Origin of the sequence: Bacillus cereus group sp. N11, from assembly GCF_016483605.1 — a bacterium.
GTDB lineage: Bacteria > Bacillota > Bacilli > Bacillales > Bacillaceae_G > Bacillus_A > Bacillus_A toyonensis.
Genome location: NZ_JAEHBN010000008.1, coordinates 1 through 114,799 on the forward strand (window position 1 = coordinate 1; position 114,799 = coordinate 114,799).

Here is a 114,799-nt window from a genome sequence, read left to right on the forward strand (position 1 = left end):
TTTTTATCAGTGTTGACACATAAAAAGAGGTTCAGACACATAAACAGGCTGTGGAGAAGACTTTCTCCACAGCCTGAAAAAAGAAGCAGCAAACGCTGCTTCTTTTTTATAATGCTTCTATAAATAAGGCAACCCCGATACCGCCACCGACGCATAAAGAGGCAATTCCTTTTTCTAATCCACGTCTTTTTAATTCATGAATTAAACTTACAGTGATACGAGCTCCTGTACAACCGATTGGGTGTCCAAGTCCTACACCACTACCGTTTACATTCACTTTTTCACGGTCTAAACCTAATTCTTTCTCTACAGCTAGGTATTGCGCAGCGAAAGCTTCATTAATTTCAAGTAAATCTGCATCTTCTAATGACCAATCTACTTTTTCTAATCCTTTACGAATTGCTGGTGCTGGTCCAATTCCCATAATTTTAGGATCTACTCCAGCTACTGAATAGCCAACAATTCTAGCTAACGGTTGTAAGCCTTTTTCTTTCGCTTTTTCTTCACTCATTAATACTAGAACTGCACTTCCGTCATTAAGACCAGATGCATTCCCTGCCGTTACAGATCCATCTTTACGGAAAGCTGGTTTTAATCCAGCTAATTTTTCCGCTGTAATATCTGCACGCGGATGTTCATCCTTAGAAAATACAATTTCTTTTCTACGCTCTTTTATTGTAATAGGAACAATTTGATCGTCAAAGTATCCAGACTCGATTGCTTGTAGTGCCAATGTATGACTGCGAAGCGCAACTTCATCTTGTTCCTCTCTTGTAATTTCATATTGTTCAACTAAATTTTCCGCTGTTTCACCCATCATAATATGATGAATTGGATCTTCTAGCACTTCCCACACCGTATCACGAATTTCTCCGTGCTGTAGACGTTGTCCCCAGCGGTGCTGTTTCAATGCATAAGGGCTCGAACTCATCGCTTCTACTCCACCTGCAATAACAACATCACTCACACCTAATTGAATTTGCATTGCAGCTGACATAATTGCTTGCATACCTGAAGAACATTGGCGTTGGATTGTATAGCCCGTAACTGTGTCAGGAAATCCTGCCGCTAATGCAGCCGTTCTCGCCGTATTTGCTTCATCAGTTCTTTGAATACAATGACCTAAAATTACTTCATCAACTTCATGTGGTTCTACCCCGCCTCGTTTTACAGCTTCCTGAAGTACAGGAACAGCTAATTCTACTGGTGTTATATTTTTTAGTGCTCCTCCGAAAGTTCCAATTGGTGAACGAACTGCAGCTGTAATGACAACATTATGCATTTTGTACTTGCCCCTCTCTTATGTACCCTAGTCAGTTTTTAGGTGAAATTCCATAAGATGTATATCTACAACTATCATACTATAAACATACTAAAAAATCAAAATATTTAATATAATAAAAATAGAAGGAATTAACCTTCTATTCTGTTAATGCGTATAGGAATTTTTGTAAAATCTTCTCTGTTGTTTTATTCAAATTCGGTAACTTATCTACCGGAAAATATTGAAGCTGTAATCCTTCATGATCAAGCTTAACTTCCCCACTCACATGATGCCCCTGATACAGATGAATGACATTAAAAATTTCATCTCCATTTGGATATTGGAAGTACACTTCTTTTCCCGAAAGAACCCCGATAAATTGCATAATTTTCGCGTTTAGTCCCGTCTCTTCAAATAGTTCTCTGCGAGCAGTTTCTTCTGTCGTTTCTCCTAGCTCCATCGCTCCGCCAGGTACACCCCAATCATATGTGTCTGAACGATATTGAAGCAATACTTCTTGCCTATCATTTAATATAATAATTGCTGATCCTACTAAAATAAGTGGCCTTGTACCAACGACTTTACGTAACTCTTCAATATACCCCAATATGTAAACTCTCCTTTCCTCACCCTCCCTTATCATAACAAAATTTTTCTCATTTTGTTGATGTAAATTTCAAGAAAAAAAGGAAGCTTTCGCTCCCTTTTTTCACTTTATTTCTTAAAACTTTCATATTTTACAGCTTCAAAAGCTTCTTCAATTTCATCATTACGATAATGAACGTATGTAAAACGCCCCAATTCTACTAATCTTGCTATTTCTTGTAACGCTTTATGTTGATCATATGTTTCCCCCAGCTTAATATGTACGTAAAACTTCATTAATGGATGTTCATATACAGGTTCTCCCACCTCTACATATACATCTTCAACCCCTTGCACAACTTTTACATAACTCGCAAATTGATAAAGAGCTTCTCTGTCTGAAACGATTTTTAATGTATACATATATTCTCCCCCTTTCCTTTACTATATCAAAAAGATGACCATACTACGTTATAGAACTATGAAATTTTTTCGACTTGTAGTCTATATATTCATGTAATAAACAAGGCGTTTATCCATACATAGCACCTTTTTCTCACATATATTATAGGAAGAATTTTTTCATTTGAGGTGTTCCCTATGGATCCATACGTCAATATATGTATTTGCATTACGCCAGGCGCCAACATTTCTGAAGACCGTATCGCAAAAGATTTAGCAGTCGCAGAATCAATTTGGCACCCCATTACATTTCAAATTCAAGAAGTAATTGTATTAAATGAGCTTTTTCGTTTTTCAGACCGTGAAATTAGTTATAAAAATTCTATTCAAAGTCAGGAAAAATTAGCATCCTTTTTCCAAACGTGTGTAAATGAAGCTCCAGAATGTGATCTTTATATTTGTTATATTGGCAGTGATTATTTTAAAGAAACAGCAGTAATTGCCTGTGCTTACTCTTTAGCTAAACAACAACAACTTACTGGTTATATCGTTTTAACAAATTCAGCCGCTCCTATGAAAAATATATATACGCTCGCTCACGAAATTGGCCATATTTTATTCACAAGGCGCGTTCACGGAAAACTTACACATGCAGATCCTCATTCTCCAACTGGCTCGGAACACCACCCTTCTCCATCAAATCTGATGTACCCTATAGTCCCCCGCCCAGAAAACGTCCATATTCATTCCTTATTAACAAACGAACAAAAAGAACTCTCTTTACAAAGCTCTTTATTACAAAGAAAAAAACAGTAACAATCTTATTACTGTTTAAAACAACTTATTTAATCAACAAACCAAGTCCCGGCTGCTAGAAATAAAAATAGACAACTAAACGTAAATGTAATCCCTCTAAAAATCCCTATATAATATTTCTTTGGAAATAATTTTTTGCATATCCAGAGCAGCCTTTTTCCTATTAACCCGAAGAACAAAATATATCCTGATGTGTCATCTAATAAAGTATCAAAATAGTTATCATGTACCTTTTTCGAAAAGGTAGTATATAGCCCGAAAATTGTTAAACCTAGAAATATAATAGATAATATACCTAGAAATATACTTTGCATATTTGTTCCCCTCTCAATAAAATATTCCGTTCGCTCAATATCAGTAAAACACTAGTTTACAGTTTTTTGCTCTTCATTTTTTAAAGACCATCGCATTAATACATATAAACTCCCATACAGAAGTAAAGGCTCTAGTATTCCCCAATATGGGTTTTGCTTTCCTAATTCTTTAAATACAAACATAATTAATAGCGGTATAATAACAACTAGCATTCCAATCCATCCAAATATGTACGCTTCACCAATTAACAATACTAATAAGACAATTCCAGCTAGTATGTAACTTTGTATAGTAGTTAATTGCAATACAGGTGTCCCATACCATTTATTCATAAACATTAATAATACTAGTAATAAAATTGGTAGCAAAGCTGCTACATAAATAATGCTAAATTCTTTTATTTTGCTTTTAAATGATGACATCTTAAAAGCAAAAATAATACCCACAATAGTAATCATTAAAACAATTGGGTATCCAATCAATTGTACATTCGTTAATGTAAATTCATGATTCGGACTTCCAAATAAAATATTTGTAAGTAACCAGTATCCACCAATACCAATAATCATTCCTAAAATACTTTTTATACTCCCGCTTTTATCCTTCTCCATCTCTTTCACCAATTCTTCTGCATACTCTTTTGGTGAATCACCAAATATATCACTTACCGTCTTCCCCTTTTTTTCACCTTCTATTAAATGAAGTTCTGCATCTTCTAGAAAAGCGTCCACATCTTCTTCTTTAATCCCTTTTGTTATTAAATATACTTTCGTATCGATTAAAAACTCTTCTCCTTCTTTAGAAACCTTCATTATAGCCCCTCCCTTAATTAACCGTTTCTCTTCTATTCATCTTCATCATAATTTCAACGAAAATTAAAATAAATAAACTTCCGTATAAACATATAATCTGAAATAACATTGGCATGAGATCTTCTGATGTAAATGCTTGAAATACTAACATAATAGAAAGAGGAATAATTAAATATAAGTTTTTAAACCATCCTTCAAAATACATGTTTATAGCTACTGTCATGATAAAGATCCCACCAGCTAACATATAACTTTGCATTTGGGTGAATGTAACCATCTTTGTAGGATATATTACATCTAATATCGTAACAGCTCCTAATAAAAACATTGGAGCGATCATGACTAAAGACCACATAGAAAACCACGTTTTGGTAAAGCTTGTTACAAATGTCATTTTACGAAGCAAAAAATTAGGGCCTAACACAGCTAACATTAATGTGAAACTATAACCAATGCACTGAATAAGTGAAATTTGTAACTTTCCGTTATTCACTATTAAAATAGAAGCAATAATCCAAAATGCTACGATATTCATTACTGTAAAACCAATTTGCTTCCACGTTTCCTGTCTATCTCTTTCCATCACTTTTACAAGTTCATTAGCATATTCTTTCGGCGAACTTCCAAAAATTTCTTCTACACTTTTCCCGTCACTCTCACCTTCTATTAAATGCAACTCTGCATCTTCTAAAAAGCTTTCCATATCGTTTTCTTTCACACTCTTTGCGGTCAAAAACAATCTCATATCTAACAAAAACTTTTGCGCTTCACTTGATAGCATTATTTTCTTCCCTTCCCTTCAAGTAGACGTTCTACACTACTTTGCATCGCTTCCCAGCGACCCATAAATTCATCCAGTTCATCTTCTCCCTTTTCTGTTAACGTATAATACTTCCTTTTTGGACCAGATGGAGATTCCTTCATTACACTTGATATTAGCCCCTCTTTTTGCATCCGTATTAACAACGGATAAATACTTCCCTCACTCGCCATTGTAAAACCATACTTCGCTAGCTTTTCACTCATTTCATAACCGTATATTTCACCTTCAGAAATAATAGCAAGTAAGCATCCTTCTAAAATCCCTTTCAGCATTTGACTTGTCGACATAATTGAAATCCTCCCACTATCTTGTTTTACAAGATAGATAAGCGTAAGTATCTTGCTTTACAAAATAGTATAGCAGAGACTATTTTGTAAAACAAGATAGCTAACGGATTTTTTCCAAATGTTTGCAGGAATTTCGTAGTTCCCCCTCTAAATAGAGCAATGAGGGAACTTTTATTATGAAGGAGTGTTTTTCATCATGGTTACAAATCGAGTTGTCTTTTTAACAGGTGCTGCGAGTGGTATTGGTTATGAAATGGGGAATACCTTTGCAAAAGAAGGCGCAAAAGTTGTTATTACTGATCGCCTTGAAGATCGTGCGAAAGAAGCTGCTGAACAATTACAAAAAGAAGGCTTTCAAGCTATCGGTTTAAAATGTGACGTTACATCTGAAGAAGAAATTACAGCAGCGCTTTCTCAAACAGTTAGTCATTTCGGTTCATTAGACGTATTAATTAACAATGCAGGAATGCAACATGTTTCACCGATTGAAGATTTTCCAACTGAGAAATTCGAGCTTCTTATTAAAATTATGCAAATCGCTCCATTTATCGCCATCAAACACGCTTTTCCTATTATGAAAAAACAAAAATACGGCCGGATTATTAACGTCGCTTCTATTAATGGCCTTGTCGGATTCGCCGGAAAAGCTGCCTACAATAGCGCAAAACATGGCGTAATTGGACTGACAAAAGTTGCCGCATTAGAAGGTGCTACCCATGGAATTACTGTTAATGCACTTTGCCCTGGTTATGTCGATACCCCTCTTGTACGTAATCAACTACAAGACTTAGCTACTACACGAAATGTACCGCTTGAAAATGTTTTAGAAGATGTCATTTATCCACTTGTACCACAAAAACGTTTATTACAAGTACAAGAAATTGCTGATTATGCTATGTTTTTAGCGAGTGAAAAAGCAAAAGGCATAACTGGTCAAGCTGTCGTTATCGATGGTGGTTATATTGCTCAATAAAGTGAAACTTTAATCAGTGGGGCTTCATCCCCCACTGATTCGTAGCCCTCACCAATCGGGCTTTTACGGGCAGTTAATGCGTGATAAAAAAATAAAGTTTGCTCACGAAGAGCAAACTTTATTTTTTATCACGAGGATCATCGTACTTTAGTAATTGCTGTGGCAGTTTCTCTATCGCAACAGTTATCCCATCTAATTTACTTTCAATCCGATGGAGTAAATATAATGTTACAACAATTGGAAAGCCTACATTACCTATCATCCCGATCCACTCTTCCATCCTTCTCTCCTCCTTTCATTATATAAATAAGGGGAAAAGGCACATTTAGGCATAAAAAAACAAGCTATTATGTATTAGCTTGTTTTTCAAATAATGATGCAATTTCTCGCTCATAATCTCCACGTATAATACCTTTCTCAGTAATAATACCTGTAATTAATTCATGCGGTGTTACGTCAAATGCAGGATTATAAACATCTGTACCAATCGGTGCCACTTGTTTGCCAAAAATTTTCGTAACTTCTGTTTCATCTCTTTCTTCAATAACAATTTCGGTACCTGTTTGTTTCGTAATATCAAACGTAGATAACGGAGCTGCAACGTAAAATGGAATTTCGAAATACTTTGCTAATATAGCTAAATTCATTGTTCCGATTTTATTTGCCGTATCTCCATTTGCGACAATTCGATCTGCCCCTACGATAATTGCATCAATTTCTTTCGTACGAATTGCATGAGCTGCCGTATTATCTGTAATAAGCGTCACATCAATACCCGCTTGCTTTAACTCCCATGTCGTTAAACGGCCACCTTGTAAAACCGGTCTCGTTTCACATGCATACGCATGTAAGTGTACACCTTTTTCTTTCCCGATATAAAACGGCGCTAATGCAGTACCATACCTTGCAGTTGCAATACTTCCAGCATTACAAATTGTTAAAATGTTATCACCGTCTGTAAAGCATGTTAACGCATGTTCCCCAATACTCCGGCATACCTCTTCATCTTCCTGCTGAATGCGAAGCGCTTCTTCTTCTAATGTTTTTTGCGCTTCTTTTATTGTAGTAATCTCTCGAATAGATTCTCTCATACGATCAATTGCCCAAAACAAATTCACTGCCGTCGGTCGTGATGTCCCTAAATAGTTACAATCTCTATTAAATATCTTCTGAAATTCTTCAATATGTATCGTGTTATATTTTTTTGATGCAAGCGCCAAACCAAATGCTGCTACAATTCCAATTGCGGGTGCTCCGCGTACTTTTAACATTACAATACTTTTCCATACCTCTTCAATAGTCGTCAACGTTTTATATTCTGTACTATGCGGCAACTTTGTTTGATTTAATACCGCAATTGCATCACCTTTCCAACTTACAGACCTCGGAACAGTTACAAATGTACTCATGCTTTTATGCCTCCTGAAACTGTCTGTTGAAATAATGTTCGAAACAGTTGAATATCAGCACACTTAGATTCATATTTTATTAGTTCTTTTCCTAAGTACAGCGCTTGCTTCTTAGCTTGAATTCTTCTTTCTTTATTTGCTATTTCATCTAAATCCGCTACATGAGCTAAACCAATTGTTCTACGAATCAGTTCACATCCGGCAAATCCGACGGCATCAGTAAAGATATTTTGCAAAATAATTGGTAACCATTGTTTTTCTTTCGTATATGCTTCTACACCTTCTCCAATCCATAACTTCGTAAAAGTTTCTACAAAATAACTCCATGTCTTTTCTATATGGAAAAATAGTACACTTCTCTTTTCTTCTTCTCTCGATAAAGCATTTAATAATAGATTTGCAATAAATTGACCGATATCAAAGCCAAATGGACCGTACGTTGCAAATTCTGGATCAATCACTTTCGTTTCAGAAGGTGATGAAAAAATACTACCAGTATGTAAATCACCATGAATAAGCGCTTCTTTTCTCGTTAAAAACTTATATTTATATTGTGCTACTTTTAGTTTTAAAATTTTGTCACTCCAAAGTTCATCAATCACTGACTGTAAATCTGACTCATAATCATTCGTATCGTAATGTCCAAACGGATCCGTAAAAACTAAATCTTCTGTAATTTTACTAAGGTCTGGATTTACAAATGTACCTTCTAGCACCCTTTTCTCTTCTGACTGTAAACCGAAATCTGAAGTATAAAATAAAACATGTGCTAGAAAACGACCGATATGCTGGGATAAAAGTGGATATCCTTCTCCATCTATTAATCCTTTTCTTGTAATTGTTAGTCTTGATAAGTCTTCTATTACTGTAACTGCTAACTCTTCATCATGACTGTACACTACCGGAACATAATCTGGTACATACTTAGCGAAAATTTGTAATGCCTTGCTTTCAATCGTCGCTCTTTTTATAGACAACGGCCAGCTCTCACCAACTACTTTCGCATATGGAAGTGCTTGTTTTATTATAATTGCTCTCTCTCCATCAACTAATTTGAACACGTAATTTAAATTTCCATCTCCTATTTCATGACAAACTACATTCGCCTTCTTGTCAAAATATCCATGTTCTTTCGCATATTGTACAGCTGTTACTTCTGTTAATGAATAATATCCCATCGTCTTTTCCTCCTTTTTAAATTCAGAGGTTTTTCTAACGCAGAAAAACCTCTTTCCACTAAGAAAGAGGTTTGAAGTTTATCTTCTCCCCTCTTATCTGCCAGAAATTTTACTTTCTGCTGGAATTAGCACCGTGCCTTTTGGCGTCATAAACGCCCCATTTCACAATGGTATTACGGTCGGTTGCTGGGCTTCATCGGGCCAAATCCCTCCACCTGCTCTTGATAAGAGTTATATAATTTTTTAGAATTTTTAACTTTATGTTGAAGACTATACCAAGAATAAAAATCACTTGTCAATATTTTATTTGTATAGTTCTGGACGGCGATCTGCAAAAACTGGAATTCCTTTACGTACCTCTTTAATCTTCTCGAATGTAAGTTCTCCAAATAAAATGGATTCCTCTTTATTTGCCTCTACCACGACTTCACCCCAAGGATCCACAATTAGAGAATGACCTGCAAACTCATTATTCGGATCCTTTCCTGACCTATTGCATGCAACAACATAACATTGATTTTCAACTGCTCTTGCTTGCAATAGCAAACGCCAATGTGCTAAACGAACTAATGGCCATTCTGCTACAACGAATAAAACTTTTGCCCCTTTAGCAGTATGAACGCGCATCCATTCTGGAAAACGAATATCATAGCAAATTGTGCCAGCGCACTCGATATCATCTAGTTTAAATTCACCTGTTTCATTACCGGCTATTAAATATTTGTGTTCATCCATAAGCTGAAATAAATGTACTTTACTATATTCATTGACTAGATCTCCTTCGTTGTTTACGACATACATTGTATTGGTAACCCCTTGCTCTGTTTGCTTTGCTATAGAACCACCAACAATATGTACACCATATTGCTTCGACCATTCTTTCAACTTTTCTTTCGTTTCTAATCCATCCCTATCTGCAATTTCAGAAAGCCTCGTTAAATCATATCCTGTTGTCCATAGTTCTGGTAAGACGATAACATCTGGTCTTTCCTTCATCGCTTCGCTTATTTTGTTTTTAGCGTTCTCCATATTTTTTTCTACATCTCCAAATACAATATCCATTTGAATACATGCGACTTTCATTTTTTCAGCCCCATTCTTAATTTTCTCTTTACAAAATACTGGAAAGATTATATCATTTGTCACTAGAATTGTAACAACTTTCAAAAGAGGTGGAAAGTATGAAATTATTTCAACCTTCTGAGATAGTAACATCATTGCCAACACAATTTTTCGCTTCACTTGTTGCAAAAGTTAACAAAGTCGTTGCGGCTGGTCACGATGTTATTAATCTAGGTCAAGGTAATCCAGATCAACCAACACCGCAGCATATCGTAAAAGCTTTACAACATGCTGCAGAAAAGACCATTCATCATAAATATCCGCCATTTCGCGGACACGAAAGCTTAAAAGAAGCCGTGGCAACATTCTATCAACGTGAATATGATGTAGTAGTAAATCCAAAAACTGAAGTTGCTATTTTGTTTGGTGGAAAAGCTGGATTAGTAGAATTACCAATGTGTTTTACCAATCCTGGTGATACGATTCTCGTTCCCGATCCAGGTTATCCAGATTATTTATCCGGAGTTGCTTTAGCAAAAGCGCAATTTGAAACAATGCCGCTTATTGCCGAAAATAAATTTTTACCAGATTATACAAAAATTGATGACGCTATTGCGAAACAAGCAAAGTTAATGTTTTTAAACTATCCAAACAATCCTACTGGTGCTACTGCATCAAAAGATTTCTTTGATGAAACCATTCATTTTGCTAATAAACATAATATATTAGTCGTTCACGATTTTGCTTACGGTGCAATCGGATTTGATGGTCAAAAACCGGTTAGTTTCTTGCAAGCAGACGGTGCAAAAGATATAGGAATTGAAATTTACACATTATCCAAAACTTTCAATATGGCTGGATGGCGTATTGCTTTTGCCATAGGGAATGAAAGTGTCATCGAAACAATTAACCTATTGCAAGATCATATGTATGTTAGTATTTTTGGTGCAGTTCAAGACGCTGCCCGCGAAGCGCTATTAAGTTCACAATCTTGCGTCGTAGATCTTGTAAATAGTTACGAATCTCGAAGAAATGCTCTTATTTCAGCTTGTCACTCTATCGGTTGGAATGTAGACATCCCAACCGGATCCTTCTTTGCATGGCTTCCTGTACCAGAAGGATATACATCTGAGCAATTTTCTGATATTTTGCTAGAAAAAGCACACGTTGCAGTTGCTCCTGGTGTTGGATTTGGTGAACACGGTGAAGGATACGTCCGCGTTGGTCTCTTGCATACAGAAGAACGATTACGAGAAGCAATTAATCGAATTGATAAATTAAATTTTTTCAAAAAGTCGTTGACAACATGAAAAATTTCTGACAAAATTCAGTTATCTTAAAAATTTAAACATTTCTAAATACTTCTTATCAAGAGCAGGTGGAGGGACGAGCCCGACGAAACCCGGCAACCGATCTACAATTGTAGACACGGTGCTAATTCTCGCAGCATTACGCTGACAGATAAGGAGCTGGTTGTAAAAAAACCTCTCCTTAGCTGAGAGGTTTTTTTATTTAACTAGGAGGTTATAACAATGAGCGGAATTATAGCGACGTATTTAATCCATGACGATTCACTTAACTTAGACAAAAAGGCTGAACAAATTGCACTCGGTTTAACAATTGGCTCTTGGACTCATTTGCCACATTTATTACAAGAACAATTAAAACAACATAAAGGCAACGTCATTCATATTGAGGAATTAGATGAACAAGAACATATCAATTCGTATCTACGCAAAAAAGTAAAACGTGGGATTATTAAAATCGAATACCCATTATTAAATTTCAGTCCAGATTTACCAGCGATTTTAACAACTACATTCGGAAAGTTATCACTTGATGGCGAAGTGAAATTAATTGACTTAACGTTTTCAGACGAATTAAAAAAGCACTTCCCTGGTCCAAAATTCGGTATAGACGGTATTCGAAATCGTGTACAAGTGTATAACCGTCCCCTTTTAATGAGCATTTTCAAAGGAATGATTGGACGAAATATTGGATACTTAAAAACTCAATTACGCGATCAAGCAATTGGTGGTGTGGATATCGTAAAAGATGATGAAATTTTATTCGAGAACTCCTTAACACCACTTGCGAAGCGAATTGTATCTGGAAAAGAAGTTTTACAATCCGTATATGAAACATACGGCCATAAAACATTATATGCCGTAAATTTAACAGGGCGAACTTTCGACTTAAAAGAAAATGCGAAACGCGCAGTGCAGGCTGGTGCTGATATTCTATTATTTAATGTATTTGCTTACGGACTAGATGTACTACAATCACTGGCAGAAGATGATGAAATCCCAGTTCCTATTATGGCACACCCTGCTGTAAGTGGTGCTTATTCAGCATCCAAGCTATATGGGGTCTCATCTCCATTATTACTTGGAAAGCTACTACGTTATGCTGGTGCTGATTTTTCTTTATTCCCGTCTCCATACGGAAGTGTTGCGTTAGAAAAGGAAGATGCTTTCAACATTTCAAACTATCTAACTGAAGACGATGCGTTTTTCAAGAAAAGTTTCTCTGTCCCATCTGCTGGCATTCATCCTGGTTTCGTTCCCTTTATTCTACGAGACTTCGGTAAAGATGTTGTTATTAATGCGGGCGGCGGCATACATGGGCATCCGTATGGGGCGCAAGGTGGTGGAAAGGCTTTCCGCACTGCAATTGATGCTACTTTGCAAGGTAATCTACTCCATGAAGTAGATGACATAAATTTGCATAGCGCACTACAAATATGGGGAAATCCCTCTTATGAGGTGAAATTATGAGTATTCAAGTATTTTGTGATTTCGATGGTACGATTACAAATAACGATAACATTATGTCGATTATGGAAAAATTCGCACCACCAGAAGCAGAAGAAATAAAGCAAAGAATTTTATCACAAGAGCTTTCTATTCAAGAAGGTGTTTCTCAATTATTTCAATTGCTACCTACTAATTTGCATGATGATATAATTCAATTTTTAAAAGAAACTGCCGAAATTCGTAGTGGCTTTCGTGAATTTATACAATTTGTAAATGAAAATAATATTTCTTTTTACGTTGTATCAGGTGGAATGGATTTCTTCGTCTATCCACTCTTACAAGGAATCATTCCAAAAGAGCAAATTTACTGTAATGAAACAGACTTTTCAAATGAATACATTACAGTTAAGTGGCCTAACCCTTGTGATCATTACTGTCAAAATCATTGTGGATTATGTAAATCATCTTTAATCCGCAAATTAAGTGATACAAATAATTTCCATATTGTAATCGGAGATTCTATTACTGATTTACAAGCTGCGAAACAAGCAGATAAAGTATTCGCTCGCGATTTCCTTATTACAAAGTGTAAAGAAAATCATATTGTTTATACACCGTTTGAAACATTTCACGATGTTCAAGCTGAATTAAAACATTTGTTGGAGGTGAAATCATGAAACAACTGTTTCGTCAATGGTATGACTTAAGCGAGATTAAAAAAGAATTAACAACTCGAAATTGGTTTCCAGCAACAAGTGGCAATATTTCTATAAAAGTTAGTCATGAGCCGCTTACTTTCCTTATTACAGCAAGCGGTAAAGATAAAACAAAAACCACTCCAGATGATTTTCTATTAGTAGATCATGCAGGAGTTCCTGTTTTAGAGACTGAATTACGCCCTTCAGCAGAAACAATATTGCATACACATATTTATAACAATACGAATGCCGGGTGCGTACTTCATGTTCATACAACGGATAACAATGTCATCACAAATTTGTATAGCGATACAGTCACCCTTCAAAATCAAGAAATCATTAAAGCTCTTGATATTTGGGAGGAAGGTGCAACAATTCACATTCCTATTATCGAAAACCATGCTCATATCCCAACACTTGGGGAGAACTTCCGAAAACATATACAAGGAGATTCGGGAGCAGTATTAATTCGAAATCACGGCATCACTGTATGGGGCCGAGATAGCTTTGATGCAAAGAAAAGATTAGAAGCTTATGAGTTTTTATTCCAATTTCATATAAAACTATTATCAATTCAAGGAGGCGTTTCTAATGGCGCAAATTCGTATTCATGAAGTAAATACTCGCATTGAGAATGAAGTGGAAGTATCAAAATTTCTACAAGAGGAAGGCGTTTTATATGAGAAATGGAATATTTCTAAACTTCCTACTCATTTAAATGAAAATTATTCGTTAACAGATGATAACAAAGCTGAAATATTAACTGTTTTTTCAAAAGAAATCGCTGATGTTTCAGCACGCCGAGGTTATAAAGCGCATGATGTAATTTCACTTTCAAGTAGCACACCTAACCTTGACGAATTATTAATTAATTTCCAAAAAGAACACCATCATACTGATGATGAAGTTCGCTTTATTGTCAGTGGCCATGGCATCTTTGCTATTGAAGGCAAAGATGGAAAATTCTTTGACGTTGAACTTGAGCCAGGCGACCTAATCTCTGTTCCTGAAAATGCAAGACATTATTTTACTTTGCAGGACGATCGTCAAGTTGTAGCTATTCGTATTTTTGTTACAACTGAAGGCTGGGTTCCAATCTATTAAGGTAGCTAGTTGAATAAAAGGACTTGGACCCCCTTTTCCAACCTTTTATTCACTCTACATATATACATCCTCCTATGGAACAGGCTTATTTCAAAAAATGAAATAGGCCTGATTTTTTATTTATTCAAAGCATCTTTCCTCTTCTTCCAAGAAACAATCTATCCACTCGATTTTTCAAGTGTATTTCTCAACACTTTTTGAACATTTGTTGAACTTTTTTGATTTTTTTCTGAAAATTCTGTTTTACATATGATATACTACAACTAATAAGAAGGAAAATAATATTGCAAACAGAGGGGGATAATCATGAGTTTACTTATCGCACTTATACTAGGAGTTTTATGCGGAGCTATTCCTGTTATTTTAGGAGCTATTATGGAAGAGTTAGAAGTTGGTGTTTTAGGTTTTGTCGCCTCTTGTGTAAGCGCTTTATTTTTTAGTTTATACGGCGCTATTCCTGTTGCTATTCTGTGCGCATTTTATATATTACGCCACGCTCGCTCAAAACAATTTGGCGCTAACCACATGGCGCAAGTTATCCCGTTCCCGGTTGAACGGTGCCGTCGAGCTTCTAGCTTATAATTATAAAAATGAAATATATTTACCTAAATAAATAAAAGTCCTCAAATGAGGACTTTTATTTATTTTCTTCTAGAAATTGAAACAATTCTTGTAGATGTAACGCATCTTCACTATAGCTAACAGACACATGACATATATCGTCAATCTCAGCTTGCATATAAAGATCCACTCCATCACGATCATATTTTAATGCCAAATAAAACTCCATTTCTTCTAACATCTTTTTTGAGGTTCGAATGACATAATGCCCTTTCTCATCTCTTCCATATTCAAAGTTTGGTTCAAAATCATATTTTTGTTTAAAGGCTTCCTTTTGTTTTTCATTGATTTGTATACAAGTTGCTCGCTGCACAGCATCAATCATCTCATCAAACTTTTGGAGATCCATCTCATTTACCCCCTTATATACTTTTTATATAACACTTGTGTTCCGCTATTTTCTTCTCCATCCATAATTAACTCTTCATACAATTCTTTCGCCAAGCTTAAACCTGGTACTGGTAATTGTAATTTTTCAGCCTCATCTAAAGCGATTTTCATATCTTTCATAAAATGCTTTACGTAAAACCCTGGCTCAAAGTCTCCTTTTAACATTCGAGGAGCTAAATTATTTAATGACCAACTACCTGCTGCACCTGTTGAAATACTCTCTAATACTTTATCTGGATTTAGTCCAGCCTTTTTCGCGTAAGCAACAGCTTCACATACTCCAATCATGTTGGATGCAATTGCAATTTGATTGCACATTTTCGTATGTTGTCCACTCCCAGCTGGTCCTTGTAACTGAATATTTGTTCCTAGTTTTTCAAATAACGGTAAACATCTATCATATATGTCTTTCTCTCCACCGACCATAATTGCAAGTCTTGCTTCTTTAGCACCAACATCTCCTCCAGATACTGGGGCATCTAACGTAAATACATTCTTTCTTTTACCAACTTCATTTATACGTTTTGCCAATGTTGGTGTAGATGTCGTAAAATCAATGGCTATCGTGCCTTCATTTGCATTCTCTATAATCCCTTCACTTCCAAAGTACACTTCTTCAACATCATGTGGATATCCAACCATAGTCATTACAACATCTACTTGCTTCACTAACTCTTTCGGTGTATCACACCAATTTGCACCATCTTGTACTAAAGAATCTGTCTTCGCTTTCGTTCTATTATATACATATACTTTATGACCTTCTTGCATTAAATGACGAACCATACTTTTTCCCATTACACCAATACCGATGAAACCTATTGATAAAATTTTGTTTTCCATATTCTCATCCCCTTTGTTCTAATAAATCATTTACCATCTTTCGAAACTCATTATTAAAATCATCATCCATACTATTTTTCACATTTGAAAATAAAATAACAAAAGTCCCTTTTTCTTTATTAAAATTATTGAAAGTGTTCCAACCAGATAGTACACCATGATTATGAAAATAATCTGGGTATATATAAAAACTAAATGCATATTTCCGTTCTTCTGAAGGTGAAAACATCGCTTGCATACTTTGTTCAGAAAGAAGTTTCCCATTTATAATTGCTTCGTCTAATTTCTTCATATCTCCAACTGTCGTATACATCTCGCCGCAACCGTATAACCAATCCATTGACAATTTTTGTGCAGGTTCAAGTACATTATCTTTCTTAACGTACCCTTTAGTAAAATGCTGATCTCCCGGAGCCATATTTCCCATACCAGATTCGTGCATTTCTGCTTTAATAAATATATTTTCTTTTATGTAATCTCCTAACGTTTTTTTTGATATGCTTTCTATAATATAAGCAAGCACCATATAATTATAATCTGTATATCTCCAACCTGCTCCTGGTGGAAACTCTACTTTTTGACTTCCAATCCAATTTACTAAGTTTATACGAGAAGCCGCATTCACTTTTCCTTTGCCGCTTTCCGGTAAACCCGATGTATGCGTTAATAAATGATATAAAGTGATATTTTTATCTGCTGGAAATGAAGGAATATATGTATTTACATTTTCCTGAATGTTTAATTTCCCTTGTTCTTGTAGCTGTAAAATAGATGTAGCAACTACTGTTTTCGTAATAGAACCGATACGATATTTTGTTTGAGGTGTATTTTCTATTTTATTTTGAACATCAGCATATCCATATCCTTTATTCAATATAACACGCTCTTTATCAGTCACCAAAACTGTCCCATTAAATTGCTTTCCTACTAAATATTGATCTAATTTTTGAGATATACTAGCATAATCAATTTGTCTCTCTTCTTTTTCTTCTATATTATCTTGCACTTCTGACCCAATAGCCGGGGCCACATTAGTAGTTAACACTGTTTGTTCCATTACACTGGGAGCATAGAAAGCATAGTATACTCCGCCGCAAACAACAGTACATAGTGAAGCAACTACTATTATTTTTTTTATCATATTGTTCCTCCATAATTACTTCATTACATATGGTCTCCCTACTACTATTATCAGGCAATAAAAAAAAATCGCAACAATTAGTTGCGAAAAATCACATTTTTTCTTTTCTATATATACATACCTGATTTTTCCCATTTTTTTTCGCTTCATATAATGCAATGTCCGCTCGCTGCATTAATTCTTCTCTTGTAATTCCTTTCTCATATAACGCTACTCCAAAACTCGCTGTTAATTTCGAAATTCCAGAGAATTGTTTTGTTTCAATAAAAAAGCGCAATGATTCTGCAACTTGAAATGCTTCTTTTTCTACTGTATTTGTCACTAATATAATAAATTCTTCTCCTCCCCATCTTGCAAATACATGTTGTTGCTCTACTTTAGACTTCATAAGTTCTGCAAGTTGTATTAATGCTAAGTCTCCAAAATCATGACCATATGTGTCATTTACTGTTTTAAAATTATCTATATCAAATAATATAATTGCCATTTTTTCATCGTTACGTATTACATTATCCCACTCTACCTCTAATATTTGTTGGAACTTCAAACGATTATAAATCTCTGTCAATGAATCTATCATGGCAAGTCTTTCTTGTTCTTGATAGATTTCATCTAATTCTGTAATCTCTGTACACTTTACAATAAATCTCGATAAATCTTCTGGTAACGGCGTCGCACGTAATAAAAAAGTTGATACAATTCCTTCATAATTAGACATCTTAATTCTTCTATCATATGATAATGTATCATCTAACCATGTTATATCATGAGTCGTCGAATAATATCCATTTTCTCTAATAAAATGTTCGGCAAACACTAAATGTTGCTCACGATAATCAAACAAATTTTCATATCCAAAAAACTCTAAAAAATTCGTATTACAATCAACAATCTCATCATCTTCTACTATAAATAATAGATCATTGTGAAAATCAAACATCATCTGCAGTAGTTCTTGTTGCAAACTTACTTGCCGCACTAAAGAAAGTTGATACAAACTTTTATTTACTTCTTCTAAAACTACTTGTGGAGTTACTGGTGCTATCACAATATTACGTATTCCTAACGTAAGCACCTCTGTAAACTCATTTGTTATTTGTTGATCCCAAATGACAATGAATGTACTATGTGGATTATACATATTCTTTATATATTTTATTTGAGAAAAATCTGTTACATACATAATTACAATATGCGGTTTAGTCTTATGAAACAATAGTTCTCCTTCTTCAAAACTATTTGCTATAAACATGCATTTGGGATGAATATTTTCAATCGTTTGTTGATGTGTGCATCCATTTTCTATATAAAGGACATTTAACTTAAGATCTTGTAGTACATTTTGGAAAACCGTATTCTCTAATAAAAAATGTAGTATGTTCATCACTAGTCTTCACTCACTTCATATATCTTGTTCTACAGAATTCCTCACAAACGTTTTATAAATAGCTATTCCCAAAAACTTTAATGCGTGAGGGATACATAGCAACAAGCTAATTGAGAATGTAATCTTCGCTTTTTCACACTATAAATTCCTTTTTTAGTGTATGATTATAGGAATTGTATCGTTTGTATGAATGCCCTAGCTTACTCTTTAAAACTTGACAATTAAAATAAAGATATTATATTCTTAAACTCGACAACTTACAAAATGTAAGTAGAAGATATTACATTTATTTTTAAATAATTTGATATGTAATTTGGAGGATATATAATGACAAACGATAACTTTTTTAACGTTCTATATGAACGCACGTCTACACGTGCATTCAACCCAGACAAAGAAATTTCATCGACAGAATTACATGAAATTTTAAAAGCAGCTGCACAAGCACCTTCTGCTTGGAACCTACAGCACTGGAAATTCCTTGTTTTCCAAGGAGAAGATGTACAAAAACGATTACATCCAATTGCTTATAACCAACAACAAATTCTCGATGCTTCTGCAGTAGTCGCTGTTTTAGGTGATTTAGAAGCTTATAAAAATGTTGCACCCGTTTATGGTCCAATTGTTGAACAAGGCTTTATGAAAGAAGAAGCAAAAGAGCGTTTAGCTAAAAATATTGAATCTGCATATACTCGTGAACAATTTCCAAGAGATGCTGCTTTTTCAAATGCATCTTTAGCAGCAATGCAACTTATGCTTGCAGCTAAAGCAACTGGCTGGGACACTTGCGCTATCGGTGGTTTCAATCCACAAGCACTTACAGAAGAATTCAATGTTTCATCTCGATACGTACCAATTATGCTTATTACAATTGGTGAATCAACTTTAAAAGGCCACCCTGCACCACGAATGAGCGTAGAGCAAGTGAGTGAATGGGCAAAATAGTAAAAACGAAGGTAATTTCATTACCTTCGTTTTTTTATACTCTGTCACACATCCGTAATATTACAATGTGTTATTGGATATCTACAGATAGATAAACAGTACAGTTTATGTTAATTCCATAAACAAATATGACGTTTTGTGTCGAAATTTGTTAAAGTATCGAAATATAACCGTGTATTTTTGTTACAATTATGATACAATGATAACAAATAGATAACAAGAGAGGGATTTTCATTGAGTTCATACGGAAGCTTTATCGCACTTTTAAGTTACATAGTAACTGTACTACTTCTATATTTTATTGGCGATGCTGCAAACATATCAGTGTTACAATTCCCAAAAGAAGAAGCGTTCCAATTAGACGCAGAAAAACATACTGCACGATCCATTGCACCATTACTCTTAGCTCTCCCAGTATATATCATTGTTTTATATAAAAGTAAAAAAGTGTAAAGCCTACCTATTTCATTCATTTTGGTGGTCTTTACACTTTTTTGTGATATTTCCCCTATTTTAAACATCATTCCGTACTAAACACCCAGCTAGTCTTTTAAAATGAGAAAATACCCTAGAAAAAATTCCACGCTCTGTCCAGTCACTAACTACCGAACTTACATAGATTATAAGTGTGAAGGGGGTGATGAGGATTATGTTTGGATCATTTGGATGCTGTGATAACTTTAGAGACTGTCATCATCGTGAAAGAGAGTGTGACCATCGCGACCATCGTGAGAAAGAGAGAGAGGTAAAACCACAACAACCAGCTGTATGTAACGTACTTGCTAGCATTTCAGTTGGAACAGAGCTTTCTCTTTTAAGCATTAGAGGTAATGGTACTTTCAACAATGTAATTTTTGAAGGTTTCGCTAACGGTGTTGCTCTTTTCTCTGCTTTAGCTCGTAATAACAAAGACGACAAAGATAACAATAAAGACGATAAGAACAATCAAAATCGAAATACTTTTACTGGTATTTTACGTGTATGCCCAACTGATATCGTTGCAATCGCTATCTAATTCTGTCTCTTATCCTCGATAGTAAGCAAATAAGATTTACTTTTCTCATAGAAAAAACCTGAGACCGATTTCAAATCGACTCAGGTTTTTTTATTGATTATATGCTTTTAACTAATTCAACAACTTCTTCAGCAGTTGACATTGTTAATGCTTTTTCTGCTAATGTTTCCATTTCTGCTTTTGACAACTTGCTTAGTTGTGTTCTTGCAGGAAGGATAGATGTTGCACTCATACTGAACTCATCTAAGCCTAATCCTAATAATAATGGGATGGCAAGTGAATCTCCCGCCATCTCACCACACATACCAGCCCATTTGCCCTCTTTATGAGCAGCATCGATAACCATTTTTACAAGACGTAAAATAGATGGGTTATATGGTTGATATAAGTAAGCTACACGTTCGTTCATACGGTCTGCAGCCATTGTGTATTGGATTAAGTCATTTGTTCCGATAGAGAAGAAATCAACTTCTTTTGCGAATTGATCTGCTAATACTGCTGAAGCTGGAATTTCAACCATCATACCCACTTCAATAGAATCAGAAACAGTTGTACCCGCTTCTACAAGCTTTGCTTTCTCTTCTAATAAAATCGCTTTCGCTTGACGGAACTCATCAAGAGTTGCAATCATTGGGAACATAATTTTTAAGTTACCGTATACGCTAGCACGAAGTAATGCACGAAGTTGTGTACGGAACACATCTTGCTCATCAAGACATAAGCGAATTGCACGGTATCCTAAGAATGGGTTCATTTCTTTTGGTAAATGTAAGTATGGAAGCTCTTTATCTCCACCGATGTCAAGTGTACGAACAACAACAGGTTGACCTTCTTTTACACCTTCAAGAACTGCTTTATACGCCTCGAACTGCTCTTCTTCTGTTGGAAGATTGTCACGGCCCATGTATAAAAATTCTGTACGGTATAAACCAACGCCTTCTCCGCCATTATCGATAATACCTTGTACATCATTTGGTGTTCCGATATTAGCAACAAGCTCAACGTGATGTCCATCGCTCGTTACAGTAGCTTGGTCTTTTAATTTTGCCCATATTGCTTTTTGCTCTTCAAATTTCGCTTTCTTTTCTTCAAAAGAACGAAGAGTTTCTTCCGATGGGTTTACAATTACTTCTCCATCTAAACCGTCAATGATTACGATATCGCCATTTTGGATTTTCTCCATAACAACTTTCGTACCAACAACTGCAGGAATTTCCATAGAACGAGCCATAATTGCAGAGTGAGATGTACGTCCACCGATATCAGTCGTGAAACCTTTTGCATACTTACGGTTTAACTGAGCTGTATCAGATGGTGTTAAATCTTCAGCAATAATGATTACTTCTTCAGAAATTGTACCAGGGTTTGAGAAGTTAATTCCTAGTAAATGTGCAAGAACGCGTTTTGTTACGTCACGAATGTCCGCAGCACGTTCTTTCATATATTCGTTATCCATGTTTTCAAACATAGAAATAAACATTGATGCAACTTCATCCATTGCAAATTCAGCATTTACTTTTTCGCTATTTACTTTATCTTTTACCGGGTTTACTAGTTCTGGATCATTTAATACTAATAAATGTGCTTCAAAGATCGCAGCTTTATCAGCACCCAGCTCAGCAAAAGCGTGGTCCTTAATTGCTTCTAATTCAGTTTTTGCTTTCTCAAGCGCAGCGTCTAAGCGTGCAATTTCAGCAGCTTCGTTTGTAATTGATTTCTTTTCAATGTTAAATTCAGGATTCTCAAGTCTGAAAGCCTTTGCAATAGCAATCCCACTTGATGCAGCGATCCCTTGAATATTAAGAGTCATTATTCTCCTAATCCTTCGTTTTTCATAGTTTCTTCGATAGCTGCTAGTGCTTGAGCTGCATCATCACCATTTGCAGTGATTTTAATTTCTGCGTTTTGTTGAATGCCTAAAGACATAACGCCCATGATTGATTTTAAGTTAACGTTTTTTCCGTTATACTCTAAGTTAATGTCAGAACCAAATTTGCTTGCAGTGTTTACAAGTAGAGTTGCTGGACGTGCATGAATTCCTGAGTCGCTTGTTACTTTAAAGATTTTTTCCATGATAATTTATCTCCTTTAAATTACAGTTTTTTTTAGTTGTATAGACGTGAGTACTACATCATCTATTGTATATAATAGGCGATGTTCGGTCAACCACATCGCCTATTATAATTATAAACATTTTGCGTCAAATTCCTACTGAATGTCAATAATAGCGTTTTCGCCCTTCTTAACATTTCCACCTTTTTTCAATTCGACTTGTTGCCCTTGTTGTAAATTTGTAAATACAATTGGCGTAATAATAGATGGTGCATTTTCTTTTACGAATGCAAGATCTACTTTTAATAATGGTTGTCCTTGTTTCACTTTGTCGCCTTGCGCTACAAGTGCCTCAAATCCTTCACCATTTAATTTTACAGTATCAATACCAAAGTGAATTAATATCTCTTTTCCACCCTCAGATTGAATACCAATCGCATGCTTTGTAGGGAATACATTGACGATCTCACCATTAACTGGAGAAACTACTGTTCCTTCTGTTGGCTCGATTGCAAATCCGTCTCCCATCATTTTTCCTGAGAATACTTGATCAGGTACTTCTGTAATCGGTAAGATTTTCCCTTCAATTGGTGATACGATTGTTTCATTTTCATCAACTTTTTGAGGAGTTTCTTCTACCTTTACAGGCTCTTCTTTTTCAACATGAGGTGTACGACCTGACATAATATCATGAATTTGTGATTTTAATGTGTCAGATTTTGGTCCAAAAATAGCTTGAATGTTATTTCCAACTTCAAGTACACCAGCCGCTCCAAGTTCTTTTAAGCGGTCTTTGTTTACATTCTTTTGTTCGTTAACTTGAACACGTAAACGAGTAATACAAGCATCTAAAGAAGCAATGTTTTCTTTACCACCAAGTGCTACTAATACTTCTCGAGGAAGTTCACCTGCTTCTGTTTTTCCTGCGCCGTCATTCGCATTTGCTACTTCACGACCAGGTGTTTTTAAATTCCATTTACGGATTGCAAAGCGGAATCCGAAGTAGTAAATAACTGCTAGTACAAGACCAACAATAATTACCCACCACCATGCTGTACGGCCTGGTAATACACCGAATAACATAAAGTCGATTAAACCACCAGAGAATGTCATACCAATTTTAACACCTAAAATTTGCATTGTCATAAATGATAGACCAGCAAATACAGCGTGAATTCCGAATAATACTGGTGCTACGAATAAGAATGAAAATTCAAGTGGTTCTGTAATACCTGTTAAGAAAGATGTTAATGCAGCAGAACCTAAAATACCAGCTGCTAATTTTTTATTTTCTGGACGTGCTTCATGGTACATTGCTAAAGCTGCTGCTGGAAGACCGAACATCATGAACGGATACTTACCAGTTGTAAATGTACCTGCTGTTAATTCTACACCATCTTTTAACTGTGCCATAAAGATTTTTTGGTCACCGCGGATTAATTCGCCAGCCGCATTTGTGTACTGACCAAATTCGAACCAGAACGGTGAATAGAAAATGTGATGTAATCCAAATGGAATTAATGAACGTTCAATTAAACCAAAAATGAATGCTGCTAACGTTCTATTCGCATCAATCATTTGATGTGAGAACGTATTTAAGCCACCTTGAATGTATGGCCAAATGAAGCACATGATAATACCTACTACTAAAGAGAATGTTGCAGTTGCGATCGGTACGAAACGCTTACCTGCAAAGAAACCTAGGTATGAAGGTAATTCAATATTGAAGTATTTATTATAGCAATATGCCGCTACTATACCGACGATAATACCACCAAATACTCCTGTTTGTAGCGTTGGAATTCCTAATACATTCGCATATGCTGGATCTGCAAATCCAATTTTCACTGGGTCTGCTCCAGAACTTGTTACTTTTACTAACTTATCTACTTCTAAGAACACACTCATCGTTTTGTTCATAATTAGGTAGCCAACGAATGCTGCTAAACCAGCTACTCCGTCTCCACCTGCTAAACCAATTGCTACCCCAACTGCGAATAATAATGCAAGGTTAGCGAAAATAATATCACCAGATTGTTCCATAATTTTTGCAACCATTACGAACCAATCTGCTTTTAAAGCAGGAATAACATTTGTTAACTGTGGATTTTGAAATGCATTACCAAATCCAAGTAAAATACCTGCTGCCGGTAAAATCGCTACTGGAAGCATTAACGCTTTCCCGACTTTTTGAAGAACACCAAAGATCTTCTTAAACATGGAAACCCTTCCTCTCTTATCTATATTGATACCTTCCGACAAACGCCAAAAAGGCATGAGGAAAAAAAGATAGAACGATAGCTATACAAAGGGTAGTATATCCCTTTCTCTAGCTTACATTCCTGGCTTTTCTCCACTCATGCCTGATCGAATCAGTAACACGTGTCAAAAATAGGTTTACGTATAAGTTCACTATAATTAAGGCAAACGTTTTCGTTACTTACCTTAATGTGTTTGTCGAAATTTGTATAACTTTGCAATAGTTATTATACATAACTATTGTAAGCGATTCAATGATTTTTTTTAACGTTTTCATTTTAGACAAAAATATATGTCTTTTTACACATGCTCCGCTTTCACTAATCGTTGCAAGTGCATTGTTAAATAAATACTTTCAGCTTCATATACAGGCAATTGCAATTCTTTTTGCATGACCTTAACCAGCTTCCAGGCTAAATTATAACAGACGGGATATTCTGCCTTTAATAAATCAGCAAAGCTTTGTGATTCCTCAACTTTTTCTCCCTTTTTCACCCGTTCAATAGCATATTGTAAATGACGAATAAGGCGCAAATAGTGAATACTTTCTTGGTCTAATGTAATTTGTAAGCTTGTTTCAATTAAAGATACAAGTTGTGCAATGAGACGGGAGTTTTGATTAACTGAAGATAAATCTGAATTTGTAAGTGAACTGTAAATATGGAGTGCAATAAAACCAATTTCTCCTTCTGGCAATGTAATTTGCAAACGAGAATTTAAAAGGTCTACAACACCTTCAGCAATTTCGTATTCTTCTGGATACAGCATTTTCGTTTCAACCAGAAAAGGATTATCTATTGTAAGTCCTTGTTTTAACCGCTTAACTGCAAAAGAAATATGATCTGTTAAAGCGATGTGAATATGTTCATTTAATGGCGATTTTGCCTTTTCTTGAATGTAGAACATAATGTCATTCATTAATTCAATTAATTTTTCACTCACATGCGGCACTAACAGTTTGTATTGTTCTCGATCACGTTCATTTTTTAAAACAAACATTTTTTCAATTTGTTCTTGCTCCAATACATCTTTCGCTTTTTTTCCAAATCCAATTCCTTTACCAATCACTACTACTTCCTCGTGTTCAGGATGGCTAGCAATGATGACATTATTATTTAAAACTTTTTTAATTTCTAGATAATTACTCATATAACACCACCCTCGTACTTAAATAGCCTGCTTTTATGTTACAGAATATTCTTCTTTGTCGTCAATGTAAAACATCTACCATTTAATAAAAATTCATTTTTTAGACATGTTTGTATAGGATGCGTATAATGTAAGGGCAACTGTACATAGAAAGGAGATTGCAACATGATTAAAATGTTTGTAAGTGATATTGATGGAACAATGATGCAACACGGAGGTTTTATCGACGAACAAGATATTATCGCTTTGCGCAGCTTAGCTGAACAAAATGTAATTCTTTGTTTCGCTTCTGGAAGACTTGATAATGAAATTGCAGACTTAATGAGAGCGGTTAATACAAATTTCCATCGCATTAGTGTAAATGGTGTTTTTGTATATACACATGAAAATAAGAAGCTATTATCTGCAACTTTCGATTCCAGCATTCTTCCAGATTTGTTAGCTATGACAAATGAAGACCCTTATTTCCGTTATGTAAGTGATGAACATAGCTACTACATTGAAGAAAAAACACCGTTTATTCATGAACTTGAACAACAAGTAACGATGACTTCTGTTGAAGAACCTAATCTATTACAGAAAATTGATGATACAATTTTTCCAAATAAAATTTCTGTCGGTGGAACGAAGGAAAGCTTACAACTCCTTCAGAAAAAAATTGATGAAAAATTTCATGGGAAAGTTAGCACCTTCATTTCAGCAGAACAATGTTTAGATGTAATGCCACCTAATATTAGTAAAGGTTCTGCTATTTCTATTTTATTAAAAGAATTTCAAATACAACCAGAGGAAATTGCTTGCATAGGGGATTCTTATAATGATATTCCAATGTTCTCTTTAACTCCTCACAGTTTTGCTATGTCTCAAGCAGATGACGCAGTAAAAGAGCACGCTCACTATGTAGTAAATACGGTTAAAGATGCTGTTAACCACGTAATTACTCATAATAAAAATACGACTCACTCCTTATAAGGATGAGTCGTATTTTTATTTCTTTACATGTTAAACACTTTAAAATTTACTGTACTTTACAAACTGAAATATATTATTTGTTACGTGCGATGTTTGTAATAAATTTATAACGATCCCCACGATAAATACATTTCACATACTCTAACGGTATCTCACCTTCTGAATATGACCATTGGCGCATTACAAGCACAGGCGCCTTTTTAGGAATATGCAGATGTTCAGCTTCATTATCCGTTGCAATGGAAGCTTCAATTGATTGAGTAGCGCTAACAAGCTTAAAGCCCAGTTTTTTCTCTAAATGTTCATATAAAGATTGTTGCAATATTTCTTCGTTAATATCTTTTACAAGAGCTGGCGACAAATATGTCGTCTCAAAAGCAATCGGTTCATCATCTGCTAAGCGAATACGCCTCACTTCATAAACCGACTCCCCCTCCTGTATTCTCAACCGGTCTGCTATTTTCGCAGTAGCTGGAACTAGGCGGAAACTAAGTAATTGACTACTTGGGTTCATCCCGCGAGAAATCATATCTTCTGTGAATCCCGTCATTCCTTGCAATTTTTGTTCCACTTTCGGAAGTTGGACAAACGTTCCAATTCCACGTTTCCGATATAAATAGCCTTGTTCCACTAAATTATTAATCGCCTGTCTGATTGTCATACGACTCACTTCGAACTTATCACAAAGTTCATTCTCAGATGGGATTTTGTCTCCCGGCTTCCATTCGCCGTCCTCAATTAGCTGTTTCACCCACTCTTGAATCTGATAATAGATCGGAAATGGTGAATACTTGTCGATGTTCATCAGCAATCGCCTCACTGCATAAAGATAGAGCTTCTTGATCAGCGATTACGGTTACATTCGGATGACGTTGTAAAACTGTAGCAGGACACGCTTCACTATATTCACCTTGCAATAACTCTTTAAGTGCTTCTGCCTTTTTAGGCCCCATAGCAACAAGTAGAATTTGTTTTGCTTTCATAATGCTTCCAATTCCCATTGTAATCGCATGAGTTGGCACATCTTCTTCTTTTTCGAAGAAACGAAGGTTTGCTTGGCGTGTAGATTCTGTTAATTCAACAATGTTAGTTGGAGAATTAAATGCTGTTCCTGGCTCGTTAAATCCGATGTGACCGTTTTCACCGATTCCAAGAATCTGTAGGTCAACTGGGTTAGCAGCTAGAATGCTCTCGTAACGTGTGCACTCTTCCTCTAAATCACTTGCCATCCCGTTTGGTACATAAGTTTGTTTAAATGGAAGATAATCAAACAACTGTTCTTGCATGAAATAGTGATAGCTGTTTTTATCTTCGTGTGGTAAATTTACGTACTCATCTAAGTTTACAGTGGTTGCATGACTTGTATCAAGTTTATTTTTTCGCATTTCTGCATAAATACCTAACGGAGAGCTTCCTGTAGCCATTCCTAATGTTGGATTTTCTTTTGATTTTACAACTTCTTCAATTAATTTATAACCTGCTTCTGCTAATTCTTCTGGAGTTTTTACAACAAGAATATTCATTTAATTACTTCCCTTCCTTCATATGAATTCCTAAACGAACGGTATCATATACATGTAAATTTTCAGTCATCACAACAAAGTCTGCATCTTTCCCTACCGCTAACGCACCTTTATTATTTAATCCAAACTCTTCTGCCTGGTTAACTGATGTCATACGTACTGCGTCTTCGATTGAACATCCTGTAAATTCAATTACATTTCGGAAAGCTTGATCCATTTTTAGAATACTACCAGCTAACGTTCCATCTTCTAATCGAGCACTACCATCTTTTACATGTACTGGCTGTCCGCCAAGTTCATATAATCCATCTTCAAGACCTTTTGCTCGCATTGCGTCAGTAATGACACTTACTTTTTTCGGTCCTTTTAATTTATATGCTAATTTCACCATATCAGGGTGAATATGAATGCCATCTGTAATTACTTCAACCATTACATCTGGATTTAATAACACATGACCAACAACTCCTGGTTCACGGTGATGTAATCCACGCATTTGATTGTACAAATGTGTTGCATGTGTAATGTTTCTATTTTTTAGTTGCGCATCAATTGCATCTGTATGCCCCATTGTGCCAACAACACCAGTTTCAGCAAGATACTGTTCAAACTCTAATGCCCCTTCTTCCTCTGGTGCATATGTTACTAACTTAATTAAATTACCGCTTGCTTCCTGCCATTGTTTAAACTGTTCAATATTCGCAGGAACGATATGTTCTAGTGGTTGTGCACCTGCACGTTTTTTTGAAACATACGGTCCTTCTAAATGAATATATTCGAAATGTGCTCCTTTTTCTTTCGCTTCCTTTGCAGCACTTAGTGCCGCTTCTATCGCTTCTGGAGCTTGTGTCATTGTTGTCGGGAAGTAAGTTGTAACCCCTTCTTTTAACATTTCTTTACCTAGAGTTACTAATCCATCGCTATTTGCATCCATCGCATCAATATCGTATCCACCATGAATATGAACATCAATCATACCTGGAATTACAATCTTCCCTGTAGCATCAATAACAGTTTCATCTTCTTGTGGTACATATTGAGCCATCAAACCAATTTCTTTAATTGTTTCTGCGTAACGAATAAATCCGTTTTCCACTACTTCTTGACCTGTGTAAATTTTGGCATTGATGACAATTTGCGTTTTCATTTTCATCGACCCTTTCCCATGAACTTTCCTACTTGTTCTTATTACCTTATTCGCCTAATTCCATCTTAATATACGCACGAGTAGTTGTCTATACATTCTAATAAAATTTCCATTTTGTTTAACGAAACATATATTATAATTACGTCTCTCGTAATTATAATATATGTTATTCATTTTTTCCAAAAAGGGACGGTCTCCATCTCTAATGTATGAATTACTTCAATAATGGCATGAATCCACTAGACCCTATCATAATATGTTCCCCATCTGTATTCACTTCTACAGTGCGTTTATTTGTTCCATATATCATTATACCGTGCCGTTTCAATCTCCTTACTACACTTTGGTGAGGATGGCCATACGGATTGCTACTCCCATACGAAAGAATAGCGAACTGTGGTTCTACTTTTTTTATAAACGTTTCACTTGTTGAAGTATATGAGCCATGATGCCCAACTTTTAATATATCTGCATGTACATCAAATTGCTTTAATATCTCATGTTCCGTCCGTACATCAGCATCGCCCATCAATAAAAAGTCAGCCTTTCCATATCGAACCTTTAAAACAATTGAGGATTCATTATTTTCATCTTTCGATTTCCCATTGTTTAATACCTGTATAGAAACATGTGGATCTAGCGGTATATATTGTCCTTCCTTTACTGAAACAAAAGGTATTCCCCTTTTCTTAATATTATTTCGATACGTATGATATGTAAAAGAGCTATATGTTTTTCCACTATCTAGTATAAGTGAGACCGGCATTTGCTCTACAATCGGAATTAGTCCACCAATATGATCCATATCAGGATGCGTACTGACAATAACATCTAAATGGTTTATCCCTTTTTCGATTAGTTTTTGAATAATAACCTCTCCTGCTTCATAAGGTCCTCCATCAATTAACATTGTTTGTCCATTTGGCAATACAATAAGTGTTGCATCACCTTGTCCAACTTTTAAAAAGTTCACTTGCATTTTACTAAGATGTTGCCGCTGCATATGTAAAGGAGACGTAGCATGAATAGACATCATATATCTTTTAGCTGAGGTACTATTTAAAGAAAAACATAATAAAACAGAAATTAACAACAAAATACTTCGTATACCCTTCATAACTCGTCTCCTTTTTTTCACTTAGTATGGCACGGGATATAATTGATATACAAAAAAAGCTTAGCAAAATGCTAAGCTTTTATTTTGATATTTCTTGTAAAGAACCGAAGAATAAATCTGCTTCATTCATTTGTTCACTCTCTTCAGAAAGTAGCGGTAAATCATCTAATGTTTTCAATCCAAATGTGTCCAAAAATTCTTTTGTCGTTCCATATAAAATAGGACGCCCTGGACCTTCTGCTCGGCCAGTTTCTTTTATAAGTAAGTGTGAAACTAACGTTTGTAGTGCCTTGTCCGTTTTTACCCCTCGAATCTCTTCCATTTCTGTCCTTGTAATCGGTTGACGATATGCAACGATCGCTAACGTTTCAAGAGCAGCTTGAGAGAGTGAGGCAGCTGTTGGGATATCTATTAATTTCTGATAGTACGAAGCATGTTCTTTCTTTGTAGCAAAGCGATATACTTTTGCATATTGTACAATTTGCAAACCGCGATGTGCACCTTCATATTCTTTTTGCATTTCTTCTAAAATATCTATTACTTCATTCACTTCAATTTCAAGAACTTTCGCTATTTGTTCTGGATAAATCCCTTCATCACCAGAAACAAACAAAAGCCCTTCAATGATTGATTTTTGTTCTTTTCTATCCATTGCCCGAGCTCCTTCCTCCTATTTTCTCATTAAAAATACACATCAAAAAACCGAATCACAATCAATGCGTTCGGTTCAATATTTCTTTTCTTGTTCCAAACGATTCATTAAAACGTAACATGAGATAAACTGTTTCTCTATCCCATTTCCCATACAAGCTCTATGCGGATTTATTAGAACTCGATACAAAAATTTCATCAAAATTATGTTCTTGTTCTATGCTAATTTGTTGTTTTTTCATAAGCTCAAGAACCGCTAAAAATGTTACAACCATTATTTCACGTTCTTCATCAGCAAACAAATCATAAAAACTTTGACGGCCACCTTTTATTTCTAACTGTTTTAGAATATCAGCCATTCGTTGTTCAATTGGTATTTCTTGACGAGTAACTCGTGCTGTTACAGGTTTCTTTGCTTTTTTACGGCGCATTAATTTTTGAAATGCCGCTAGCATATCATATAACGTAACATCAAGAGGTAAGCTTGTCTCCTCTTCTTGTTGCAACGATGCAAAATCAATTGGCGGACGTGTATATAGCTGTGCTCTTTCTTGTTCTCTTTCTTTTAACTCAGTAGCAACTTGCTTATATTTCTTATATTCAATTAACCTCTCCATCAATTCTTGACGAGGGTCATCTATAAAGTCATCACCATTATCAAGTACATCTTCTTCATGTTTCGGCAACAACATTTTACTTTTAATTTGCAATAACGTTGCAGCCATTACTAAATACTCACTTGCAACATCTAATTGTAGTTCTTTCATCGTATGGACATAAGACAAATATTGTTCTGTAATATCCGCTACAGGAATATTATATATATCAATTTCATAACGATGTATTAAATGTAACAATAGATCTAAAGGCCCTTCAAAAGCCTCTACTTTAAAATTATACTGCACAAAGCATCCCACCACATTTTTTCTATAACAACATAAGTATAGAGCATACTCATGTTCTATCCAACCTTTTTAAGAAATTTAATTAAAAATAGACCTATGCCTATGTCATCATGCCCACAGCTTCATATGATAACAGTGTAGTAAGAACAATGTAGGAGGTCAAAAAACTATGGGTCACGTTGATTGCGGTTTTAGCGGTGGGTTCGCATTACTTGTTGTACTGTTTATTTTACTAATTATTGTAGGGGCAGCTTGCTTCTGCTAACATGAACAATAAACGACTAGGGAAAATCCCCTAGTCGTTTATTGTTCATATTTCTATGATACACTTGTATTTATAACCGTTAGATAGGGGCGAAAAATATGTATCCTACCGAATACATACAATTTTTAATTCATTTTCACGGAGACTATGACTATTTTGAATGTCACGAAATATTGGAAGAGTATTGGAAAACCAAACCGAGAGGAAATCGTGATGATTACTTAGTCGGTCTCATTCAAGTGGCAGTTTCTTTATACCACCAAAGACGCACTAACTGGAATGGCGCCACAAAGATGATGAAAAGTGCAATCACAATTTTAGAAAAAAACAGTGCACTTTTACAACGTTTAGGAATCAATCAAGCGCAACTTCTACCCTTACTCAATGAAAGAGTGCAATCTATACAAAAAAAAGAAAGTTTTGTACCGTTATTTTTACCATTATCGGACACATCATTGGAAAAGAAATGTATGCAGTTATGTCAGAAACAAAACCTTCCGTGGAAAGATATGAACGCTACTCCTAGTGAATATATCCTACACAAGCACACATTACGTGATCGAACAGAAGTCATCACTGAACGCAAAGAACAATTACAAAAAAGAAAGCAGAGATAATAAACTACTTATCCCTGCTTTCATGAATGTATATTTTGTTCAAGCCCTTTACACTTTTCGCAAAAACTTGCTGTTTGCTCATTTCCGCAAATTGTAAACTCAAGAAATTTGCTCTTTAACTCTTGAACCATCATCGTCCCAATTCCCATATGACGATGAGACGGGTTCACACTCAAATGCTGAATTTCTAATACTTGATTCTCTTTTTTTACAATCCCCATTATTCCAACAAAATCTTCATTTTGCTTCCACAAATACAATTGCCAATCCTCTTTCGCTTCATACTCTTTCATTGTCAATTGTAATGTTTTCACATCTTTTTCAGTTGGCATAAACGAAAGAAGCCCCATTGCAATTTTTTCATAACTTTTTTTAAAACGAATTAACATAACCCTTATCCCTTCTTACAAAAGTTACAAACTATGAATTCCCTCAATCACTCTTTTCATATCACATTCATTTTACAATATTTTCAACAGAGTGAGAAGAGCCTAAAACAACTTGATAATCATACAAAGCGAAAAGAAGAAAGTCAAATATATGTTTCAGTACTATTTCTTTCTAAGTAGATTTAAAAAAAAGACAATGCTATATGATAGTTAAAAGTAACATCCGCTACTCATTACCGCTTCATTATTAGTCACCATAGAGCAACTTAATTCTAGCAAAATTAATATAATAAAAAATGTTTATTGAAACATATAATCTAGTGTATTCTATGTAATTTGTTAAAAGTTTGTTCTCATAAGTCATATATTTTAGCAACAATTACAATACAGTTTGTATCATGTACTGTAAAGAAAATACTCATTCCTATTTAAAAAATAAAAAAGAGAGCAAAAGCTCCCTTTTTCCATAACTTACTCTTCCCAAACTTTAACTTCTTTCATTACATCGCCTTGACGCATGTTTAATACTGTTTCAATACCGCTTGTCGCTTTACCAAATACAGTATGTACGCCATCTAAATGCGGTTGTGGCTCATGAACAACAAAGAATTGGCTACCACCTGTGTTACGGCCAGCATGTGCCATAGAAAGTGATCCTACAAGGTGTCTATGAGGATTTCCATCAGTCTCACATGGGATAGAGTAACCTGGGCCACCTGCACCTGTTCCTGTTGGGTCTCCACCTTGGCTTACGAAGCCAGGAATAACGCGGTGGAATGTCACACCATCATAAAATCCTTGCTCTGCTAATTTTTTAAAGTTTTCTACTGTTTTCGGTGCTTCTTCTGGGAAAAATTCCAATTCGATTTTTTCACCATTTTCCATTAATATGTATCCTAAAGTTTTCATATGTATATGTCTCCTTTCAAGTATCTCAGCACTATATTACCACATTCATGACTAGAAACAAAAAAGAATCCGACAATCTACATACTTCTTTTTCGAAATGTGGACAAAGCTAGGTGACAAATAAGAAATATATACTATAATAACTGTGTTGCCCGAAAATTTTAGAAAGAGAAAGGGAGCGATTTTTCGTGAAAACGAAATTACTAGCTCTGCTATTAGCTGTAACGGTATTTATGATGCCAACAGCTTCATTTGCAGACATCATTGAGGGAGAATCAATTGTTACACTAGGAGAAAACTTATCTGAACAACAAAAACAAGATCTGTTAAAAGAAATGAAAGCACCGAAAGATGCTACAATTATTACTGTGTCTAATGCGGAAGAACATAAATTTCTAGAAGGAATTGTTCCAAAAGCACAAATTGGTACGCGAGCAATTTCCTCTTCTATGATTACATACACAAAGCCAGGATCTGGTCTCATTGTACGTTCAAAAAACATTAATTCAATAACAGATGCAATGTACACAAACGCACTTATTACAGCAGGTGTGAAAGATGCAGAGATTCAAATTACTGCACCATTTAAAGTTTCAGGAACTGCTGCTTTAACAGGTTTAATGAAGGCCTATGAAACAACATCGAACAAAGCAATTCCTGAGGAAGTAAAAAAAGTAGCCAATGAAGAAATGGTGCAAACGGCCCAGCTCGGCGATAAAATTGGTGAAGAAAAAGCAGTTCAACTTGTTGCAAAAATTAAAGAAGAGATTGCAAAAGAGCAGCCAAAAACAACGGAAGATTTACGTTCATTAATTAAAAAAATTGCTGATCAACTCGGCATTACATTAACGGATGAACAGTTGGATAACTTAGTAGCGTTATTTGATAAAATGAAAAATCTTAATATCGATTGGAATCAAGTTGGCAGTCAGTTAAATAAAGCAAAAGAACACGTTTCTGCCTTTTTAGGGTCTGAAGAAGGGCAAAGTTTCCTAGATAAAGTTAAAGATTTCTTCTCAAGTATCATTGATTTTGTTAAATCTTTATTCAAGTAAAAAGAAGCTCGTCAGTGACGAGCTTCTTTTTTATACAAGTAACGGTAATTTCATAACAGCTTCTTCAACCGAACGAACAACATGATTTGCTTTCTCCTTCACATATGGATGAGCATGATGAAGAGTAAATGAATGCGGGGTTACTTCAAACATTGAAATGTCATTAAAAGAATCTCCAATGCAGGCAACTTCATTTGCTTCAATTTTTAAATGTTCCATTAGTCGCCTTAAAGCACTCCCCTTACTTACACCCCTTGGCATAATATCAACATAACGTTTACCTGATATAAAAACTTCCGCTTCACTGTGAAACGTATTTCGTAACTCTTGATCTAATGCTACAATTTTCTCTTCTTCTCCAAATACAAATAATTTCGCTGGATGTACAGTCTTACCAAATTCTTCTTCTAACGCTTCTATTTCAGCAATATGTACCCCCATATACTCTTCAAAAGTATGATGATTTTCATTTTTTCTTTTTGTATATCGCTGCTCATTTGCACAAACAATATCTGCTAGTCCTTTGTTATGTATATATCGATATATTTCCTGGGCAACACTATCTTCAAAACTTGATTCATGAAATATTTTACCGTCCGGCAGTAACATTGTCGCCCCATTTAAACCTGTTGTGTAATACGGGAATGAAAACTTTTTTACGACTTCATCAATTCGGTGAGTAAAGCGGCCAGAGGCAAAACAAATATTTGTCCCTTTTTCAGCTAGCCAACAAAGTGCACGTTCATCTTCTTTTTGCATATCATTCACATTATAAACGAGCGTGTCATCTAAATCACTTACAAATAATTTAATCATGTCCTCTTCCCCTTTCATACACAATATCTACTCTAAGTGTACACAAAAAATGTTTGGTTTTTGTTAAAAAAAAATAAATTTTCAATAAAAAAATAAACGGGAGCATAATCCCGTTTATTTTTGTCTTCTTACATTTTGAGGTCGCACAATACTAGGACGCACTTTTAAACTAGACATAGTTGGTCGGAGTAAAATTTTCGTTAACGCGCCCCAATCAAATGGTAGAAACGGCCATAAATACGGTGTTTGTAAACTTTTTATAGACGTTAAAAATAAAATCAATATCGTCATTCCAATTACAAACCCTATCTCATGGAAGAGACCTGTTAAAATAATTACAAACAATTTCCCAACCTTATTTCCTAGTCCTAATTCATAGCTCGGTGTTGCATATGCCCCAATCATCGAAACAGCTACATATAAAATAACTTCTGGTACAAACAACCCTACATCAATGGCAATTTGACCAATTAATATAGCAGAAATTAACCCCGCCGCAGACGATAACGACGTCGGAGTGTGAATGGCAGCCATTCTTAAAAACTCAAGTCCGACCTCTGCCATTAACACTTGTAATAAAATTGGTAAATGCGTCATCTTAGTCGGTCCAATAAAAGCAAGATTCGGTGGCAAAAGAGTTGGATCAAATACAAATACTAACCAAAATGGTAATAAAAATAACGAGAAAATAACACCTAAAAAACGTACCCAACGTAAAAATGTACCTACAGCTGGATTTTGTCTAAATTCTTCTGCATGCTGTAAATGGTGGAAATATGTTGTTGGAGTGATCATAGCACTTGGTGATGTATCAACAAGTACTAACACATGTCCTTCTAACAAATGGTTCGCTGCTACATCTGGCCTTTCTGTGTAGCGAATAAGCGGGAATGGATTATAACCTTGTTTGACTACAAATTCTTCCACCGTTTTATCCGCCATCGTAATCCCATCTACTTCAATATTATTTAATTCTTGTTTTATAATCTTCACTAAATCTGGATTTGCAACATCTTGTACATATGTAATACAAATATCGGTTTGTGATCTATCCCCTACTCGAACCATTTCATTTCGAAGACGTGGGTCGCGGATCCTTCTACGGATTAACGCTGTATTTACAACAATATTTTCAACAAAACCATCCCTTGCACCACGTACTACCTTTTCTGTATCTGGTTCTGTCGGTGTCCGCCCCGGATAACTACGAACATCAATTGCAAAAGCTTCCGTTTCACCTTCCACAAATATAACAATAAGCCCTGATAATACTTGGAGCATTACTTCATCCATCGTTTTTACTTTACTTACTTGTTGATGAATTAAACGATTCTCTAAAAGCTTTACTGTATCTTCTTCTACATCCCTTATTTCATTTGTATCCACCGCTTCTTCTAAAATAGGGATAATATAATTCGTATCACAAAGTCCATTTACAAATAACACACCAATTTCTTTGTTTAAAATTTGAAATTTACGAATACCAACATCATATGTGACACCCAATCCAACAGTTTGCTTTAAGTAATTTTCATTATCACTTAAAAAAGACGAAATCGGGATATTCACTTTTTTAGGCTTCGTCATAAAACCCACTCCTTTCCAAAATTAATTGAATTGCTTTTCTAGTAATAGGTGATCCTCGCTCCCATTCATCATTTCCACACATCTTGCCAATATCACCGACCCCCACAATGACTGGAACATTCAAATCATCTAAACAATAAATCGTATCCCCACTAATCCTGCCAATTTCACCATCTGGAAGTCCAAATTTATCAACACCGTATTCTGTTAAATTCCCATTCCGATCTACGCTTACATCTACACGCGCCCATTCCCAATGATGTGTATTAGATGCTACCGCTAAAATACCAAGTACATCAATTTGTTTATGTGTGGCTACATATTTTAAAGCCTTTTCACCAGATCCTTCTCCAATAAATCCACTGTCATCAAACATGACAAATACAGGGTCATATGGCGTTTGCATAATAAGCTCAACAACTTTCTTCCCTGTCAATTTGGTTGGATTACTTTGCGATGCTGAAATACACCTGCCCCCAAATTCCTTTGTTAACAGCTCAATTGTCCGCTTTGCATATTCATCTCCATCTGTTACCAAAACAACCCTTCGTCTCATTTGATTTATCCTTTCGGTTTACATATAAGTGCTACAAAAAATGAAAATAATATAGCTGCGGAAATGCCCGCAGACGTTAAACTAAACATGCCGATACCAATTCCTAAATACCCATGTTTTTCCGCCGCATGCATTGCTCCGTGTAATAGTGAATGTCCAAAACTTGTAATAGGGACTGTTGCTCCAGCACCTGCAAATTTTATAAGCTTATCATACAATCCGAATCCGTCTAAAATGGCTCCGACAACTACAAAACTTGCCATTAAATGGGCCGGTGTTAACTTTGCAAAATCTAACAATACTTGTCCAATTACACAAATCGCTCCTCCTACAAGAAATGCATATACAAAATCCACAATTCACTCTCCTTTAACTCTTTCAAACACAACACCATGCGCAATTGTTGGAATCGTTTCCTTTTGTTGCATCATCATTGGGCTCAATAAAGCCCCCGTTGCAACGACAAAAATGCGTTGTAAATGCCCTTTTTGCATTTCACGTAATAAGTGGCCGTATGTGACAACAGCGGAACAAGCACAACCACTGCCACCTGCAAACACTTCTTCTTGATTTGAATCATAAATCATTAATCCACAATCATTGTATATATGCCCAAGGTCATAACCTTCCTCAAGTAAAAGTTGTTTTGCAATTGGTGTCCCAACAGCCGATAAATCACCAGTAACAATCAAATCATAATCAGCTGCGCTTCTTCCTAAATCTTCAAAATGCTGTTGGATTGTATGAGCAGCAGCTGGTGCCATTGCCGATCCCATATCTAAAGGGTTCATAATTCCTAAATCTTGCACTTTTCCAATCGTAGCTGCCGTAATTTTAATTGCACTTTTTTCTTTGCTAATTAATATGGACCCTGCACCTGTAACAGTTGAATTTGCGGTTTCTGGCTTTTGTCCCCCATACTCTGTTGGATAACGAAATTGCCTTTCAGCCGTTGCATTATGACTACTCACCGTAGCTAAGACACGATTCGCAAATCCACCGTCTATAAATGCTGATCCAACTGCTAAAGTTTCCATTGACGTCGCACAAGCGCTAAACATTCCTAAAAAAGGAATCCCCCACTGACGCGCAACATAATTCGCTGTCACTGTTTGATTTAATAAATCGCCCGCTAAAAAGAAATCAATTTGTGATGTTTTTATATTCCCTTTTTGCACTGCTTGTTGCATTGAGTCTGACATTAATTTTCGTTCAGCAAGTTCCCAGTTTTCCTCTCCACAATGCAAGTCATTATATGAAATATCAAAATATTTTCCAAGAGGGCCTTCAGCTTCTTTCGGACCGACAGCAGTACCCGTTGCATTTACGTAAATATCATTTTGAAATACCCACGTTTGTTTTCCTGTCAACCTCATACTCGCCCCTCCTTTAAGACATAAAAATTTTAAAAGTATATCTTATTAATCCGATAATATATGCTCCAACAACGCCAAACACGATAACACTTCCTGCAAGCTTAAACATGTTTGTAGCAATCCCTAGAACAATCCCCTCACTCTTATGTTCTAGCGCAGCGCTCGCCATAGAATTTGCAAATCCTGTAACTGGTACTGCCGATCCTGCTCCAGCAAATTGACCGATTTTATCATATACACCACATCCTGTTAAAATCGCCGACAATAAAACAAGAGTTGCAACTGTCGGATTTCCTGCCTCTTGTTCACTAAAGTGAAAATAATGTATATAAAATTTCATCAATATTTCTCCGACTGTACAAATGAGCCCACCTACAAGAAATGCCTTCACACAATTTAGTAAATAGTTTGGCTTTGGATGGTACTCCTTCACTTTATTTATGTAATCATCTTTCAGTTTTCGGTTTGTCATTTATATATTGCCTCCTACTTTACGAAATAAATCCAGTGAAACAATGAGCCTATTACTTTGCCAAGTACAAGAGCAACGAGTAAAACAACAATTTTCCCCTCTACCCCGACTCGTTTCGCTAAAATAGGTAAAACATTTAATACTTCCGTTAATGCCGCAGCAAGCATTCCAATGAATGTACCACAAAATAAACCTAATATTACAAGCCAATATTGCGATGTTTGAAATGTAATGTTTTTCAAACTACACCAAGCCCCAGTTAAAGTTCCCGCAATGACAGCCCACTCAAAATATTGAATATGCTTTCCACTTCTCGTTAATTGAGCTAAACGAGGGATTATACCAAGTACAGCCAAAAAGGCAACATATCCGCTACCTACTGCAATCCCGCCAGCTAAACCAATTAATATAACAAACCCACATTCAATCATCGGCAAGCTGTTTCGTGTTATCCTTGTTTTCATTAACAATTACATATTGATCAAGCGACTGTTGATATTGAAACATCTCAACTTCTAACGGACTCGGCTCTTCATTAATTCGCTTTTGAAATACATGATTAAAAAATAAAACCATACCTAATCCAAGACCTACTGAATAGGGAACTTGAAATAATAGTGGTTGCTCCTTAAACTCTCCAGTAATCATGTAATATAACCGCTGGTGTACTTGTTGCATACTTACATCCTCATGGAAATAAATGATCGCAAGGGCCGCCCCAATGAACAACAACAACCATACAAGCCCAAAGAAAATTGGGGGCACTTTCTTTTTTTCATATATAATTTCAACAAGAGTTTGTCCAGAACCTAGTAAATTAATTTGTACATGAGATGCTTTTTGTTGAATAATTTCAATTACTTTCATAACATCAATTACAACATGCGTCTTATCATGTGCTGTTACGTTGTAAACTATTTCATTTTGTAAAGACTCAACTACAAAAGAATCTCCTGCAAGTTGAGCGACATCACTCAGCTTTATTTCATACGCAGGAGAAATTTTTAAACGATTGCGCATTTTAATATAAATCGTTCCTTCCAATTTTCATTCACCCCTTCACTCTTCCTCGTAGTTGTAGTATGGTTATTGAATTTTTTTCTAATACAATTTTTTCATAAAAAAACATCTGTACCGTTTCAGTACAGATGTTTTTAGCTTATGCCTTTTTCTTAAATAAATTTGCGATACTTAATGCAAGTCCTCCCCAAATGACTACGATACCAATAACCATCATCATAATCGCTGATCCACTCATCATGAAACACCTCGATCTTTCCATTCTTTTTCAAGCTGGGCAGAATCTGAATGTATTTGTGCATTCCATTTTTTCAAACCAATGACTAGTGCGACTAGAAGGAATGCTGCCGCTATCGACCAACCATATGTTACAACAAATTCCGTCGGATAATCTCCGTAGTTCTTTTTAATATTTTGGATTACACCATCAATTAACATATACCCTAACATGAGTGGAGTAATAACGAGTAAACTAACTCTCCAAAACGTTCCTAATTTTATATCAGATACAAAGTTAGCATGATTTTGGTAAATAGGTAGACGGCGCAAGATAAGACCTATCGTAACCACTTCAGCTAGTGCAATTGTAATTAATCCAAAATTATTAGCGAAATAATCAACAACATCTAGAAACATAAGCCCACCACGTGTTGCAAAAACAAGAGAAACTAACACGAGAAGTGTTCCCATAATTCCAATCGTCTTTTGACGACTCAAACTAAATTTTTCAGATACAGCCGCAAAGCATACTTCCGCAAGTGAAATGAGTGATGTAATTCCAGCAACAGTTAACGATAAGAAAAATAATACTCCAAATAACGGTGACATCGGTAATTCATTAATAATTTGTGGGAATACTACAAACGCAAGCCCTACGCCAGCACTCGCAACTTTATCAACTGGTACCCCCATGTTATTTGCCATAAATCCAAGAGCAGCAAAAACTCCAATTCCGGCTAATAATTCAAATCCTGAATTTGCAAACCCTGTAATAAAAGCATTATTTGTTGTATCTGAGTTTTTCGGTAAATAACTAGAATACGTAATCATAATTCCGAATGCTAGAGATAAACTAAAGAAAATTTGTCCATAAGCAGCAAGCCATACTTTCCCATCAAAAATACGACTCCAGTCTGGTTTAAAGAATGCATCTAACCCTTGCATCGCACCTTCCATCGTCACTGCACGAACAACGATAATTAAAAACATAACAACTAATAAAGGAATAAAAATGCGGTTAACAACTTCGATTCCTTTTTTAACGCCTTTGAATGCAACGCCAAGCACAATAATCCAAACGAGAGCTAACGGAATTAATACTTCTGGCACAAGCCCCCCAAATTGCCCTGGTTTATCTGCAACATGTAAATATTCTTTAAATAAAAATGATTGCGTGTCTTTCCCCCACGCTCCAGTAATTGCAAAATACGTATACGAAATAGACCAAGCGATAATTACTGCATAATATGTTGAAACGATAAACGTTACACACATTTGCCACCATCCAATAAATTCAGCACGTGGATGAATACGGAAGAATGTAAGTGGTGCAGAACCACGATGACGATGCCCAAGAGCGAATTCGAATGCTAGCAATGAAATACCAGTCGTTAATAATGCAAATAAGTACGGTAAAAAGAATGCACCTCCTCCATTTTCATACGCTGTATAAGGAAAACGCCATATGTTTCCTAATCCAACGGCTGAGCCGACCGCTGCGAAAATAAATCCAGCCCTCGTTCCCCATTGTTGCCTCGTTTCCATGTTTCCTTCCCCCTTTATGACAAGTTCATACTTGGATTATATTTTAAATTAACTAAATTTTCAATAAATTCTGTTAATTTTTGCGAAAATTAACAACTCCCTCCTATTAAAGTCATAAAAAAATCGAATAGACAGTTATTCATCTATTCGATCTTTCATCTGTTTTAATATTTTCTTTTCAAGTCTTGAAACTTGTACTTGCGAAATACCTATGCGCTCTGCTACTTCTGATTGGGTTTGATCTTTATAATAGCGCAAATATACAATAAGACGTTCTCGTTCATCTAATTCTCTAATTGCTTCTTTTAAAGCTATTTTATCAAACCATTTCGTTTCAGATTGATCTGCAATTTGATCTAAAATAGTAATAGGGTCTCCATCATTTTCATACACGGTTTCATGTATCGATGAAGGAGGACGACTCGCTTCTTGCGCCAGAACAACTTCTTCAGGCGTTAGTTCTAGCGCCTCTGCTACTTCATTAATCGTTGGAGCCCTTCCGAATTCTTTCGAAAGCTCGTCTCTCATCTTTCGAATTTTGTTGCCTGTTTCTTTTAAAGATCTACTTACTTTCACTGATCCATCGTCACGTAAAAATCGTTGAATTTCTCCAATAATCATTGGAACTGCATATGTTGAAAATTTCACGTCGAAAGATAAATCAAATTTATCTACCGATTTTAAGAGCCCAATACATCCAATTTGAAATAGATCGTCTGGTTCGTATCCTCGATTCAAAAAACGCTGTACAACCGACCATACTAGACGCATATTACTTTGAACAATCGTATCTCTTGCTTGTTGATCTCCACCTTGACTTTTTTGAATTAACGCTTTTAGCTCGTGGTCCTTTAACTGAGGTTTCTTCTTCTCATTTTTGACCTCTATGTCCATAGGCTATTCTCCTTAATTGCATAGAGCGTTACTATTTGATAAGTATTTTGTCAAATGGATTGTTGTCCCGAAAGATTCGTTTGAAATAACTTCTACTTCATCCATAAAATTTTCCATGATAGTAAATCCCATTCCGGAACGCTCTAATTCAGGTTTAGTTGTAAAAAGGGGTTGCCTTGCCTCATCTAAATTAAAGATGCCAATCCCTTCATCTCGAATCGTGAGTTTCACCATTGCCTCTTCCAAAATTACAGAAATATAAACAGTACCTTCTGCATTTCCTTCGTATCCATGAATAATTGCATTTGTAACCGCTTCTGACACAACAGTTTTAATCTCCGTTAGCTCATCCATCGTTGGATCTAGTTGCGCAATGAATGCTGCCACTGTAACGCGAGCGAATGATTCATTTTGACTTAATGCTGAAAATTGAAGGTTCATTTCATTTCTCATTTATGCCACCCCCAACGTCGCGAGCGCGTGCGCTTCACTTTCTTCTAAGCGAACAATTTTAAATAAGCCCGACATTTCAAATAAACGCTTAACAGGCGGTGAAATTGCACAAACAACCATTTCTCCACCTAATCCCTTTACATGCTTATATCGGCCTAATATCACACCTAAACCAGAACTATCCATAAATGATAAGTTCTCTAGGCTCAAAACAATGTGATGAACACCATGTGTCTCAATCATATCTGTCACTTTCGTTCGCAACTCTTCAGCAGTATGATGATCTAATTCACCCGCTAGTCTCACACATAGGACGTCACGTTTTACTTCTAATTGCATGGAAAGACTCACACGATTTCCTCCTTATGCTCAAACTTTACTCATTTACATACATAAAGATTTTCGTGATACAACATAAGAATCCTTCCTACTGACAAAAGAAGAACTATTTCGCCATAAAGTGAAACCATTCAACAATTATTTACTTACATACGAATAGAAAAGCGGCAAAATGTTTGCCGCTATTTTGATGTTGAAAACATCCCAAAACTTCTTTTAAATAACTCCCACCAGCTTGCTGCAGCAACATCTTCTTTTGCTACGATTGTTTGTTTTAATAAAACCTCTTTATCTTTTTTAATAACAAGCGTGCCAAGTGCATCACCTTTTTTAATCGGTGCTTTCACTTTCTTTTCAGCAATTACTTCTTGCTTTACTTTGTCCATATTTTCGCCCTTCTTCATAAGAAGAGACACATTATCTGATGCAACTAAATCTACTTTTTCTTTTTTACCTTTTCCTACTTGTACAGTCTTAATTTTTTCACCGCGCGTATACATTTTCTTCGTCATATATTGACCAAATGCATAATCAAGAAGCTTCGTCACTTGATTGTTCCGTTCTTTAGATGTAGGTGCTCCCATAACAACTGAAATAACACGCATGCCATTTTTTTCAGCCGATGCTGTTAAGCAATATTTTGCTTCTGTTGTAAAGCCCGTTTTTACACCATCTACTCCAGGATAAAAACGCACTAACTTATTCGTATTGACGAGCCAAAACTTCTTATCCGTATCTTCTCGTAAATAATCTTCGTATTTACCTGTGTATTTGCGAATAAGTGGATACTTCATCAATTCTCTCGCCATTATAGCCATATCATTTGCTGTAGAATAATGATCTTTAGCCGGGAGACCTGTCGGGTTTTGAAAATGTGTATTTTTCAACCCTAAATCTTTCGCTTTTTTGTTCATCATATTTACAAATCCTTCTTCTGAACCAGCGATATGCTCTGCTACTGCAACAGATGCATCATTTCCAGATGCAATGGCAATACCTTTTAGCATTTCATTTACGGTCATCTCTTCCCCAGGTTCTAAAAAGATTTGTGATCCACCCATTGAAGCTGCATGTTCACTTGCTCTAACTTTATCGTTTAGTTTTAGTTTTCCTTTTTCAACTTGTTCCATAATTAATAGCATTGTCATAATCTTTGTCATACTAGCAGGTGGTAACTTTTCATTCGGATTTTTATCAAATAAAACTTTACCTGTATCTTGCTCAATTACGATTGCTGACGATGCTTGCTCCGCTAACTTCGGCGCGGTTTCTTCTGTTTTCTCCTGCTTCGTTTTCTCAGATTGTGCAAAACTAACTGAAGTACCAGAAAGCAATAACATGAAACAAACAAGTATTCCAAAAACTCGCTTCATGACTAACCCTCCATTCTATATCAGACCTATTTTTTCCAATTTATTATTTTTTAATACCATATTTTTCTATTTTTTTCAGTTGACAAACACATTCATACCCTATATTGTATTAAGCGTATTACTCATAGTAGTACACTTAATATATATGAGGAAGGAGACATTGCTCTTGCATATTCAACTTGATCCAAGAAGCAACACTCCGATATGGGAACAAATTGTTCAAAATATAAAAGAACTCGTATTAAAAAACATGTTAGCTCCAAGTGATAAACTTCCTTCTGTACGCGAGCTCGCTTCATTACTTGTTATAAATCCAAATACAGTGAGTAAAGCGTATCAAGAATTAGAGCGACAAGGGATTATTGAAACGTTACGAGGAAAAGGAACATTTGTATCTCAATCGATTACCCCAACATTAGACGAAAGGAAAATCGCTATGGTTGAAAAGCAATTTCATCAATTATTACTAGAAGCCTCTTATCTTGGGATTACGAAAGATAAAATTCATGATTGGATAGATTCATACTATAAAGAGATTGGAGGAAATATAGATGCTGAAAGTGACAAGTTTGAAGAAAACAATTGATAATCAAACGATTTTAGACGATGTTTCTTTCACATTACAAAAAGGTAGTATCGTCGGATTACTCGGAAGAAACGGTGCGGGGAAAACAACTTTATTACGAACGATGATCGGCATTTTAGACCCAGATGAAGGCACGGTTACATATGAAGATACAGATATCCATATGCATCCTGAAATGAAACAAAAGGTCGTATATGTCCCAGATTCTACTAACATACTGAACGGATATACAGTAAAAGAAATCGTGAAATTTTATAAAGCAGTTTATACAGCATTTGATGAATCATATTTCTACGAACTGCTTGAACTTTTTAACTTACCAAACAAGCGGATTCGTAGTTACTCAAAAGGAATGAAAGCGCTGCTTGCGATCATTTTAGCCGTTGCTACAAAAGCAGAGTATATCATTTTAGATGAACCGACAAATGGGCTCGATCCTATCGTTAAAAGACAGATTTTGCAGTTTCTCGTTGGAGAAGTTGCAGAAAAAGAGATTACCATTTTCATCTCAACTCATCATTTAGATGAAGTGGAACAAATTGCAGATACAATCATTATGTTAAAAGGCCATACCGTGGCATCTATTACTTCACTTGATGATGCAAAATCACGATTTGCAAAAATACAAGTAGCCTATGAACGGTCATTACCTCAAAAACTAGAAAACTTAAGCAATATTAAAATATTAAATCAAACAGGAAAAGTATATACCATCTTAATTGAGGGAAATGTGGCAGCTACATTAGAAAAGTTTCATAAAGAACAGCCACTGCTCATTGAGGAATTAACCATGTCGCTCGAAGATATTTTTATTACAACGTTTGAGGAGGATTCGCATGTTTCATAAAGCTTTATGGATGAGGCAATGGAAGCAAGGAAAATATATAATTCTATTATTTTGGTTAATTAGTTTATATCAACTACCTTATAAATATTATCAAGAAGCGCAAATGCAGCTAAAACAATCACAAATAAAGTTTGGTGACTATGCATATTACTACTCCTACTATTTTCAGACATCTGATGGTGCCGTCTTCTTTCAAGGAGCTACTCTTATTGCACTTGCTTGTCTTTTAATTGGATGGGAACGTAACAATCAATCAACTGATTTTCTATTCTCGATGCCTTTTAAACGAAAAGATATTTTTTTAACAAAATGGTTGCTTGGTGTTTTGAATATTATTACAGTGCAAATTGTTTGCTGGATTAGCATGTACGGAATAAAGAACATGTCGTTTCACAATGAGCATCAAATCTTTACTCCGTTCTATAGTTACTTTCTATATGCTACGGTTGTACTTATCGCTATTTATACATTCACCTTATTTATCGGAACCATTACTGGACATATATTCTCTCAAAGTAGTTTAACTATCATTCTATTATTTTTACCATACGGTTTGGGATTGTTAATTTCCGGATTCATTTATTCCCATACACAATGGTCTTTAGATGCAATGGGAGAAATAGAGAACCATACTCATGAGTACTTACAACATATAGGTATCATTTCACCATTAGAATCTTTTTCTATTACTTATGATTACCACCCAATAGAAACATTTGATGACTATGGCAATAAACTTTCTAGTGTACCACAGGACAATCCAATGGAGCATACTTCTGTACCTTCTCCTTGGACACTATTAACACCATTTGCTTACATCATTATCTTTTTATCAATGGCAACCTTTCTATACACACGTACACCGAACGAACAAAACGGAAAAATACTATTGTTTCCTAACTTGCAAAAATGGTTCATGATTTGCACTGTTCTATGCTTCGGACTGCTTGGCGGTAGAATATTAGGCGGACAAGATGCACTACTGTCTTATTATGTTGGATTTTTCCTATTCGCTATCATAAGTTACTTCATTTTTACACGTCTATTAAAATTGAAGTTTGCTTTTGTAGGGAAATAAATATGCATTAAGGTGGTGGATACATGTTTCAAAAAGCATTATAGATGTGAAACTATAAACACGGAACAATGGCATTAATAGAAGCTGACGAAAAAAGTCATACAATGACAAAAGAAAGATGTTAGGAATTATTTAACTCTTATATGAACTAAATAAAAAAGGCATTGCACAAGAGCAATGCTTTTTTTATTATATATATCCCGATCTAAATAAAGAGGTTATTTCACATTCTCTCTTCTTTTCCCATACTCTTTTTCTTGCTTCGTTCCAAATCCGTCACCATTTGCTACGATTTGATCTGTTGGAGCAACTATACTTTCAGCAATTCTCCATTCTCCCCCTTGTTGAATAAACACTTGCATAAAATAATTCATTCCATTTAACTGATACGGATTTTCTTTTTTCACTTCATAACGAGCTGCAACATAATACACTTGAACATTTTCAGCCTCAAACTTAGCAATATATTGTGATAATCTCGGGATGTACTGTGATGCTTTCTGAAGTGGAAGTTGTTTTACTTTTACAAGAGAAGACTTTGTCACATTGCTTATCGTATCTTCATGCCGCATGTTATCACTATGATGAAATAAAATGGCATTCTGCATAGAACGAATCCATAGTTTTGAATATAAAACAGGTTGCTTATTTGAAATATGTTGTAATTCTTTTTGAACGACATGAATTGGCGTTGCGGCATCCACGAACTTATTAAAGCAGAACATACTTCCAATCATAATGAAAAGCGTAAAAATACGTTTCATAATTTTTCACTCCGATTCTTTTTAATTAAAGTATTGGAGTTTCAAAATATTTTTATTCAAAAGAAAAAGGATAGGAAAGCTTTCGCTTCCTATCCTCATTTATTATAATACGCGGCCAAATAATTCTAATACCATTTCTATTTCTTGGTCGCTCCAACCTTTAAATCTCTCTTTATAGTATTCCTTACGCACAGCTTCAAGTTTTTCAGTTACTTCTCTTCCGTGTTCTGTAATTTCTAAGTACACGATACGACGGTCTGAATTTGAACGCTTTCTTTCTACAAACCCTTTTCGTACGAGACGATCTGTAACAGCTGTAATATGACTGGAGGTTACGTTTACTTCACTCGCAATTTGCGAAGCCATCTGTGGACTGTTTAAAAATAACGCACGTAATACAGAAAATTCATTATATGGCATATGTTCTGCAAAGCGTGTATTAATATCATTTTGTAATAAACGTATCATCTTTCGAAATGATGCGGATAAATCTAAAATCAGTGTTTCTCTTTTTTCGTTCACTAGCCTCGTCCCTTTTTTATCATATTTACACATATTATAATCTATAAATACCTATGTTGTATATGCTTTCTTTCCTCAACATTCTCATTTATGTAACTTTTTTCATATAAATTTCTTTTTTGTTCACACATATACATATAAAAAGGATGGTGATGGAAAATGCAGGGTGGAATGAATCCTTATTTACACAACGTACGCACAGCTAATACTGGTAAAGAAGCGACTATTACTGTACAAGGTGAAGGTGTTGTCAAAGCGAAACCAAATGTTGTTCTATTAACACTTGGCATTCGAACTGATAGTAAAAATGTGAAACAAGCGCAAGAAGAAAATGCAGTACAATCAAAACAATTGCTGGATGCACTTAAACAGCTTGGTATTGCTGATAAAGATATAGAAACGACTTCTTATACGATCACTCCTCAATACGAGTATGTAAATGATAAAGCGTTACTACAAGGATATCGTGTGGAACATTTGTATGAAATTACCGTTTTAAATGTACAAAAAGCAGGGGAAGTATATGATATAGCCGTTTCAAATGGAGCAAATTTAGCAAAAGGTTTACGTTTTCGAATATCTCATCCAAATAAATATTATGAGCAAGCTCTTATTCAGGCTCTGCATCAAGCGGTAGAAAAAGCTCGTGCTATTGCGAGTACATACAATTTAAATATTAATCCTGTCCCCCTCTCACTCGTTGAAGAATCTGCTCAATTACCACGGGAGATTGCTTCCTATGCTACTTTGCATGCGCAAACAGCTCCACCTATTCAATCGGGAGAATTAGAAATCATTTCAACTATACGGGCTATTTTTACGTATTTATAAATAATTTCGTTTATAAGTAAACGTTATCATTTTCGTTGTTGTAAAAACATGATGTTCTGATATAATAAAGGACGGTGAGCTCTTACAAAAGAGATATCACGGGTGGGAGAGGGATATGAAAAAGAAGGTTTAACATGAAAGGAATACTTGAAAGAACATTTAAATTAGGCTTACACGAAACATCACCAAAACAAGAAGTTTTAGCTGGAGTTACGTCATTTTTCACAATCGTATATATTATGATTGTAAATGCGTCAATCTTATCAGATGCCGGCATTCCACTTGAAGCTGGAATTTTAGCAACTGTTTTCAGTTCATTTGTCGGATGTCTGCTCATGGCATTTTGGGCAAATGCACCTGCTATTCTTGTCCCAGGTATGGGTGTAAATGCATTCTTCACGTACACAGCTGTGCATACGCTCGGTTTAACTTGGCAAGAAGCATTAGCAGCTGTCTTTATCTCTGGTATTATTTTTGCAATTGCTGCGTTTACACCAATTGCTCGCGTGCTTTCAGTATCGATTCCAAAGTCATTAAAAGAAGCTATTACTGTCGGTATCGGATTGTTTTTAGCATTTATCGGATTGCAAAAAGGTGGTTTAGTCGTTTCGAATCCAAATACTGCTGTTGCAATGGGGAAATTAAGTAATCCTGTCGTTCTTGCGACATTGCTTACTCTTATCGTTGCACTTGTATTATTTATTCGTAACGTACGTGGAAACTTTTTATGGACGATTGCAATAGGAACTGGTATTGCATGGCTATTTGGTCTTGTTGATACGAGTCAAATGGGAAATAGTTCATTCTCATTCGCTAATTACGGCGATGTGTTTGGAGCTATGTCATTTGGGAAACTTTCTTCCTTACCGTTTTGGATTGCAACATTCTCCTTAAGCATGGTGCTTATTTTTGAGAACATGGGACTTCTGCACGGTTTATTAGAAGATGACCGCAAATTCCCACGTGCTTACCAAGCCAATGCGATTTCAGCAATGACATGTGGTCTATTTGGCACAAGTCCTACCGTTTCAACAGTAGAGAGTGCCGCAGGTATTACTGCAGGCGGAAAGACAGGTCTGACGTCTATCGTTACTGGGATGTTATTCTTTGCATCACTGTTCGCTCTTCCGTTTGTCAAATTAATTCCTGATAGTGCCATTGCACCAATCTTAATTATTATTGGCGGTCTGATGATTACAAGCATTCAACAAATTCCTCTGAACGACTTTTCAGAAGGATTTCCAGCGTTTTTAATTATCGTTATGATCCCGCTCACATATAGTATCGCTGATGGCATTGCGTTCGGATTTATTGCTTACCCTATCTTAAAAGTTGCACTTGGAAAGCGTAAAGAAGTCGCACCATCTATGTATATCGTTACATGCTTATTCTTAGCCATGTTTGTATTACATGCTATTGGTTAAATAAAAAAACACCGAGGTGAATACCTCGGTGTTTTTTACTTAAACCATCCTTTTTTATAAAACCAGGCCATCATTCCGCCACCAATTAACGCCATTAACAACAAACAAATAAAATAACTATACTTCCCACCAAGCTCTGGCATATGTGAAAAGTTCATTCCATATACTCCTGCAATAAATGTTAGTGGCATGAAAATAGTAGAGAAAACAGTTAATGTTTTCATAATGTTATTCATATGATGTGAGTTTAATGAAAAGTAGCTATCCCGAATATCTGCCGTCAACTCTCGGCTCGCTTCAATCATTTCAGTTAATTTAAGCAAATGGTCATGTATATCTTTAAAGTAAATCTCATGATCACTTATGCCGTAAAAACGAGTTGAATTTAAAATACGATACAATAAATCACGCATCGGAATAATTGTCCGCCTTAGCTTAGATAAATCCGCACGTATATCAAATACCTCTTCTAACACGCTTCCTGCTGTCTCACCCGTTAAATTATCATCAATCGCATTTAAATGGTCTTCAATGTAATAAACAGGTGCGAAATAGTCATCTACAATTTGGTCAATAATTGTATGTGCCACATGCAAAGGACCTTTCTTAATACGTTTTTTTTCGCCAAGTGTTTTCCATACTCTTTCGATTGCATTGTTATGAGAAAAATGGAAAGAAACAATATAACGATCACTAATAAATAAATCGATTTCATGCGGTTCTAATCCATCCTCACCAAATCCATGGAGAACTAAAAAATTATATCCATCATAAAAATCAACCTTTGGCCTCTGTACATATTCTATACAGTCTTCAATTGCAAGGGGATGGAACTTAAAATGGTCTTGCAAAATATATGTATACTCTTCTTTCGTTGGCTTATATAAATCTAGCCAATACCATACAATATGGTCTTTCGTTGTTTCTTCTAGCGAAACGTCATATAATACTTCATCTGTTTTTGTTACTGCACATATTCTAATCATAATTTCACCCATTATTATTATAAACAAAAAATAGTAAAAAAAGCCAAGGAGAAATCTCCTCAGCCTTTTTTTATCCCATATTAACGTACAGTAAGACCCCTACCTCAACATTCAGCGAAAGCAAAGAAGTTAGGTCTGGGATCAACTGCTCATAAACGCCCGGTTAGTGAAGGGTAATAATCAGTGGGGATAAAGCCCACGCTGATTAAAGTTTCACTTTATTACTTCGTTACAATTCCGTGTACTAAAGTTGGTGCATCTACGTGTTCTTTAGAGATTTTCATGTTCTCATAAATTTTCGCTTTTACATCTTCAACATTTTCACGGTTTGCGTAAATCGTAACAAGGGAGTCACCTTTTTTCACGCTATCCCCTACTTTTTTACGAAGCATTAAGCCAACTGCTAAATCAATTTCAGATTCTTTCGTTGCACGTCCTGCTCCTAAAAGCATTGCTGCTGTTCCGATTTCATCTGCAACGATTTCCGATACATAACCGTCTTTTTTCGCTTCTACTTCAATTTTAAATTGTGCTTGTGGCAATTTAGAAGGATCATCAACAACAGATGCATCTCCGCCTTGTGCTGATAAAAACGTTTTAAATGATTCTAACGCTTTACCGTTGTTCATCACTTCAATTAACTTTTCACGCGCATCTTCTAAAGATGAAGCTTGCCCAGCAAGGTATACCATTTGACTTCCAAGTGTTAAACATAACTCTTCTAAATCTTTCGGTCCCTTACCTTGTAATGTATCAATTGCTTCTTGTACTTCTAATGCGTTACCAATAGCCTCACCAAGTGGTTGACTCATATCAGAAATAACAGCCATCGTATTACGGCCAACGTTATTACCGATACGTACCATTGCTTCTGCTAAACGTTTTGCATCTTCATCTGTTTTCATAAATGCACCTGCTCCAGTTTTCACATCAAGAACAATTGCATCTGCACCAGCAGCAATTTTTTTACTCATAATCGAGCTTGCAATAAGCGGAATTGAGTTTACTGTTGCCGTTACATCACGAAGTGCATACAATTTTTTATCAGCAGGTGTTAAGTTTCCACTTTGACCGATAACAGCAATTTTATTTTCATTTACAAGACGCATGAATTCATCATTTTCAATTTCCACATGGAATCCTGGAACTGCTTCTAATTTATCAATTGTGCCACCAGTATGTCCTAAACCACGCCCAGACATTTTCGCAACTGGTACACCTAAAGCAGCTACTAATGGACCTAATACAAGTGTCGTTGTATCACCAACTCCACCTGTTGAATGCTTATCTACTTTTACCCCTTCAATGGCTGATAAGTCAATTGTATCACCGCTATTTACCATTGCCATCGTTAAATCTGCACGTTCTTGATCATTCATATCTTGGAAGAAAATTGCCATTGCAAGTGAACTTACTTGATAATCAGGAATATCACCATTTGTATATCCTTTAACAATAAAGTTAATTTCTTCTGTCGTTAATGCTTGTCCATCACGTTTTTTTGCAATTAGGTCCACCATTCTCATTGTGAGGTCACCCCTTCATTTGTTTTACGATAGCTTTTACTAATGCTAAGAAGTTTGCTTTAACACGTTCTGTCGTTTCAATTACTTCATCATGGTGAAGTGGCTGATCTAAAATACCAGCTGCCATGTTTGAAATACAAGAAATACCTAGTACTTTCATACCAGCATGACGAGCTACAATTACTTCAGGTACTGTTGACATACCAACTGCATCTCCGCCAAGTGTACGAAGCATACGAATTTCAGCAGGTGTTTCATATACAGGACCTGTCATTCCAACGTATACACCTTCTTGTACTTTAATGTTTAAGTCTGCTGCAACTTGTTTCGCCATTTCGCGAAGTTCTTTCGTATATGATGTAGACATATCAGGGAAACGTACACCCATTTCAGAATCATTTGGTCCGATTAATGGATTCGTACCCATGAAGTTAATGTGATCTGAAATTAACATAAGGTCACCTGGCTCGAATGATGTATTTACACCACCAGCCGCGTTCGTTACAACCACAGTTTCTACACCTAGCTCTTTCATAACACGAACTGGGAATGTTACTTTTTGCATGTCATATCCTTCGTAGAAATGGAAACGTCCTTGCATTGCTACTACTGTTACACCTTGAAGTGTACCGAATACTAATTGACCTGCATGTCCTTCTACAGTTGATACTGGGAATTCAGGAATTTCGCTGTAAGGCACTGTTACCGCATTTTCGATTTCATCTGCTAATACACCTAGTCCAGATCCAAGGATTAGTCCTACTTGTGGTGTTTCTTGAAATTTTTCTTTTAAGTATGAAGCTGATTTTGTAATAAGTTCACGATTCATTTGTTTATCCCCCTATTTCTTTAGCTCGTTTAAGAAGCTTGTTCCGTATTCTGGCATTTTCACACCGAAGTTTTCTGCTACAGTTGCACCAATATCAGCAAATGTTTGACGAAGTGGTAATTCTTGTCCGCCTTCTTTCATGCTTGGGCTATATGCTAATAACGGTACATATTCACGTGTATGATCAGTACCAGGATGTACTGGATCATTACCATGGTCTGCTGTAATTAATAATAAATCATCTTCTTTTAGTTTTTCGAATACTTCTGGAAGACGTGCATCATATTCTTGCAGTGCTTCTCCATATCCTTGTGGATCACGGCGGTGACCAAATAATGCATCAAAGTCAACTAAGTTTAAGAAGCTAAGACCTGTAAAGTCCATGTTTAATGTATCTACAAGCTTATCCATTCCATCCATATTAGACTTCGTACGAAGTGATTCCGTTACCCCTTCACCATCATAAATATCAGAGATTTTACCGATAGCAATAACATCATAATCGCTATCTTTTAATTCATTCATTACTGTGCGACCAAATGGTTTTAATGCATAGTCATGACGATTTGGTGTACGTGTGAATTTCCCTGGTTCTCCAACGAATGGACGAGCGATAACACGACCTACCATGTACTTCTCATCTAGTGTTAATTCACGTGCAATTTTGCAAATTTCATATAACTCATCAAGTGGTACTACTTCTTCGTGTGCTGCAATTTGTAGTACGCTATCTGCAGAAGTGTAAACAATTAAAGAGCCTGTTTCCATTTGCTCTTGACCAAGTTCATCAAGAATCTCAGTTCCAGAAGCTGGCTTATTACCGATAATTTTACGGCCTGTTTTTTCTTCTAATTCATCAAGTAATTCTTTCGGGAATCCTTCAGGGAACACTTGGAATGGTGTATCAATGTAAAGGCCCATGATTTCCCAGTGTCCTGTCATTGTATCTTTACCAGTAGATTTTTCTTGCATCTTTGTGTAATATCCAAGTGGTTTCTCTACTTTAGAAATACCTTTCATTTCACGAATGTTACCAAGACCTAATTTCACCATGTTTGGCATTTGTAATCCATTCATATGTTCAGCAATGTGACCAATTGTGTCAGAACCTAGATCACCAAATTGTTCAGCATCTGGTGCTTCACCGATTCCTACAGAGTCCATTACGACTAGGAATATACGTTTATATTTATTCATAACTGCGACCTCCTATAAGTTCAGTTCTACTTCTTGTAGTATGTTCAAAACGCTATAAAGTGAAACTGTTATTCATAAGAATTCTCTTTCCTTCTCATTGTCAAACAGTACTTCTTTAAATCATTCTCTAACCTATTTCGTTTTACTTGAAACGACTCAAAAACATTTCTAGTTTTTTCTAAGTCAGATGTCAGACATCTGATATTGATATCATAACATGTTTACGCTTTCTTTTTAATACATTTTCGTAGAATTTCTTATTTTATTCACACTTCTATTGTAATCCATTCTGCGAAGAAGTGCTAATTATTTTATGATTTATTTCTTCATATAAAAATAAAAAGTAGCTCTAAAGAGCTACTTTTTATTTTACTTCTACTGTTTCTTCTTTATGTTCATGCAGTTCGCCTTTTCTTACATGTACTTTCACTTTGTAAGCACCGTTTTCTTTGAAAGTATGTTTACTTTCATACTCTCCTTTATTCCCTTCTTTTGCTGGAATAAATTCGTGCTTTTCAACGCCATCTTTCCAAATCTCAAGTTGCACTTCAGCACCAGTTAACGCTTCTTCTTTTTGCTTTAAATGAACTTTCATCGTTGATTCAGCATTTGCTTTTATGTCACCAGCCATAAGATGAATCATTGTGTCACTTTTATGATCACCATGTGCCTCTTCTTTTTTCGCATCTTCTACTTTCGCATTCCCTACAGCAACTTTGTGTTCTTCCATAACGTGCATATCACGTGCATTTGTATGAGGAATAATGTGGTATACTCCATCAGTTTCAAATATTTTCTCTATAGCATAAACACCTTTCCCTTTATGCTTACCATCTAACATCTCGTGTTTCTCGTCGCCATCTTTCCAAATCTCAAACTTTACGTCATCAGCATCCGTTACTTTTTCTTTTCCTTGTGTAACAAGTGCTTGTACTTCTGTTTTTTCACCAGGTTTAATTTCTTTCGGATTCGTTTGAAATGCTACTTTTATAGCTTCAAGCTTCTTTTCTTTTTTCGGTTCTTCTTTGTTTGTATTACAGCCAGCTAAAGCTAGCATCGCGATAAATAACGTCATAATAAGTTTTTTCATCATCATTTCCTCCTTCATACTTTCTTTAGTATAGAGGAAAAACATTGTAATATTCCAGTCTTCTGCTGAAAACAATATACGAAATGTTTGTGAAGTTTCTGTGAAACGGTTTACTCTTCTTAATCTATGAAAAAAGAGCATAGTAACTATGCTCTCGGATGAAACTGTTTATATACATCTTTTAATCTAGCTTTTGAAACGTGCGTATAAATTTGCGTCGTTGAAATATCTGCATGTCCAAGCATTTCTTGTACAGCACGTAAATCTGCCCCATTTTCTAATAAATGCGTAGCAAAAGAATGACGTAACGTATGAGGTGTAAGTTCTTTTTCAATATTCGCTTCTTTCGCTAATCGTTTTAATATTTTCCAAAAACCTTGCCTTGATAATCGATTACCGTGATGGTTTAAAAATAGTGCATCTACTACTTTTTTACCCATCAATTCTCTTCTTCCTTTTTCAATGTACTTTTGAATCGCTTCTGTCGCTAAACTTCCTAATGGAATAATTCTTTCTTTATTCCCTTTCCCAATGCAGCGAACAAATCCCATCGTTAAATGTACATCTTCTAAATTTAAAGCAATTAATTCTGAAACACGAAGTCCTGTTGCATACAATAACTCTAGCATTGCCTTATCACGAATCCCAAAAGCACTCGTCATTTTTGGTGTCTGCAGTAACGCCTCTACTTCATCGATTGATAATACTTTTGGTAACTTTCGTTCTCCTTGCGGCGTTTCGATATGTACTGATGGGTCGTGCTCTACCGCTCTTTCACGAAGTAAAAATTGGTGAAATGAACGAATTGATGCAATATGACGTGCTAATGTTTTCGAAGATTTTCCGTTTTCTTTTAAATACTGCAAAAAGTTAACAATATGCAAACGTGTCACTTCATGAAAGGTTTTTATCTGTTCTACATTTTGCAAATACTTTACATAGCTTTTTAAATCACGTTCATAAGATACTACTGTATTTTTCGCTAATCCCTTTTCGACAATCATATAATGAATAAAATCTTTTAATTGATCTTCCAATCTACACTACTCCCCATTTTCATAGAAAAACATCATTCTATTTACGAAAGCATCCTTTGCCGGTTCTTCATTCCCTGATACTTTTTCTACAGTCTCTTCTTTTGGCTTTTCATAACGATGATAGCTTTCGTATTCTTCATTTATCCATAGTATAGCGAAATAAAACAAAATCGTACAACTTGTAAATAATAAAAATACTTTTATTCCATCAAAAGTTAATTTTAAAGCTCGGCGCATTGTAAATTCCTCCAAAATATAAGTTATTACAACATATGCCAAGCTTTCACCAATTTATACCTTATTCAAATAAAAAACCTCTTCCTAGATAAATAGGAAAAGGTTATTTTTCATCCGTTTCATTTTCTTGACAGTTTTTACAAATTCCATGGAATGTTAAACGATGATCTTTCACCTTAAAGCTCCAGTCTCGTTCTACTTTCCTTTCCACTTCACCAAGTAAATCTTCTTGTATTTCTTGTACAGCACCACATTGTGTACAAATCAAATGATGGTGGAAACGCTGCGCACCTTCTTGGCGTAAGTCATAGCGTGAAACACCGTCTCCGAAGTTAATCTTATCGACAACTTTTAACTCAGATAATAACTCTAAAGTTCGATAGACGGTTGCTAATCCGATCTCTGGCGACTTTTCTTTTACAAGGAGGTAAACATCTTCTGCGCTTAAATGATCTTCTTCATTTTCTAGCAGCACACGAACTGTTGCTTCACGTTGCGGTGTTAATTTATAGCTCGCTGCATGTAATTGCTTCTTAATTCGTTCAATTCTTTCTTCCATTCGGTACTACTCCCTCCTCGCCACTCTTACACCATTATATCAGAAGAAGGGCTTCTGTCAAAAGAAAAACAATAAAAACAAATTGATAATTATTCTCAAAAAGTATTTATTTTTTGTTAATAGCCTCAACAACTTCTTTCATTAAAACTGGTGATGCATATGCTTCAACGCTAGAAGCAAGAGCTAACACCACTCCGATTACTAGAAAGAAGCATGTGTAACGAATTAATAATGGTAATAGTGGCTCGGTTATTTTCCTAATAAACTGATGCCTAATCATACGTAAGGAAAAGCTTGCAGCAATTGTTGTCATAACGAGAAAGACTGGAATGATAATTAAATTTTGCGGCAATACAGATACAAATGCTAATAATAATCCATTCCATCCGTGCTGACTTACTAAAAAACCTACTGTAAATCCAACAACTACTCCTTTTACAAATAATAAAATAAAAATGAGGGGCAACCCAATAATTGAAATCCCTAAAATCCAAATAAAGCCGATATATTTTAATTGCGAAAAGTAACTTTCTCGAAACATTTCGCCTGCAATAGCAAATTCTCCTTTAGAAACTTGTCCAAAAAAACGTTGTAAATAAAATGATAAATCTTGCTTTTGATTCATTTGTAAACTATTCACAAGAATAGCTCCAAATATTACTCCCATCAATAATAAAACAGCATTAAATATATATAATGAAGAGTTTTCCTGTATGTGAGACATTACGCGGTTTTGCCAAGTTTTTCGCCACATTTTTCTTCCCTCCGTTCACACTCTTACTAAAAATGTATGAAAGAAAGAAAAAAAGTATGACGAATTAACATTGAAATTCCGCTCTACTTTGCTAAACTAAAAAGTAGAGAATAGGAGGGATTTCTCTTGAAACCATTATTATTAGATTTTCCAACATTATTTCAAACTGAACGCTTACAAGTTCGCAAGCCGTTTCCAGGTGATGGTGCAGAAGTATATGAAGCAATCCAAGCTTCTCTAGAAGACTTAGTACCATGGATGCCAATTGACGCTGAAACAGAAGAGAGTGCTGAAGAAATCGTTCGTAACGCTCACGGGCAGTTTTTACTTCGTGAAACACTTGATTTTCACTTATACGATAAAGTATCCGGTACATTCATCGGAGCTATTACGCTCAAGCCTGAAAACTGGGATATTCCAAAGTTTTCACTTCATTTTTGGCTCCATAGTGCTTATACAAAACAAGGCTATATGACTGAAGCTGTTAAAGGTGCCATTCAATTTGCCTTTGATAAGCTAGGTGCTAGAAGGATTGAAATTCGTACTGATGCAACAAATGCCAATGCATGTAACTTAGCAGAACGTTTAGAATTTATTCTAGAAGGTACAATGGAAAATGATTTCCTTGCGCCAGATGGTAGCTTACGTGATGCACGTGTATATGCAAAAATCAATTAAAAAACACTCGCCTTTGGCGAGTGTTTTATTTTTGTAATTGTAAATATTGCACAGCGAACATCGTCTTCGCATCATGGATACGAAGGTCTTTCATAAGATCAATCGCTTCTTCTAATGATACTTCCATCAATTCCACAAACTCATCTTCATCTAAAGCTGCTTTATTTTCTTTTTTTGTCAAACCTGTCGCTTTATATACATATAAAATTTCATCTGCAAATCCTGGAGATGTATAGAAAGAAGTAATGAGCTCCATATTTTCACATACATATCCTGTTTCTTCTTCTAATTCACGAACTGCTGTCACCTCTGGCTTTTCCCCAGGTTCTAATTTCCCAGCAGGAATTTCAATAATCGCCTTCTCAAGCGCTTTACGGTACTGCTCAACAAGCACAATTTTCCCCTCATCAGTAATAGCAATAATAGCAACTGCACCAGGGTGATTTACGATTTCACGTTTACTCATTTCTCCATTTGGTAATACTACATCATCAACACGAACTTTTATAACTCTACCATCAAAAATCGGCTCAGTTTTTACCGTTCTCTCTGCAAGATTACTCATACTATTTCATCTCCCTGTTCTATTTCCTATTCTTTCTTCATACATTTTACCACATTGAAAGGAGCGTGATAGAAATGAAAGTTTATATTTTACCAAATCGCATCACGTTAGTCGGCAAAGCATGGCAAATTCGCCATAAACTAAAACAATATGGCAAAGAGTATACAACCGTACAAGAGTGGATTACAGCGAATAAAAAGTAAACGTTTGTCAACCTCTTTTCCCTTTCGTACAATAAAGGAAAGGAGGTTGACTTATGAAAAAACGTCAATTAGGAAACTCAGATTTATTTGTGACAGAAATGGGACTTGGCTGTATGTCTCTCGGCACATCTGAAACAGAAGCTATGCGCATTATCGATGAAGCAATCGATTTAGGAATCAATTTTTTTGACACAGCGGATTTATATGATTATGGATTAAACGAAGAATTTGTTGGAAAAGCATTGAAGGGAAAACGAGACCAAATTGTTCTTACAACAAAGGTTGGAAATCGATGGACAGAAGAAAAAAACGGCTGGGCTTGGGACCCTTCTAAAGCCTACATAAAAGCCGAAGTAAAAGAAAGTTTACGTAGACTTCAAACTGATTATATTGACCTTTATCAACTTCATGGCGGAACGCTGGAAGATCCGATAGATGAAACTATTGAAGCTTTTGAAGAATTGAAAAAAGAAGGTATTATTCGCCATTACGGTATTTCTTCTATACGTCCAAATGTCATCCGTGAGTATGCAAAACGCTCAAATATCGTTAGTGTACTAATGGAATATAGCCTTTTAAATCGTCGTCCAGAAGAATGGTTCCCACTTCTTAATGAACACCAAATTAGTGTCATTGCCCGCGGACCACTTGCGAAAGGGATTTTAACTGACAACAATGCAAGAAAGATAGAAAGAGTAAAAGAAAAGGACTATCTCTCTTATTCTTACGATGAATTAAACACTACACTCGGGAGTGTAAAAGAAGTTATCGGAGAAAAATCTTTAACAGGAACAGCTATTCACTATTGCTTACATAACGAAACTGTTGCAGCTGTTATACCTGGTGCAAGCTCTATTCAACAATTACAGATAAATGTACACGCTTGCCAACAGTTACCTGTAACAAAAGAAGAATATATACAACTTCAAAAAATCGTTAAGCATGATTCATATGCCTTGCACCGTTAAAATATCGATTTACTGATAAAAACAGATGACTGCCCCCAACATTAAACATTAGGAGGCAGTCTTTTTTATAACGTATCATATTTGTCCGGATTCGTTCCTACATGTAAATTGCGATTTAACGTATTAATTTGATTCATCTCTTCTTCAGTTAATGAGAAATCAAAGATAGTAAAATTCTCCTGAATACGAGATGGTGTCACAGATTTAGGAATCGTTACTATCCCACTTTGAATATCCCATCGTAATATAACTTGTGCGGGTGTTTTTTCATATTTGTTAGCAATCCCCTGAATAATTGGGTGCTCGAATACTTCGCCGCCCCTCATTAACGGACTCCACGCTTCCATTTGAATTTGCTCACCTTCACAGAAATTACGCAATTCAAATTGTGTTAACATGGGGTGAAGTTCCACTTGGTTTACCATAGGCTTCACTTTACAATTTGGTAATAACAGTTCTAAATGATGTTTATGAAAATTAGAAACACCAATCGCGCGTACTTTACCTTCTTCATACAATTTTTCTAAAGCTCGGTACGTTTCAATATACTTCCCTCTAATTGGCCAGTGGATTAAATATAAATCTACATAGTCCATCTGTAATTTCTTTAAGCTGTTTTCAAATGCTTCGAGTGTCTCCTCGTATCCTTGATCGTCGTTCCAAACTTTTGTTGTAATAAATATGTCTTCTCTCGGAATTCCTGATTCACGAACTGCCTCACCGACACCGCTTTCATTTTCATATACAGCTGCTGTATCAATCGAACGGTATCCAACTTCTAACGCTGTTTTTACTGCTTGCTTTACTTCGTCGCCTTCTTTCGCTTTATAGACGCCTAGACCAATCATCGGCATTTTCACGCCATTATGAAGTGTAGTTGTTGGAATATGCACAGTCGTTCTCCCTTTCATTGTTACATTTTATAAACCACTACTTTATTTCAACAAGATTCATCCAAAAAGTCAAAATATACGTATAGTTGACATAATAATTTTATACACTAAAAATACGAACTCAATTATTTACGTTTCCTTTTCTCCATTCTTTTGCTTTTTCATCAATATTACGTACAAACTCGTTTTTCCCTTCCGTATATAACGTGCCATCATATGTATATTTTTCGGCTAGTTCTCTCTTTAAAACTGCATACGCCTTTGCTTCTTCACAATGCGCCATCATATAATCACGAAACGCTAAATGCCTTACTATCTCAGGATTTCCTTTTTCAAACACGTGTAAGTGATACGAGCGTTTTTCCTCCGTTCCATGAATAAAATAACGGCGTCTTGAAATACCATTTTCTCCTTTTACGATGTAACCAAGCTCTTTAAATCTTTCATTCCAACGATCTACACGATCGATACTTTCTACCTCCATAATCATATCGATAATAGGTTTAGCTGCTAGTCCTGGCACTGATGTACTGCCAATATGATGAATCTCCACTGTTTCTGGCAGCACAGACTTCAATCTTTCGGCTTCCATTTGAAATTTTTCAATCCAATGATTTTCATATGGTACGACTACAATTTTTCTCATTTTAACTCCCCTTTTCTTACAAGCTCGTCAAAAAAATGACCAGCGATATACACTGATCATTTTCGTTATTATTTAAAGTCTTTCCAAGTAAGATTACTTTCACTTAACAGTTCTTCAAATGATTTATTCTTTTCACGTTCTTTTTGCTCTTGACGCTTTCTTTCCAGTTCTGCTGCCTCTTTTTTCTCTTCTCTCACTTGTAACTCTTTTTTCTTATTTTTTAATTGTTGCATGAGTGAATCATTTAATTGATCACCTAATGTAAGTGATTCTTTCTTCGGTTGGTTCATTTGAGATTGTCTTTGCACTTGCCTTTGTTTCTTTTTCTTCATACCGCTCACCTTTTACTTTTTTCTCCATTATAGAGGATACATGCTGAAATCGACAATAAAAAAGGCTCATTACTCTATTATTCATTATTTGTAAATTTGTTAATTTTTTAAAAAAACTAAATTTTTATATAGATATAATCCTATGAATCTATTAAAATTATGTCGTATGATGTCAGATTATAAAAAAAGGAGAAATGAATTATGTGGAAAAAAATTATTCCCGCTGTCGCAGTTTTAAGCACCATTACTTTTTCAAGTGTATTCGCCGCTCCCCCATCTCAGACTCCAGCCGAACAAAACCGTTACATAGACGTACAAATGCTTGGCATTAATGATTTCCATGGACAACTAGATACTGTTAAAAAAATTAATAATAAAGAAGCTGGTGGCGCTGATTACTTAGCCACTTATTTAAAAGAACGTAAAAAACAAAACACTAATACACTTCTCGTACATGCTGGCGATATTGTCGGAGCTAGTCCACCAGTTTCAGCATTGTTACAAGACGAACCAACGATTGAATTTTTAAACGACTTAAAATTTGATGTAGGTACAATCGGAAACCATGAATTTGATGAAGGCATCGATGAAATGAAACGACTCATTTACGGTGGTTACCACGAAAAAACAGGGAATTTCAAAGGAGCAAACTTCCCTTATGTCGCTGCAAACTTCTATAACAAATCAACTGGTCGCTTATTCTTACCACCATTTACTGTAAAAATGGTAGATGGTGTTCCTGTAGGATTCATTGGTGTCGTTACAACTGATACACCAAATGTCGTTATGCCTACTATGCTTAAAAATGTACAGATCACTGACGAAGTGGAAGCGATTAATAAATCAACGCAACAATTAAAGCGTCTCGGTGTTAAATCTATCGTCGTCCTTGCACATGTTGGCGGAACGACAGATGAATCTGGTATAACAAATGGCGACCTTAACCGAATTGCAAATGAAGCTGATCCAGAAGTTGATGTTATTTTCGGTGGGCATAGTCATACGTATGTAAATGGTACTGTTAATAATAAACTTATCGTACAAGCGAACTCTTACGGGATGGCTTTCTCAGACGTAGATGTAACAATTGACCGTAAAACAAAAGATATCGTAAAGAAAAAAGCTGAAGTTGTTACAACATACCATGAAGGTGTCGAACCTGATAAACAAGTAAAACAAAAGTTAGATCAATATAAAGAAAAAATCGCACCTCTTGTAAATGAAGTAGTCGGAAAATCTACAGCACCTATTGACCGTAAACAAAACGATGCTGGTGAATCTACACTTGGAAATTTAGTTGCCGATGCACAGCGCCAAACGATGCAAACTCAAATCGCACTTATGAATCCTGGTGGGATTCGTAATGACTTAGACGCTGGTGATATTACATGGGGCGAATTGTACGGCATTCAACCTTTTGGAAATCAGTTGATTAAAGCAGATTTAACAGGTCAAGATATTCGTGATATTTTAAATCAACAATGGCAAAAAGGAACAACGAGAATGCTGCAAATTTCAGGTATTCAATATACTTGGGATGCAAGCAAACCAAACGGTGAAAAGGTTACGAATATACGCTTAACAAATGGAGAAGAATTATCTCCATCTAAAACGTATAGCGTAGTTGCAAATGCTTTCTTAGCTTCTGGTGGTGATGGATTCGTATCATTTAAAAATGGTAAAAATGCAGAGACTGGTCCAAATGACTTTGAAGCACTAGTTGATTATGTAGAACAAGTAAAAGAGCCAATTCAACCAACTATTGATGGTAGAATTCAAAAAATAAATTAAGTACGCTCGAAATACGCACTCTGTACTTTTCATTGCAAAGGATATGCACTTATCCTTTATTCTAGCCGTAATATACATGAAACAAAGAAAAGGATACTCGTTCTTATAATGAACACAGTATCCTTTTCTTCAATTATCAAAATGTGATGTGTTGTTAAAGTCATATTGCTGTAAAAATTGTTGTAATGCCTCTTCTACAAGTTTAGATTTTTGAATCCCTTTTGATTCTGATATGATGTCTAATCTTGCTAATATTTCTTTATTAATAGAGAAGGTACGTTTCTTTTTTTCTGTACTTTTACTCATAATTGGTGCACTTACTTCTTCTCTCTTTCTTAATAATTCATAAATGCTTTGTAATTGCTCATAAATTAATACTTGATAATCTGTTTTCGCATATTGAAGGGCGGTCGCTTCTTGGAGTTGTAAGTGACGTGGTTCTTCTCCATCTCCTACAAAAATACGTTTCTTCCGTTCTCCATCATACTCGTATCCAATCCACCTTAATTTCTTCGATAATGTATACGGACTTATTTCAAGGCGCTTTGCTATAATAGCGATGGATTCACGCCTATTTAAACAATCTATAATTTCTCCAATCGTCACAATTTCCCCTCCTCCCATGTTGAAATGACACTAGCATGGTATGTTACAATGATTTTCTAACAGTATATGCAAAATAAATAGCCTGTGCGATTCATACGATTTCAGAAAAGGAGGTTTTCAATATGCTTTTTCGTAGCTGTACCCCACAGTTCTATAATGAAAATAAACAACTCATTCCTAATAGTATTGCTACGATGGAAAGCGTTATGATTAACAACCGAAAACAATTCCTCCTCATGCGTGGTCAAAACGTAGAACAGCCTATTTTATTATGCTGTCACGGCGGACCTGGCATGGCACAAATCGGATTTATTCGCCATTTCCAAAAAGAATTAGAGAAGCACTTTATCGTTATTAATTGGGATCAACGCGGGGCAGGTAAATCCTTTTCAATGAAAGATTTCGGAGCAAATTTCACAATCGAACAATTCGTTTCCGATGCAAAAGAAGTGATTCAATATGTACTTAAAAGGTTCAACAAACAAAAACTATTTCTCGCTGGTCATTCTTGGGGAAGTATTATTGGGCTTAACATAGCACATCAATATCCAAAATATATCGAGGCTTACATCGGTATAGGGCAAATTGTACATATGAAACAAAATGAAGAATTGCTATATCAACATTTAATTCATTCTGCCAAAAAACATGATCATAAAAAAGCATTAGCTTCCCTTTTAAAATTAGGTAAACCACCATTTTTAGATACGAGACGTCTTATTATTCAAAGAAAGTGGCTTGGCACATTTGGAGGCGCAATCCAAAACGGATCTTCCTTTTCTTTCATACGAAAAGGTTTCTTTTCTCCTGAGTATACGCTATTAGATTGGTTCAAGTTTCTCGCAGGAAATTTAAAATCTGGCGTTTTATGGGAAGAAATGCTGACAATCGATTTCTTTTCGTCTATTTCAAGTTTATCTATTCCGGTATATTTTTGTTCTGGTCGCTATGATTATCAAACTCCGTATGCACTCGTTCAAGAATATTGTGATGTTATTGAAGCACCCATAAAGAAAATGATTTGGTTTCCAAATTCAGCACATTCTCCTGATCTAGAAGAACCAGAACTATTTGCTAATTCTTTACAATCCATCAAACAAGAGCTATCTTTTCATCATTAAATACAAAAGGCTCTTTTACATTTCATAGAAAACATTTTATAATAATATGTCGCAAGTATTATGTATAAATATAGCAAACTGCTTCATATTCACTTGCCTTAACAGAATAAAAATTAGGGAGATTATATCTATTATGAACGCTGTACTCGTCGCAGTAGCAGTCATGCTATTGCTTAGTTTGTTACGTGTCCAAGTCATTGTCGCCATTATTATTGGAGCTCTAACAGGCGGACTTATCGGCGGACTCGGTATTTCAGAAACAATTAACACTTTTACAACTGGCCTTGGAAACAGTGCCCCTATCGCATTAAGCTATGCAATGCTTGGCGGTTTCGCTATTTCTCTTTCTAAAACAGGACTTCCAGATGCCATGATTCAAACTGCATTAAAATGGATTGGCAACGAACAAGACACAAAAAAACAAGTTTATTCTAAAATACTGATTTTATTCATCATTTTAACAATGGCTTGTTTCTCACAAAATGTTATCCCTGTTCATATCGCTTTCATCCCAATCTTAATTCCTGCACTTTTAAAAGTATTAAACGAGCTGAAAGTAGATCGTAGACTTGTCACATGTATTATTACATTCGGGTTAATTACACCTTATATGTGGATCCCTGCAGGATTCGGAAAAATTTATCATGACGTATTGCAAACAAATGCTGCCCAAAGCGGCCTTACATTTGATGTCGCGCTTATCCCAAAAGCGATGACTATTCCAGCAATCGGAATGATTATCGGATTATGTGTAGCGGTATTCATTACGTACCGAAAACCTCGTACATATGAAACAGAACAAATTCATACCGCCGAAAGTGAAATCGTTCCCTATACAAAGCGAAGCATCACTTTCGGATTATTATCTATCACAGCTACATTAACTGTTCAATTAGCAACAGAATCAATGATTTTCGGTGCCTTAGCGGGGATTATTGTCTTATCAATTAGTGGTAGTCTCCCCCTTAAAGAAGCAGATGCAATATTAACAAGTGGAATGCGTATGATGTCCTTTATCGGATTTGTTATGATTTCTGCCGCTGGATTTGGCGCTGTTCTTCGAAAAACAGGACATGTTGAATCACTTGTGCAAACGAGTGCACATTTCATCGGAAATAACAAACCGCTTGCTGCATTTCTTATGCTCGTTATCGGACTTCTCGTTACGATGGGAATTGGTTCATCCTTTTCAACCATCCCTATCTTAACAACAATTTTTGTACCCCTTTGCATTCAGCTTGGATTTAGTCCAATGGCTACAATTGCAATTATCGGTACAGCAGGAGCGCTAGGTGATGCAGGATCTCCAGCATCTGATAGTACACTTGGACCAACATCTGGTTTAAACGCTGACGGTCAACACCATCATATATGGGATACATGTGTACCGACTTTTCTGCATTATAATATACCGTTACTTATATTTGGCTTTATTGCCGCAATTACATTGTAAAAGGTGCGTATAAAACGCACCTTTTACTTTTTCATTTTCCCTTTTAATTGTTGAAAAGCTATTTTCGCTTCTTCTTCGACGTAATTTTCAATTGCTGGTAGTGATGGACCTATCCATTCACTCTCGATACTCCCATTCGGTCCAATAATTTTTAATTTTTCTGGTATATGTATATTTAGAAATTTGGCTGCTCGAATTAACTCGGTAGCAACCTTATCACTTGAAGCTACAATTCCATCTATATACGGATGAGTTTGCAATAATGTAATAAACTGTTTATTCGTATACCTTTGTACACATGCTTCTCGATAAGAGATCCCTTCATCCCAAACAGCGTCTAAAAATCCTGATATACGCTCTTCCATTTCTTCACTTTCTTCCCCCTCACCGAAATAAGCAAGAAAGTGACATTCTTTCTCTTTTAATAAAGAAACAGCCCTCTGTCCACTTTCATAATCATTTGTAAGAGGTTGTTTGTCCTCCATCACAACAAATGGGAATTCGATTTTCCCTAGACTTTTAAAAACTGATTTTGTCAAAATAACACCTGCAACGTTATTTTGCTTCAACATATGTATGTATCTATCTTTATTCTCTATATTACAAACGATTATTTGATAGCCTTCTTTATATGCTATTTCCTCAATACAATGTAGCAAAGTGATGTTTAATGAGTTACATAAATTCTCTACAAGTAATGCAATGATTGTTGAATTCTCTTTAAATAATGGCTTTGCTGCACTGTTTGGCCTATAACGTAATTCCTCAATTGCTTCCTTTACTTGTTTTACTGTTTCGTCATGAACGTATCCTTTTTCATTAATAACTCGTGAAACGGTTGCGACTGAAACACCTGCCAATTTTGCAACATCACGTATAGTTGCCACATCGTCACCCCTTAATATGGTAATAGATTACAATTTTAAGGTAACTTAAATTACAGTATTCGTCAAGATTAATAACTTATATTTCTGAAAATTGTTACATCATTTCAATAAACGATACTCCATCTGAATTTCATGTAAAATCGGGATATTATCATATCCAATGCGCGGAATTTCTTGCTTTATTTTTCGCGCCTCTTCTACTGCATTTACATATAAATTTGTCATCATGAAATTACGTTTTTGATAAAAGCGTAACGCGTTCATATTATCATTTGTTGTAATGAGCCAAACTCCTTGGCACTGTGCTTCTTGAGCAACTTGCAATACGCAATCCACAAGCTTCGTCCCGATCCCCTTCCTTTCTTCAAAACTATCTAACGATACAATTTCACACAAATTCCCAGTCACTTCATACGTTATAATTCCGATTATTCTGTCATCTAAAAACGCAACAAATCCTGGTAGCTCTTCTAACTGATGCCCCTTACCACGCGAAACCATCAATGAGCTCCCCCAGTTTTCACACATGAACATTCGGATTTTTTCTTTCATTGTTGATGTAATTTTTTTTATATGCACCATTTCCTATTTCTCTCCTTTTCTATCCTTGTGATACAATGTAAGTGTATCACATGTAACGGTATTTGGAGGATGAGGTAAAGTATGAAACGTTTTTTTGCAGCATTGTTTACTATACTAGGTGCGATAACTGCCCTTGGGATTTTCTTTACAAATAAAGTGATGTACTTGAAGAAAAAAACAGAGGAAGAAGTTCTAGAAAGAGAATCGAAAAAACATTTTCGTATAGAAGATTTTGACGCTCTTCATAAAGAAGAAATTCATATCCCTTCGCAATTCGGATATGATCTTCATGGATATTACATTCCTGCAGGTCATTCCAACAAGTTTATGATTTTTTGTCACGGCGTAACTGTAAACAAAATGAACTCTGTAAAATATGCAAACTTATTTTTAAGCAGAGGATTTAATGTCCTTATTTATGATCATCGTCGTCATGGTAAAACCGGAGGAAAAACAACAAGCTATGGATACTATGAAAAACATGATTTAAAATCAGTAGTTGACTGGCTAAAAAGTCGTTTTGGCACAAATATAATACTCGGTATTCATGGTGAATCTATGGGCGCTGCAACACTACTTCAATACGCAGGACTTGTAGAAGATGGTGCTGATTTCTATATTGCAGATTGTCCTTTTTCTGATTTCTATGGGCAATTACAGCACCGCTTAAAGGTTGAATTCCATTTACCCAAATGGCCTTTATTACCATTAGCAAATGCTTTTTTAAAAGTTCGTGACGGGTATACAATTCGTGAAGTTTCACCAATCGACTGTATAAAAAACATTAACAATCCCGTTCTCTTTATTCATAGTAAAGATGACGATTATATTTTAGCCGATATGACAAAAGCTCTATATGAAGCAAAAGAAAATAATAAACAACTTTATATTGCAGAACACGGTGCACACGCTTGCTCTTATAACGAAAATAAAGAGGAGTATGAAGCAGCTCTTGATCAATTTTTGAACACATGCGTAAAAGAAACAAAAAACAGGCTTGCATAAGCCTGTTTTTTTCATTGCGATAAAACGTCTGTAACTTGTTCCATGTTTTCAGAAATCCATTGCACAGCTTCATCTAGCGTTGGAAATTCTGTCGTTTGAAACGTTACCTCATCTTGAAGTAACCAAACATCCTTCGCTTCTTGTCCTACACCGGCAATCGACCAGTGCAATAAACTATATGGATGATTATCATTCAAAAATGATGCCCACGTGCGCTCATTTGCAATATTTCGTAATGTAAGTAATTGTTTATCCATCTTTCGTCACCTTACTCTAGTCAGTTATAAAAAACATTATAACACTCTCTTCTCTCCCAAAGAAAGTGCTCTTTTTATCCCGCGTTAACGGGCAGTGAGACTCCCATCTCAAAATTCGGCTGAAGCAAAGAAGTTAGGCGGGAGATTAACTGCCCGTAATCGCCCGATTGGTGAAGGCTAATAATCAGTGGAATGAACCCCCTCCACTAATTAAAGTTTCACTTTATATTGTCAAGTGCTTCCCTTGATTATATGATGAAATTAAGCGTTTGGGAAGGAGGGATAGCGTTGGCAAAAGTACAAATTAAAGTAAATGATAATGGCTCTTTTCGCGTTACAGGGGATGTGGAATTAGTCGACTCACAAGGGAATGTATTCCCAGCAAAACCAGCATTTTCTTTATGCCGTTGTGGTTTATCAAAAAATATGCCTTATTGCGATGCTTCGCATAAAGGTAAATTCGAATCTGTTGTTAGAGCACCAGAGGCAAAGTAATTTTGTATGTGACATGCACATTTTTTGTGCATGTTTTTTCTTTTAATCAAAGTCTGGATATTCCTTTTCCTAACAACATTTTTAACACTTTTGTCTCCATTTCAATCTCCATGTATTTTCACACAATTCTTCACATTCAAATATTTTTGCTAGCCTTTTTTCTTTTTTGTGCTATAATTTGACCAAACAGCATCCTTCGGGGTCGGGTGAAATTCCCAACCGGCGGTGATGAAGTGAAAACTTCTAAGTCCGTGACCCGTTTTCAACTCGAAAACGGTGGATCTAGTGAAACTCTAGGGCCGACAGTATAGTCTGGATGGGAGAAGGATATGTTTCTAGTTTTTTATATAGTGAATACACTTTTATTTCAGTATGCATATTTTTATACATTCATTTTGAATTTATATATATGTTTAGTTTTCTATACTCATTTTTTATACTGAAATAAAAAAGAAACAACTAGCGTTTAAAAAATTCGATATTTTGCTAGGTTTTTTCCTTATGCAAAAATGTCAATCATCGCTAGGTTTCTTTCCTGTACTTTCGTATTCGAACTATAATTCTAGAAATCACGTCTCCCAAACCCCAAGGATATTAAATCCTTGGGGTTTTTTGATTTTTTTAGGAGAGGTGAAGAGAATGACTGATCAAGAATATATGAGGATTGCCTTGCAATTAGCTAAGGGGACATCAGGACAAACGAGTCCGAATCCTATGGTTGGTGCTGTTGTTGTAAAAGATGGAAACATCGTCGGAATGGGCGCTCATTTACGTGCTGGTGAAGAACACGCGGAAGTTCATGCCCTTCATATGGCTGGTGAGAAAGCCAAAAACGCTACCGTCTATGTAACACTTGAGCCGTGTAGCCACTTTGGAAAAACACCACCTTGCTGTGAATTACTCATCGAAAAGGGAGTTAAGCGCATTGTCATTGCTACCCTTGATTGCAACCCGCTCGTTTCTGGTAATGGAAAAAAGAAATTAGAAGAGGCAGGAATCGAAGTAACTACGGGTGTTCTTGAAACGGAAGCAGTTTTATTAAATCGCTACTTTTTTCACTACATGAAAACGAAACGCCCATTTGTCACGATAAAGACCGCGATGAGCTTAGATGGCAAAACAGCCACTGTAACTGGTGAAAGTAAGTGGATTACTGGTGCAGAAGCACGCGCTGACGTTCACCAATATCGCCATACACATGATGCAATTCTTGTTGGAGTGAATACAGTTATAGCCGACAATCCACATTTAACAACAAGAATTCCAAATGGCGGGAAACATTCTATTCGCGTTATTTTAGATACCCATTTACGAACGCCACCATCTTCTCATGTCATAACAGATACTTTAGCACCGACATGGATTATTGTAGGTAAGGATGTAAATAAAGAGAAAATAGCTTCTTATGAATCTAAAAATATAGCGATATTCCAAATGAAAACGAAGCAAATTGAAATTCAAGATGTTTTAGATCTACTCGGTGAAAAACAAATCCTGTCTCTCTTCATCGAAGGTGGACAAACTGTTCATGCAAGTTTCTTACAAACAAACAATTTCAATGAAATTGTAACCTATATAAGCCCGAAATTAATTGGCGGGAAAGGTGCTCCTACTCTTTTTGGAGGAAACGGTTTTTCAAAATTACAAGATTCGCTTTCCTTGAAAATTCAAGAGATGAAACAAATTGGCGATGATATCAAAATTGTTGCGACTGCCCGAAATGAGGTGACGAAATGTTTACAGGAATTGTAGAAGAATTAGGAACGATCACAAACATGCAACAAAGCGGAGAAGCGATGAAATTAACGATCCATGCAAATGAAATTTTATCTGATGTCCATTTAGGTGATAGTATCGCGGTTAACGGGATTTGCTTAACTGTAACGAGCTTTACAACTACTTCATTTACAGTTGATGCAATGCCTGAAACGATGAAATCAACATCACTTCGCCTGCTTAAATCACACTCTAAAGTAAATTTAGAGCGAGCCATGGCTGCAAACGGGCGCTTTGGTGGACATTTCGTTTCAGGACATATCGATGGCATCGGGACAATTTTAACTAAAAAACAACATTACAATGCCGTCTATTACAAAATAGCAATTTCCGATGAATTGCTACGCTATTGTTTGCATAAAGGATCCGTTGCTGTTGATGGAACGAGTTTAACGATATTTGATATAGACGAATCTTCCATAACAATTTCACTCATCCCACACACAGTAAGCGAATCTGTCATCGGAGAAAAGAATGCCGGAGATATCGTAAACATTGAGTGTGACATGATTGGTAAATATATCGAACGCTTTATTTCTAAACCTGTAAAACGAACGGGGTCAATGTCCGAAAGCTTTTTACAAGAAAACGGATTTCTATAAGGGGGAAACATAATGTTTCATCGTATTGAAGAAGCTCTAGAAGATTTAAAACAAGGGAAAGTCGTTATCGTATGCGACGATGAAAACCGAGAAAATGAAGGCGATTTTATCGCTTTAGCAGAGTATATTACGCCAGAAACAATTAATTTTATGATTACACATGGTCGCGGCCTCGTTTGCGTACCGATTACGGAGGGGTACGCAGAGCGCCTACAATTAGAACCAATGGTATCTCATAATACAGATTCACATCATACTGCGTTTACAGTGAGCATTGATCATGTTTCTACAACAACAGGGATTAGCGCTCACGAACGTGCAACTACGATACAAGAATTGTTAAATCCTGCATCTAAAGGTGCTGATTTCAATCGACCTGGACATATCTTTCCATTAATCGCGAAAGAAGGCGGTGTCCTTCGCCGTTCAGGTCATACAGAAGCTGCTGTCGATTTAGCAAAACTTTGCGGAGCAGAACCTGCTGGAGTCATTTGCGAGATTATTAATGAGGACGGTACGATGGCACGTGTACCTGATTTACTACAGTGCGCAAAACAATTTGATATAAAAATGATTACGATAGAAGATTTAATTGTTTATCGCCGCCATCATGAAACACTTGTGACAAGAGAAGTGGAAATTACCTTACCTACAGATTTCGGTACTTTCCAAGCAATTGGCTATTCTAACTCATTAGATACGAAAGAACATATTGCGCTCATAAAAGGTGATATTTCAACAGGTGAACCGGTGCTTGTACGTGTTCATTCTGAATGTTTAACAGGAGATGTATTCGGTTCATGTCGCTGTGATTGCGGACCACAACTCCATGCAGCACTTGCTCAAATTGAGCGTGAAGGAAAAGGTGTTCTTCTTTATATGAGACAAGAAGGACGAGGCATCGGGCTTCTTAATAAGCTTCGCGCTTATAAATTGCAGGAAGAAGGATTCGATACTGTAGAAGCAAATGAAAAACTCGGCTTCCCTGCTGACCTTCGTGATTATGGTATCGGCGCTCAAATATTAAAAGATTTAGGCTTACAAAGTTTACGATTATTAACGAATAATCCAAGAAAAATTGCTGGCTTACAAGGTTACGATTTAGAAGTAGTCGAGCGTGTACCGTTGCAAATGCCAACAAAAGAAGAGAATAAAACATATTTACAAACGAAAGTAAACAAATTAGGACATTTATTAAACTTATAATCAAAGGAGAGATTTATTATGGTATTCGAAGGTCATTTAGTTGGTACAGGATTAAAAGTTGGGGTTGTTGTTGGACGTTTTAATGAATTTATTACAAGTAAATTACTTGGCGGCGCTTTAGACGGATTAAAACGTCACGGCGTAGAAGAAAATGATATTGATGTCGCTTGGGTTCCTGGTGCATTTGAAATTCCTTTAATCGCTAAAAAGATGGCCAGTAGCGGAAAGTATGATGCTGTTATTACTTTAGGTACTGTAATCCGTGGAGCTACTACACATTACGATTACGTTTGTAATGAAGTAGCAAAAGGTGTTGCGTCTTTATCACTACAAACTGACATCCCTGTTATTTTCGGTGTATTAACGACAGAAACAATTGAACAAGCGATTGAACGTGCAGGTACGAAAGCTGGTAATAAAGGATATGAATCAGCCGTTGCTGCCATTGAAATGGCTCACTTATCAAAACAATGGGCATAAAAAAAGAGGCTGCGGCCTCTTTTTATTTTTTCGCTTTTTTTCGTACATCTTTTATTAATTCATTCATCGTTTTTCCTTCTGTCTTTATACGAAGTGCTTGCGCTGTTCTCCATACATTCTCTCTTTTTTTCGCTTCTTCTATAATAGTAATTTCTTTTCGTACTTCCTTTAAATCTTTCCCTTCCGTTTTCAATCCAAAATGTTCAGCTTTCGTTCGAAAATGTTGTTCAATTCTTTGTTGCATCTCTTTTTGTTCAGGATTTTCAGCGGCCTTAACTGGATCAGTACTTATTGCTTTTATTAAAATTAGACAGGTCATAATCGCTAATATGTATTTGTGCATGTAAAATCCTCCAACCCAATATAAAATACATATTTACTATGTACAACTAGGGCTTGGAAAATTCGTCCGCAAAAATTCTTTTTCTCACTCAAAACCCATTCGTATCAAGTGATAATAGCCTTTTATTACATTTTATTTACAAAAAAAGCAAACTCTTTTACAAGTTTGCTTTTTCCTCTATCTTATAGTGCACATTCCTCAATCTCAAATCCTAAATCTTCAATCATACCCCAGTCTGCAGTTGGCTCTTGTCCAGCTGTCGTTAAGTAATCCCCGACAAAAATAGAGTTTGCTGCAAATAAGCCGAGTGGCTGTACAGAACGTAAATTAATTTCGCGACCTCCTGAAATACGAATTTCTTTTGTTGGGTTTACGAAACGCATCATCGCCAATACTTTTAAACATTCTACAGGTGTTAACTCTTTTTGTCCTTCAAGCGGTGTGCCCTTTACAGCAACGAGGAAATTACACGGAATAGAATCTGCATCTATACGTTGTAATTCAAATGCTATTTCAGCACGTTCTTCAATTGTTTCTCCCATTCCAAAAATCGCCCCAGAGCATGGTGAAATACCAGCTTGTTTCGCTTTTTGAACCGTATCAACACGATCGTCATACGTATGAGTTGAGCAAATGCTTTCATAATTGTTTTCATGTGTATTTAAGTTGTGGTTATAACGATGAACACCAGCTTCTGCTAAGCGTCCTGCTTGATCTTCGTTTAAGAAACCTAAACAGCAACAAATCTTCAAATCTGTCGTTTCACGAATTTCCTTCACAGCCCCAATTACGTGATTTACTTCTTTATCTGTCGGGCGACGGCCAGATGCTACAATACAATATGTACCCGCTTTACGGCGAATTGCTTCATGTGCTCCTTCTACAATCTTCTCCTGCGTTAACCATGCATATTTATCAATTGGTGCTTCTGAAATAATAGACTGTGAACAATACCCACAATCTTCAGGACATAAGCCAGATTTCGTATTAATAATCATATTCAATTTTATTTTCTTACCAAAATGATGATGACGAATGATGTAGGCTGCATTCATAATTTCTAAAACTTCTGTATCATCAGCTTCTAATATTGCTATTGCATCTTCTTTCGTAATCATTTTCTCTTCTACTACGTCGTATGCAAGTTTTTTCCAATCTCTTTTTGTTTGTACTTGTTTCATTTCATCTCTTCCCCTCTTTTGTTATATACGTAAATAAAGCATGATACGTTGCCATTATCCCTTCATTTCCCGTGAAGTCTCTTTCGTATATACGAAGCATCGCACGAAAGAGTGAGGGACTTTGGCAATATGATTCTTCATTACTATTGGTCGCTCCTACTTTTCGAATAGAATGCAGAAACTCTCTAACTTCTGCAAAACTCTCTATGTAACATGTTTCAGAAACATGTACATCCCCTGTTTCTATCTTGCATATATGGCGTAACTGATCTTTCGAATAAAAACGTTGACCTATCACTATTTCATTTCGTATATTTTTTTCTTCTTTCGCCCTCCGAAACGAATTGTGAAGCTCTTGAAAAGTTTCTTGTCCAAACGTTGAAAAGAGTAGTATCCCATCTGTAGACAAATGATGAAATAGATTTCTAATCACTTGTTTTAAATCATTTAGCCATTGAAATGTAGCATTTGAAATAATGACATCATATGATTCTTCTAATCGTAATCGTTCGATATCTTCACAGTGAAACGTTACATTTTTTACATTTTGTCTAGTTTTCGCAACCGCAATCATACTTTCAGCAAAATCAATAGCTGTAATATGCGCTTTTGGAAATAAGTTTGATAATTTCTCTGTGACATAACCTGTCCCGCATCCCAGTTCTAAAATACGTATCGATGAATTTGCACTATATCGTCGATTCAATGTAGAAAGTAATGAATGTGCCATCTTTTTTTGTACATTTGCATATTGATCGTAAGATACAGCTGCCACGTTAAACCGTTTTTGCAGTAACGTTTTGTTGATCATGTCGTATCCCCTCTACAAATTGAATTACCTCATTTGCACAATATTCAAAATTCGTTATACATAATGCATGTCCTGCCTCACTTACTACCTTGAGTGTTACATTTGTATTGTCCGCCATACTATGAGCAGCAGACAATGGACATATTACATCCTGCTCTCCATGAATAAATAGTATAGGTGCTTGAATTTCTTTCAGCTCTCCTCTCATATCTGTTTCTATTAAATAATCCAAACCTAATTGTAAAGACTGAATAGAATCCCCTTTAAAATGTTTTACAATATCTTCAAAACATTTATTCTCTTTCAACTCATCTTTCGTAAACATATTTTCATAGAACCGCTTGAGCGTATCTTCTTTCTTCCCCACCAAATTCTTTTTCAGCCGTTCTACATGCAAAGAATTCCATCCACTTGTATAGTCACTCGTATTTGTAAATTTAGCAGTACCACCAATTAATACGATACCTTTCGCCTTAATCTTTTTATAGGCTTGAATTGCCACTAAAGCTCCTAATGACCATCCAACTAAAATTACATTTTCATCATGCGCTACATCTATTATTCGTTCCGCAAACTCGCCTATCTCTTTCACGTTACGCCAATCTATGCATTGAACAGGATATTCTTTGAAATACGGAAGTACTAAATCCCAAACATTTTCTTCCATTCCCCATCCAGGGATAAAAATAATCTTTAGCTCTTTCATACGAAAAGCTCCTCTTCTTTCGCAATGTGAATAATTTGGTCAATGGCCCATTTTAAATCAGCTATTGTATGTTGTGACGTAACAGCAAAACGGACCCGGGAACTATTAATTGGAACCGTCGGTGGACGAATTGCAATTGCTGCGATGTCTACCTCTTGTAATCTTTTACTAAACCGTAAAGCATTTTCATTTGAACCGACTACAATCGGTACAATATGAGTTGAGCTATTCCCAATATCAAAACCAGCTTCTCGTAAATGGGTTCTGAAATATGAACCATTCGCTATAAGACTCTCTCTTCTTTCGTTATCTTCTTTCACAATTTCAATTACTTTTCGTATCGCCCCTAATATTCCTGGTGGTAAGGCTGTAGTAAAAATAAAGCTTCTCATCATATTTCGTAAATACTCTATATAAATTGCATCGCCTGTCAAATACGCACCATAGCACCCTAAAGCTTTACTAAACGTCCCCATATGTATATCAATTTTTTGAGCAACGTCTTTTTCTATATGAGATAACCCAGCTCCATCGATTCCATATATTCCACTCGCATGCGCTTCATCAACTATAATGATTGCCCCGTATTTCTCCTTAAGCTGCACTAATTCTCTCAAGTATGCAGTATCACCATCCATACTAAAAACAGTATCAGTTACGATTAATTTCCTCTTTTCAGGTGACGCTATTTTCAATAACTTCTCTAAATGATCCAAATCATTATGACGATACCTTTTATGTTCTGCGCCGCTTAATATAATTCCATCAACAATACTTGCGTGATTTAATTTATCACTAAACACAATATCGTGACGACAGGCTAAAGCAGATATAGCACCTACATTTGCTGTATATCCACTATTTACAATTAGTGCTCTTTCAGTACCTTTCCAGTTGCATACACTTCTCTCAACCTCTTCATACAATGGATAATTTCCTACAACGAGGCGAGAGGCAGTCGCACCAGTTCCATATTTTTTTGTACACGCAATAGCAGCTTCTTTTAATCTTTCATCCCCAGCTAATCCTAAATAATTATTTGATGCTAAATTTAACAACCTTTTTTTATCTCGAATAAGCCACGTCTCTTCTGCTTGCTCTGTTACATGCAAATTACGATACTGTCCTTGCTCATGTAATTGTTGTAATTTAGATTGAAGATGTGTGCGCCACGTTTGATTCATTTTGAATGAACTCCTCTAATTTTGAAATCATAATATGTTCTTTTGCTGATTCCAATAATTTTTCCCTAGTAAATTCACCTTCAAGAAATGGTAATAAACCTAAAACTGGTACTCCACTTAACTCCTCAATCATTTCTTTATTTTCTTGCACTCTTTCTTTGTCACATTCTTTACAACTAGACAAAATTACACCTGCTACTGTTAAACCGTGTGCCTGTGCATAAGAAATTGTTAAGACAGTATGATTTACTGTCCCTAGCGTAGGGCGAGCTACTATAATAAGAGGCAACTGTAATTGTTTTGCGAAATCAATTACTAAACTATCTTCAGTATATGGGACTGCAAGCCCGCCTGCCCCTTCGACAAATACGCTATTAAACTCTTTTAATAGTTCTTCATAGTGCCTCATAATGTCTTTTAACTTTACGACTCTTCCAGCTCTTTTCATCGCAAGTCTCGGAGCAAGCGGTTCTTCAATGGAATAAGGACAAATTTCATCTTCTTTTGTCGGTACACCCGATAATGCTTTTAATCTTGCTGCATCTCCCTCAGGGTTTGATGCAACATGTCCACTTTGCAACGGTTTATATACCCCTACGTTATATCCCAACTCTCTATATACACCTGCTAACGCACCTGCAACCACAGTTTTTCCAACTTCAGTATCTGTTGCTGTTATGAAAAAACCGCTCATTCTTCTCCCTCCGTAACATCTGAGATTGCTTTATATAAAATGCGTAACATATCATCAATCTCATCAATTGTAGAAGCAAGAGGAGGCATAAATACAATCGTGTTACCGAGCGGTCGTAAAATCATGCCAAGATCTCTTGAGCGTTTACATACTTGCACACCGACTCTTTCTGTCCATTCAAACGATTCTTTCGTTTCCTTATTCTTCACTAGTTCAATACCAACCATTAACCCACACTGACGAATATCACCTACATGTTTATATGCAAAGAGCGCTTCTAATTGCTTTGCTACATATTCTGTTTTACGTGCAACATCTTCTATTAAATTTGTTTTTTCATATAATTCTAGATTCGCAATTGCTACTGCACACCCTAACGGATTACCTGTGTAACTATGACCATGGAAAAATGATTTTTGTTCCTCATATTCTCCTAAGAAGGCATTATATATTTCGTCTGTCGTTACCGTAACTGCAACCGGTAAATAACCACCTGTTAAACCTTTCCCAGCGGTTAAAATGTCTGGCGTCACATTTTCATGTTCACATGCAAACATTTTTCCAGTGCGCCCAAATCCCGTTGCTACTTCATCCGTAATAAATAAAACATTATATGTTGTACATAAATCCCTTAGCCCTTTTAAATATCCTTTCGGCATTGTAATCATACCGCCAGCACCTTGCATTAAAGGTTCTACAATAATAGCTGCAATTTCTTCATGTTTTTCTTTCAGCATTTCTTCCATTTCTTCTAAATGTTTTTTTACAATTTGTTCCTTATTATCTCCATAAGGAGAACGATATGTATATGGATACGGCATTTTAATTGCTTCAAATAAGAGTGAACTATACACTTGGTGAAACAAGTCTATTGCTCCTACTGAAACAGCACCAATCGTATCACCGTGATATGCTTCTTTTAATGTAACAAATCTTTGTTTTCTCGGTTTCCCTTTATGTTGCCAATATTGGAAAGCCATCTTAATTGCTATTTCAACAGCTGTAGAACCAGAGTCTGAATAGAACACCTTCTTCAATCCTTCTGGTACAACCTCAATAATTTTTTCTGCTAATAAAATTGATGGAACGTTAGCAAGTCCTAACATAGTAGAATGAGCAATTTTATTTAATTGCTCACGAATTGCTTCATCTAATTCTGGCACTTGATGTCCGTGAACATTTAGCCAAATAGATGAAACCCCATCCCAATATTCATTTCCATTTACATCGTATAGCTTTCTTCCCTCTCCACGTTCAATAATGACAGGATCTTCTTCTAAATAATCTTTCATTTGTGTAAATGGGTGCCATACGTAAGCTTTATTTTTCTCTGATAATTCTTCATATGTATAAGATGATTTTTCAGTCGTATTACTATTCACAGTCACAATTGTCACCCCTAATGTTAACTAGTTTATAGATATAGTTAACATTAAATCCAAAAGACTGTCAATTATTTTTAAATTAAACAGTTCTTAAAAAAGAACAACTTATCATACGATAAGTTGTTCTACTTTCCATGCTGTATCTTTCCGATTTCTAAAATAATCTCTTCATCTTTTTTTCCTTCTGTATCAATTCCCAGTTGTTTTGCATGCTCAATTAATAAATCATGACGCTTCTCAAATCTAGCTGTGTTTACTTCTTTCGTAATTTCCTCTTTTGTTTTCTCATCAGTAGAAACTCCTAGTTTCGCAGCTGCTTTTTCCATCGACTTCTTCTCTTCCGTTTCTTTCACTTTCTTCACTTCTGATTGCTGGATTTGCTTTTGCTTCACCTGCTCTGATTCAACTGCAAAAGCTGTGTAAATTCCAGCACTTCCGCCAATGACTAGTAAGGTGGTAAAAAGAATTAGTTTTTTCTTCACTCTTTTCTCCCCTTTCGAATTCATTATAACGCACATTTTTCAATGTTAAAACCTATCTCCTTTATTTCCCTAAAAAAATATTACACATTTTTATTGACATGTATGATGAATATATGATAAAAATTTAACTAACATCATATGAATCGGCGTTGATAGGATTTAGTAGTATTTCGATTTCTGATTTCAGAGAGCTGGTGGTCGGTGCGAACCAGTACAGAGCGAATTATGAATTACCCCCTGGAGCTTCTTTTACGAAACGTAAGGAGTAGTGAAAGACGGTTATAGACCGTTATGTCTAAAGAGTGGTGAAACGACACTGTTTCACAATTTAGGGTGGTACCGCGAATTTTTCGTCCCTGCATATATTGCAGGGGCGTTTTTTATTTTATTAACGCATATCATACGACCCTTTATTTTGTGATACATTCATTTTACAAGCTAGGGTGGTACCGCGATTTCTTCGTCCCTGCATAATTATATGCAGGGACGTTTTTTTATCCAATCATTTCCGTATCATATAGAAGTATTAACAAATTACCGGTAATTTGTCAAAAAATTCTAAAATTTAAAAGGAAATATACAATATTGGCGAATTTTATATAAAAAAGGCTATTCTCGATTAATTAGGAGGGGAAAACAATGGTTTCAAAAATTGAATCTGTTCTTTTAACAATTTTTATCTTTTTCTGTATTGGTTTTAGTGTTATTCAATTAGAAGTTTCACCGCATATCCCGATTTTATTCGGTATCGTTATTTTATTAGCGTTTGGGTTTATGAAAAAAATCTCTTGGTCTACTATGGAAAAAGGGATGATCAGTAGTATTTCAGCGGGGATTCCATCTATTTTTATTTTCTTACTTGTAGGCGTATTAATTAGTGTATGGATCGCAGCTGGAACAATTCCAACTTTAATGGTATACGGCTTCCAACTTGTATCTCCGAAAATTTTCGTTCCAACTGTTTTTGTTGTTTGTGCGATTGTTGGAACGAGTATCGGTAGTGCATTTACAACTGCTGCAACTGTAGGACTTGCCTTTATGGGCATGGGTAGTGCTCTTGGATACGATCCAGCGCTTATCGCTGGTGCAATTATTTCTGGTGCATTCTTTGGGGATAAAATGTCTCCTTTATCTGATACAACAAACTTAGCTCCTGCTGTAACCGGTGTAGATTTATTTGAACATATTCGTAACATGCTTTGGACGACAGTTCCAGCTTTCATTATTGCTTTTATTGCATATTTCATTTTAGGCAGTGGATCTGGAGGCAATGTTGATTTCACATCCTTTATTAGCACGTTAGAAAAAAATGCAACAATTTCTATCGTTACACTTATTCCAATTTTATTACTGTTCCTATTCGCATTCAAAAAGGTTCCAGCAGTTCCAACATTACTTGCTGGAATCGTAGTAGGAATCATTATTCTCTTTATTTTCAAACCTAGTACATCTCTAACTGATTTAATGAAAATTATGCAGGACGGTTACGTTTCTAAAACTGGTATAAAAGATATTGATAGCTTATTATCTCGCGGCGGTTTACAAAGTATGATGATGTCCGTTTCCCTTATTTTCCTAGCTCTTTGCATGGGAGGATTACTACAAGGGATGGGTATTATCGCGCAGCTGATGAATATCATCTCTAGCTTTGTTAAAAATAGTACACGCTTAATTATTTCTACTGCTTCAACTGCAATTGGTGTAAACTTCTTACTTGGTGAGCAGTACTTATCCATCGTTTTAACAGGACAAGCATTTGCTAATAAATACGATGAAGTCGGTTTAGAACGTCGTAATTTATCACGAGTATTAGAAGATGCTGGTACAGTAATTAATCCACTCGTACCATGGGGTGTAAGTGGCGTATTCTTAACAAACGTTCTTAGCGTTCCAACATTCGATTACCTGCCATACGCAATCTTCTGTTTAGCTTGTCCAGTTGTAACCATTATCGTCGGCTTTACTGGATTCGGTCTTTCATGGAAAAAAGAAAAAGCAGTACCAGTTTCATAATGTAACAAAAAGGATTACCTTAATCGGTAATCCTTTTTATATTTCTCGACTATCTATTCGCTTTCTTTCTTCTAAATAACATAAGTAATCCCGCTCCAACAAATGCAAGACCCGCTCCAATTGTAGAAGCAACACTTGCACCTGTTTTCGGTAAATCACGCTCATCTTTGTCAGCTTCTTTATTTTCACTTACAGTTGTCGTTGTTTCTTTTGTATTTTGATCATCTGTTGTAGTTTGTCCAGATCCTGCATTGTTTCCACTATTACCTTCATTTGTTGGTGGTGTCGTTGGATTCCCTCCATTATTACCTTCACCTGTTGGTGGTGTCGTTGGATTCCCTCCATTATTGCCTTCACCTGTTGGTGGTGTCGTTGGATTTCCTCCATTATTACCTTCACCTGTTGGTGGTGTTGTTGGTTTTTCTCCACCATCGTTCTTCTTCGTTATATCAATTGCATATTTAGCAAATTCATTTTCAGATGGTCCAACATATGATATTTTCCCATCTTTCTTTATATACTTTTGTGCATTTGGTGAAGAATCGAATGTTGTATTTAATTTATCTGCAACAATCGGCTTAAATGTCCAGTTTTGATCGGCTGCTGGATTAATAACTGGTGTTTCTTGCATATACTTCACAATGATTTGACGTGTTTCATCTTGTGATTGGTATACAACTTCCCCTTTACTTACACCTGGGAACGTTTGGCTACTTCCACGATAGTTATTTGTAGCGACGATAAATTCTTGATTGTCAGCTACTGGCTTACCTTTATACGTCATATTTACAATACGATTCGCATTTTCCTTTATAACTTTTCCATCTTTATCATATTTTGCTGGTTGCGTCACATCAATTTCGTATTTTAAACCATCTAAAATATCAAAGTTATATGTAGGATAGCCTATATTTACTAACGGCTGTTCTTTCGTTTCCTTTGGATCAATTTTATTAAACTGACCTGCAGACATTTCAAGCCATTCTTTCACTTGTGCCCCATTTACTTTTACAGCATATAAAGTATTTGGATATACATATAAATCTGCAACGTTTTTAATTGCTAACGTTCCAGCTGGAATATCCGTATAATATGTAGCACCGTTTCGGCCACCTGCTTTAAATGGTGCGCCTGCAGATAAAACTGGTATACCTTTAAACTTTTCGTACTCTGGTTTTTTAAGTTCTTGTTCTACGTACCATTTTTGCGCATTTGTCACAATTTGTACGGAAGGATCATCCTGTACTAGTGAAAAATAACTATTAATTGGTGCAGTCGTTTTACCTACAGGTGTATTTACATATTCGATTGTCTTTTCATGTTCATCTTTAATTTCATTAACTAATTTTTGATCCGACTGTACTAATGGATTACCTTTACCATCAGCAATCTTACGAAGTGCTGGCTTAGGTTGATCCTTTTTTTGTACTTCCCATTTTCCGTTTACCTTTTTCAATTGCATATCAATAATACCTAAGTTACTGCCAAACACACCAGGCATTACAACTGGAACACCATTAAATATATCCTGCACTTCAGTATGTGAATGTCCCATTAATACTGCATCTACGTCAGGAACCTCTGTTAAATAATACGACGCGTTTTCCATACCAACGTTGTATCCACTTTTATCAACACCGGAATGAGCTAGTGCAACGATAACATCTGCACCTTCCGCTTTCATTTTCGGCACCATTTTCTTCGCTGTTTCAACTATATCTTTCGCTTTAACTTTTCCTTCTAAATTTGCTTTATCCCAGTTCATAACTTGAGGTGGAACAAATCCCATTACGCCAATTTTCACCTTTTGTTTTTGTCCTGATTCATCCACTACTTCTTTCTCAAAAATATGATATGGTTTATCAAAGTAATGCTTGTCATTCTCATCATTACCATCATGGTCATCTATATAGACATTCGAGTTAATAACCGGGAAATCCGTTTTTTTAATCACTTTTTTTAAATACTCTAAACCGTAGTTAAATTCATGATTCCCAAGAGAGATGACGTCATACTTCATTAAATTCATTACACGATATAATGGATGGACATAGTTAGTATCAACAGAATTCTCCTGATCTTTTATTTTATTCGCTACATAATCTCCAAGCGGCGTCCCTTGTAATGCATCCCCATCATCAAATAGGACCGAGTTCTTCACTTCTTCACGTGCTTTATTAACGAGTGTTGCCGTTTGCACGAGACCTACTTTATTATCTGTTTTCGTTTGATAATAATCGTAATTCATTAAGTTAACGTGAATATCTGATGTTTCTAGAATTCGTAAGTTAACTGTACTCTCCCCAGTATTCTCATCCGCATGAGCTGTTGTTGGCAATACTTGCGGCGCTATTACACCTATAGCAAGAGTTGCTCCAGCTAGCATTTTTTTTGACTTTTTCACAAAAAATCCCCCTTATACAATTACCAGAAATAATGAAATGAATCCCTATCGGTCCATAATCACATACCTTTTTTCTTCTATTAGAGACACGATTTTCATTTCATCCTGCGCTAACGAGTAGTCCCCTTAAACGCTCGATTGATGAAGACTAACAATTAACGGGAGATAAAGCTCCCACTAAGTAGCATTTCACCTTATCTGACATTATCATATATAAAACTCTTTCGTATCGTCAATATTTTTTGACAAACTTCAACAAATTTTCTGTAAAGTTATTGTAAACTTTTCATAAACATATAATATGCCCTTACATTGCTAATACTGCTGAATATGATACAATTACCAATTACAAGGAGGATGAATTTATGAAAAAAGTCATCTTAATAGTTGTTTGTCTCCTCCTTCTAATCATTTCTTATTCTAATTTTGAAAAGAACGATGAGACAAAACAAAACGAACCTGAAGACAAAACAGAGAAAACATCTGCTCCAAGTTGGATTGATAAGCAAACAAACGACTCCTTTTATCACCTCGTATTAGGTGATTCACTCGCTAAAGGATATGGATCGACACAAGGTGGATTTGCTGAATTAGCTTCCAGACAAATAGAAGCACAAATTCATAAACCAATTACAGTAGAAAATCTTGGGATAAACGGCCTTACTACAGATCGTCTCGCTAAAAAAGTTCAATCAGAAGATGTAAAGCAAAAAATTAGAGCTGCAAATATAATTACGATTAATATTGGAGGAAATAATTTATTTCGCTTAAATCGTGATGTCGGTGTTATAGATGGTATTAAAATGTTAAATAAAGAAAAAGCTCATTTTGAAGCGGATATAAAAACTATTGTAAAGACAGTTCGAGATCAAAATCCGAACGCTTTACTCATTCTCTCAGAACTCTATAACCCGTTACAACTCGATGACTCCATCGCAAGTTATGCAGACATGTTTTTAGACGGATGGAATGAATCCGTTTATTCCATTTCAAAAGCAAATCAACCGTCTATCGTTTTACCAATTCGTAAATTAATATCGAATGATAAAAAAGATTTACTATTTGACCAAGTGCACCCAAATGATAACGGCTATGCGATTATTGCTAATACATTTACAAAGCAAGTGTTATCCTACAAATATTAAAGCTGCTGTGAAACAATTCTATTTTTATACCATGTCTTTTTTGTTACAATGAAAGTGGAAGGGGGCCTTTATATGGAATCACGCGAGTGGGAACGTATTGTTGATCATCTTCTTTCGCTAGTGCCTCTTTTTTATCGCAAATTTATGCTTCCTGGAGAATTTTCTTCTCAAAGACATATGCCGCCATCACATACACAAGTATTACTACTTTTGCATGAAAATGGCACATTAGCAGTTTCCGAAATCGGCAAGCGGCTAGCGATTTCAAGGCCTAACATGACACCTCTATTAAACAAACTTATTCAAGAGGAACTAATAGAGCGTCATTATAGCGAAAAAGATCGACGGGTCATTTTAATTTCTCTAACAGCTGAAGGGAAATTATTAGTAAATCAGTATCAGCAATTCATTTTAGACAAACTAAAAGAAAATTTCCAAACATTATCTGAGGAAGAGCGCGAAAAGCTCATTCAATCTCTTCAAACCATTCAAAATTTAATTTTGAAAACAAACGCATAAAGCTGCTTCTAAATAGAAGCAGCTTTATGATTCATAATAGTTACCGTAGTATACATTTGAATATGGCCATGTCGTTAAATATGGTTTTTGATCTTGCGTCGATTGTTGTGGTGGTATTTGTGGCAATTGCTGAAATTGTTGCTGTTGATACACTCCAACTTGCTGTCTCAGATCGTTTACCGGATAATAATTTATATATGGGTATACTTGAGGTACATAGTAATAATACATCCATTCTCTCCCCCTTTTTCTTAAACATATTCAAAGGAGAAAATGAATGTGCCATTCTTTATATTTGTACAAGTGGTTCTCTCACTTTTTTCTTTCTGTTCTTCAAACGTAACTTACGATTCTTTTCATATAAATAATGCACAACGAAATATGAAACTACACCGAATACAACTCCTAAAATTGTCATTCCAATTAATACATATACTTCACTCTGTAATAAGCTCTTTAACATCGTGAAAATGTGACTTGAAAACAAGTCCGATATCGTGAATGGTTCATGATGTATTTTTTGTACATGAAATGGATAAATCATTTTCCCTAGCGCATACGCAAGCGGAAATAAAAACACTGGGAGAAACGATATTTTCCCAATAATATTGCCAATAACTGCAGCAGGAAATGATCCTTTTGCTAATCGAACGATTGGATAAAATATTACATATACGAGCGATGCTGTATAAATTACTAACATTTCTAAACCAAAACCAATAGCAAAACCTAACGACACTTTCTTTGCTCCTTCTGGCGATCGAAGCAACTTATAATATTGAAACTTTAATATTCTCCACATCCGCTGAAAAAACGAATATGTTTGCTTAGTTGTTTTCACTCTCATCATCTCTTTAACTATATTTTATATGTAGTATGTCCTTACACGCACTGAATAACAAATTTAGTTTTCTCTTTCTATTATAAATGATATAAAAATGATTAACCAAATATACATCCGACATTTTAATATAAAAAACCTTCCTTTTAGGAAGGTTCTTCTACATTATTAAATAAACTTACTAATAATGCTTTTTGAGCATGTAATCGATTACCAGCTTGCTCAAAAACGATAGACTGTGGTCCATCAATAATTTCTCCTGTTACTTCTTCTTCACGATGAGCAGGTAAACAGTGTAAGAAACGATATGTTTGCTTTGCATGCATAACAAGTTCTTTATTGATTTGATAAGGTTGAAATAAAGTATATTTCTCTTCTTCTCCATCTTGCCCCATACTCATCCAAACATCAGTATAAATAAAATCTGCTTCCTGTACCGCTAATTCAGGATTATGCAAAATTTCAATTTCAGCGCCTGTTTCTTTAGCAATCGCTAACGCTTTTTTAAAAATTTCCTCATTCGGTTCATACCCTACGGGTGTTGCCACAGTCATATTCATTCCGACTTTTGCACTCGCTAACAGTAACGAATGACACACATTATTCCCATCACCTACATAAGCCAATTTAATTCCTTTAAATGTATTCACTTCTTCATATATCGTCATTAAATCTGCTAATGCTTGACAAGGATGATGATCATCCGTTAATCCATTAATAACAGGAATGCTCGATTCTTTTGCCAACTCTTCTACATCCGCGTGTGAGAATGTACGTATCATAATCCCATCAATATAATGAGACAGTACTTTCGCAGTATCAGAAACGGTCTCTCCTCTTCCGATTTGCATCTCCTTCCCACTTAAAAACATTCCATGTCCTCCGAGCTGTACCATTCCTGCTTCAAAAGATACACGAGTACGAGTTGAATGTTTATCAAAGATAAGCCCTAATATTTTACCTTGTAATAAAGGCTCTTGCTTATTCTTTTTTAAATATATAGCGAACTCAATTAAAGAAATAATTTCTTCTTTCGTTAATTCTTCTAGTGTTAAAAGATCTTTCGTATTTAATTTCGGTACTTGTACAGTTGACATGAAATTTCCCCCTTATATAATTGATACGTTTTTTGTACAAACTACTTTTTTTATCATATATACTGCCTGTTCTAACTCTTCATTCGTTACAATGAGTGGCGGTAATAGTCTTATGACATTCGGCCCTGCTTGTAATACGAGTAGCCCGTCTTTTTCAAGTTGTTCTATAAAATTTGAAACTTCATGCTTATATTCGATTCCAATCATAAGCCCCTTGCCACGAATATTTTGAATACATTCGACATGACATAACTCTTCTTGCAATCTCTTTAATACGTATTCGCCCTTTTCCTGTACGTCTTTTAAAAAGGATGGTTCCTTGCTTACCTGTAACACTTCTTTCGCAGCAGTCATCGCAATATAATTCCCTCCAAAAGTTGAACCGTGTGATCCCGCATTAAAAGAAGAGCCCAGTTCTTTCCTACCAATTACTGCTCCAACGGGAATACCATTTCCAAGAGCCTTAGCGATAGTAACGATATCAGGTTTTATTCCCATTTGTTCGTAAGCGAATAGTGTTCCGGTTCTTCCTATACCCGTTTGTACTTCGTCTATAATAAATAGAGAACCGTACTTATTACATAATATTTCGATTTCTTTCAAAAAAAACGAATCAGCTAGTATGACTCCGCCCTCTCCTTGAACAACTTCTATCATTACTGCCGCAACTTCTTCATTCATTACTTCCTCTAATGCTTGTATATCGTTAAAAGGGATATGTAAAAAAGACGGAAGTAGTGGACCAAACCCTTCTTTCACCTTATCTTGACCTGTTGCACTCATCGTTCCAAATGTTCTACCGTGAAAAGACTGCTCACATGTTACGACTAGAGATTTTCCAGTATGCTTACGAGCTAGCTTTAAAGCTGCTTCATTCGCCTCTGCCCCGCTATTACAAAAAAACACATAATCTAATGCTGTATTTTCTGTTACTAACGATGCAACCTCTTCTTGTAAGGAGTTTGTAAATAAATTCGATATATGCCATATGTCTCCAAGTTGCTTTTCAACCGCCTTTACAACAGTAGGATGACAATGTCCTAAATTACATACTCCAATACCGGAAGTGAAATCTACATATTGCTTACCATGTTTATCAATAACTTTCGTTCCATTCCCCTTTACAAACTCAACGTTTCTTCTTCCATACGTTTGAAAAAGATGACTCGTCATACAATACTCACGCCTTTCGTTACCGTCGTTCCGATACACTCGCCTGTGACCTCAGTAAAATCCTTTGTACCATTCACAATACTTACCTTTTGTACTCCCATTTTTAATGATGTAAGTGCCGCCTGTACTTTCGGAATCATCCCGCCTGTAATAACACCTTTTTCTATAAAAGTTGCAATCTCAGACTCATCTGTTTTCTTTACCAATTTCCCTTCATGTAATATCCCATCTACATCTGTAATGAAAATAAGTTCTTTTGCGGATAGCGCATCCGCAATCCCAGCTGCAGCAGTATCCGCATTTATGTTATACACCTCATTACCATTTATTCCGATTGGGGCAATAACAGGAATATAATTCATATCTATTAATTTTTTTAATAAGGTTGTTTCTACATAACTTACCTCTCCTACATATCCTATTTCTTCGCTGACAGGTTGAACTTGAAGTAAATTACCATCACACCCTGAAAGCCCTACGGCCAGTAAATTATTCTTTTGTAAATTCATTACAAACTTTTTATTTGTACTACCACATAGCACCATTTGAACAACATCCCTCACTTCTTTTGGTGTTACTCGTAATCCATCTCTTTTTTCCACTTCGATATGACACTCTTTTAATTTGGCATCAATTTCTGGGCCACCACCATGGACAATCACTACCTTATACTTCTGTTGCAATTTCTTTATACAACCAAAAAACACATGATTTAATTGATCCAACATGCTACCGCCGCATTTAATTACGATATAATCACTCATCTTCTCTCTCCTTATGTACGATAACAAGCGTTTATTTTTACATAATCATAACTTAAGTCGCATCCCCAAGCTGATCCGGTCTCTTTTCCTACATGTAAATACACATCAATAATAATTTCATGTTCTTTTAATTTCTTTTTCATTTCCTCTTCAGAAAATATTTGAGGTTCACTATTTTTTAGCACAACGATAGATTGAAGAGTAATATCAATTGTATTTGGATTAATCGTTACTTCACTTTGTCCAATACTGCTAATAATTCGCCCCCAATTTGGGTCTTCACCGTGTATTGCGGTTTTCACAAGACTTGAACCAACTATTTGCTTTGCAATTTTCTTTGCCTCTTCACTCGCTTTAGCCCCTAGCACATTTACTTCTATTAACTTCGTAGCACCTTCACCATCTTGTGCAATTTTTTTTGCTAAATCTTCACATACCTTCTGTAAAGTAAATACGAAAGTTTCCCAATCTGTGTGTTCCATATTGATTGGTTTCGTTTCCGACAATCCACTTGCCATAACGATGACCATATCATTTGTAGAAGTATCTCCATCTACCGTAATTTGGTTAAATGTATGATTCGTAATTTGTGATAATGCTGTTTGCAATACTTCATGCTCTATATTGGCATCTGTTGTAATAAAACTAAGCATCGTTGCCATATTCGGATGAATCATTCCTGAACCTTTAGCAACACCAGCGATAGTCACTTCTTTTCCATCAATAATCATCTCATAACAAGTTTCTTTCGTTATAAGATCCGTCGTTAAAATTGCTTCACAAAAAGAATGAGCTTCACTTACTTCTTTTGTCGGTATAAGAGATGTAACTCCCTTGCGAATGCTATCCATCGGTAATAGTACTCCAATTACACCAGTTGAAGCGACCGCAACGTAATTTTCTTTCATCCCAAAATGTTCTGCCCCTAATGCGCGCATCTCGTAAGCGTCTTGCAAACCTTTCATTCCTGTACAAGCATTTGCATTTCCGCTATTAACGATAATTGCTTGTAATTTCCCTTCAGTTGCTATACTATCTTTCGTTACTTGCAGGGGTGCTGCTTGTATTTGATTTGTTGTATAAACAGCGGCGCACGATGCTGGTACGTCACAAACGATTGCACCTAAATCCTTTTTCTCCTTTTTCAAACCATTGCTAGTACCGATTGCCGAAAAGCCTTTCGGCGTTACAATTGAACCACTTTCTAATTTTGTAATAGACGCTACTTTAATCATCATGTCCCCCTTATGGATAAAGCGGCATATGCTGTAAACCTGTTGTCTCTTCCAATCCCGCTAATACATTTGCGTTTTGAATCGCTTGCCCAGCCGCACCTTTCATCATATTGTCTATAACAGAAACGACCGTAACTCTTTCTGTTCTTTCATCGTAAGCTACCCCAATATCACAATAATTTGAGCCCCTTACTTCTTTCGGACTTGGAAATTCTCCATGAGAGCGAACTCGAACGAAAGCTGAGTATTCATACGTTTCTTCATACAATTTTTGAAGCTGCTCTATTTTCATTTCCTTTTTCACTTTCGCATAAAGTGTAATCATAATCCCCCGTGATATCGGTATTAAATGTGTACTAAACGTGATTGGCTTCATTTCACTATTCCACTCTGCAAGCATTTGCTCAATCTCAGGAATATGCTGATGCTGATTAACTTTATAAATGTGTAAGTTATCATATAACTCAGGAAAGTGAGCCATTGTTGTTGGCGTTTTGCCCGCTCCAGATACTCCTGATTTCGCATCAATAATAATGGAATCTTCTTCAATTATGCCGCTACGCATTAACGGCGCTATCGCTAATAATACAGCTGTAGCAAAACATCCTGGGTTTGCAATTAAATCTGCATTTTGAACCTCAGACCTTTTCCATTCACTTAGCCCATATACTGCTTTCCTAAGAATTTCTTCTTGTGCAGCTGGCCTTTTATACCACAGTTCATATGATGGGGGATCTATCATACGAAAGTCTCCAGATAGGTCAATTACTTTTAAACCTACCTGTAATAATTTTGGAGTTAATTCTGCCGATACACCTGCTGGGGTTGCTAAAAATACAATTTCTGCTTCCTTCTCTATTTCCTCCACATCAATTTCTTGTAACGTATGGACAAGGATATTTCGAAAATGTGGATATACATTCGCTATACACTCACCAACTTGCGAAAAAGAATGGAGAGATGATATCGAAAAATACGGATGCTGCTCTAATAACCGAATTAATTCAATACCTCCATATCCAGTTGCTCCAATAATTGCGACTTTCATAAGTTCCTCCTCATATCGATTCTTTAGATTAAGTATGATTATAATATTGTATATTTATAGAGTCAATTAAATATTTATAAATTTTTAAAACTAAAAAAACTTAATTTTACTAGAAAAACAATATACTCAACCGAATTTTTATACAAGAATAGTGCATGGTAGTTTTTTCATTTCACTTCAAGTACAATAAAACAATACATACGTACATACAGGCGGGGAAAAATATGAACGAAAAGTTAATTGAGAAAATGATTATAAAAAGTTTTCAGCAATATCAATGCAATCCTGTATCAAAAGAGGATCAGGAAATGTTAGTAAAACATATTCAAGTGATTATTCATTCGAATAATGAAATTGACGTATACGAGGCAATTGAGGATACCGTTTACGATTATGTGACTGGAAAATAAAAAAAATAGGAGATTTCCATATGGAAATCTCCTATTTTTTACTTAATGATTTTCCTGCTACACGTTCAAATAAACCAGGGAATAACGCATAGAGCTTAGGCCCCATTCCCATCCACTTCGGCAAATTCACTTCACGTTTTTTCGTTTGCATCGCCTTTACGATTTGTTCTGCTACATATGTTGGTTTTAACATGTAACGTCCCATATTTTTTACATATGTACCAGATTGATCAGCTATTTCAAAAAAGTTCGTATCTATCGGTCCTGGGTTAATTGCTGTTACATAAATATCTGTATTCGATAATTCCATGCGCAAACTATTCGTAAACCCTAATACGGCATGTTTCGTTGCTGCATACGCACTCGATTTCGGAGTTGCAATTTTCCCAGCAAGTGAAGCTATATTAATTATATGTCCTTCGTTTCTTTTTACCATATAAGGTAATACCGCTTTCGTACAAGCTACTAGTCCAAATACATTTACTTGGAACATATCCTTTACTTCATCCATTGATGCCTCTTCAAACGTTTTAAAAATACCAAAACCCGCATTGTTTACCAATATATCAATACGTCCCACTTCTTGTAATACCTTTGAAAAAACAGATTGTACTTTCGTCTCTTCACTTACGTCTAATACATAATAATAGCAAGGCGTATTATAAGTTTTTTTTATTTTGTCTGCTAACGCTTGTAGTTTCTCCTCTGTTCGAGCCATTAATACTGGAGTCGCTCCCTGCTCTGCAACTTGCATTGCAACTTGCTCTCCAATTCCACTAGAAGCGCCTGTAATGACGATTACTTTTTCTTGTAAGCGTCCTGTCATTGCTGTCACCTACTTTGCATAATAAATCAATTGTTGCGAAGATTCATCAATCATCACTTGTTGATTATATGCTAAAAAGTCTAATTGTCCAACAGTTTCGGAGATAGTAAGCGGCAATTGTTCTTTATATAATACTGGAAATAGCTTCACACATACTTCAAATGCTGTCATCGGTTTTTCCTTTAATAACTCAAGTACTTTAAATGCACGTGTTTCTTGCTTTTGTAACCTCGTTTCAATAAGTTGTTTCACATTTAGAACATCTTCCCCATGCCCTGATAAAATACGTGAAATATTCATTTCACTTAAACGTTTTAACGTTTGATTGTATTGTAGCAATGGACGTGCTCTTTCCATTTGCCCTTCATATGGTGGTTCTAATATTGGATTTGAAGAAATATGACTAATGAGAGCATCCCCACCAATTAATATCCCATCGGATTCTCTATATAAAGAAATATGAGTAGAAGCATGACCTGGGGTTTCAATTACTGTAAACCCAGGTAAAGAATCAATACGATCCCCCTCTCTCACAGTATGTGTTAACGATCTATTACAAGAATATTTAAGTGTCCTTGTCGTCAATAATGCCTCGTCATTCAAAAATGCTGCTGGAACACCGAACTGCAAGGCTGTCTCTCTAAAAAACTCATGATACCGCTTTAAAAACTCTGGATTTTGCGTGATCCACGGCTCATTCCAAGGGTGTCCAATAATATTCGTTTTCTCAGAAAATATATTTAAAAGTCCACAATGATCCGCATGATGATGCGTAATCACTACCGTTTCAATATCTTCTATCGTATAACCTAATGCACCTAATTGACTTTCTAACGCATTTTTTGCCTCTTCTGTATTCGTCCCTGTATCAATTAATGTTAATGTCTCCCCCTCAACTAAAAACACATTCACAGTCTCAACTGCAAATGGCACAGGAATCTCCATTCGGTGAATCGCCGTCATGCTTAGCCCCCCCTGACTCTTTCCGGTTCAAAAATGAATACCTCTTCAGTTTACAACTTCTACATAAATTTGTCATTATTTTCAGATAAAAAGAGGTGTTTTCTATAAAAAACCGAATGTATGTACATTTATAAGTATTTCTAACCAAGTTTAAAGGAGGAACATCATGTCTATTCAAAACATATCCTTTCTCGGTGCAGGCTCTATTGCCGAAGCGATTATTGGTGGATTGTTACACGCAAATGTAGTTAAAGGAGAACAAATTACCGTAAGTAATCGTTCTAACGAGACAAGGTTACAAGAGCTACATACAAAATATGGTGTCAAAGGTACGCATAACAAAAAAGAACTACTTGCTAATACAAATATTCTTTTTCTAGCAATGAAACCAAAGGATGTTGCAGAAGCGCTTACCCCTCTTAAAGAATATATAAATAAGGATTTGCTTATTATTTCGTTATTAGCAGGTGTTTCTACTCACTCGATTAGAAACCTACTTCAAAAAAACGTTCCGATCATTCGTGCAATGCCAAATACATCTGCCGCTATTTTAAAATCAGCTACCGCTATTTCGCCTTCAAAACATACAACAGCGGAACATATTCAAACTGCAAAATCTTTATTTGAAACGGTTGGTCTCGTCTCTGTTGTAGAGGAAGAAGATATGCATGCTGTCACTGCATTGTCTGGAAGTGGACCAGCTTATATTTATTACGTAGTAGAGGCGATGGAAGACGCCGCAAAAAAAATTGGTTTAAAAGAAGATGTTGCAAAATCGCTTATTCTTCAGACGATGATTGGTGCTGCTGAAATGCTAAAAGCAAGCGAAAAACACCCTTCTATTTTGCGAAAGGAAATTACATCTCCTGGCGGAACTACCGAAGCAGGCATTGAAGTATTACAGGAAAATAAATTTCAACAAGCACTCGTTTCTTGTATTACACAGGCAACGAAACGATCACATGATCTTGGAAAAACATTGGAACAACTCACAAAAGAAAAATAAAAATGGAGCTCAATCTTACTTGAGCTCCATTTTTTATCATCATATACTTTTAGTTATTACTCTTTCCAAAAATCTCTTCTTGTAGACGACGACCTGTCGGTGTTGCTGCAAGCCCGCCTTCAGCTGTTTCACGAAGTGCTACTGGCATCGTTTGTCCGATTCTAAACATTGCCTCAATCACTTCATCACATGGAATTGTACTCGTTACACCAGCTAATGATAAATCCGCTGAAATCATCGCATTTGAAGCACCCGCTGCATTACGCTTTACACAAGGTACTTCTACAAGTCCTGCAACAGGATCGCACACTAAACCAAGCATATTCTTTAATGAAATTGCCATCGCTGTAGCTGCTTGATCTGGTGTTCCACCAGCCATCTCAACTGCTGCTGCCGCTGCCATTCCACTTGCTGAACCAACTTCTGCTTGGCATCCTCCTGCCGCACCAGAAATACAAGCATTATTCGCAACTACCATACCGAAAGCTCCTGCTGTAAATAAAAATTCAATCATTTCTTCACGTGTAGGTTGTAATTTTTCTTTCAGTGCAAACAGTACACCTGGCACTGTTCCAGCAGAACCTGCTGTTGGTGTTGCACAAATAATCCCCATCGCCGCGTTTACTTCATTTGTTGCAACAGCTTTACTCACTGCGTCCAAAATCGTATCTCCAGATAAGCCTTTTCCGCTCTTCATATACGCTTGAACTTTTACAGCATCACCGCCAGTTAAACCAGTTGGTGATTTCACGCCGCGAATACCACGTTCTACTGCTTGTTCCATCACGACTAAGTTCTTTTCCATACCAGCAATTACTTCTTCACGTGAAATATGTCTTGTTTCCATTTCACATTGAATCATAATTTCTGCGATTTTTACATTTTGTTCTTTAGCTTGCGCCACTAGTTCCGCTGCGTTCCGAAACATGGTGTGTCCCCCCTACAATTAATCCATAATAGTTACTTGACAAATATTTTGTTGCCCTTTTATTTCTTCAATCACTTCATCTGCTAACAATTCATCTGTTTCAATGACCATAAGCGCTCTTCTTCCTTTTTCTTTACGAGAAACGCTCATTGTACTAATGTTAATCTCGTGTTTCGCAAGAATGGAAGCTACAGCTGCGATAGCACCAAAGCGATCGTTATTTACAATAAGTAGTGCTGGACTCGTGCCTGTTAATTGAAGATCGAATCCGTTTAATTCTACAACTTCAATTTTACCGCCACCAATTGAGCAAGCAACAACTTCAATTTCCTCTTCACCTTTATACAGACGAATTTTCGCTGTATTTGGATGCGGAGCATTTGCATCTTCTTCAATGAATTCCACTTCAATCCCGCGTTCTTTTGCAATATCTAACGCACTTGGAATACGTAAATCATCTGTTTCAAATCCAAGTATTCCACCGATTAGCGCTACATCCGTACCGTGACCACGGTATGTTTTTGCAAATGAACCATATAATGAAATGCTAACTCTCTCTGGCTCATGACGAAACAGCTGACGAGCAACTTGCCCCATTCTTGCCGCGCCTGCTGTATGTGAACTTGATGGACCAATCATAACCGGACCAATAATATCAAACACTGAGCGGTACTTCATCATAACTCCCCCTAAACCTCTATGAAAAAAATTTATTCTACTATTTTATTAAGCTGCCACATTTGTTGCTGTTCCAGTTCTACCACGAATTTGTTCCGCTGTACGAATTGGATAGTTTTTGAATAAAATGAACCAATATCCTGAAATAATACCAGATACCATAATACATAAGAAATATAGCATTACTTTCATTTAAAACGATATAAGATAACCAGCAATAAATCCTGGTAGCAATCCAAAGTTTAACACAGAAGCCATTGCAAGCATAGCATAAACAGGTGATATAACCATTGCTAATACAACTAAATTTGCACCCGCTACTCAACCTAGACTACCTGCTGATGTTCTGAACTCTTTTAAAGAGTGGTATACCAATTAAATCCCCACCAACTTATTATTAAAAAAGCTTCTACTAAAGCACTTGCAACAGCTACACTAGCTAATCATACCGTTTAGCTAAAAAGTAAAAAAGACTTAGTACAAATAATGATATCTTTCCTATTATAATCTCCATATTACTCTCTCATGTTTTAGTCAACTTCACTTGTTACGACAATGACTAATATGCATGTGACTTATAATAAATTGTAATCTGCCCTCATTATAGCTTGTTTTTTATAAAACGCTTACTTTTGTTGAATTTTAAAAGTTCTGAATAAAAGTCCCTTTCTGCTATTTGTATTACTTGTATGTCATCTGACTTATATAACAGTTTTTCTAAATAATCATTATTACGTATTTTTATCCTATATATTCAAACCATTCTAAGTTTCTGTATCATCCAAGTTTAAGTATAAAATAATAACAGTTTTATTTTTAAAATTTTTTAGACATAAAAAAATGGTAACCTAATGTTACCATTTTTCAAAAAATCATTATTTTTCTACTGGAAATGATTTTAAATCTGTCGCTATTTCTGTATTAGGAAATAACTCTCGTGCCTCTTTCAATAATTCCTTATATGTATCTCCTTGATAACGAGAACTAATGTGAGTTAATATTAATCGTTTCGCATTTGCATGAAGTGCAATGCTCGCAGCTTGCTTAGATGTGGAATGAAAATAATCATGCGCTTGTTGTTCATCGTCTGCCGCAAAAGTTGCTTCATGAACAAGTACATCAGCATTTTGTGCTAGCTCTCTACTCGCTTCGCAATATCGTGTATCACCTAAAATGGTAATAATTCTTCCCTTTTGAGGCGGACCGATAAAATCTTTTCCATTTAGTATCGTACCATTCTCTAATTCAACTACTTCTCCATCTTTTAAACGCTTAAAGATTGGCCCTGGTTTCACTCCCATTTCGAGCAATTTATCGACTAAAAGAACACCTTGTATATCTTTCTCTACAATACGATATCCAAAACATTCAATGCCATGTGACAATTTTTTCGTTTCTACATAAAACTCATTATCTTCAAACACAGTACCTTCTTCTGTTATCTCAACGATTTCAAGTGGATATTTCACATGTGTCGTACTTACTGATAATGCCACTTCAATAAATTGTTTAATTCCTTTTGGTCCGTACACTGTTAATTTTGTTGTTCCACCTTGAAACGAACGGCTACCCAATAAACCCGGCAATCCAAAAATATGATCGCCATGTAAATGCGTAATAAATATTTTTTCAATGCGGCGTGGACGTACAGACGTATGTAGTATTTGATGTTGCGTCGCCTCGCCACAATCAAATAACCAAGTCTGTCCTCGTTCTTCTAACAACTGCAAAGCAATTGCTGAAACATTCCTTCCTTTTGAAGGAACACCTGCACCAGTTCCTAAAAATACAAATTCCACTTTCTTTCCTCCAGCTCTTTATATAATCTATCTTTCATCTTACGGAATGTTATTTCAAATGGCAAATTGAATTTACATAACCAATCATCTAGACAACTATATAACACGAACATTATACTTAAAAAATTTAGCTATCGTTCGTGTTTTGTGGTAAAATGATTGTACTACATTTTAAGGGAGCGTTTTATTATGAAAGAAGTATTTCGTTTACAAACTGATTTTTCATCTTCATTTGATCGCTGGGTAAGTTCTTTCGTGTCTGATCACCCAGCACAATTAGAATGGACGACTTTAAAAGAATTAATCCATGAATATACAACATCACATACAAATGAGACATTACCAACATATATTTCTTCAGCTTTAACATATTACGCACAACGTGTTTCAACAACAAGTAACTCAGAAATTGTTATTTTTGAAAATCCTACAATCTCATAATCTATTATAAAAAGCACTGTAATGAGTGCTTTTTATTTATGTTCATTATTTTTTATTTTTCCAACTTATTCTCAAAAAATACAACTTATTTCATACTATATACCCTTCATAAATCTATTTGATTTTTCAAAAAAACAGATTAAAAAGATATTGACACTACGATTTTACAGTGCTAACATTCAACATGTAATTGAATATGGTCTCTGTTAGGTGAGGCTCCTGTATAGAGAAACGCTGCTGCCCAAAAATGTCGAGAGACGCCAATGGGTCAACAGGAAAGGTCGGAATGAAGGCCTTTTTTAACGTAGCTGGTTTCAGTACCTATGCTATACAGTGCTAAAACTCAACGAGGGAGAGGTGCATGTATTTTGTCATACACAAAAACTGTTTTTAGCTATGTTTACTAACAGGCTTTCGTGTGGACGTTTTTTAACTGTGAATTCAGACCTTTACTCGTTGTGAGTAAAGGTCTTTTTATGTCTTTATGCACCTGACTATGAAACAAACATAGCATATTCAGAAACTATTAAATTGGACGGAGGTGAGGAACAGTGGCAAGTGATGATTCGGCCCAGATACCCATATGTTTTACGTTAATATTTCATCATGTAGGTAGGAAAGAAGCTGTTCCTCCTAATTTTAAATAGTCGAGTAACAGATTGTTTCCTCCTTCATGACAAAGGAGGAACTACCGATGTTAAATTTACAAAGACAAGAAACAAAGCATGCTTACGATCAAGATAGCATGCAAACAAATAACAAAGTATTAGTGGAAGTTGCAACACAAGATATAAACTCTGCATTAAAACTTCTAGAAACTACAGAAAATGGACTCTCTAAACAAGAAGCGTCCCGTAGACTTTCTTTATATGGTCCGAACGAAATTGCTCATAATAAAACGTTGCCTTGGTACATCCAATTTCTGCTGGCATTTAAAAATCCATTTATTTTTGTTTTATTAGCTCTTGGAGCGCTCTCTTTTTTCACAGATGACATGCAAGGAACAATTGTCGTATCTGTAATGGTACTTCTAAGTTCAACGATTCGCTTTTTACAAGAATTCCGCTCTCAAAAAGCCGCGGATAAATTAAAGGCTATGGTTCGAACAACCGCGAGCGTCTTTAGAATAGATGGATTTGTACACGAAACAAAAAACGTAACGAATTTAAATCGAAATTATACAATAGAAATTCCAATTGAAGAACTTGTACCTGGCGATATTATTTCACTTTCAGCCGGTGACATCGTTCCAGCTGATGTGCGTATTTTATCGGCTAAAGATTTATTTGTTAATCAGTCTTCATTAACTGGGGAAGCACTTCCTGTAGAAAAATACGAAAACTGCTACCATACAGAAAACCAGCATATCTTACCGAAAAATATGAAAAAAAATTTCAATCCACTCGATATGGAAAACCTTTGCTTTATGGGTACGAATATTGTAAGTGGTAGCGCAAATGCTGTTGTCGTTTCAACAAGTACCGATACGTATTTCGGCTCTTTAGCGAATAAAGTAATCGGAAAGCGCGCAGAAACAAGCTTTGATAAAGGTGTAAACAAAGTAAGCTGGCTCTTAATTACATTCATGCTTATTATGGCGCCCATTGTCCTTCTCATTAATGGATTCACAAAAGGTGATTGGCAAGAAGCTTTCTTCTTCGCTATCGCTATTGCAGTTGGTCTTACACCTGAAATGTTACCAATGATTGTAACTGCTAATTTAGCTAAAGGTGCTGTGAACATGTCTAAGCAAAAAGTTATTGTAAAACAGCTAAATTCTATTCAAAACTTAGGCGCGATGAACATTCTTTGTACAGATAAAACTGGGACATTGACAGAGGATAAAGTTGTTCTTGTTAGACATTTAGATCCTACTGGTAATACATGCGATCGTGTATTACAGTTTGCATATTTAAATAGCCTCTATCAAACCGGATTGAAAAATTTAATAGATAAAGCTGTTATTGAGCATACAGAAGAAAAACAAAAGTTCGACCCTTCAACGTTTCAAAAACTAGATGAAATTCCATTTGATTTTGCCCGCCGTCGCATGTCCGTCATCGTCAAAGACATCTCAGGTGAACATACAATGGTTTGTAAAGGTGCCGTAGAAGAAATTTTATCCATTTGTAACTACACTAAATCAAACGGAAAGATTGTTCAACTTACCGAGGAAATGCGCTCAAATGTCAAACAACTAAGTGAGACATTGAATGGCGAAGGTATGCGTGTAATTGCTGTAGCTTATAAAAAAGATAGAAAAATAAATGATGAAGAGTACACGGTAAAAGATGAAACTAATATGATTCTCGCTGGATATATTGGCTTTTTAGATCCACCGAAACCATCTGCAGCTGTTGCTATTCAAGCATTACAGAAACATGGTGTACAAGTAAAAATTTTAACTGGTGATAATGAAATTGTTACAAAAAAAGTTTGTAAAGAAGTTGGATTGGATATTGGTGAGCCTATCCTTGGCTACGAGATCGATTCTTTACCAGATAAAGCATTAGCAAAACTAGCCGAAGAAACAACAGTGTTCGCAAAACTAAATCCAATGCAAAAATCTCGCATTATTCGTGCCTTACAGGGGAACGGTCATACAGTAGGTTATATGGGGGATGGTATTAACGATGCCGTAGCACTACGTGATGCTGACGTTGGAATATCTGTTGATACTGCAACTGATATCGCAAAAGAGTCTTCCGATATTATTCTACTTGAAAAAAGTTTAACTATATTAGAAGCGGGTATTTTAGAAGGACGCACTACGTTCGGAAATATTTTAAAATATATTAAAATGACGGCTAGCTCTAACTTTGGAAATGTATTTAGTGTGTTAGTGGCAAGTGCTTTCATTCCCTTTTTACCGATGCTTGCCATTCACCTTTTAATTCAAAACTTGCTTTACGATATTTCACAGCTGTCTATTCCATGGGACAAAATGGATAAAGAATTTTTAGAAAAACCGAGAAAATGGGATACTGCAAACTTACGGAACTTCATTATTTGTATCGGTCCAATTAGTTCCATATTTGATATTATCACATACGTAGTCATGTGGAATGTCTTCGGTGCAAATACACCTAGCGAACAATCATTATTCCAATCTAGTTGGTTTGTCGTTGGACTGCTCACACAAACTTTAATCGTTCACATGATAAGAACACAGAAGATTCCATTCATTCAAAGTACTGCATCAGCACCGGTACTTTTATTAACCGCTTGTATTATGGCAATCGGAATTTATATTCCATTCTCACCGCTTGGTGCGGCCGTTGGTTTACAAGCATTACCACTTAGCTATTTCCCTTGGCTAGTAGGAATACTATTAGGCTATGCTTTCTTAACACAATTCCTGAAAAAAGTTTATATTAAAAAGTTTCATAGCTGGTTATAAAGTGAAACTTTAATCAGTGGGGGGTTTTTTCATCCCCCACTGATTATTAGCCCACACCAATCGGGCTTTTACGGGCAGCCCGACCCCCACCTAACTGTTTTGTTTTCGCTTAATTTTGAGGTAGGGGTCTTACTGCCCGCAAATAACGGGATAAAAACGAGAATGAGTGGGTACTCCCACTCATTCTTAAAAACATAACACGTACTTATATGTATGGAGGTGACCATGATGGTATGGTATGACATTGTATTAAGATTATTTATCGCAATTATTATAGGTGCTTGCATCGGAATGGAAAGGCAATGGAGACACCGGATGGCCGGTTTACGGACAAATGCTCTCGTATCACTTGGTGCCTGTATATTTGTTTTATTATCCGTCATGCTTGATCATGATGCTAGCCCCTCACGTATTGCTGCTCAAGTTGTTAGTGGGATTGGCTTTTTAGGAGGCGGTGTGATTATCCGTGACGGTTTTAGTATTAGAGGATTAAATACTGCGGCTACTTTATGGTGTGCTGCTGCTGTCGGTACTCTTACAGGCGCTGGTTTTCTCCTTGCAGCTATATTAGGTGCAACCGGCGTTTTACTAGCAAATATACTACTTCGCCCGATCGCTCTCTTTATGAATAAAAAATCAAAAGAAGAATCACCTGAACAAACAAACTACTTCCTTTCTCTTACTTGTTCCGAAGAAAATGAAGCACATATTCGTTTTTTACTCATGCACATGGTAAGTACAGAAGGTCTCGGTTTAAAAGAGTTATATAGTGAAGATGTAGATTCTAAGCAAAAAGTCTGTATACAGGCTACATTACATTGCAAGACAAATGCGGCTATCTTAATTGAAAAAATAATAAGTAGAATGTTATTAGAATCTGGCGTTACTGCTGCTGGGTGGAAGACTTCTTTAAATTTAGAAGCGAGTTAAATATGAAAGGTGTCATGATATTTACTACTTCATGACACCTTCTACATAAACTTATTTTCTAACTTTTGTTGAAACGACTTCTCTTGCTTACGTAGTAGTTGACTACCTCGTTGTAAAAGCGGTGTTCCATACTTATCATTAATTTGATCAATGACAGCAAGTAGCGGTTCTTTTTTCGCATCCTCTTCAAATGAAAACAAATCTAATTGTTTCACCGATTCTGTCTTCCACTCTATTTCAGTAGCTGTAACACCTAATAAACGAACGGAATCACCGTCCCAATGTTGCTTCCATAAACGGGATGCTGCTTGAAAAATATCGCGTTCTTCCCAAATTGCATTTTTCAATTGCTTACTCCGTGTTATCGTTCGCCTATCATGGTATTTAATCATAATTTGAATATTATAGCTGACAAGAGTTCGCTTTTGTAATCTTTTACTCACTGATTTTGATAAACGTTCTAACATATCAAGTAACTCTTTCTCTTCATCCATATCCTTTGAAAAGGTCGTCGAATTACCGACACTTTTATGCTGTCCCATTTGACTCGGATCAACTTCTCTATCATCCATACCTTTTGCACGCCTTTGTAAATCAACACCGTGCTTTCCAATTTTAGCGCGAATGATATGCTCGTCTCCCTTTGCCAATTGTTCAATTGTCTGTATATGAATATCATTTAATTTTCCAGCTGTTTTCTCACCAATTCCATGCATGGCTCCAACTGGAAGTGGCCAAATCAATTCTGGAATATCACGTTTTCGAAGTACAGTAATACCAAGTGGCTTTTTCATATCTGAAGCGGTCTTTGCTAGAAAAAGATTTGGAGCAATCCCAATACTACACGGAAGCTGTAACTCTGTTAACAACGCTTGTTGGATCATCTTTGCTATTTCAAGAGGCGAACCGAGTGCATAGCAATCTGTAATATCTAAATATCCTTCATCTATAGAGACTGGTTGTATCTTTTCTGTAAAACGGGAAAGGATTTGAAACATTTGAAATGAAGCTTCACGATATAATGTGAAATTAGGACGCCTTACAACTAATTGTGGGCATAACCTTTTCGCTTCCCAAAGAGGCATCGTCGTACGTATTCCATATTCTCTCGCCTCATAACTACACGTTATAATAATTCCTTTTCTCTCTTTTTCATTTCCAGCAACCGCTAATGGCTTTCCTTGTAATGATGAATCATGAGCAATTTCAACAGATGCGAAAAAACAATTCATATCCACATGTAAAATAACACGGCCATTTTTCGGATACATTTCTCGCATAGTACTACCCCCTCCAAAGAACATTTGTTCCTTCATTATACCAAATTCATGTACAATATAATAATTACTTATTCTTTTTATCCTTATTTTTGCTATACTTAATACGTAAGATGGATATTATTGTAAAAGTAGTGACTTATTATGAAATCTAATAGTAAACTTAACTATATCTTTCTCATTATTATATTAATCCTCTTAATTAATTACTTACTACTCCCGATTTTTAATATTAATACAGCTGGACTCCTCCCTCGTTTACTAAGTATCGTAACAACTTATATACTGCCATGGATTTTCTTATATTGGTTTATCCGCCTAGTGAAAGCAGTTGAATCAAAATAAAAAAGACGTGTAAACCATAATTGGTTCACACGTCTTTTTTATTTTATTACTTCGCTACTTCTTCAATAATTGCAACAACTAATTCTGCTGTTTTCGCTAATTCTTCAACAGGAATCTTCTCGTTTGTTGTATGAATTTCTTCATAACCAACCGCTAAGTTAACTGTTGGAATACCGTGTCCTGCAATTACGTTTGCATCACTTCCGCCACCACTTTGGTGAAGAGAAGGTGTGCGACCAATTTTTTCAGCTGCACGTTTTGCAACTTCTACAACGTGATCGCCATCAGCAAATTTAAATCCTGGGTACATAACGTTTATTTCAACGTCTGCTTGACCACCCATATCTTTTGCAGTTGTTTCAAATGCTTCTTTCATTTTCGCAACTTGTGCTTCCATTTTCTCGTTGATTAAAGAACGAGCCTCTGCAAAGATTTGTACATGATCACAAACGATATTTGTTTGTGTACCACCTTCAAAACGTCCAATATTTGCAGTCGTTTCAGAATCAATACGACCAAGTGGCATCTTCGCAATTGCTTTCGCTGCGATCGTAATTGCAGATACACCTTTTTCTGGTGCTACACCAGCATGAGCTGTTTTCCCGCGAATAATTGCGTTCACTTTCGCTTGTGTTGGAGCTGCAACAACGATTTCACCAACTTTTCCATCGCTATCTAATGCGTAACCATATTTCGCTGTAATGCGCTCACGGTCTAATGCTTTTGCACCAACAAGTCCAGATTCTTCTCCAACTGTAATAATAAATTCAATTTTACCATGAGGAATATTTTTCTCTTTTAATACACGAATTGCTTCGAACATTGACGCTAATCCTGCTTTATCATCCGCACCTAAAATTGTAGTACCATCTGATACGATATATCCATCTTTAATAGAAGGCTTAATTCCATTACCAGGAACTACTGTATCCATATGAGAAGTAAAGTAAATTGTATCCACGCCATCTTTTGTTGCTGGTAAAGTACAAATTAAGTTACCTGCACCATGACCAGTTACAGACATTGTGTCATCTTCAAATACTTCTACACCTAAATCTGTAAATTTCTTTGTTAATACTTTGCAGATTTCTGCTTCAAATTTCGTTTCAGAATCTACTTGTACTAATTCCATAAATTCATTTACTAAACGTTCTTGATTAATCATAAGACTGCGCCTCCTGCACTACCATTATGTATGTAACACTACTAATTATAACAGAATTTCGCAAAAGTTTCGAAATACAAGACAAAAAACAGACGGTTTATATGTCTAGATAACCATCTGCTTTCGATTACTCATTTAACAATACCCAGCGCATATGATCTTCCCACACTCCATTTACCATTAACATCTTCCTAGATACACCCTCATACTGGAAGCCTATTTTCGTCACTACTTGTATAGATGCTAAATTACGCGGCATAATTGGTGCTTCTATACGATGTAAATGAAATTCCTCAAAAGCAACTGCAATTGCTTTTCTAAGCGCTTCTGTCGTATAACCTTTATTTAACTCTTCCTTATCTAATTTATAACTGAGTACACAAGATTGATAAATACCACGAACGATTAAATTAAATGAAATACAGCCAATTATTTTCGTGTCATCACCTTTTTTAAAAATCCATAGCCTAATGATCTTACCTTCTGTAAACTCTTTTCTATCCTTTTGTAGCTTTTTCTTTTGATAATCTAACGTAAAAAAATCCTCCGGTCTATACTCTTCCCAAGCTTTTAAAAATTCACGATTTCTGTCGTAATATTGAAGAATTTTTTCAGCATACGACTCATCGATTTCCCTTAAATGTAAGCGACCTGTCTCATATATTTTCATCATCGTATCTCCATTCTTCAGCTTGCAAAACAAAAACTCACAATCTATCTTTTAATATATTCTCTATGCATACTTAAATTTCCTGTTATATTTTGCAACCCCTTCCCGAAATTTGTCCTTTCTCTCCCCTTGTCCACAGTTTCATTTCTCGTTACAATGAAGGTGTACTGATTTGCAAGGAGGTTTAACGATGCATAAAAAAGCTCAAAAAGTTATGGTTTATATCATGCTAATTTCTATGCTTGTAACAACATTACTTGCTGGCGCAAGTATGTTTTGGTAAAAAGGGCGATGTGTTCGTCCTTTTTTTTACGTTTTACACATAATAAAATAAACCATCTCGACATCGAGATGGTTTATTTTATATAAAACACAACCGCTACAATACTAAAGGAAAATGCCATTACTAACGCTATCACAAAACTCGTGTACTGTTTCTGCTGAAACGCCCCAATAACAAAAGTAAGATTAAGTAATGCCATCAATACAATCGCTACAACGTAAGAGCATATATTAAAAGTTGCCAATATGAATGTAATCACAAATAGAAAGCCAATAAAAAACTGCATATACGAAATTTTTGGATTCAAGTACATATGAGCAACCCCTTTACCTATTTTTATCCCGCATTAACGGGGAATAACCTCGCACTGATTAAAGTTTCACTTTATCTTTCTATATTTTCATTAACGCATGGTTATGTACACATGTCAAGACAACTTATAATAAAAGAAAAAGCCAACCTTTGCGTTGGCTTTTTCATATGCAATGGCACCTTTTTCTTTTGCCAATTGCTGAAATGTTTTTTTCGACTTCACAATCCACACTTTTGTTCCAATTGGAATGCGATCAAATAAATATTCCACATCGTTTTTCTTCATTCTTATGCATCCTTGTGAAATATACTTTCCAATTGAACTTGGTTGGTTTGTTCCATGTATTCCATATTTACTCCCATCAGTTCCTCTTGCATTAAACCCAATCCACCTTGATCCAAGTGGATTTTTTGGTGAACCACCTGGAATATCTTTTGCAATATAGTACGGATCCTTCGCTTTCATTACAATATCAAAAGTTCCTTCTGGGGTTAATTCATTCGTTTTTCCTGTCGCTACGGGAAAAATCTTTTGAATTTTCCCATCGTCAATGTAAGCTAGTTTATTCGTCGCTTTATTTACAATAATGAAAGGATCTCCGGCACGTGGATTATCACCAAGAGGCCAAATCGGCGATAAAGAAAGACATAATATGAAAGAGAGAAGATACGGCATAAATAATTCCTACCTTCTATATAAGTTCTTTTATATTATCCTTTCCCTTAAAGCGACTTTTAATGAGTAAATATTGCTCCATTTCATATACAAGTTGAACAAGTTTTGCACGTATTTCAAATTCTTCACGTGTGACTGGTAACGGCATTTCTCTAAACAATTCTCTCATTTCTTGAAGCTGCCTTAAGGAAATAACACCTGTACTTTCAGGGCTAATTGCATTCCCAATATTTTCAACAACATCGGCAATCATATCAGCTTGTTCATATGTCCACGATAAAGAGGCTGCCAATGGTATCATTCGCTCTAAAATTTCGAATTGTTGCATGCGCATATTAAAGTAACGATAGTAATAATCATCTTCGCGCATAAATGCATTCTCAAGCTTCTTAAAAGATAAATCTCTTGCTTCATTTAGCATATTCTCGGTTTCAATGAGTTCTGCCCCGCTCCAACTACTTTCTCGATTTCGTAAATACACAACCATTTCAAACAATATCGTTTTAAAATTACTTTCTATTTTATTCCGATACTCTCTTAGCTTATTTTCACTACTTGGCATATACATGTTCACTAATAACGCCACACTAATTCCTATCGTTAATATAGCAATTTCATTTCCAACTATAAGCCATGTAATGTGTTTCAATGAATATAGATGCATAACAATAACTGAACTCGTGACGATGCCTTCTTGAATTTTCAACATAACTGCAGTCGGAATAAATGTAAGTAATAATACGCTAATTGCAAGTGGGGTATAGCCAATTGTTTCAAAAATGCAAAATGCGAATACCATTGATAATACACAAGCTAAAAATCGATGTACCGATACTTGAAGTGATTTACGCTTCGTATTTTGTACACATAATATAACTAAAATACCTGCTGAACTATAAAATTCTAACCCTAATAACTGAGCAATAAAAACTGCCGCTCCTGTCCCTATTGCTGTTTTTACTGTACGGTATCCAATTTTAAACATATCATTACTCCTATATGTATAAACGTATTTACAGTTAGTATAAAAAAAGGATGACACAATGTCATCCTTTTCTACTTATTATTCACATAACCTTTTCATATTACAATATTTTTTGTAAAAATTGTTGCGCACGTTCACTTTTTGGTGCTGCAAAAAATTGTGCTGGCGGACTGTCTTCTACAAGGTTTCCTCCGTCTAAGAAAAGAACGCGATCTGCCACCTCTTTTGCAAATCCCATTTCATGTGTAACGATAGCCATCGTCATTCCTGTCGTCACTAATGATTTCATAACTTCTAGCACTTCCTTCACCATCTCTGGATCTAGAGCAGATGTCGGTTCATCAAATAACATTACTTCCGGTTCCATCGCTAACGCTCTCGCTATCGCTACACGTTGCTTTTGTCCCCCTGAAAGGCGATTCGGATACGTATCTTTTTTATTTAACAAGCCTACTTTTTCTAAAAGTTTCTCGGCTTTCTTTTCAGACTCTTGTTTCGTTACTCCTTTTACATTGATAGGAGCATACGTAATATTTTCTAATACAGTCATATGAGGGAATAGGTGAAAATGCTGAAATACCATTCCTACATTTTCACGAACGTGCATTATATTCGTTTTCGGATTCGTTACTTCTTCCGTTCCAATCCAAATGTGACCATTTGTTGGTGCTTCTAACAAATTCATACAGCGTAAAAATGTTGATTTCCCTGATCCGGACGGTCCGATAATTGCAACTACTTCCCCTTTTTCAATCGTTGTTGTAATGCCTTTTAATACTTCGTTTTTCCCGAATGATTTATGAAGGTTTTCAATTTTAATCACTTTTTTTCATTCTCCCTTCAATTGCCTTCCCGACTAATGTAAGAATAATGACTAGCGTATAGTAGATCAGACCAACAAATAGTAGCGGCTCAAGATATTTAAACGTTTCACCGCCTACAATGTAAGCGCGGCGCATTAAATCCGTCGCACCTATTACTGTTACTACAGCCGACTCTTTCGTAAGCGTCGCAAACTCGTTTACAAGTGCCGGTAATATATTTTTTAAAGCTTGGGGAAAAATAATATTTCGCATCATTTTTCCATATGGAATTCCTAAAGCCATCGCTGCTTCTGTTTGTCCTTTATCAACCGCTTGAATGCCGGCACGGATGACTTCTGACATATATGCACCTGAATTCAAACTAAATGCTAGTACAGCCGCTAAAAAGGCTGGTATCTCATAACCAATTATTTGCGGGACACCGAAATAAATAATCATTAATTGCAATACAAGTGGTGTACCACGGAAAATTGATGTATAAAGATCTGCCGCTATATTTAATGCTCGTATTCTAGCAATCTTACAAAGTGCTAATAACGTTCCTAAAATAAATCCTG

At 35.8% G+C, this 114,799-nt stretch carries 132 protein-coding genes, 4 riboswitches and 1 other annotated feature (1 of these 137 cut by a window edge); of the genes, 42 read left to right on the top strand and 90 right to left on the bottom strand.

Translation table 11 applies throughout. The features are described from left to right. Positions 1 to 106: 106 nt before the first annotated feature. The 3 genes from JDS98_RS14385 to JDS98_RS14395 all read right to left on the bottom strand — a co-directional run bounded on the left by JDS98_RS14385 (position 107) and on the right by JDS98_RS14395 (position 2,272). Complete coding sequence (locus JDS98_RS14385) at positions 107 to 1,282, bottom strand: acetyl-CoA C-acetyltransferase (RefSeq protein ID WP_000552062.1); 1,176 nt, start codon at positions 1,280 to 1,282, stop codon at positions 107 to 109. 139 nt (positions 1,283 to 1,421) lie between these two features. After that, complete coding sequence (locus JDS98_RS14390; RefSeq protein WP_000540531.1) at positions 1,422 to 1,871, bottom strand: NUDIX hydrolase; 450 nt, start codon at positions 1,869 to 1,871, stop codon at positions 1,422 to 1,424. 107 nt (positions 1,872 to 1,978) lie between these two features. Beyond that, positions 1,979 to 2,272, bottom strand: a complete 294-nt coding sequence (locus JDS98_RS14395; RefSeq protein WP_000288323.1) for a DUF3928 family protein — start codon at positions 2,270 to 2,272, stop codon at positions 1,979 to 1,981. Between the two features lie 177 nt (positions 2,273 to 2,449). On the opposite strand from JDS98_RS14395, the gene JDS98_RS14400 reads away from it, so the two are divergent. After that, entirely contained in the window at positions 2,450 to 3,067 is a 618-nt protein-coding gene (locus tag JDS98_RS14400; RefSeq protein ID WP_000371630.1) for an ImmA/IrrE family metallo-endopeptidase, read from the top strand. Between the two features lie 29 nt (positions 3,068 to 3,096). Here the strand turns inward: JDS98_RS14400 and JDS98_RS14405 are convergent, their stop codons facing one another. The 4 genes from JDS98_RS14405 to JDS98_RS14420 are packed head-to-tail and all read right to left on the bottom strand — an operon-like array spanning position 3,097 to position 5,304. Next, positions 3,097 to 3,381 (bottom strand): hypothetical protein, encoded by a 285-nt coding sequence (locus JDS98_RS14405; RefSeq protein ID WP_001190630.1) that lies wholly within the window; start codon positions 3,379 to 3,381, stop codon positions 3,097 to 3,099. A 51-nt stretch (positions 3,382 to 3,432) separates the two neighbouring features. Next, positions 3,433 to 4,194, bottom strand: coding sequence for a DUF1129 domain-containing protein (locus JDS98_RS14410; RefSeq protein ID WP_097958041.1), 762 nt, complete (start codon positions 4,192 to 4,194; stop codon positions 3,433 to 3,435). Positions 4,195 to 4,207: 13 nt separating this feature from the next. After that, positions 4,208 to 4,975 carry a DUF1129 domain-containing protein gene (locus tag JDS98_RS14415; protein WP_097958039.1) on the bottom strand — a complete coding sequence of 256 codons (768 nt, stop codon included), beginning with the start codon at positions 4,973 to 4,975 and terminating at the stop codon, positions 4,208 to 4,210. After that, positions 4,975 to 5,304, bottom strand: coding sequence for a PadR family transcriptional regulator (locus JDS98_RS14420; RefSeq protein ID WP_000107973.1), 330 nt, complete (start codon positions 5,302 to 5,304; stop codon positions 4,975 to 4,977). Before JDS98_RS14420 ends, JDS98_RS14415 begins: the two co-directional genes overlap by 1 nt. 196 nt (positions 5,305 to 5,500) lie before the next feature. On the opposite strand from JDS98_RS14420, the gene JDS98_RS14425 reads away from it, so the two are divergent. After that, positions 5,501 to 6,277, top strand: coding sequence for a 3-hydroxybutyrate dehydrogenase (locus JDS98_RS14425; RefSeq protein WP_000258446.1), 777 nt, complete (start codon positions 5,501 to 5,503; stop codon positions 6,275 to 6,277). A gap of 118 nt (positions 6,278 to 6,395) precedes the next feature. Here the strand turns inward: JDS98_RS14425 and JDS98_RS14430 are convergent, their stop codons facing one another. The 4 genes from JDS98_RS14430 to JDS98_RS14445 form a co-directional block, all read right to left on the bottom strand. Beyond that, on the bottom strand, positions 6,396 to 6,557 hold the full coding sequence (locus tag JDS98_RS14430; protein ID WP_000393323.1) for a YvrJ family protein: 162 nt from the start codon (positions 6,555 to 6,557) through the stop codon (positions 6,396 to 6,398). 67 nt (positions 6,558 to 6,624) lie between these two features. Further along, complete coding sequence (gene mtnA / locus JDS98_RS14435) at positions 6,625 to 7,686, bottom strand: S-methyl-5-thioribose-1-phosphate isomerase (protein ID WP_098710818.1); 1,062 nt, start codon at positions 7,684 to 7,686, stop codon at positions 6,625 to 6,627. Further along, positions 7,683 to 8,864 (bottom strand): S-methyl-5-thioribose kinase, encoded by a 1,182-nt coding sequence (gene mtnK / locus JDS98_RS14440; RefSeq protein ID WP_097958036.1) that lies wholly within the window; start codon positions 8,862 to 8,864, stop codon positions 7,683 to 7,685. Before mtnK ends, mtnA begins: the two co-directional genes overlap by 4 nt. Before the next feature lie 90 nt (positions 8,865 to 8,954). Continuing rightward, positions 8,955 to 9,095: riboswitch (SAM riboswitch) on the bottom strand. A gap of 72 nt (positions 9,096 to 9,167) precedes the next feature. Beyond that, on the bottom strand, positions 9,168 to 10,031 hold the full coding sequence (locus tag JDS98_RS14445) for a carbon-nitrogen family hydrolase (RefSeq protein WP_033661364.1): 864 nt from the start codon (positions 10,029 to 10,031) through the stop codon (positions 9,168 to 9,170). Between the two features lie 14 nt (positions 10,032 to 10,045). On the opposite strand from JDS98_RS14445, the gene JDS98_RS14450 reads away from it, so the two are divergent. The 6 genes from JDS98_RS14450 (at position 10,046) to JDS98_RS14475 (ending at position 15,066) form a co-directional block, all read left to right on the top strand. Then, positions 10,046 to 11,236 carry a pyridoxal phosphate-dependent aminotransferase gene (locus tag JDS98_RS14450; protein WP_000765539.1) on the top strand — a complete coding sequence of 397 codons (1,191 nt, stop codon included), beginning with the start codon at positions 10,046 to 10,048 and terminating at the stop codon, positions 11,234 to 11,236. Positions 11,237 to 11,288: 52 nt separating this feature from the next. Further along, positions 11,289 to 11,394: riboswitch (SAM riboswitch) on the top strand. Between the two features lie 64 nt (positions 11,395 to 11,458). Then, positions 11,459 to 12,703 (top strand): 2,3-diketo-5-methylthiopentyl-1-phosphate enolase, encoded by a 1,245-nt coding sequence (gene mtnW, locus JDS98_RS14455; RefSeq protein ID WP_000014210.1) that lies wholly within the window; start codon positions 11,459 to 11,461, stop codon positions 12,701 to 12,703. Next, positions 12,700 to 13,359, top strand: a complete 660-nt coding sequence (locus tag JDS98_RS14460; protein WP_000027454.1) for a 2-hydroxy-3-keto-5-methylthiopentenyl-1-phosphate phosphatase — start codon at positions 12,700 to 12,702, stop codon at positions 13,357 to 13,359. Before mtnW ends, JDS98_RS14460 begins: the two co-directional genes overlap by 4 nt. Further along, on the top strand, positions 13,356 to 13,994 hold the full coding sequence (locus tag JDS98_RS14465; RefSeq protein WP_000811318.1) for a methylthioribulose 1-phosphate dehydratase: 639 nt from the start codon (positions 13,356 to 13,358) through the stop codon (positions 13,992 to 13,994). The genes JDS98_RS14460 and JDS98_RS14465 overlap by 4 nt, the downstream gene beginning before the upstream one ends. Continuing rightward, positions 13,972 to 14,484, top strand: coding sequence for a 1,2-dihydroxy-3-keto-5-methylthiopentene dioxygenase (locus JDS98_RS14470; protein WP_000057312.1), 513 nt, complete (start codon positions 13,972 to 13,974; stop codon positions 14,482 to 14,484). Before JDS98_RS14465 ends, JDS98_RS14470 begins: the two co-directional genes overlap by 23 nt. 306 nt (positions 14,485 to 14,790) lie before the next feature. After that, a complete protein-coding gene (locus JDS98_RS14475) occupies positions 14,791 to 15,066 on the top strand; it encodes a hypothetical protein (protein WP_097958032.1) in 276 nt (91 codons plus the stop codon). 55 nt (positions 15,067 to 15,121) lie between these two features. On the opposite strand, the gene JDS98_RS14480 is transcribed toward JDS98_RS14475, so the two are convergent. The 4 genes from JDS98_RS14480 to JDS98_RS14495 all read right to left on the bottom strand — a co-directional run bounded on the left by JDS98_RS14480 (position 15,122) and on the right by JDS98_RS14495 (position 18,863). After that, positions 15,122 to 15,454, bottom strand: coding sequence for a DUF3909 family protein (locus tag JDS98_RS14480; protein WP_000365606.1), 333 nt, complete (start codon positions 15,452 to 15,454; stop codon positions 15,122 to 15,124). A 5-nt stretch (positions 15,455 to 15,459) separates the two neighbouring features. Continuing rightward, positions 15,460 to 16,338, bottom strand: a complete 879-nt coding sequence (locus JDS98_RS14485; RefSeq protein WP_000428222.1) for an NAD(P)-dependent oxidoreductase — start codon at positions 16,336 to 16,338, stop codon at positions 15,460 to 15,462. 4 nt (positions 16,339 to 16,342) lie between these two features. Continuing rightward, positions 16,343 to 17,479, bottom strand: a complete 1,137-nt coding sequence (locus JDS98_RS14490) for a serine hydrolase domain-containing protein (protein ID WP_000591854.1) — start codon at positions 17,477 to 17,479, stop codon at positions 16,343 to 16,345. A 91-nt stretch (positions 17,480 to 17,570) separates the two neighbouring features. Beyond that, a complete protein-coding gene (locus JDS98_RS14495) occupies positions 17,571 to 18,863 on the bottom strand; it encodes a GGDEF domain-containing protein (protein WP_001023176.1) in 1,293 nt (430 codons plus the stop codon). Between the two features lie 330 nt (positions 18,864 to 19,193). Here JDS98_RS14495 and JDS98_RS14500 point away from each other — a divergent pair, with 330 nt between their 5' ends. The 3 genes from JDS98_RS14500 to JDS98_RS14510 all read left to right on the top strand — a co-directional run bounded on the left by JDS98_RS14500 (position 19,194) and on the right by JDS98_RS14510 (position 20,826). Continuing rightward, on the top strand, positions 19,194 to 19,811 hold the full coding sequence (locus JDS98_RS14500; protein WP_000180373.1) for a nitroreductase family protein: 618 nt from the start codon (positions 19,194 to 19,196) through the stop codon (positions 19,809 to 19,811). A 234-nt stretch (positions 19,812 to 20,045) separates the two neighbouring features. After that, complete coding sequence (locus JDS98_RS14505) at positions 20,046 to 20,264, top strand: hypothetical protein (RefSeq protein WP_000100489.1); 219 nt, start codon at positions 20,046 to 20,048, stop codon at positions 20,262 to 20,264. 196 nt (positions 20,265 to 20,460) lie between these two features. Beyond that, the gene (locus JDS98_RS14510; protein WP_000468033.1) at positions 20,461 to 20,826 is read left to right on the top strand and encodes a DUF3915 domain-containing protein; all 366 of its coding nucleotides are present in this window, start codon (positions 20,461 to 20,463) and stop codon (positions 20,824 to 20,826) included. Positions 20,827 to 20,923: 97 nt separating this feature from the next. Here JDS98_RS14510 and ptsP read toward each other — a convergent pair whose 3' ends face one another. The 4 genes from ptsP to glcT all read right to left on the bottom strand — a co-directional run bounded on the left by ptsP (position 20,924) and on the right by glcT (position 26,286). Continuing rightward, positions 20,924 to 22,636 (bottom strand): phosphoenolpyruvate--protein phosphotransferase, encoded by a 1,713-nt coding sequence (gene ptsP / locus JDS98_RS14515; protein WP_000174209.1) that lies wholly within the window; start codon positions 22,634 to 22,636, stop codon positions 20,924 to 20,926. Beyond that, positions 22,636 to 22,899: a phosphocarrier protein HPr gene (ptsH, locus tag JDS98_RS14520; protein ID WP_000411080.1), complete on the bottom strand. Its 264-nt coding sequence runs from the start codon at positions 22,897 to 22,899 to the stop codon at positions 22,636 to 22,638. Before ptsH ends, ptsP begins: the two co-directional genes overlap by 1 nt. Before the next feature lie 135 nt (positions 22,900 to 23,034). Next, a complete protein-coding gene (gene ptsG / locus JDS98_RS14525) occupies positions 23,035 to 25,098 on the bottom strand; it encodes a PTS glucose transporter subunit IIABC (RefSeq protein WP_097958031.1) in 2,064 nt (687 codons plus the stop codon). Positions 25,099 to 25,437: 339 nt separating this feature from the next. Next, entirely contained in the window at positions 25,438 to 26,286 is an 849-nt protein-coding gene (gene glcT / locus JDS98_RS14530; protein WP_000073868.1) for a glucose PTS transporter transcription antiterminator GlcT, read from the bottom strand. Positions 26,287 to 26,451: 165 nt separating this feature from the next. Here glcT and JDS98_RS14535 point away from each other — a divergent pair, with 165 nt between their 5' ends. After that, the gene (locus JDS98_RS14535) at positions 26,452 to 27,258 is read left to right on the top strand and encodes a Cof-type HAD-IIB family hydrolase (protein WP_000594219.1); all 807 of its coding nucleotides are present in this window, start codon (positions 26,452 to 26,454) and stop codon (positions 27,256 to 27,258) included. Positions 27,259 to 27,331: 73 nt separating this feature from the next. On the opposite strand, the gene phnF is transcribed toward JDS98_RS14535, so the two are convergent. The 6 genes from phnF to scpA form a co-directional block, all read right to left on the bottom strand. Next, on the bottom strand, positions 27,332 to 28,063 hold the full coding sequence (phnF, locus tag JDS98_RS14540; protein ID WP_073990542.1) for a phosphonate metabolism transcriptional regulator PhnF: 732 nt from the start codon (positions 28,061 to 28,063) through the stop codon (positions 27,332 to 27,334). Then, entirely contained in the window at positions 27,993 to 28,781 is a 789-nt protein-coding gene (nagB, locus tag JDS98_RS14545) for a glucosamine-6-phosphate deaminase (RefSeq protein ID WP_001024199.1), read from the bottom strand. The genes phnF and nagB overlap by 71 nt, the downstream gene beginning before the upstream one ends. A gap of 4 nt (positions 28,782 to 28,785) precedes the next feature. Then, positions 28,786 to 29,928, bottom strand: a complete 1,143-nt coding sequence (gene nagA, locus JDS98_RS14550; RefSeq protein WP_000856952.1) for an N-acetylglucosamine-6-phosphate deacetylase — start codon at positions 29,926 to 29,928, stop codon at positions 28,786 to 28,788. A gap of 214 nt (positions 29,929 to 30,142) precedes the next feature. Next, complete coding sequence (locus JDS98_RS14555) at positions 30,143 to 31,045, bottom strand: ComEC/Rec2 family competence protein (protein WP_000676376.1); 903 nt, start codon at positions 31,043 to 31,045, stop codon at positions 30,143 to 30,145. 79 nt (positions 31,046 to 31,124) lie between these two features. Continuing rightward, positions 31,125 to 31,697, bottom strand: a complete 573-nt coding sequence (scpB, locus tag JDS98_RS14560; protein WP_000375175.1) for a segregation/condensation protein ScpB — start codon at positions 31,695 to 31,697, stop codon at positions 31,125 to 31,127. A gap of 160 nt (positions 31,698 to 31,857) precedes the next feature. After that, positions 31,858 to 32,601, bottom strand: a complete 744-nt coding sequence (gene scpA, locus JDS98_RS14565) for a segregation/condensation protein A (RefSeq protein WP_016109056.1) — start codon at positions 32,599 to 32,601, stop codon at positions 31,858 to 31,860. Between the two features lie 169 nt (positions 32,602 to 32,770). On the opposite strand from scpA, the gene JDS98_RS14570 reads away from it, so the two are divergent. Both JDS98_RS14570 and JDS98_RS14575 read left to right on the top strand, forming a co-directional pair. After that, the gene (locus JDS98_RS14570; protein WP_000510194.1) at positions 32,771 to 32,866 is read left to right on the top strand and encodes a YjcZ family sporulation protein; all 96 of its coding nucleotides are present in this window, start codon (positions 32,771 to 32,773) and stop codon (positions 32,864 to 32,866) included. Between the two features lie 98 nt (positions 32,867 to 32,964). After that, a complete protein-coding gene (locus JDS98_RS14575) occupies positions 32,965 to 33,483 on the top strand; it encodes a DUF309 domain-containing protein (RefSeq protein ID WP_000283583.1) in 519 nt (172 codons plus the stop codon). A 20-nt stretch (positions 33,484 to 33,503) separates the two neighbouring features. Here the strand turns inward: JDS98_RS14575 and ribT are convergent, their stop codons facing one another. Together ribT and JDS98_RS14585 are read right to left on the bottom strand one after the other, a co-directional pair. Further along, positions 33,504 to 33,872: a GNAT family N-acetyltransferase RibT gene (gene ribT, locus JDS98_RS14580; RefSeq protein ID WP_000908405.1), complete on the bottom strand. Its 369-nt coding sequence runs from the start codon at positions 33,870 to 33,872 to the stop codon at positions 33,504 to 33,506. Between the two features lie 471 nt (positions 33,873 to 34,343). After that, positions 34,344 to 34,781, bottom strand: a complete 438-nt coding sequence (locus tag JDS98_RS14585) for a peptidylprolyl isomerase (RefSeq protein WP_000853789.1) — start codon at positions 34,779 to 34,781, stop codon at positions 34,344 to 34,346. Positions 34,782 to 34,969: 188 nt separating this feature from the next. Between JDS98_RS14585 and JDS98_RS14590 the strand changes: the two genes are divergently transcribed. Then, positions 34,970 to 35,836, top strand: coding sequence for a DUF1002 domain-containing protein (locus tag JDS98_RS14590; RefSeq protein ID WP_000850510.1), 867 nt, complete (start codon positions 34,970 to 34,972; stop codon positions 35,834 to 35,836). A gap of 30 nt (positions 35,837 to 35,866) precedes the next feature. Here the strand turns inward: JDS98_RS14590 and JDS98_RS14595 are convergent, their stop codons facing one another. The 14 genes from JDS98_RS14595 to dacF form a co-directional block, all read right to left on the bottom strand. Further along, positions 35,867 to 36,670 (bottom strand): Cof-type HAD-IIB family hydrolase, encoded by an 804-nt coding sequence (locus JDS98_RS14595; protein WP_002059967.1) that lies wholly within the window; start codon positions 36,668 to 36,670, stop codon positions 35,867 to 35,869. A 96-nt stretch (positions 36,671 to 36,766) separates the two neighbouring features. Continuing rightward, the gene (spoVAF, locus tag JDS98_RS14600) at positions 36,767 to 38,239 is read right to left on the bottom strand and encodes a spore germination protein SpoVAF (RefSeq protein ID WP_000165603.1); all 1,473 of its coding nucleotides are present in this window, start codon (positions 38,237 to 38,239) and stop codon (positions 36,767 to 36,769) included. Next, positions 38,226 to 38,795 carry a stage V sporulation protein SpoVABEA gene (spoVAEA, locus tag JDS98_RS14605; RefSeq protein WP_001254416.1) on the bottom strand — a complete coding sequence of 190 codons (570 nt, stop codon included), beginning with the start codon at positions 38,793 to 38,795 and terminating at the stop codon, positions 38,226 to 38,228. The genes spoVAF and spoVAEA overlap by 14 nt, the downstream gene beginning before the upstream one ends. Positions 38,796 to 38,800: 5 nt before the next feature. Continuing rightward, positions 38,801 to 39,151: a stage V sporulation protein AE gene (gene spoVAE, locus JDS98_RS14610; protein WP_000348322.1), complete on the bottom strand. Its 351-nt coding sequence runs from the start codon at positions 39,149 to 39,151 to the stop codon at positions 38,801 to 38,803. 3 nt (positions 39,152 to 39,154) lie between these two features. After that, on the bottom strand, positions 39,155 to 40,171 hold the full coding sequence (spoVAD, locus tag JDS98_RS14615; protein WP_199633999.1) for a stage V sporulation protein AD: 1,017 nt from the start codon (positions 40,169 to 40,171) through the stop codon (positions 39,155 to 39,157). A 13-nt stretch (positions 40,172 to 40,184) separates the two neighbouring features. Then, on the bottom strand, positions 40,185 to 40,643 hold the full coding sequence (spoVAC, locus tag JDS98_RS14620; protein ID WP_000184907.1) for a stage V sporulation protein AC: 459 nt from the start codon (positions 40,641 to 40,643) through the stop codon (positions 40,185 to 40,187). Between the two features lie 14 nt (positions 40,644 to 40,657). Then, positions 40,658 to 41,074: a stage V sporulation protein SpoVAB gene (gene spoVAB, locus JDS98_RS14625; RefSeq protein ID WP_000568664.1), complete on the bottom strand. Its 417-nt coding sequence runs from the start codon at positions 41,072 to 41,074 to the stop codon at positions 40,658 to 40,660. Next, on the bottom strand, positions 41,067 to 41,687 hold the full coding sequence (locus JDS98_RS14630; protein ID WP_000399262.1) for a stage V sporulation protein AA: 621 nt from the start codon (positions 41,685 to 41,687) through the stop codon (positions 41,067 to 41,069). The genes spoVAB and JDS98_RS14630 overlap by 8 nt, the downstream gene beginning before the upstream one ends. Before the next feature lie 115 nt (positions 41,688 to 41,802). After that, positions 41,803 to 41,904, bottom strand: coding sequence for a methionine/alanine import family NSS transporter small subunit (locus JDS98_RS14635; protein WP_002093318.1), 102 nt, complete (start codon positions 41,902 to 41,904; stop codon positions 41,803 to 41,805). Beyond that, positions 41,901 to 43,427, bottom strand: coding sequence for a sodium-dependent transporter (locus JDS98_RS14640; RefSeq protein WP_000450075.1), 1,527 nt, complete (start codon positions 43,425 to 43,427; stop codon positions 41,901 to 41,903). Before JDS98_RS14640 ends, JDS98_RS14635 begins: the two co-directional genes overlap by 4 nt. 135 nt (positions 43,428 to 43,562) lie before the next feature. After that, on the bottom strand, positions 43,563 to 44,321 hold the full coding sequence (gene sigF / locus JDS98_RS14645; RefSeq protein ID WP_000350732.1) for an RNA polymerase sporulation sigma factor SigF: 759 nt from the start codon (positions 44,319 to 44,321) through the stop codon (positions 43,563 to 43,565). Positions 44,322 to 44,333: 12 nt separating this feature from the next. Next, on the bottom strand, positions 44,334 to 44,774 hold the full coding sequence (gene spoIIAB, locus JDS98_RS14650) for an anti-sigma F factor (RefSeq protein WP_001243394.1): 441 nt from the start codon (positions 44,772 to 44,774) through the stop codon (positions 44,334 to 44,336). Beyond that, positions 44,775 to 45,125, bottom strand: a complete 351-nt coding sequence (gene spoIIAA / locus JDS98_RS14655; protein ID WP_000059133.1) for an anti-sigma F factor antagonist — start codon at positions 45,123 to 45,125, stop codon at positions 44,775 to 44,777. A 170-nt stretch (positions 45,126 to 45,295) separates the two neighbouring features. After that, positions 45,296 to 46,486 carry a serine-type D-Ala-D-Ala carboxypeptidase DacF gene (gene dacF, locus JDS98_RS14660; protein WP_000831987.1) on the bottom strand — a complete coding sequence of 397 codons (1,191 nt, stop codon included), beginning with the start codon at positions 46,484 to 46,486 and terminating at the stop codon, positions 45,296 to 45,298. A 166-nt stretch (positions 46,487 to 46,652) separates the two neighbouring features. Between dacF and JDS98_RS14665 the strand changes: the two genes are divergently transcribed. The 3 genes from JDS98_RS14665 to JDS98_RS14675 are packed head-to-tail and all read left to right on the top strand — an operon-like array spanning position 46,653 to position 48,997. Continuing rightward, positions 46,653 to 47,072 carry a GntR family transcriptional regulator gene (locus JDS98_RS14665; RefSeq protein ID WP_097958026.1) on the top strand — a complete coding sequence of 140 codons (420 nt, stop codon included), beginning with the start codon at positions 46,653 to 46,655 and terminating at the stop codon, positions 47,070 to 47,072. Then, complete coding sequence (locus JDS98_RS14670; RefSeq protein WP_199634000.1) at positions 47,038 to 47,919, top strand: ABC transporter ATP-binding protein; 882 nt, start codon at positions 47,038 to 47,040, stop codon at positions 47,917 to 47,919. Before JDS98_RS14665 ends, JDS98_RS14670 begins: the two co-directional genes overlap by 35 nt. Then, positions 47,909 to 48,997, top strand: coding sequence for an ABC-2 transporter permease (locus JDS98_RS14675; protein ID WP_199634001.1), 1,089 nt, complete (start codon positions 47,909 to 47,911; stop codon positions 48,995 to 48,997). The genes JDS98_RS14670 and JDS98_RS14675 overlap by 11 nt, the downstream gene beginning before the upstream one ends. A gap of 218 nt (positions 48,998 to 49,215) precedes the next feature. Here the strand turns inward: JDS98_RS14675 and JDS98_RS14680 are convergent, their stop codons facing one another. Together JDS98_RS14680 and JDS98_RS14685 are read right to left on the bottom strand one after the other, a co-directional pair. Continuing rightward, entirely contained in the window at positions 49,216 to 49,761 is a 546-nt protein-coding gene (locus JDS98_RS14680) for a hypothetical protein (protein WP_000821091.1), read from the bottom strand. 102 nt (positions 49,762 to 49,863) lie between these two features. Beyond that, positions 49,864 to 50,283, bottom strand: coding sequence for a MarR family winged helix-turn-helix transcriptional regulator (locus tag JDS98_RS14685; protein ID WP_001003306.1), 420 nt, complete (start codon positions 50,281 to 50,283; stop codon positions 49,864 to 49,866). Between the two features lie 159 nt (positions 50,284 to 50,442). On the opposite strand from JDS98_RS14685, the gene JDS98_RS14690 reads away from it, so the two are divergent. Both JDS98_RS14690 and JDS98_RS14695 read left to right on the top strand, forming a co-directional pair. Then, positions 50,443 to 51,114 carry an SIMPL domain-containing protein gene (locus JDS98_RS14690; RefSeq protein WP_199634002.1) on the top strand — a complete coding sequence of 224 codons (672 nt, stop codon included), beginning with the start codon at positions 50,443 to 50,445 and terminating at the stop codon, positions 51,112 to 51,114. 134 nt (positions 51,115 to 51,248) lie between these two features. After that, positions 51,249 to 52,538 (top strand): NCS2 family permease, encoded by a 1,290-nt coding sequence (locus JDS98_RS14695; RefSeq protein WP_000676245.1) that lies wholly within the window; start codon positions 51,249 to 51,251, stop codon positions 52,536 to 52,538. A 35-nt stretch (positions 52,539 to 52,573) separates the two neighbouring features. On the opposite strand, the gene corA is transcribed toward JDS98_RS14695, so the two are convergent. The 9 genes from corA to spoIIM form a co-directional block, all read right to left on the bottom strand. After that, a complete protein-coding gene (gene corA, locus JDS98_RS14700) occupies positions 52,574 to 53,536 on the bottom strand; it encodes a magnesium/cobalt transporter CorA (RefSeq protein ID WP_002039517.1) in 963 nt (320 codons plus the stop codon). A 209-nt stretch (positions 53,537 to 53,745) separates the two neighbouring features. After that, positions 53,746 to 55,050, bottom strand: a complete 1,305-nt coding sequence (locus JDS98_RS14705) for a pyrimidine-nucleoside phosphorylase (RefSeq protein WP_098710822.1) — start codon at positions 55,048 to 55,050, stop codon at positions 53,746 to 53,748. 7 nt (positions 55,051 to 55,057) lie between these two features. Further along, entirely contained in the window at positions 55,058 to 55,879 is an 822-nt protein-coding gene (locus JDS98_RS14710; protein WP_199634003.1) for a purine-nucleoside phosphorylase, read from the bottom strand. A 12-nt stretch (positions 55,880 to 55,891) separates the two neighbouring features. After that, positions 55,892 to 57,076: a phosphopentomutase gene (deoB, locus tag JDS98_RS14715; RefSeq protein ID WP_001046072.1), complete on the bottom strand. Its 1,185-nt coding sequence runs from the start codon at positions 57,074 to 57,076 to the stop codon at positions 55,892 to 55,894. Positions 57,077 to 57,440: 364 nt separating this feature from the next. Continuing rightward, positions 57,441 to 58,166 (bottom strand): FixH family protein, encoded by a 726-nt coding sequence (locus JDS98_RS14720; RefSeq protein ID WP_097958014.1) that lies wholly within the window; start codon positions 58,164 to 58,166, stop codon positions 57,441 to 57,443. Between the two features lie 146 nt (positions 58,167 to 58,312). After that, entirely contained in the window at positions 58,313 to 59,203 is an 891-nt protein-coding gene (gene xerD / locus JDS98_RS14725) for a site-specific tyrosine recombinase XerD (RefSeq protein ID WP_098710823.1), read from the bottom strand. 6 nt (positions 59,204 to 59,209) lie between these two features. Further along, positions 59,210 to 59,440, bottom strand: a complete 231-nt coding sequence (locus tag JDS98_RS14730; protein WP_001250432.1) for a YqzK family protein — start codon at positions 59,438 to 59,440, stop codon at positions 59,210 to 59,212. A 103-nt stretch (positions 59,441 to 59,543) separates the two neighbouring features. Continuing rightward, a complete protein-coding gene (gene fur, locus JDS98_RS14735) occupies positions 59,544 to 59,999 on the bottom strand; it encodes a ferric iron uptake transcriptional regulator (protein WP_000392657.1) in 456 nt (151 codons plus the stop codon). Positions 60,000 to 60,105: 106 nt separating this feature from the next. Next, complete coding sequence (spoIIM, locus tag JDS98_RS14740) at positions 60,106 to 60,753, bottom strand: stage II sporulation protein M (protein WP_000269108.1); 648 nt, start codon at positions 60,751 to 60,753, stop codon at positions 60,106 to 60,108. 126 nt (positions 60,754 to 60,879) lie between these two features. Here spoIIM and JDS98_RS14745 point away from each other — a divergent pair, with 126 nt between their 5' ends. Beyond that, positions 60,880 to 61,431 (top strand): GNAT family N-acetyltransferase, encoded by a 552-nt coding sequence (locus JDS98_RS14745; RefSeq protein ID WP_000803486.1) that lies wholly within the window; start codon positions 60,880 to 60,882, stop codon positions 61,429 to 61,431. Between the two features lie 25 nt (positions 61,432 to 61,456). Here JDS98_RS14745 and JDS98_RS14750 read toward each other — a convergent pair whose 3' ends face one another. Next, positions 61,457 to 61,996: an NUDIX domain-containing protein gene (locus JDS98_RS14750; protein WP_000067046.1), complete on the bottom strand. Its 540-nt coding sequence runs from the start codon at positions 61,994 to 61,996 to the stop codon at positions 61,457 to 61,459. Positions 61,997 to 62,070: 74 nt separating this feature from the next. On the opposite strand from JDS98_RS14750, the gene mciZ reads away from it, so the two are divergent. Both mciZ and JDS98_RS14760 read left to right on the top strand, forming a co-directional pair. Beyond that, on the top strand, positions 62,071 to 62,199 hold the full coding sequence (gene mciZ / locus JDS98_RS14755; RefSeq protein WP_000870289.1) for a Z-ring formation inhibitor MciZ: 129 nt from the start codon (positions 62,071 to 62,073) through the stop codon (positions 62,197 to 62,199). Positions 62,200 to 62,252: 53 nt separating this feature from the next. Next, the gene (locus JDS98_RS14760) at positions 62,253 to 63,167 is read left to right on the top strand and encodes an aldo/keto reductase (RefSeq protein WP_000747220.1); all 915 of its coding nucleotides are present in this window, start codon (positions 62,253 to 62,255) and stop codon (positions 63,165 to 63,167) included. A gap of 65 nt (positions 63,168 to 63,232) precedes the next feature. Here the strand turns inward: JDS98_RS14760 and JDS98_RS14765 are convergent, their stop codons facing one another. The 3 genes from JDS98_RS14765 to JDS98_RS14775 all read right to left on the bottom strand — a co-directional run bounded on the left by JDS98_RS14765 (position 63,233) and on the right by JDS98_RS14775 (position 65,038). Continuing rightward, complete coding sequence (locus JDS98_RS14765; RefSeq protein WP_000547983.1) at positions 63,233 to 64,060, bottom strand: aldo/keto reductase; 828 nt, start codon at positions 64,058 to 64,060, stop codon at positions 63,233 to 63,235. 121 nt (positions 64,061 to 64,181) lie between these two features. Beyond that, entirely contained in the window at positions 64,182 to 64,706 is a 525-nt protein-coding gene (locus JDS98_RS14770) for a GrpB family protein (RefSeq protein ID WP_001227193.1), read from the bottom strand. Between the two features lie 68 nt (positions 64,707 to 64,774). Further along, positions 64,775 to 65,038: a YqkE family protein gene (locus JDS98_RS14775; protein ID WP_000727568.1), complete on the bottom strand. Its 264-nt coding sequence runs from the start codon at positions 65,036 to 65,038 to the stop codon at positions 64,775 to 64,777. 201 nt (positions 65,039 to 65,239) lie between these two features. Between JDS98_RS14775 and JDS98_RS14780 the strand changes: the two genes are divergently transcribed. Continuing rightward, complete coding sequence (locus tag JDS98_RS14780; protein ID WP_199634004.1) at positions 65,240 to 66,829, top strand: bifunctional metallophosphatase/5'-nucleotidase; 1,590 nt, start codon at positions 65,240 to 65,242, stop codon at positions 66,827 to 66,829. 129 nt (positions 66,830 to 66,958) lie between these two features. Here JDS98_RS14780 and JDS98_RS14785 read toward each other — a convergent pair whose 3' ends face one another. Then, positions 66,959 to 67,435, bottom strand: a complete 477-nt coding sequence (locus JDS98_RS14785; RefSeq protein WP_000151924.1) for a ribbon-helix-helix domain-containing protein — start codon at positions 67,433 to 67,435, stop codon at positions 66,959 to 66,961. Positions 67,436 to 67,557: 122 nt separating this feature from the next. Between JDS98_RS14785 and JDS98_RS14790 the strand changes: the two genes are divergently transcribed. Next, positions 67,558 to 68,556 (top strand): alpha/beta fold hydrolase, encoded by a 999-nt coding sequence (locus JDS98_RS14790; protein WP_000898945.1) that lies wholly within the window; start codon positions 67,558 to 67,560, stop codon positions 68,554 to 68,556. Positions 68,557 to 68,689: 133 nt separating this feature from the next. Beyond that, positions 68,690 to 70,009 carry a Na+/H+ antiporter family protein gene (locus JDS98_RS14795; RefSeq protein ID WP_000994821.1) on the top strand — a complete coding sequence of 440 codons (1,320 nt, stop codon included), beginning with the start codon at positions 68,690 to 68,692 and terminating at the stop codon, positions 70,007 to 70,009. Between the two features lie 23 nt (positions 70,010 to 70,032). Here JDS98_RS14795 and JDS98_RS14800 read toward each other — a convergent pair whose 3' ends face one another. Together JDS98_RS14800 and JDS98_RS14805 are read right to left on the bottom strand one after the other, a co-directional pair. After that, positions 70,033 to 70,896 (bottom strand): LacI family DNA-binding transcriptional regulator, encoded by an 864-nt coding sequence (locus tag JDS98_RS14800; protein ID WP_098911574.1) that lies wholly within the window; start codon positions 70,894 to 70,896, stop codon positions 70,033 to 70,035. 99 nt (positions 70,897 to 70,995) lie between these two features. Then, positions 70,996 to 71,478, bottom strand: coding sequence for a GNAT family N-acetyltransferase (locus JDS98_RS14805; protein WP_000233394.1), 483 nt, complete (start codon positions 71,476 to 71,478; stop codon positions 70,996 to 70,998). 81 nt (positions 71,479 to 71,559) lie between these two features. Between JDS98_RS14805 and JDS98_RS14810 the strand changes: the two genes are divergently transcribed. Continuing rightward, a complete protein-coding gene (locus JDS98_RS14810) occupies positions 71,560 to 72,483 on the top strand; it encodes an alpha/beta hydrolase (RefSeq protein ID WP_097958006.1) in 924 nt (307 codons plus the stop codon). An 11-nt stretch (positions 72,484 to 72,494) separates the two neighbouring features. On the opposite strand, the gene JDS98_RS14815 is transcribed toward JDS98_RS14810, so the two are convergent. Next, the gene (locus JDS98_RS14815) at positions 72,495 to 72,740 is read right to left on the bottom strand and encodes a DUF2552 family protein (protein ID WP_000360799.1); all 246 of its coding nucleotides are present in this window, start codon (positions 72,738 to 72,740) and stop codon (positions 72,495 to 72,497) included. Positions 72,741 to 72,992: 252 nt separating this feature from the next. On the opposite strand from JDS98_RS14815, the gene JDS98_RS14820 reads away from it, so the two are divergent. From JDS98_RS14820 to ribH, 5 genes are all read left to right on the top strand, one after another. After that, positions 72,993 to 73,235, top strand: a complete 243-nt coding sequence (locus JDS98_RS14820; protein WP_002039507.1) for a CDGSH iron-sulfur domain-containing protein — start codon at positions 72,993 to 72,995, stop codon at positions 73,233 to 73,235. Positions 73,236 to 73,423: 188 nt separating this feature from the next. After that, positions 73,424 to 73,567: riboswitch (FMN riboswitch) on the top strand. A gap of 307 nt (positions 73,568 to 73,874) precedes the next feature. Beyond that, positions 73,875 to 74,987: a bifunctional diaminohydroxyphosphoribosylaminopyrimidine deaminase/5-amino-6-(5-phosphoribosylamino)uracil reductase RibD gene (gene ribD, locus JDS98_RS14825; protein ID WP_000132003.1), complete on the top strand. Its 1,113-nt coding sequence runs from the start codon at positions 73,875 to 73,877 to the stop codon at positions 74,985 to 74,987. Further along, a complete protein-coding gene (ribE, locus tag JDS98_RS14830) occupies positions 74,969 to 75,613 on the top strand; it encodes a riboflavin synthase subunit alpha (protein ID WP_000493925.1) in 645 nt (214 codons plus the stop codon). The genes ribD and ribE overlap by 19 nt, the downstream gene beginning before the upstream one ends. Positions 75,614 to 75,625: 12 nt before the next feature. After that, positions 75,626 to 76,819 (top strand): bifunctional 3,4-dihydroxy-2-butanone 4-phosphate synthase/GTP cyclohydrolase II, encoded by a 1,194-nt coding sequence (ribBA, locus tag JDS98_RS14835; RefSeq protein WP_000469004.1) that lies wholly within the window; start codon positions 75,626 to 75,628, stop codon positions 76,817 to 76,819. 18 nt (positions 76,820 to 76,837) lie between these two features. Continuing rightward, complete coding sequence (ribH, locus tag JDS98_RS14840; protein WP_000230897.1) at positions 76,838 to 77,299, top strand: 6,7-dimethyl-8-ribityllumazine synthase; 462 nt, start codon at positions 76,838 to 76,840, stop codon at positions 77,297 to 77,299. Between the two features lie 22 nt (positions 77,300 to 77,321). Here the strand turns inward: ribH and JDS98_RS14845 are convergent, their stop codons facing one another. The 8 genes from JDS98_RS14845 to JDS98_RS14880 all read right to left on the bottom strand — a co-directional run bounded on the left by JDS98_RS14845 (position 77,322) and on the right by JDS98_RS14880 (position 84,085). Continuing rightward, the gene (locus JDS98_RS14845) at positions 77,322 to 77,642 is read right to left on the bottom strand and encodes a hypothetical protein (RefSeq protein WP_000549775.1); all 321 of its coding nucleotides are present in this window, start codon (positions 77,640 to 77,642) and stop codon (positions 77,322 to 77,324) included. A 182-nt stretch (positions 77,643 to 77,824) separates the two neighbouring features. Continuing rightward, positions 77,825 to 78,823, bottom strand: a complete 999-nt coding sequence (gene bioB / locus JDS98_RS14850; RefSeq protein WP_000815851.1) for a biotin synthase — start codon at positions 78,821 to 78,823, stop codon at positions 77,825 to 77,827. A gap of 1 nt (position 78,824) precedes the next feature. Continuing rightward, positions 78,825 to 79,634 (bottom strand): malonyl-ACP O-methyltransferase BioC, encoded by an 810-nt coding sequence (gene bioC, locus JDS98_RS14855; protein ID WP_000608928.1) that lies wholly within the window; start codon positions 79,632 to 79,634, stop codon positions 78,825 to 78,827. Continuing rightward, positions 79,600 to 80,340 (bottom strand): alpha/beta fold hydrolase, encoded by a 741-nt coding sequence (locus JDS98_RS14860; protein ID WP_097958001.1) that lies wholly within the window; start codon positions 80,338 to 80,340, stop codon positions 79,600 to 79,602. The genes bioC and JDS98_RS14860 overlap by 35 nt, the downstream gene beginning before the upstream one ends. After that, positions 80,337 to 81,524, bottom strand: coding sequence for an 8-amino-7-oxononanoate synthase (gene bioF / locus JDS98_RS14865; RefSeq protein WP_199634005.1), 1,188 nt, complete (start codon positions 81,522 to 81,524; stop codon positions 80,337 to 80,339). Before bioF ends, JDS98_RS14860 begins: the two co-directional genes overlap by 4 nt. After that, the gene (gene bioD / locus JDS98_RS14870; RefSeq protein ID WP_000012507.1) at positions 81,490 to 82,218 is read right to left on the bottom strand and encodes a dethiobiotin synthase; all 729 of its coding nucleotides are present in this window, start codon (positions 82,216 to 82,218) and stop codon (positions 81,490 to 81,492) included. Before bioD ends, bioF begins: the two co-directional genes overlap by 35 nt. Next, a complete protein-coding gene (gene bioA / locus JDS98_RS14875; protein WP_000217832.1) occupies positions 82,215 to 83,606 on the bottom strand; it encodes an adenosylmethionine--8-amino-7-oxononanoate transaminase in 1,392 nt (463 codons plus the stop codon). Before bioA ends, bioD begins: the two co-directional genes overlap by 4 nt. A gap of 122 nt (positions 83,607 to 83,728) precedes the next feature. Continuing rightward, a complete protein-coding gene (locus JDS98_RS14880) occupies positions 83,729 to 84,085 on the bottom strand; it encodes a hypothetical protein (RefSeq protein ID WP_199634006.1) in 357 nt (118 codons plus the stop codon). A 140-nt stretch (positions 84,086 to 84,225) separates the two neighbouring features. Then, positions 84,226 to 84,446: a binding site (T-box leader), on the top strand. A 278-nt stretch (positions 84,447 to 84,724) separates the two neighbouring features. Here JDS98_RS14880 and nhaC point away from each other — a divergent pair. Continuing rightward, positions 84,725 to 86,098: a Na+/H+ antiporter NhaC gene (gene nhaC, locus JDS98_RS14885; RefSeq protein ID WP_199634007.1), complete on the top strand. Its 1,374-nt coding sequence runs from the start codon at positions 84,725 to 84,727 to the stop codon at positions 86,096 to 86,098. A 49-nt stretch (positions 86,099 to 86,147) separates the two neighbouring features. On the opposite strand, the gene cpdB is transcribed toward nhaC, so the two are convergent. Next, the gene (gene cpdB, locus JDS98_RS14890) at positions 86,148 to 88,502 is read right to left on the bottom strand and encodes a bifunctional 2',3'-cyclic-nucleotide 2'-phosphodiesterase/3'-nucleotidase (protein WP_199634008.1); all 2,355 of its coding nucleotides are present in this window, start codon (positions 88,500 to 88,502) and stop codon (positions 86,148 to 86,150) included. A gap of 365 nt (positions 88,503 to 88,867) precedes the next feature. Here cpdB and JDS98_RS14895 point away from each other — a divergent pair, with 365 nt between their 5' ends. Together JDS98_RS14895 and JDS98_RS14900 are read left to right on the top strand one after the other, a co-directional pair. Next, on the top strand, positions 88,868 to 89,647 hold the full coding sequence (locus JDS98_RS14895) for a GDSL-type esterase/lipase family protein (RefSeq protein ID WP_000755809.1): 780 nt from the start codon (positions 88,868 to 88,870) through the stop codon (positions 89,645 to 89,647). Positions 89,648 to 89,719: 72 nt separating this feature from the next. Next, complete coding sequence (locus tag JDS98_RS14900) at positions 89,720 to 90,166, top strand: MarR family winged helix-turn-helix transcriptional regulator (RefSeq protein ID WP_000445820.1); 447 nt, start codon at positions 89,720 to 89,722, stop codon at positions 90,164 to 90,166. Positions 90,167 to 90,190: 24 nt separating this feature from the next. On the opposite strand, the gene JDS98_RS14905 is transcribed toward JDS98_RS14900, so the two are convergent. The 7 genes from JDS98_RS14905 to argC form a co-directional block, all read right to left on the bottom strand. Next, positions 90,191 to 90,397 carry a hypothetical protein gene (locus JDS98_RS14905; protein ID WP_000291937.1) on the bottom strand — a complete coding sequence of 69 codons (207 nt, stop codon included), beginning with the start codon at positions 90,395 to 90,397 and terminating at the stop codon, positions 90,191 to 90,193. Between the two features lie 58 nt (positions 90,398 to 90,455). Beyond that, entirely contained in the window at positions 90,456 to 91,016 is a 561-nt protein-coding gene (locus JDS98_RS14910) for a DUF2062 domain-containing protein (RefSeq protein WP_002059978.1), read from the bottom strand. Positions 91,017 to 91,153: 137 nt separating this feature from the next. Beyond that, a complete protein-coding gene (argF, locus tag JDS98_RS14915) occupies positions 91,154 to 92,104 on the bottom strand; it encodes an ornithine carbamoyltransferase (protein WP_199634009.1) in 951 nt (316 codons plus the stop codon). A 12-nt stretch (positions 92,105 to 92,116) separates the two neighbouring features. Next, on the bottom strand, positions 92,117 to 93,277 hold the full coding sequence (locus JDS98_RS14920; RefSeq protein WP_000200530.1) for an acetylornithine transaminase: 1,161 nt from the start codon (positions 93,275 to 93,277) through the stop codon (positions 92,117 to 92,119). Then, a complete protein-coding gene (gene argB / locus JDS98_RS14925; RefSeq protein WP_199631933.1) occupies positions 93,274 to 94,041 on the bottom strand; it encodes an acetylglutamate kinase in 768 nt (255 codons plus the stop codon). Before argB ends, JDS98_RS14920 begins: the two co-directional genes overlap by 4 nt. Positions 94,042 to 94,052: 11 nt before the next feature. After that, a complete protein-coding gene (argJ, locus tag JDS98_RS14930; protein ID WP_000598406.1) occupies positions 94,053 to 95,276 on the bottom strand; it encodes a bifunctional glutamate N-acetyltransferase/amino-acid acetyltransferase ArgJ in 1,224 nt (407 codons plus the stop codon). A 10-nt stretch (positions 95,277 to 95,286) separates the two neighbouring features. Continuing rightward, positions 95,287 to 96,324, bottom strand: a complete 1,038-nt coding sequence (gene argC / locus JDS98_RS14935) for an N-acetyl-gamma-glutamyl-phosphate reductase (protein ID WP_199631931.1) — start codon at positions 96,322 to 96,324, stop codon at positions 95,287 to 95,289. Between the two features lie 224 nt (positions 96,325 to 96,548). Here argC and JDS98_RS14940 point away from each other — a divergent pair, with 224 nt between their 5' ends. Then, complete coding sequence (locus JDS98_RS14940) at positions 96,549 to 96,734, top strand: YqzH family protein (protein WP_001003215.1); 186 nt, start codon at positions 96,549 to 96,551, stop codon at positions 96,732 to 96,734. A 31-nt stretch (positions 96,735 to 96,765) separates the two neighbouring features. On the opposite strand, the gene JDS98_RS14945 is transcribed toward JDS98_RS14940, so the two are convergent. Beyond that, positions 96,766 to 97,560, bottom strand: a complete 795-nt coding sequence (locus JDS98_RS14945; RefSeq protein WP_000147787.1) for an SDR family oxidoreductase — start codon at positions 97,558 to 97,560, stop codon at positions 96,766 to 96,768. Between the two features lie 9 nt (positions 97,561 to 97,569). Next, positions 97,570 to 98,523 (bottom strand): MBL fold metallo-hydrolase, encoded by a 954-nt coding sequence (locus tag JDS98_RS14950; RefSeq protein WP_199634010.1) that lies wholly within the window; start codon positions 98,521 to 98,523, stop codon positions 97,570 to 97,572. Between the two features lie 166 nt (positions 98,524 to 98,689). Between JDS98_RS14950 and proI the strand changes: the two genes are divergently transcribed. Continuing rightward, on the top strand, positions 98,690 to 99,529 hold the full coding sequence (gene proI, locus JDS98_RS14955) for a pyrroline-5-carboxylate reductase ProI (protein ID WP_000027276.1): 840 nt from the start codon (positions 98,690 to 98,692) through the stop codon (positions 99,527 to 99,529). A gap of 49 nt (positions 99,530 to 99,578) precedes the next feature. Here the strand turns inward: proI and sdaAA are convergent, their stop codons facing one another. The 4 genes from sdaAA to rnz form a co-directional block, all read right to left on the bottom strand. Further along, on the bottom strand, positions 99,579 to 100,457 hold the full coding sequence (gene sdaAA / locus JDS98_RS14960; RefSeq protein ID WP_000489451.1) for an L-serine ammonia-lyase, iron-sulfur-dependent, subunit alpha: 879 nt from the start codon (positions 100,455 to 100,457) through the stop codon (positions 99,579 to 99,581). An 18-nt stretch (positions 100,458 to 100,475) separates the two neighbouring features. Further along, positions 100,476 to 101,135 carry an L-serine ammonia-lyase, iron-sulfur-dependent subunit beta gene (sdaAB, locus tag JDS98_RS14965; protein ID WP_000877455.1) on the bottom strand — a complete coding sequence of 220 codons (660 nt, stop codon included), beginning with the start codon at positions 101,133 to 101,135 and terminating at the stop codon, positions 100,476 to 100,478. A 48-nt stretch (positions 101,136 to 101,183) separates the two neighbouring features. Next, a complete protein-coding gene (locus JDS98_RS14970) occupies positions 101,184 to 101,327 on the bottom strand; it encodes a hypothetical protein (protein ID WP_000867046.1) in 144 nt (47 codons plus the stop codon). 683 nt (positions 101,328 to 102,010) lie between these two features. Then, on the bottom strand, positions 102,011 to 102,934 hold the full coding sequence (gene rnz / locus JDS98_RS14975; RefSeq protein WP_000397436.1) for a ribonuclease Z: 924 nt from the start codon (positions 102,932 to 102,934) through the stop codon (positions 102,011 to 102,013). 189 nt (positions 102,935 to 103,123) lie between these two features. Here rnz and JDS98_RS14980 point away from each other — a divergent pair, with 189 nt between their 5' ends. The 3 genes from JDS98_RS14980 to JDS98_RS14990 all read left to right on the top strand — a co-directional run bounded on the left by JDS98_RS14980 (position 103,124) and on the right by JDS98_RS14990 (position 107,705). After that, positions 103,124 to 103,375 carry a DUF3932 family protein gene (locus tag JDS98_RS14980; protein WP_000665712.1) on the top strand — a complete coding sequence of 84 codons (252 nt, stop codon included), beginning with the start codon at positions 103,124 to 103,126 and terminating at the stop codon, positions 103,373 to 103,375. A 195-nt stretch (positions 103,376 to 103,570) separates the two neighbouring features. Next, positions 103,571 to 103,738, top strand: a riboswitch (M-box (ykoK) riboswitch). Between the two features lie 331 nt (positions 103,739 to 104,069). After that, complete coding sequence (mgtA, locus tag JDS98_RS14985) at positions 104,070 to 106,775, top strand: magnesium-translocating P-type ATPase (protein ID WP_199634011.1); 2,706 nt, start codon at positions 104,070 to 104,072, stop codon at positions 106,773 to 106,775. Positions 106,776 to 107,003: 228 nt separating this feature from the next. Continuing rightward, a complete protein-coding gene (locus JDS98_RS14990; RefSeq protein ID WP_000262353.1) occupies positions 107,004 to 107,705 on the top strand; it encodes an MgtC/SapB family protein in 702 nt (233 codons plus the stop codon). 41 nt (positions 107,706 to 107,746) lie between these two features. On the opposite strand, the gene JDS98_RS14995 is transcribed toward JDS98_RS14990, so the two are convergent. Next, positions 107,747 to 108,985, bottom strand: coding sequence for a DNA polymerase IV (locus JDS98_RS14995; RefSeq protein WP_199634012.1), 1,239 nt, complete (start codon positions 108,983 to 108,985; stop codon positions 107,747 to 107,749). 141 nt (positions 108,986 to 109,126) lie between these two features. Here JDS98_RS14995 and JDS98_RS15000 point away from each other — a divergent pair, with 141 nt between their 5' ends. Further along, entirely contained in the window at positions 109,127 to 109,327 is a 201-nt protein-coding gene (locus JDS98_RS15000; RefSeq protein ID WP_081339628.1) for a hypothetical protein, read from the top strand. 46 nt (positions 109,328 to 109,373) lie between these two features. On the opposite strand, the gene JDS98_RS15005 is transcribed toward JDS98_RS15000, so the two are convergent. Next, a complete protein-coding gene (locus JDS98_RS15005) occupies positions 109,374 to 110,492 on the bottom strand; it encodes a tripeptidase T (protein WP_000609819.1) in 1,119 nt (372 codons plus the stop codon). 127 nt (positions 110,493 to 110,619) lie between these two features. Continuing rightward, complete coding sequence (locus JDS98_RS15010; RefSeq protein WP_002044843.1) at positions 110,620 to 111,165, bottom strand: GNAT family N-acetyltransferase; 546 nt, start codon at positions 111,163 to 111,165, stop codon at positions 110,620 to 110,622. A gap of 187 nt (positions 111,166 to 111,352) precedes the next feature. On the opposite strand from JDS98_RS15010, the gene prli42 reads away from it, so the two are divergent. Beyond that, entirely contained in the window at positions 111,353 to 111,445 is a 93-nt protein-coding gene (gene prli42, locus JDS98_RS15015) for a stressosome-associated protein Prli42 (RefSeq protein ID WP_000549039.1), read from the top strand. 73 nt (positions 111,446 to 111,518) lie between these two features. Here the strand turns inward: prli42 and JDS98_RS15020 are convergent, their stop codons facing one another. The 5 genes from JDS98_RS15020 to JDS98_RS15040 all read right to left on the bottom strand — a co-directional run. After that, positions 111,519 to 111,758: a DUF3894 domain-containing protein gene (locus tag JDS98_RS15020; protein WP_000281159.1), complete on the bottom strand. Its 240-nt coding sequence runs from the start codon at positions 111,756 to 111,758 to the stop codon at positions 111,519 to 111,521. A 114-nt stretch (positions 111,759 to 111,872) separates the two neighbouring features. After that, positions 111,873 to 112,433, bottom strand: coding sequence for a L,D-transpeptidase (locus tag JDS98_RS15025; RefSeq protein ID WP_097957986.1), 561 nt, complete (start codon positions 112,431 to 112,433; stop codon positions 111,873 to 111,875). Positions 112,434 to 112,449: 16 nt separating this feature from the next. Then, positions 112,450 to 113,418, bottom strand: a complete 969-nt coding sequence (locus tag JDS98_RS15030) for an aromatic acid exporter family protein (RefSeq protein ID WP_000472694.1) — start codon at positions 113,416 to 113,418, stop codon at positions 112,450 to 112,452. A 100-nt stretch (positions 113,419 to 113,518) separates the two neighbouring features. Next, complete coding sequence (locus JDS98_RS15035; protein WP_087969709.1) at positions 113,519 to 114,241, bottom strand: amino acid ABC transporter ATP-binding protein; 723 nt, start codon at positions 114,239 to 114,241, stop codon at positions 113,519 to 113,521. Continuing rightward, on the bottom strand, positions 114,234 to 114,799 hold the 3' portion of the coding sequence (locus tag JDS98_RS15040; RefSeq protein WP_001046918.1) for an amino acid ABC transporter permease. Its footprint extends 94 nt past the window's final position; only the last 566 of its 660 coding nucleotides appear in the window; its start codon lies beyond the right edge, outside the window; the stop codon is at positions 114,234 to 114,236. Before JDS98_RS15040 ends, JDS98_RS15035 begins: the two co-directional genes overlap by 8 nt.

Coding starts and splice junctions, on each gene's coding strand:
- JDS98_RS14385 (WP_000552062.1), bottom strand. CDS start 1,282: ATGCATAATGTTGTCATTACAGCTGCAGTTCGTTCACCAATTGGAACT.
- JDS98_RS14395 (WP_000288323.1), bottom strand. CDS start 2,272: ATGTATACATTAAAAATCGTTTCAGACAGAGAAGCTCTTTATCAATTT.
- JDS98_RS14400 (WP_000371630.1), top strand. CDS start 2,450: ATGGATCCATACGTCAATATATGTATTTGCATTACGCCAGGCGCCAAC.
- JDS98_RS14405 (WP_001190630.1), bottom strand. CDS start 3,381: ATGCAAAGTATATTTCTAGGTATATTATCTATTATATTTCTAGGTTTA.
- JDS98_RS14410 (WP_097958041.1), bottom strand. CDS start 4,194: ATGAAGGTTTCTAAAGAAGGAGAAGAGTTTTTAATCGATACGAAAGTA.
- JDS98_RS14415 (WP_097958039.1), bottom strand. CDS start 4,975: ATGCTATCAAGTGAAGCGCAAAAGTTTTTGTTAGATATGAGATTGTTT.
- JDS98_RS14420 (WP_000107973.1), bottom strand. CDS start 5,304: ATGTCGACAAGTCAAATGCTGAAAGGGATTTTAGAAGGATGCTTACTT.
- JDS98_RS14425 (WP_000258446.1), top strand. CDS start 5,501: ATGGTTACAAATCGAGTTGTCTTTTTAACAGGTGCTGCGAGTGGTATT.
- JDS98_RS14430 (WP_000393323.1), bottom strand. CDS start 6,557: ATGGAAGAGTGGATCGGGATGATAGGTAATGTAGGCTTTCCAATTGTT.
- mtnA (WP_098710818.1), bottom strand. CDS start 7,686: ATGAGTACATTTGTAACTGTTCCGAGGTCTGTAAGTTGGAAAGGTGAT.
- mtnK (WP_097958036.1), bottom strand. CDS start 8,864: ATGGGATATTATTCATTAACAGAAGTAACAGCTGTACAATATGCGAAA.
- JDS98_RS14450 (WP_000765539.1), top strand. CDS start 10,046: ATGAAATTATTTCAACCTTCTGAGATAGTAACATCATTGCCAACACAA.
- mtnW (WP_000014210.1), top strand. CDS start 11,459: ATGAGCGGAATTATAGCGACGTATTTAATCCATGACGATTCACTTAAC.
- JDS98_RS14460 (WP_000027454.1), top strand. CDS start 12,700: ATGAGTATTCAAGTATTTTGTGATTTCGATGGTACGATTACAAATAAC.
- JDS98_RS14465 (WP_000811318.1), top strand. CDS start 13,356: ATGAAACAACTGTTTCGTCAATGGTATGACTTAAGCGAGATTAAAAAA.
- JDS98_RS14470 (WP_000057312.1), top strand. CDS start 13,972: ATGGCGCAAATTCGTATTCATGAAGTAAATACTCGCATTGAGAATGAA.
- JDS98_RS14475 (WP_097958032.1), top strand. CDS start 14,791: ATGAGTTTACTTATCGCACTTATACTAGGAGTTTTATGCGGAGCTATT.
- JDS98_RS14480 (WP_000365606.1), bottom strand. CDS start 15,454: ATGGATCTCCAAAAGTTTGATGAGATGATTGATGCTGTGCAGCGAGCA.
- JDS98_RS14485 (WP_000428222.1), bottom strand. CDS start 16,338: ATGGAAAACAAAATTTTATCAATAGGTTTCATCGGTATTGGTGTAATG.
- JDS98_RS14490 (WP_000591854.1), bottom strand. CDS start 17,479: ATGATAAAAAAAATAATAGTAGTTGCTTCACTATGTACTGTTGTTTGC.
- JDS98_RS14495 (WP_001023176.1), bottom strand. CDS start 18,863: ATGAACATACTACATTTTTTATTAGAGAATACGGTTTTCCAAAATGTA.
- JDS98_RS14500 (WP_000180373.1), top strand. CDS start 19,194: ATGACAAACGATAACTTTTTTAACGTTCTATATGAACGCACGTCTACA.
- JDS98_RS14510 (WP_000468033.1), top strand. CDS start 20,461: ATGTTTGGATCATTTGGATGCTGTGATAACTTTAGAGACTGTCATCAT.
- ptsP (WP_000174209.1), bottom strand. CDS start 22,636: ATGACTCTTAATATTCAAGGGATCGCTGCATCAAGTGGGATTGCTATT.
- ptsH (WP_000411080.1), bottom strand. CDS start 22,899: ATGGAAAAAATCTTTAAAGTAACAAGCGACTCAGGAATTCATGCACGT.
- ptsG (WP_097958031.1), bottom strand. CDS start 25,098: ATGTTTAAGAAGATCTTTGGTGTTCTTCAAAAAGTCGGGAAAGCGTTA.
- glcT (WP_000073868.1), bottom strand. CDS start 26,286: ATGAGTAATTATCTAGAAATTAAAAAAGTTTTAAATAATAATGTCATC.
- JDS98_RS14535 (WP_000594219.1), top strand. CDS start 26,452: ATGATTAAAATGTTTGTAAGTGATATTGATGGAACAATGATGCAACAC.
- phnF (WP_073990542.1), bottom strand. CDS start 28,063: ATGAACATCGACAAGTATTCACCATTTCCGATCTATTATCAGATTCAA.
- nagB (WP_001024199.1), bottom strand. CDS start 28,781: ATGAATATTCTTGTTGTAAAAACTCCAGAAGAATTAGCAGAAGCAGGT.
- nagA (WP_000856952.1), bottom strand. CDS start 29,928: ATGAAAACGCAAATTGTCATCAATGCCAAAATTTACACAGGTCAAGAA.
- JDS98_RS14555 (WP_000676376.1), bottom strand. CDS start 31,045: ATGAAGGGTATACGAAGTATTTTGTTGTTAATTTCTGTTTTATTATGT.
- scpB (WP_000375175.1), bottom strand. CDS start 31,697: ATGGATAGAAAAGAACAAAAATCAATCATTGAAGGGCTTTTGTTTGTT.
- JDS98_RS14570 (WP_000510194.1), top strand. CDS start 32,771: ATGGGTCACGTTGATTGCGGTTTTAGCGGTGGGTTCGCATTACTTGTT.
- JDS98_RS14575 (WP_000283583.1), top strand. CDS start 32,965: ATGTATCCTACCGAATACATACAATTTTTAATTCATTTTCACGGAGAC.
- ribT (WP_000908405.1), bottom strand. CDS start 33,872: ATGTTAATTCGTTTTAAAAAAAGTTATGAAAAAATTGCAATGGGGCTT.
- JDS98_RS14585 (WP_000853789.1), bottom strand. CDS start 34,781: ATGAAAACTTTAGGATACATATTAATGGAAAATGGTGAAAAAATCGAA.
- JDS98_RS14595 (WP_002059967.1), bottom strand. CDS start 36,670: ATGAAAGGGGAAGAGGACATGATTAAATTATTTGTAAGTGATTTAGAT.
- spoVAF (WP_000165603.1), bottom strand. CDS start 38,239: ATGACGAAGCCTAAAAAAGTGAATATCCCGATTTCGTCTTTTTTAAGT.
- spoVAEA (WP_001254416.1), bottom strand. CDS start 38,795: ATGAGACGAAGGGTTGTTTTGGTAACAGATGGAGATGAATATGCAAAG.
- spoVAD (WP_199633999.1), bottom strand. CDS start 40,171: ATGAGGTTGACAGGAAAACAAACGTGGGTATTTCAAAATGATATTTAC.
- spoVAC (WP_000184907.1), bottom strand. CDS start 40,643: ATGACAAACCGAAAACTGAAAGATGATTACATAAATAAAGTGAAGGAG.
- spoVAB (WP_000568664.1), bottom strand. CDS start 41,074: ATGATTGAATGTGGGTTTGTTATATTAATTGGTTTAGCTGGCGGGATT.
- JDS98_RS14635 (WP_002093318.1), bottom strand. CDS start 41,904: ATGATGAGTGGATCAGCGATTATGATGATGGTTATTGGTATCGTAGTC.
- JDS98_RS14640 (WP_000450075.1), bottom strand. CDS start 43,427: ATGGAAACGAGGCAACAATGGGGAACGAGGGCTGGATTTATTTTCGCA.
- sigF (WP_000350732.1), bottom strand. CDS start 44,321: ATGGACATAGAGGTCAAAAATGAGAAGAAGAAACCTCAGTTAAAGGAC.
- spoIIAB (WP_001243394.1), bottom strand. CDS start 44,774: ATGAGAAATGAAATGAACCTTCAATTTTCAGCATTAAGTCAAAATGAA.
- dacF (WP_000831987.1), bottom strand. CDS start 46,486: ATGAAGCGAGTTTTTGGAATACTTGTTTGTTTCATGTTATTGCTTTCT.
- JDS98_RS14670 (WP_199634000.1), top strand. CDS start 47,038: ATGCTGAAAGTGACAAGTTTGAAGAAAACAATTGATAATCAAACGATT.
- JDS98_RS14675 (WP_199634001.1), top strand. CDS start 47,909: ATGTTTCATAAAGCTTTATGGATGAGGCAATGGAAGCAAGGAAAATAT.
- JDS98_RS14680 (WP_000821091.1), bottom strand. CDS start 49,761: ATGAAACGTATTTTTACGCTTTTCATTATGATTGGAAGTATGTTCTGC.
- JDS98_RS14690 (WP_199634002.1), top strand. CDS start 50,443: ATGCAGGGTGGAATGAATCCTTATTTACACAACGTACGCACAGCTAAT.
- JDS98_RS14695 (WP_000676245.1), top strand. CDS start 51,249: ATGAAAGGAATACTTGAAAGAACATTTAAATTAGGCTTACACGAAACA.
- corA (WP_002039517.1), bottom strand. CDS start 53,536: ATGGGTGAAATTATGATTAGAATATGTGCAGTAACAAAAACAGATGAA.
- JDS98_RS14705 (WP_098710822.1), bottom strand. CDS start 55,050: ATGAGAATGGTGGACCTAATTGCAAAAAAACGTGATGGACAAGCATTA.
- JDS98_RS14710 (WP_199634003.1), bottom strand. CDS start 55,879: ATGAATCGTGAACTTATTACAAAATCAGCTTCATACTTAAAAGAAAAA.
- deoB (WP_001046072.1), bottom strand. CDS start 57,076: ATGAATAAATATAAACGTATATTCCTAGTCGTAATGGACTCTGTAGGA.
- JDS98_RS14720 (WP_097958014.1), bottom strand. CDS start 58,166: ATGAAAAAACTTATTATGACGTTATTTATCGCGATGCTAGCTTTAGCT.
- JDS98_RS14730 (WP_001250432.1), bottom strand. CDS start 59,440: ATGCGCCGAGCTTTAAAATTAACTTTTGATGGAATAAAAGTATTTTTA.
- fur (WP_000392657.1), bottom strand. CDS start 59,999: ATGGAAGAAAGAATTGAACGAATTAAGAAGCAATTACATGCAGCGAGC.
- spoIIM (WP_000269108.1), bottom strand. CDS start 60,753: ATGTGGCGAAAAACTTGGCAAAACCGCGTAATGTCTCACATACAGGAA.
- JDS98_RS14750 (WP_000067046.1), bottom strand. CDS start 61,996: ATGAGTAATCTTGCAGAGAGAACGGTAAAAACTGAGCCGATTTTTGAT.
- mciZ (WP_000870289.1), top strand. CDS start 62,071: ATGAAAGTTTATATTTTACCAAATCGCATCACGTTAGTCGGCAAAGCA.
- JDS98_RS14760 (WP_000747220.1), top strand. CDS start 62,253: ATGAAAAAACGTCAATTAGGAAACTCAGATTTATTTGTGACAGAAATG.
- JDS98_RS14770 (WP_001227193.1), bottom strand. CDS start 64,706: ATGAGAAAAATTGTAGTCGTACCATATGAAAATCATTGGATTGAAAAA.
- JDS98_RS14775 (WP_000727568.1), bottom strand. CDS start 65,038: ATGAAGAAAAAGAAACAAAGGCAAGTGCAAAGACAATCTCAAATGAAC.
- JDS98_RS14780 (WP_199634004.1), top strand. CDS start 65,240: ATGTGGAAAAAAATTATTCCCGCTGTCGCAGTTTTAAGCACCATTACT.
- JDS98_RS14790 (WP_000898945.1), top strand. CDS start 67,558: ATGCTTTTTCGTAGCTGTACCCCACAGTTCTATAATGAAAATAAACAA.
- JDS98_RS14795 (WP_000994821.1), top strand. CDS start 68,690: ATGAACGCTGTACTCGTCGCAGTAGCAGTCATGCTATTGCTTAGTTTG.
- JDS98_RS14805 (WP_000233394.1), bottom strand. CDS start 71,478: ATGGTGCATATAAAAAAAATTACATCAACAATGAAAGAAAAAATCCGA.
- JDS98_RS14810 (WP_097958006.1), top strand. CDS start 71,560: ATGAAACGTTTTTTTGCAGCATTGTTTACTATACTAGGTGCGATAACT.
- JDS98_RS14815 (WP_000360799.1), bottom strand. CDS start 72,740: ATGGATAAACAATTACTTACATTACGAAATATTGCAAATGAGCGCACG.
- JDS98_RS14820 (WP_002039507.1), top strand. CDS start 72,993: ATGATGAAATTAAGCGTTTGGGAAGGAGGGATAGCGTTGGCAAAAGTA.
- ribD (WP_000132003.1), top strand. CDS start 73,875: ATGACTGATCAAGAATATATGAGGATTGCCTTGCAATTAGCTAAGGGG.
- ribE (WP_000493925.1), top strand. CDS start 74,969: ATGTTTACAGGAATTGTAGAAGAATTAGGAACGATCACAAACATGCAA.
- ribBA (WP_000469004.1), top strand. CDS start 75,626: ATGTTTCATCGTATTGAAGAAGCTCTAGAAGATTTAAAACAAGGGAAA.
- ribH (WP_000230897.1), top strand. CDS start 76,838: ATGGTATTCGAAGGTCATTTAGTTGGTACAGGATTAAAAGTTGGGGTT.
- JDS98_RS14845 (WP_000549775.1), bottom strand. CDS start 77,642: ATGCACAAATACATATTAGCGATTATGACCTGTCTAATTTTAATAAAA.
- bioB (WP_000815851.1), bottom strand. CDS start 78,823: ATGAAACAAGTACAAACAAAAAGAGATTGGAAAAAACTTGCATACGAC.
- bioC (WP_000608928.1), bottom strand. CDS start 79,634: ATGATCAACAAAACGTTACTGCAAAAACGGTTTAACGTGGCAGCTGTA.
- JDS98_RS14860 (WP_097958001.1), bottom strand. CDS start 80,340: ATGAAAGAGCTAAAGATTATTTTTATCCCTGGATGGGGAATGGAAGAA.
- bioF (WP_199634005.1), bottom strand. CDS start 81,524: ATGAATCAAACGTGGCGCACACATCTTCAATCTAAATTACAACAATTA.
- bioD (WP_000012507.1), bottom strand. CDS start 82,218: ATGAGCGGTTTTTTCATAACAGCAACAGATACTGAAGTTGGAAAAACT.
- nhaC (WP_199634007.1), top strand. CDS start 84,725: ATGGTTTCAAAAATTGAATCTGTTCTTTTAACAATTTTTATCTTTTTC.
- JDS98_RS14895 (WP_000755809.1), top strand. CDS start 88,868: ATGAAAAAAGTCATCTTAATAGTTGTTTGTCTCCTCCTTCTAATCATT.
- JDS98_RS14900 (WP_000445820.1), top strand. CDS start 89,720: ATGGAATCACGCGAGTGGGAACGTATTGTTGATCATCTTCTTTCGCTA.
- JDS98_RS14905 (WP_000291937.1), bottom strand. CDS start 90,397: ATGTATTATTACTATGTACCTCAAGTATACCCATATATAAATTATTAT.
- JDS98_RS14910 (WP_002059978.1), bottom strand. CDS start 91,016: ATGATGAGAGTGAAAACAACTAAGCAAACATATTCGTTTTTTCAGCGG.
- argF (WP_199634009.1), bottom strand. CDS start 92,104: ATGTCAACTGTACAAGTACCGAAATTAAATACGAAAGATCTTTTAACA.
- JDS98_RS14920 (WP_000200530.1), bottom strand. CDS start 93,277: ATGACGAGTCATCTTTTTCAAACGTATGGAAGAAGAAACGTTGAGTTT.
- argB (WP_199631933.1), bottom strand. CDS start 94,041: ATGAGTGATTATATCGTAATTAAATGCGGCGGTAGCATGTTGGATCAA.
- argJ (WP_000598406.1), bottom strand. CDS start 95,276: ATGATTAAAGTAGCGTCTATTACAAAATTAGAAAGTGGTTCAATTGTA.
- argC (WP_199631931.1), bottom strand. CDS start 96,324: ATGAAAGTCGCAATTATTGGAGCAACTGGATATGGAGGTATTGAATTA.
- JDS98_RS14940 (WP_001003215.1), top strand. CDS start 96,549: ATGAACGAAAAGTTAATTGAGAAAATGATTATAAAAAGTTTTCAGCAA.
- JDS98_RS14945 (WP_000147787.1), bottom strand. CDS start 97,560: ATGACAGGACGCTTACAAGAAAAAGTAATCGTCATTACAGGCGCTTCT.
- JDS98_RS14950 (WP_199634010.1), bottom strand. CDS start 98,523: ATGACGGCGATTCACCGAATGGAGATTCCTGTGCCATTTGCAGTTGAG.
- proI (WP_000027276.1), top strand. CDS start 98,690: ATGTCTATTCAAAACATATCCTTTCTCGGTGCAGGCTCTATTGCCGAA.
- sdaAA (WP_000489451.1), bottom strand. CDS start 100,457: ATGTTTCGGAACGCAGCGGAACTAGTGGCGCAAGCTAAAGAACAAAAT.
- sdaAB (WP_000877455.1), bottom strand. CDS start 101,135: ATGAAGTACCGCTCAGTGTTTGATATTATTGGTCCGGTTATGATTGGT.
- JDS98_RS14970 (WP_000867046.1), bottom strand. CDS start 101,327: ATGAAAGTAATGCTATATTTCTTATGTATTATGGTATCTGGTATTATT.
- JDS98_RS14980 (WP_000665712.1), top strand. CDS start 103,124: ATGAAAGAAGTATTTCGTTTACAAACTGATTTTTCATCTTCATTTGAT.
- mgtA (WP_199634011.1), top strand. CDS start 104,070: ATGTTAAATTTACAAAGACAAGAAACAAAGCATGCTTACGATCAAGAT.
- JDS98_RS14990 (WP_000262353.1), top strand. CDS start 107,004: ATGGTATGGTATGACATTGTATTAAGATTATTTATCGCAATTATTATA.
- JDS98_RS14995 (WP_199634012.1), bottom strand. CDS start 108,985: ATGCGAGAAATGTATCCGAAAAATGGCCGTGTTATTTTACATGTGGAT.
- JDS98_RS15000 (WP_081339628.1), top strand. CDS start 109,127: ATGAAATCTAATAGTAAACTTAACTATATCTTTCTCATTATTATATTA.
- JDS98_RS15005 (WP_000609819.1), bottom strand. CDS start 110,492: ATGATTAATCAAGAACGTTTAGTAAATGAATTTATGGAATTAGTACAA.
- JDS98_RS15010 (WP_002044843.1), bottom strand. CDS start 111,165: ATGATGAAAATATATGAGACAGGTCGCTTACATTTAAGGGAAATCGAT.
- prli42 (WP_000549039.1), top strand. CDS start 111,353: ATGCATAAAAAAGCTCAAAAAGTTATGGTTTATATCATGCTAATTTCT.
- JDS98_RS15020 (WP_000281159.1), bottom strand. CDS start 111,758: ATGTACTTGAATCCAAAAATTTCGTATATGCAGTTTTTTATTGGCTTT.
- JDS98_RS15025 (WP_097957986.1), bottom strand. CDS start 112,433: ATGCCGTATCTTCTCTCTTTCATATTATGTCTTTCTTTATCGCCGATT.
- JDS98_RS15030 (WP_000472694.1), bottom strand. CDS start 113,418: ATGTTTAAAATTGGATACCGTACAGTAAAAACAGCAATAGGGACAGGA.